Consider the following 115,343-nt stretch of genomic DNA (forward strand, 5'->3'; position numbering starts at 1 on the left):
CTACGGGTAAATCAGATGTAAAAAAATTGACAAATTCTGAAATGCAGTCTAGAGGACAGACTGCATTAGATCAATCACCTGGTGGGAGATCTGAGCATAAGTCTGTTTTCCTAGAAGTGCTTGATCCAAGTACGAATTTGGGGGTGTTGCAATTTATTGATTCTGATGGGAATAAATTAGAGGAGTCCTCTCAGCATGGAATTAGGCGGTATGGGGTTTATGAGAGAGCAGATGATTTAGTGGTGATAAAGCTCTGTTCAGGTATTGCAAAGCTTCAACTGATTAATAAGGCAGAAGATTTAAAAGTTGAATCTGAATCACAATTCGAGTTAAGTAGAGATTCTTCTCTTTTTGTGGATGCAAAAATGATTCTGGTGGTCGTTAAAGACAATAATGTTTGGAAATTAGCAAAGTTTTCCTCAAAGGATCTGAATGATTTCATACTCTCAGAAGATGAAGTCCTGCCATTTACAAGCTTTACTGTTAGTAACGAATTTGTTTACCTGCAAGACGCTGTCGGGAAAGTCACAGCATTAGATCTAGGGACTCTTAAAAGAGTTCCTTAATGAACCAAAATACAAAAGGGGTATTCACTGGTTAAATGAAAATCGGGACGGTGGGATTCGAACTCACGATCCCCTGCTCCCAAAGCAGGTGCCTTAGCCACTAGGCCACGTCCCGGCAGTACGCGCCAATTAGGACTCGAACCTAAAACCTACAGATTAGAAGTCTGTTGCTCTATCCAATTGAGCTATTAGCGCTTTTAGAACTGAAATTGAGTATATCACGTTGGGAATCCCTTGTCAATAAAGTATTTATTGCTTAATATTCTGTATGTTTTATAATTCTTATATGATTAATATTGATTTAATTGTAAATGAGACTTTATCTAGATATCCGGATGTTAAACCTTTTTTAAATTTTAACAATAATTATGAACTTTTAGTAATGGTGATTTTAAGCGCAAGAACAACCGATAATATGGTCAATAAAATTGCGCCCAGTCTTTTTAAAAGATATGGGGATTTTGAGAGTTTGGCTGATGCCAATTTAATGGAAGTGAAGAAATTAATTTATAGTTTGGGATTTTATACAAACAAATCTAGGAACATCATAAATTGTGCACGAATTCTTTTAAAGAATTTCAAAGGTGTAATTCCGGATAATATTTTAGATCTTATATCTCTTCCAGGAGTAGGCAGGAAGACAGCTAATGTTATTCTTGGAGTTGTTTATAACCAACCTGTAATAATCGTAGATACTCATTTTAGCAGGGTTATAACAAGGCATGGCATTACCCTTGAGAAGACGCCCCTAAAAATTGAGTTAGATTTAAAGAATAAAATATCGTCTGATAAGCAATACAGATTCTCCATGGCCATCAATAAACACGGAAGGGATATTTGTACATCTCGAGCCAAAGACTGCAGGAATTGCTTCCTAGAAAAGTTTTCACCAAGACTTTTCTAATTTCACGATGAAATGAAATATTTCATGTGCTTCTTGAGTTTTAAGCTTATTGAAGCTAGGATTATATTAATTGTTAATAATACGAATAAAGGGTTTCCCCATATCCAAAAGTATTCTCTTCCCATTTCCATATAGCTTAAAAGTTCTCCAAGGCTTGGATAAAATCTTCTATTTTCTCTTTGCAAATAGTTTACTACCTCGAATGTGGTTAAGCTTTTGGATATTTGTAGAGGAATGATTGATGATATTGACGAGAAAATTTCTGGAAATATGTGATTTATCGTTAGCCTAAGGTTACTTGCGCCCATAGTCCGACTTGCTTTAACATAATCAAGGTTTTTTATTACCATGGTGCTATTTCTTGTCAAGAATGAGAATGGAATCCATCCGTGTATTAAAGCCAAGACAACGGCTACCTCCAATACGTTATAATTTTTTTGTTTTGAAAAATAGTAGAAAATTAATATCAATATATATGAAAACGGCACTGTTTGTAGTGCTTCTATTAATTTCGATATTAGCATACAAGTTTTAAGCCTAAAGCTTCCGATTATTATTCCTATAAAAATGCCAATTAAAGCAGAGATCGTTGCGTAACTAAACGCAAGCAAAATAGAGTTCCTAGTTGCAAGTATTAGCCTTGCCATTATGTCTCTTCCCATTTTATCTGTCCCTAGGGGATTGTAAACAGTTGGGGGTTGGGGGAGCAGCTTATTGGGTGTTTCAACGTATATCTTATTTGGATCTTTTCTATATATTGCAAGCCTTGAAGTTTCGTTAATTAAGGATGGGAGTGTTGTTAAAATTAAAACGAAGACCCCTACTAAGACAAGATATAATTTCTTAAATTTTTTCACTATTCCAGGTCCCCTCTGTAAGGATTAATTTTATATGCTAATATGTCACTTACTAAATTTGCTATAAGCATAATAAAAACCCCAACGAATATTAAATCTTTGTAAATAACATAATCATTACTCTTAATAGAATTAATTGTTAGAGAGCCTACTCCATCGATTCCAAACATCGTTTCAATTATGGATGTACCAAAAAAAGTTGTTGCAAGGGTAGTCCTTAGATTGGTAACTATTGGAATCAATGACGGAGTCAGAGCATGACATAGTATTATCTTTATTCTTCTGAGTCCTTTTGATTTTGCAGTTGTTATGTAGCATTCAGATAGGCTTTTGTGTAGGGCTTGTTTGAAAATGACTGCATTAAACAGGAAAAATGAAAAAAACCATCCAAAACCACCCATTATTGAATTTTTTGGATTCATGTTAAGATAGTAGAGTGAAGAAACTATTAGCATTATGATCAGACTTCGTGGCAGCGAGTTTAGAAATAACATTGTGTAATCCAAAGCATTGTTCAGACTGTCATTTTTTACAATCAAAGTCCAAGTAATAACAAAGGAAACAGCAATTATGTAGGCGAACACGATTCCTGGAATTGACATCTTTAATGTATTTTTTATTTTATTGAAAATTACGTTCATTGTTGGCTTGCCTTTCGTTAGGGGCGAGTAATGAGGCATTCCCCACATTAATCCCTTGTACTTTGTTTTGTAAACCATGTACGAACTGCCTGCAATGTGTTTAGCAAAGTAACCTTTGTCTAAAGGTGTGTTGGGATCAAAATCATACACTACCCTATAACTGACGATGCTTTTAAGTAATCCAATGTATTCTAGATATTCTTTAAATACATTTTTTTGAATAAACGGAACACTGGATCCGTTATTTGAGAATGTGCTTAGCAACGAAATACAAAAAAACGTTGATATAATGATGTTGATTGTCGTAAGGAATATACTCTTTAAAATAAATGTAGCTATAGTATCTACCTTCCTTTGTTAAGAATATTGAGCGTCTCTAGGTAACTTAATACAAAATAAAAAATGAGCGATATCATTGTTGAGATTAGGTAAAAATTTTTGCCTACATTAGTATCCATGGATTTGTTTTGTAAATATAGAATGTTTCCTTGGTTGTAATTTCCGCTATCATCTGAATTTTTTATTATTATGGAATTCCTAGGATAGTACCCAATTTTACTTGCTTCTTTTAAGATTGCAGGCCTAGACACTTGCAGATTGATGTACTTTGTCTTTAACGTTTTCTGTATTTCTTTCAGTGACTCGATATGTTCTCTCATCAAGGTTGAATCATCGTGCAATTCTTTATAATTAACAATTCCCCTTTCCCCGAATATCGGAGTGATTATGAAGTAGCTCATCAACCCCACATACACCGACAACACAATTTTTTTCACCAAAAACATATTATCTTGTAATTGTATTGCTAATATACTATATTTACAAGTGTATAGGCTTTGCCATGGGCTGTGGATGCTTAAATTTTATTAGGTGGAATTTGGAGAATAAATTTGAATACGGCGGGTTACAAGGGTACTTTTTTTGTTAAAGAAGGACCTAGAGAAGTTGATTTTGATATGGAGCGTGTCTTTTCACATTCTCCGGTTGTTGGCAGTAATGCTCCGCATCCTGATGGGATTAAAGAGCTTTTGGATGAAAAGTTATTAAAATTGGATGATTCCTTAAAAGAGAGACATGTTGAGCTGGTTAATTATTTAAGAGAGGTTGATGTTCGTATTTCGAGAGTTGAGAATGAAATACGCTACGGTTTAGAGTCTTCTCAAGGGTCTGGCAGGCCTATATTAAGGACTTCTGAAAGCATGGCTTCCTTCGATCAGTCCAATACAAAGTTGGAAAGTGAGCTTGGTGAATTTACTTCAAGAAAGGAGAGTAGTTTGCCTAATATTGCAATTGACCAAGAGGAGTTGGATGCTTTACTTGAGGGTTTAAATGATATTTCAAAAGATAGTAAGGGAATTTTAAGTGGGGATGGTGGTTTAGGGAAGGATATTTCTGTTGAAGAGCTTTCTGATGTGGAATTTAATGAATCGGGTGTGGAGGCTGGATGCAAGGGGGGGGGGTCTTCAGGGGAAGGAATTGACTTCGGGAGTACTAGAAACGGCGAGGAGGATACGGAACCTTTGGATATTGGTTTTGACTCAAAAAGTGAGGAGAGCTCACTAGTGGGAGCTTCTTCTTTTGTTTTGCCTAGTGATTCGGAGAGTAATGATGACGGTTTTAGTGAGAAGGCAGATGATAATGTTGATGCTCTTGGTAGTGTAGGGATTTTTGAGAAGCAAGAGAGTGACATGGAAGATCTTGATTCTTATCTAAATGAGAGCTTAAATGAAGATGAAGTGGCATTTCCTGAGGAAGATTTGGGGCTTTTGGGCAACGAGGAACATGAGGGAGGAGAAGAAGATTCTCATTCTGCTGAGGCTTCTGTTGATAAAATAGATGATGGTATAAATGATTATGAATCGACTTTAAATGGGGAATGTGATAACTTTTGTGGTCAAAAGCAGGAAGGTGGAGTTTTTTCTGATTTTAAGGAACTTGACGATTTTGAAGATGTTTTGAAAACAGATTTAGATTGTTCAGATTTACAGAGTTGTATTGGAGATTTTGAGGAAGAGAACCTTTACAATAGTCAGTTAGAGAATTTGGGGGAGGGGTTGGAACAGAGTGAAAAATTGCCTAACATGCAAGCTGAGAATGGATTAGGAGATGAGTCATCCAGTTTTAGTTTCACTGAAGTCGAGAAGGTGATAAATAAGTTTGATGATGATGCTTATTTAAGCAAGCTTGAATTAAGCTCCGAAGAGAGGTCAGTTTTAATTAAGTTTATTGATAAACTGGAGGGGGAGCTTGCAGTTGACGCTAGGAAGGGTAGTAGTTTTAAGAGTAGGCGAGAGTACGAGATTTTGCAAAAGATTAAACGTTTGTTGGTAAGAGAGTAGAGATATTTGTTTAGTAAGGTACTACTTTTTATTTTTCATTACTGCAGTCTTGTTTTTGTTTTTGACTTTTTTTTATTTCATCAGCAAGTTCATAAGCCAGATCGATTTTGATCTTGCTTATTTAATAGATGACGTTAGAACTTATAATGTGGAGTTTTTCAGAGGCTTGGATTTGGAGCAGTATTTTGATAAGACTTTGGGAGAACATGATTTGGTTAGTTCTTATTATTTGCGCTCTTCAGCTAATGGGATTTTAGCTTATAAAACAAAAGATGATTTGATTTATAAATCCTCAGATGAAGTAGAGCCAGTGCTTTTAAAGAACAGTGTTTTTATAAAAAAATTTAAGGCTACCTTTGAATTGAGTAATGAATTGATTAGTTTAGTTGTATATTACAATATCCTACCAAAAAGCAGGATATTGTATGTTTTAAATTCTTATCTTGTCTTAATGTCTCTTCTTTATCTGTATTTCTCTCTTTGCGTCTTGTACTGCATACATCAAAATATTAATGGTGATGGTCATGGTCTTCGTGTGCATGATCTTCACTAAAGTGAGTATCGTTTATCTTTATATTTTTTTCTAAATTAAATACATCGAAGAAAGCCCATTTATTGGTGATGTAGTAATACTCATCGTTATCTTTCTTAAGTAAAATGTCTTTGTCTTTTTCGTCTTTATTAAAGTAAATATCGATATTATTTACACTTTTGTTACTCCATGTGATTTCAATGTTGTATTTTAGCTTATGTTCCTTGATTTTATTTTTATTTATTTCAAATCCATCTGTTGTAAATTCTTTGATCATCTGCAGTGGTTTTTCTTTTTTTAAAGGCTTATCGTTGAAAAAATAAAGTTCATCTTTTCTAGATACATTATAGCTACTTTGTATTGCATCTTCTTCATCTTTGTTTGGTCTATTAATCACTACCAGAGATAATTTTTCCAGGTTTGCGTTTTCCCCTCTGAAAAGTTTAGTATTTGCAAATGTATTGTAAGAATTACCTTTGTATGATAAGAAAATATTATTGGTTAAGTATACATTATCATCACTTCTCTTTATATAGGATAATCTTGAATCTCCTTCTCCTGAGTTTCCAATAAATATCTCTGTTATCAAGTTATTTTTGTCATCAAAAAATTTGAAATCTGGCTTATCTTTAATACCTAATTCTTTATGCTTTTTAAGATCTCTGCTTACAAGTTTATTTTTTTGTAAATTCTTTAAAGCTTGAATCATGGAGGTTACTTTTCTCTCATCAATTGGAAGGTTAACGTCATTATATTCAAGTTCCCATCCTCTTTCTGTTTTTATAAGAGTACCCTCAAGATCTGTCTCAATTTTTGCAATTTGACTCAAGTCAATTTCAACTAATTTTTCTTGTAAAAGTCTTGTAACCTTATTTTCATTTGAAAATATTATTCCTAATAAGGATGAAGATAGTAGTATACCAATCATCGCTATCTTTATGTACTCTTTTTTCCCTAATAATATGCCTTTTTTTTCCATAAAATGCTCCTTCACTAGTTGATTCTTCTTTTTTGTGTGAATCTGATAATTCCAAATATTATTACTGCTGCTGGCAATATTAATAAATTTACGATTATTAGTAAAAATTTTGCATTTAGCATTTCTTGTGAAGAACTTACAAATTTTAGTTTAGAGCGTACTTCTCTTGATTTAATGCTAAAAAATGCCTCCTTTTGCATTAAATAATCTGAAATTCGTCCAGCAAATTCAAAGTTTGAAGGTGAACCATTATACATATAATCACTAAACACCATACTTGAACCTAGAAAAATTATCTTTGAATTTTCGGATTTTTTGTCATTAAAAAAACTCTTAATTTGTCCTTCAACATAATATCCAAGAACCTTTTGTGTATCTTCTTTATCAAAAGTTTTTGGAACATCAAATGAATGCATCGCTATGCTTGAAATATTTTCATCTCTAACTTGCCAAGATTCTTTGGAGCTTGCAAATAGAGGTAAGTACTTTATGTTGCTCTCTTTGTCCTCCACAAGTTCTAGTGAATTACTCCAAGGAATTAAAGCATCATAGAAATTTTTAAACAAAGGATTTTTGGGATCGATAATATTACCTTTATCAATTAATATCCAAGGATGATATATTTGAAAATAACCCCCCAAGAAAAGATTTGGAGCTCTTTTGTCAAGTATAATATTTTCATTGTATTTAACCCCATAACTTTCAATTAGATTGAAAAGTGGAGATTTAAGAGGAGCTGTTGCGTATGGATTTTGAGGATTATAATCAATTTTACTTGTAGCAAATAATACCTTTCCGTTATTTACAATAAATTCGTCAATTTTTTTCATTGATTCATTGTTTATTTCCTTAGCACCAATTACAAACAAGCCGTTAATGTCCTTTAGTTGTTCCTTAGTAAGGTCTATTTCTTGAATATCGGTCTTGAAAGCTTTCTTCATTATCTCAGTCAAGCTTTTATGTGTCTCTTTTAATGTCGTATCCCCAAAAACAAGTCCTAGAACCTTTTTTGTGTTGTTAATTAATTTATCTAGACTACTTGCAAGTTCATACTCCAGATTTCCAATCTCAGTGACAATGGGGAGTACCTCTCGTTTTCCTTCATAAATTATTTCGATTCCTGAATATATTTTAAGTATAGAGAGTTGATTAATATCTCTGAGGTCAATTTGTTGGGATGGAATTCCAATTTGTTCTAAAGGGGAAGACACCTTATCAGCATCTATTTCCCTGTAAATTACTTGTCCATTTGAGGCATCAGAAAAACTTGTCAGGAAATTTTTTATCTGATCTGGAAATGCAAAATAATTACCAAGACTAGCTGAGTTATAGTAAGTAACATATATCTTTTCATTTGCATTTAAAAACAAATCTTTTGTAACCGAAGAAATTGTGAAAGCTTTATTTTTAGTAAAATCTATTTTGAAAACGAAAATAGTTATGTTGCAAAGAATTAAAAATATTATTCCAAGGTTTAAAATTAGATTTAAAATCTCATTATTTTTGTTTTTCATAAGTAATTATCTCCATTTTTTCAATCTTATGCTATACGAAGTTAATATTAGGAATGTAACTGAGAATGTAATAAAATAAATAAGATCTGATAGGTTTAGTATTCCCATATTAAAGTAACTAAAGTGATTAGCAATTGAGATAAAGTTGAGCATTTCTCCAAATATGTTTTCTTTACCAAATATCATTACTAGCTTCCCTGAAAATATTATCAACACTAAAATGAACACAGTTAGTACATAGGATACTATTTGGCTTTTAGTAATGGAAGATATAAATACTCCCATACTAAGAACGGAATAAGAATAAAGGATTATTCCTAAATATTGCAGAAATACTATGCCAAGGTCAAATTCGCCCATAAAAATTGTCATCACTGTAAGGGGTAGTGTGAGAGCGAAAAGTATTAACGTAAATATTTTAAGTGTAATGAATTTTCCAATTACTATTTCTTGTGGACTTATTGGGAGTGCATAAAGTAGTTCAATGCTTCCTGTTTTGTGTTCCTCTGAAAAAACTCCCATGCTAAGTGCTGGCAAGACTAACATTAAAATAATGGGCATTGATGAGAAGTAAGATACTAGTGATGCATTATCCTTGATGAAAAATCCTGAGAAAAAGATAAAAGAGAAGTTTATAAATATTAAGAAGAATAGAATTACAACATATGCGGTTGGTGTGCCGAACAAAACCTTTAATTCTTTTTTTGACAAAGCCAAGGATTGCCTTAAGTTTATTTTCATTATGCGATCTCCTTTGTTAGTTTGCTAAATATTTTTTCCAAGCTTTCGTGTTTTGGAATCATTGCCTTTAATAAGATGCCTTTACTTACGATGTAATTAAAAAATTCTCTTTCCGTTTTATCAGGTGCAAGCTTCAGTGAAATATTAATTTCATTTTCATGCTCCTCTGCTTTTATTAATGTGAATATATCATTATTGGTAAAATATTCTCTAGTTAGTTCAGAGTCTTTGTAGACAACTAGATCTAGCTCGGTTTCTTTGAGTCTGTTTTTAGCTATGTTTTCCTTAGTGTCATCAGCAATAATTTCTCCGTTATTAATAATAATTATTCTCTTACAGATAGACTCCACTTCACTTAAAATATGGGAGGAGAAGAGTATTGTGCTAGTTCTTTCCAGTTCTTTCAAAAAATCTTTAAATTCTATAATTTGATTTGGATCAAGTCCATTTGTAGGTTCGTCAAGGATTACAAGCTTTGGATTATTTAATAAAGCTCCAGCTATGCCTACTCTTTGCTTAAAACCTTTTGATAGATTAGATATTAATTTATTTTTAACGCTGTTGAGTTTAAAAACACTCATGGCTTTCTCTATTTCTTTTTTGGGAGATTGAATACATTTGATTTCTGAGATGAAGTTTAAATATTCGTTAACAGATAGTTCGGGATAAAGAGCTAGTTTTTCAGGCACGTATCCTATATTTTGGAGTATTTCTTTTGGATTTTCTGTAATATCTCTTTCAAAGATTTCTACATATCCCTTGCTGGGGTAGTGAAACGAGGTTAAAATTTTGATTAATGTCGACTTACCTGCGCCATTCGGACCAAGTATGCCAAGTACTTCCCCCTCGTTAACCCTAAAGCTAACATTAAAGAGGGCTGTAAATGAACCATATGCTTTAGTGACATTTTTTACATTTATCATGTACTTCTCCTTAAGATACTAATATTTTATAATAAACTTATTTTTATCTGCTTCAAGCCGCATCCCATCTTTTGTTAAAAATATTTCTCCATTCGGGTATTCTTGCCTCGCTTCGTTGAGTAATTCACATAAATCTTTGTTTAATGTGTATCTTTCACTAAAATGAATGAGACCTGTTTGACTAACCCCTGCTCTTCTTGCAATTGCCGCTGCTGCTCGTGCAGTTAAGTGCAATTTCTTATCGGCTTCCCTTTTTAATTCATCTTTAAATGTACTCTCAATTATGACTAGATTAAAGTCTTTAATATGCGCAATTAAATCTTCAAAATAGCCTGTATCTGTAATGTATGCGAATTTTAAACCTTTCTGAGCTTCTCCTAGAACATCAGATGGCAATATTTTCTTCCCATCAAGTATAACCTCATGTCCATCCTGTAATTTTTTTCTAATATGTTCCTTAGGTATATTAAGAGCCTCTGCCCTTTGGTCGTCAAATTTTCCAGGCTTATCTTTTTCTACAAACAGATATCCGACACAATCTACAGAATGTCTTAATTTCCTATATTCGATCCTCTTCCTTTTGTCCTCGTATAGAATCTCTTCTGTTTTATTGATTATAATTTCTTGATACAAAATCTCATAATTTTTATGTACTTTCAAAAGTTCAATATTTGTTTCCAAATACCTTTTAATTCCAACGGGTCCAATGACAGTTAGAGGGTCTTTTCTTGTTTCTCCACTTTGTGCCATAAGCATTACCATTCCAAGTAATCCTGTGATGTGGTCAGCATGCAGGTGTGTAATGCAGATAAATTTAATTTTTTGCCATGATATTTTTTGTTTTCTAAGGGACATTTGTGTAGCTTCTCCACAATCGAAGAGAAAGTTGTCTCCATAATGCTCTATCAGGACAGAAGTTAAATACCTGTTATGTAACGGCCTTGTACCCCCTGTACCAAGAATGTTAATATTAAAACTCAAAAATATTCTCCCAGTTCTTTATTGCTGTCTTTTAAGGTACAGGAACTAGCTTGGAATTTTACCTTAAAAATGAAAGGGCGATTTGCATAAATTACCTGTCTTCTTTTCTTATTTTTGATTCTAATAGCGGATGCCCCTCTTTATTTCAGCGGAAATACCTACCTCATAAAACATAAACAGACATCACCCCGGCTTTGAAAATTCGATTTATTTTGCACCTAGACATTATATTATTTTTTTCTAAATTTAGATATATTGTAAAAAAAATTATTTGTTTCTTTATAAAAACTTGCATATCTGTAAATATCATAATGAGAAGGAAGGCTATATTTTTTTTCAATGTAATCTAGAATAATTTGAGATAGATAAGGCGCCATTGATATACCTCTTGTTCCTAGTCCATTTAGTATGAATATGTTTTTGTATTTTGGATGCTCTCCAAGGAAAGGTTCTCTGTCAAGGGTAGAGGGTCTTACATGTGCTTTATGTTGTATGACTTTGGAGCTTAAGTTTGTAATTTTTTTAAGTTTATCTATAAGTTCCTCTCTTGCCCATTCGTTTGTGTTTGTGTCTAAATTTTTCCATTCATAAGTACCACCAAGGTAGAATTTATGATCTTGTAAAGGTATTAATGATACATGCCTGTTATAAATTTCTCTAAGATTTAATCCTTTAATTTCCAATATTAGCATCTCTCCTTTTGCTGGTTTGAATGGGAGATATGAGAAAAGATTTGTAATTATTTCTTTATATCCTCTTGTAAAGATTAATTTTTTGAACTTAAATGTGTTGATTTTAAATAGTTGTTCACTTATTTGAATTTTATCCTCATTGATTTCTGCTTTGATGTATGCATTGTTTTTTAGCAAATACTTTTTAATGATTTCTATGTATGAAGTTGTATTAACTATGGCTCCCTTAGTTAGCATTCCTCCATCATTATCGGAAGAAAAATCGTAAATTTTTCCGCTTTTTATTGATAAGATGAAGTTTTTTATATTTTTATCTTTTTTCATCTTAAGAAGAATTTCTTCCTTCTGTGTTTTTGTAGTAAATGGTCTGAAAATGGGTTTTTCTTCTAAAAAATTACAGTTAATATTTTTTTCAATATCCTTGTAATATTGAATTGCGAATTTGAAAATTTCAGGCTCTCTCCAAGCAGTATTCATTTTTCTTCCCATAATGGGATTAATCAGTCCTCCCGCTACAGTTGTTGCCTTTTCGTTTTCATTATCAAATAAAATTACGCTTTTTTTTCTTTTAATTAGCTCGTAAGTTAAAGTACTCCCAGCAATGCCTCCGCCAATGACTGCAAATTCAAATTCCATTAATAATACTCCTTTTAAGCGTTGCCTTCCGTTGATTTTTTCTCAATAAATTTTGACTTGATTGAGAAATTGATTGTTCTTGCTAATACTTTTATAGCTCCAAAGAGCGCCTTTTGAGATAAATGATATAGGAAATAGATTCCTTTGTAATATAAAACGTTTGAGTTTAGGACAATTGTGATGCTTGGGGTTTTAAGGTTTTGTTTTAGGAATTTTGTTTCAGGCGGCTTCAGTGGTACTAGGCTGTTTATTTTTAAGTTTTTGTGAATTTTTCCATCGTTGAAATTTTTTAGGGTATTTTGTTTCAAGATTGATGCTTTACTTATCATGGTATCTATCTCATTGTTTATGCTTAACTCTATATGGTTTCCCAGGATAATTTTTGATGTTTTAAACATTTTAAAACCTTTTGTTTTAAATTATAATATGTATCATTAAATTTATTGAAAAGGTAAAAATATGAACTGCAAAGATCTTAGAATGCAAACGGAAGTACATCAAGCATTGGAGTTTTCATTAAAGAGTAGAGCAATAGTCATTACAGGAGAGATCAATAAGGATACCTCAAAGTTATTTCAGGAGAAGATATTATTTCTAGAAGCTTCAGATTCCGCAAAGCCTATATTTGTCTATATCGATTCAGAGGGTGGTGATATTGACGCTGGGTTTGCTATTTTTAATATGATACGATTTGTGAAACCTAAAGTTTTTACAATTGGAGTTGGACTTGTGGCGAGTGCGGGTGCTTTGATATTCCTAGCATCAGACGCAAAGAGTAGATTTTCTTTGCCGCGTGCGAGGTATCTGTTGCATCAGCCTTTAAGTGGTTTTAAGGGCGTTGCTACGGATATTGAGATTTATACAAATGAGCTTAATAAAATTAAGAGAGAGCTTAATGATATTATTGCAAAGGAAACAGGACAGAAGCTTTCTAGAGTAGAAAAGGATACTGATAGAGATTTTTGGTTAACTAGTGAAGATGCAATGAAATATGGTCTTGTCTTTAAGATTGTTGAAACTAGACTTGAACTTGAGAAATTTATTACTTAGTTTTCTGATTTTATCTTGTAATTCATCGAAAACAGAATTTAGCATTTTGGAGTTTAGTGTTGCTAATTTTGATCGAAATCTTTCTTCTCTTAATTCGTTATTAGACGCTGCTTATAGTGTTTTTTTGTCGAATTTTGATTTAGTCATTGTTAAGAACTTGGATAGTCATGAGGAGTTGGATTTGATTAATAATAGGGTTTCATTTGGAAATTTTAAAATGTCGTATTTTGTTAGACAGAGTGATGGGTATTCTATTAGTGTTCTTGCTAAAGAATCGGTTAAGGTTAAAATTTTAAGTTTTGTTGAAGGGATTTATTTGCAAAAACTAGGCGTTGTTGTTGATTTTGTATTTAAAGGGAATAGATATGGAATCGTTGTTTTTAATCTTAATGACGAGATAATGAGCGATTTAGATGTTTTTAGTGGGCAGATAACATACTTAAATTCTCAGTATGAAAATTTAATTTTTATCCTAGATAAAGCCGAACTTATTATGTTGGATATAATCGTTAAAAAGGATTTTTTAGTTTAATTCAAGATTCGATTGATCCTATACCTATAATTAACAACGTTAATTATAGGCTTTATTCTAATTTTATAGCAAATGTATCTTTTCATTCTTTGTTTTATTTTCTTTTAAGCTACTTAAATGACGAATCGTATTTAGATAGCTTTCCGAAAAGCATTGTTATTAAGTAAATTTTCAAATATTTAGTGATTGACATGATAATTTGATTATTATATGATTACTAGCGTTGCCGAAGTGGTGGAAGTGGTAGACACACAGGACTTAAAATCCTGAGGAGGAAGCTCCGTACCGGTTCAAGTCCGGTCTTCGGTATAGAGCACTTTAGGTAAAGTGCTCTCGCTTTTTGTGTTTTCAAGCATTTTGTTTATGTAAAATCCTGTGATAAGTAGAATGGCGGAGACTATAAAGAATGACGGGAAGAGGTTTAAGTTAAGCTTCGTAATGCTGAGTGACATTTGTAAGATTGAGCCTGATATTAAGCCTATGGACAGGTAGAGAAATTTAATTAGATGCTTGTCTATGGCCTTTTTAAGGAGCAGAGTTGTAATCCCTGCTCCTGTTGCTGCGAATACACCAAATATTGTGCATAGTGTTATATTAAGGTCAGAGACAATATTTACGATTTCTTTATAGAACCCAAGATTTAACAGTAATAGTGAGCCTGAAATTCCCGGTAGAATTACAGCAGATCCGCTTATTACACCTGAGCTAGCAATCAGTAGGCAGTACTCTATTGATTTTTTGTCTTGATACTTGGATGTATCAAATGATAAATTGTAGTTTGCCATGATCAGAAGAGACAATACAGAAAAAAAGCCCAATGAGAACAGGCAGTATTTCATAGCATTGCCTTGATTATTGTACTCCTTCACTCTAATTTCTTTTTTTATGCTAAATATGCTCCCTGTAATTAATCCGATAAAAAACACTGTTAAGAAAGCCTCCCGCGTCTCCCCATCCAAGAGATAGATCTTAATCAACTTTGAAAATACCACTATTGAGGTCAGCATACCAAGAGAGAGTACCATAAGAAACGTTGCATTCTTCCCCTCCTTTGTCCCCATGAGGGCTGAGCAAGAATATATTATTCTATAATATATTCCCAGGGTGATCGCCAATGTTCCACCCGAGACCCCAGGTATTACGTTAGCAATACCTATTAACAAACCTTTTGTGTAAATGCTTAGCAAAGCCCGTATATCTGATTTATTTGGCATTGAGTTATCTTCCTATCGCTCATCACCCTCACCGTTAATAGTATCATCTTCATGTCTTTTTTTTAATTTCTCCAAATTAGTAATGGCAATATCCTCAAGGGTTACTCCAAGAATATTTCCCAGGCTTGAAATATACCACAGAACATCACCAAGTTCTTTCTTAATAGATAATAAATATTCATCATCAAGTACATAGTTTCTGTCTCGAACCAGTTTTTTTATTTTTTCTATAACCTCGCCTGTTTCCTCGGCAAGTTCAAGCATCGTCAAGATTAATTCTTCCCTTTTGCTTGCGTATCTACCAATCTCACTTGCCCAGGCTTGGTATTCGTTCAATTCCGTAACTTCAACTTTATGCCCTTTTTTTAATGTCTCTAAATTAGTAATAGCAACATCTTCAAGAGCTATCCCAAGATTACCACTTAAGCTTGAAATATACCACAATACATCACCAAGTTCTTTCTTAATAGACAGTAAATACCTATCATCAAGTACATAGTCTTTATCCCGAATCAACTTTTTCAGTTTTCCCACAACTTCGCCTGTCTCCCCCGCAAGGCCAAGTGTCGTTAAGATCAACTCTTCTTTTTTGTTTCTATATCTAGCAGTCTTTTTTGCCTGTACTTGATATTCGTTAAATTTCACAATTAGGACCAGTTTAATACAGTTTTTTATTATTTACAAGTTTGCTCCGTTGTATCTTTTTTTGAGAAACTTTACTATATTTAGCTAAATGTATCATTGGAGTTTTGTATTTGAGTAGATTCATTCTTGGATTAGGAGTTGTTTTCTTCTTTCTACATTTTAATTGTCTTTATTCTTATCCTGAGATAAAAAATTTTTCAAATAAGGATCCTGTTTTTTCTGACCTTAGGACAAAAGTTTCTAAATATAATAAAAGGGAAAGTTTACCCTTATTTGTCTATTCATATAGGGTGAAAAAGGAAGATACTTTTTTCAAGGTTGCAAATAAGGTAAATGGATGGCAGGCTAGTATTGCTACGGTTAATTTACTGGATTCTCCTTCTTTAAGTGAAGGGCAAGAAATTTTAATTCCTAGTAAAAGAGGCCTTTATATTCTTGATAATAAGGAGCACAGATTTAATAATTTACTTTTAGCTACAAGAGACTTAACGAAAGCAGAAAAGATAAAGGTTAGAAGAGGCGATAAAATTTATGAGTTTTATTTTTTCGATTCTGTCAAGCAACCAGATTTGAGTTTTTTTTCAAACACAGAGATGCTTTTTTTTCTAAATTATGATTTTATTTTTCCTTTAAAGAAATTTATTGTTACTTCTGATTTTGGATCTAGGGCAGATCCCTTTACTGGTGTTGATAGTTTTCATACAGGCATAGATCTTGCGGCACCAATGGATTCTCTAGTCTTTTGTTCATCTTACGGTGTTGTAGTTGTAGTTGGCTATAATGACATTTATGGAAATTTTGTTGTTGTTGAGCATAAAAACAATATTAAGTCTCTTTATGGGCATCTTAATTCTTATGTTGTGCGTAGGGGAGATGTTTTAAAAACAGGAGATGTTATTGGTAGAGTAGGTCAAACGGGACGATCAACAGGACCCCATCTACATTTTGAAATATTAAAGAAGGATACTCCAATTAATCCTGTTAAAATTTTAAAGTAGAGGAGATAAGTTAAATTGTACTTAAGATCAATATAATATTGTTTTAAGTACAATTTAATAACGAAATCAGGTAAGAAAGCAGTAAAAAAAAGCTTTGTTACACATTTATTAAAAGTTTTACTTAATATTGTTTCAATTTGATATAATTATTTCTGTTTTGTGCGATTTTAGGGTCAAAAAATATAGAGATAAAACAGCCATACATTTTTAGACTTATTATTAATTAATAATAAGTCCTTGTAGTATTAAAGGTTTATTTAGCTAATATTACAGGCGTCGTACTCTGTTATTTTATTGTGAAGGGTTTTCCTTCCTATTTTAAGTATTTCGGCGCATTTACTTTTATTGTGTTTAGAATATAGAAGTGTTTGCTTGATGATTTCTCTTTCTGCTTCCTTTAAGCTTATGCCTATTGGTAATGTTATTTTTACTATCTGATTTGTATTATTTTTAATCTTTGGTGGTAAGTCATCTTTCACAATTTGTTTGCCTTTAGAGAGTATTAGTGCGCTTTCAAGTACATTTTTTAGTTCTCTAATATTGCCTGGCCAATCGTAAGCGTAAAGAGCTTTTATTGCGTCACTGGAGAGGCTTTTTTCTTCTCTATTGTTTTCATTAGCAACGCTTTTAATTAATATATTCGTTAGATTTTGTATATCATCTTTTCTTTCTCTTAAGGGTGGGATATTAATATTTATTATGTTTAGTCTATAAAATAAATCTTCCCTAAATCTTCCCTTTTTGATTTCTTCCTCAATATCTTTGTTTGTTGCTGTTAACAGTCTAATATCAACATGCATAGTGGATTCTCCACCTACTCTTTCAAATGTTTTATTCTGAAGCACTCTTAACAGTTTTACTTGAACCTCAGGTGATGTTTCTACTATTTCATCCAAAAATATTGTTCCCTTATCGGCAAGTTCAAATCTACCTTTTTTTTGACAAATGGCTCCTGTGAACGCTCCTTTTTCATGACCAAAAAGTTCGCTTTCAAGTATACTCTCAGAAAGAGCCGCACAATTTACTTTAATGAAAGGTTTGTCATTTCTATTTGATAGGTCAAAAATGGCATCTGCTATTACTTCTTTCCCAACTCCGCTTTCCCCTGTAATTAGCACGGATGCTTTTGATTTAGCAATTTTTTTGACTAATTCTAATGTCTTTTGCATGACAAGAGATTTACCAAGTATGCGCTCGTAGTAGTTTAAATCCTTTCTGATAATAATATTTTCTGAGGATATACTTTCATGAATTTTATCGTTTCTGCTATTTAAGGCTCTCTTTATTATGAGTAATAGCCTTTCAAGGTCAACCGGCTTTGTTAGAAAATCATAAGCGCCTTCCCTCATAGCATCAACTGCTGAATCAACTGTTCCGTGTGCTGTAAGAATAATGAAAGGTATATCTGGGTTCTTATCTTTTGCGATTTTTAATAATTGCTCTCCTGATAAGTGAGGCATTCTAAGGTCAGATATTACAGCGTCAATTTTTTCATTTTCAATTGTTTCAAGTGCCTCTTCCCCGTCACTAGCAGTAAATACAAAAAATCCTTCCTCTTCCAGATAGGTTGCTATTCCTTCTCGTATGTTTTTCTCATCGTCTGCTACAAGTACCTTACTCATTTTCTAAATATCCCTCAATTAAAATTTTGTCTGTGTTGAATTTTGGAAGAGTGATTGTAAAAGTTGTTCCCTTCATGTTTTTACTCTCTACGAAAATTTCACCCCCGTGTTCTTTTACTATTTTATAAGAAATAGTGAGCCCTATTCCACTTCCTTTCTCTTTTGTGCTAAATTGTGGCTTAAATATTTCATCTTTTGTTTCATCCTTAATTCCTACTCCATTGTCTTTTATGATTACATATATTCTATCTTTACTCTCTTGGATAGAAATATCTATTTTTTTTATTCTTTTATTTGATTCAAGGAGAGCTTCTTCTGCGTTTTTTATTATGTTGATTATTACTTGTCTTAGAAGTTTTTCGTCAACCAAAACAGGACTTACTTTTTTAAGACGAAGCAGCAGCTTAATTTCTTTGTTCTCTAACTCTGGATTTAGCAAATTATATACACTCTCTACGATTTCAGTGATATTTCTCTTTTCAGCCATTATCTTAATAGGTCTTACTGTTAATAGAAAATCGGTTATAGTTTTATCCATTCTGTTTATTTCTTCTTTTATTATTTTAAAGTAATTATTTGCTTTAGTACTTTTAAGTTCTTGTCTGTCTATTTCTTTCCTAAGTAGCTGTAAATTTATGTCAATTGCTCCCAGCGGGTTTTTAATCTCGTGTGCAATATTTCTTGCATGTCTTGTAAAGGCGGCCAAAGCTTCTGCTCTTCTGAAAAGTTCTTCTTTGTGTTTTTTATCTTTAATGTCCTCGATTAAAATGATATTTCCCTCAAGTCTTTGGTCTTTAACATACGGCATAAATGATATTTTAATAAACATATTCGTTGAAATTTGAAATTCATATCCTATTATTTTGTCTTCATTTAGGGCTAGTTCTTCTATTAAGTTTGTTAGGGTTGGAATTTGAATATCGCTAAGGGTTTCCAGTTTAGTCTCAAGATTGAGAGTCAATATTTGGAATAACATTTTATTTAAATAAATTATGTTGTTAAGTTTATCAAGCACAAGAATTCCTTCATTAATGGATGCAAAAATTCCATCATATATTTCTATTTTTCTATACAGATCTTGAATAAACTTAAGTTTTTGCTCACTTGATAGTTTATTTAACTTGGATAAGGTTTTTTTAAAAAATTTACTCATTAATCCTCATAAATTAACATCAGGTTTTCTATTATTCGTTTTCTGTTTTGATTATAGGGCATGTGTTTTAAAATATGTTTTAGATGTTCTAGCCCTCTGAGGTAAGTACTAATATCTAAATTTTGATTTAAAAAGTCGTGTCTGAGTTGAGTAGAAAGTTCTTTCAGAAATGCTTTAAACGTAAGTTCATCCTTTAAAAAATTAAATGTGTCAAGGTTAAATAATCCTTGTTGCTCTTTTATGATATTCAAAATTCTCTTTGCTTCTCCCTTTAGCATCTCGCCTTCTTCGCTGTAGAATGAATTCAGGTACTCTTCGGTTGTAAGCTCATCTCTTTTATTAAAGATTGCTTTAAAGATTCTGACCTCAAAATCCCTATTTTCTTTTTGGAAACTGTAGCATCTAAGTCTTGATATTATTGTCTTAGGAATTTTATTTTTATTTCTTGAGGATAAAATCAAATAAATATTTGAAGGCGGTTCTTCTAATATCTTAAGAAGTGCATTGTAAACATTAAAGGATAAATTTTCGATTTCATTGATGTAGATTACTTTTGTTTTATTCTTTTCCGAAAATGCCCAAGCTCTAATCTTTCTAATCTCATTGATAGTAAGGTTGAAATTTATGTCTTTAATTATCTCTTCAATTTTTTTAATAAGTTCTTTTTTTATAGTTTCCCCATAGTCGTTTTTATAATAAATATAGTTAATAAAATTAACATTCTTTTCTATTTTTTTTAAGTTTTTATCACTGCTGAAATTGTATTTAGTGAAGAGGACATTCTTAATATATTTTAAGTATTGGTTTATAACTTCATTTGAATCTGCATTAAGATATGCCCTTGCTTCTATTGCATTAATGCTTGAAAATATTATTAGATTAGGATTTGTCAAAGTCTTTGATTTTAATATTTTTTTCGCAAGCACAAAAGCACTTATTTTTTTGTGGGAAAATCTATCTCCCAAAAGAAGAATTGCATTAGGAAGAGTGCCCTTTTCATATTCGTTAAGTATTTCTTTAGTTATTTTAGGTAGTATTTCCATATTTTACTTCTCTTTATGGTATTTTTGATAATTTGAAAAAATAGTTTATCCCAGGGTTAAGATATTCAAGTAATGTGCTTCCCTCTAAAAAGTATGATGGCTTAAAGATTTGTTGTGAGTGAATTAGATAGACTACAATTGCAATTATTCCAAATGCTTCAAATAGACCAAGCATTAGCCCAAGTATTCTATTAAAGAATAGTAGTTGAAGATGGCTTACTATTGATTCAACTAGAGATTGCAATATTAAAAAACCTATGTGTATTAATAAGAAAAACACTAACAATGCTTGAATATAGGACAGTTCAAGCATTGTAGATATAAATACTTGAAAGTCATGTGTTTTATTGTAGAGTAAGAATATTAAAGCAAATACTTCAACAAACCCACCGATTTCTTTAATAAATCCCCTTAAAAAGCCCCTAAAACCCAGTGAAATGAAAATTATTATTATTAATATGTCAGCTATTCCGGTTATTTTAACAGGATCATGCTCTAGCATTTCATTGCCTCAAATTCTTTTAATAGTATATTAGCTATTAGGCCTGACGAATCTTGTTTATGAAATTTTTTTATATTACGCCTTAGTATGTCAGCCTTTTCTTGGTTCTCCAATATTTCCTGTATGGCATTTGTGATGATGATTTCATTTAGATTTTCTTCTCTTACTTTTAAGCATGCATTTTGCTCTTCTAGTAGTCTTGCATTTCTAACTTGATCGCCCCTTGATCCTTTTTCAAATGGAATCAGTATTACGCATGCGCCGGCATTCGCAAATTCTTTAATGGCTCCAGCCCCAGCTCTACTGATTATAATGTTTGAAAATTTGATTATGCTTGACATTTCTTCTGCATTAAAGAATTGTCGTCTCAGATAATTATTTTCTATAGTTTCGGATAAATTTTTTCCACACTGGTGGATGAAATAGGCATCAATTTTATCTTTGATATTAAAGGCCAGTCTATTTAAAACATCTGCTCCAAGAGAGCCTCCTAGTATGCTGATAATAGGCTTTTCTGTGTTGCATGACAGTCTTTTTATGATGCTTGAGTTTGGATTTCTAAATTCTGATCTTATTGGTGAGCCCGTATATATGACGTCTTTGTTTTTAAAATATTTTATGCTCTCCTTAAAACTGATGTGTACTGTGTTTGCAAATTTTGAGTTGATTTTTGTCGCAAGCCCAGGGTCAAGATCCATCTCATGAGTTATCTTCTTTACCTTAAGAAGACTTGCTGCTATGATCGGAGGACTTGATACAAACCCTCCAGTTGCATATATGACTTGGGGTTTATACTTCTTTATAACGAAGAAGCTCTTGCTTATTCCAAGTAAAACCTTTAAAAAATCACTAAAATTTCTTAATGAAAAATATCTTCTAAGTTTCCCAGATGGAATTTTAATAAACTTGATGTAGGGGTACTCTCCTATGATTTTATCTTCCATTGATCCTTTTTGACCCAGCCAGAAGAATTCGACATTTTTGTCTATCTTTCTTAGGCTTTCAATTATTGCTATCCCTGGAAAAATATGTCCTCCTGTGCCCCCCCCTGTAAAAAATATTACCCTTCTGTCTTTCATATACCCCTTCAGTTTTACTATTAAACCTCTAGCGACATAAGCTGAATTATACTAATATTTTATTTAATATCACACCCTAATGCAAATATTAAAGATTTCTTTAGTCGATCAAGGAACGGATTAGAAATTCAATTCTTGGGAGATAAATATCTATTTGTATTAAATTCATGATTTTTGCTTTAATATCCCATTTAAAGTGGATTTAAGAATTAACTTGAACAGTATGAAAATTATTTTTTAAGAATTGTTCAATTTGAATACCCTCTTTTTTGGAAATATTATTTGCAATGGAATATTTTATTATTGAGTGAATAACTTGGGTCGCTTTTTCTAAAGCCTGTACTATCTCTAATTTTTCCAGATATCCTATCAACAAGCTAGCAAATAAATCTCCAGTCCCGCTAAAGTTTCTCTCCAATTTTTCTGAGAAAAATTCTGAATATTCCCTTGTTTTTGGGTCATAGGCAACAGTACCAACAAGATCGCCTTTTTCTACGCTGGTAACCACTGTTACTCCATTTATTTTAAGGCTTAATATGGCCCTAATTATTTCATCTTTATTATTTATCTTTTCCGTGTTAGTTAGCATTTTAAGTTCTGTTATGTTAGGTGTTATGATGTCTGCGTGTTTTATGAGACTACGAAACCCACTTACAATCCTTTGATCAAAAATAGGGTAGAGTAGTCCATCGTCCGCAAACACAGGGTCGATTATTATTTTTTCAAACTTTAATAGTTTGAACATATTCTTTATGATTTTTTGTTGATTATTGCTTCCAAGAAAGCCACTATAGAATATGTTAAAGCTTACGTTTTGCTTTTTCCAAGACAAAATAAACTTTTCTAGTTTATTTGTTAAATCTACTATTTCAAATTCTTCATAAGCTGTTGTTGCGGAGAGAACAGCGGTTACAAATGGACAAACTTGCATATTAAATGATGATATAACCGGTATGCACATTGTAAGCGATGTGCGCCCCATTGTCGAAATGTCATGCATAGCCAATACTCTCTTCATAACTTCATTTCCCTGTTATATTTATACGTTTTTATTCTTGAACTTGCATCCGTTTCAATTGGACTTGCTCCGTATTTTAAGTACATATGATATCCAATTCCTGCAATCATTGCTCCATTATCTGTACAAAGGTCAATTGGGGGATAGTAAGCTTCTATTGCAAGATTTTTGATTTTTTCTCTTAAGTAAAGATTGCTAGCAACGCCCCCAGATATTATTAATTTTTTTATATTTGTGGTCTTTATTGCTCTTTTTATTGGATTTAGTAGAATTCCAAAAGCTGCTCTTTGGAAGCTTGCAGCGATGTTATTTTTTGTAATTTTCTCATTTTTGTCTTTAAATTTTTCAATTTGATGTATGCATGCCGTTTTAAGCCCCGAATACGAAAAGTCATACCAATTTTCTTTTTTTTCAAAAATTGTAATTGGGAAATTAAACGCATATTCATTGCCACTTTTAGCTAGTTTTTCTATATTAGGGCCTCCTGGAAAACCCATGTTATAGTATTTTGCTATCTTGTCAAATGCTTCTCCGCAAGCATCATCAAGGGTGCGTCCAAGTATTTGAACATGATCAAAATTATTTTGTTTTGCAAGTATTGTGTGTCCCCCACTGAGTATTAAAGATAGAAAAGGGTATTCTATCTTTTCAGTCATTAAGGGAGAATAGAGATGGCCTAGAATATGATCAATGCAAATTAAGGGTTTTCTGAGTGCAATTGATAATCCTTTTGCAAAATTTATTCCGACAATTAAAGAACCAATAAGTCCTGGTTTAGATGTAACTGCTATTAAATCAATATCTGATGCGTTAATTTGGGCATCCTTTAAAGCTTTTTTGCAGACGTACATAATAAACTCTGTATGTAGCCTTGAGGCAATTTCTGGAACCACACCATAATATTTTTTATGTTCGTCTTGACTGAGCTTAACATTGCTTAAAATTTTAGTTCCATCTTCTACAATGGCTGCACAACAGTCATCACATGAGCTCTCTATTCCAAGCACTTTCATTATTTTCCTCTTTCTCATAAAGATTTAATAGGTCTTTAAATTCGAATTCCTTATTTAAGTTTTCCGATTCTTGGTTGAGTATTTTGAGGGTGTTTTTTGACCAAATATGTCCTATCACTTTTACAATTCCCTTAATTCTAGCTATTTGTTTTGCCTTTTCAAGTGATGCCATGACATCTTTTTCATTATCCTTATTATCCAAGAAGATATCCCTTCTTTCTACCCTTATGCCAATTTTTTCTCCAACTTTTACTGATGTGCTTTCTTTAGTAGTAAAGCTGTCGAAAAAATATCTGTCCTCTTCTTTAAGTTTGGTTAAAATAGTTCTCATTATTTCTTCATTTGATGTAATCAGGCTACCCATGTGATTGTTCATTATCTTTGCATTGGGATATTCTTTAAATGTTGTTTCGATTTTTGTCCGCACCATGTTCTCATTATCGTCAATGTTGATGTGAAATTTTTCTATTGAATTTTTATGCTGTGATTGCATCGGGAAATGAATCATTATAATTTTGTTTTCACTTATTAGCCTATTGTAGGCATACTTCGATTTAGATAAAAAAGGGATAATTGCAAAGTTGATTTTCAGGTTAATTTTTATAAATTTTTCCAACATAAATTCATCGTATCCGACATCATCAATGACGAGATAAAACTCGGGCTTTAAAGTTTGAGCCTTGAGCCTTTTTTTATCTCTCATAAAATTCTCTTTTTTAACTTTTTCTAGTTTCTTTCTGAAATCTAGGTTAATTGCTACCGCATTATTCTTAATGTAAGCAAGGCCAGAGAATAACAAAACCACCGCACCAACGATAGTGAATAAAACGAACAATATTGCAATTTTCGTCTTATTCTCCTTTATTAAAACATAAACACCTCTAATATTCATGCTTGATGATTAGTAAAACAAAACCCAACATTAATGTCAATGTTTATTGATAAAGTTCTTCTCTAAGTTTTTTAAGTACTCTTTTCTCAATTTGCCTTACAGTTTCTGAAGAGATTCCAAGTTCACTAGAAATGTCCTTCAAAGTGCTTTTTTTATCATTATTATCAAGGTTGTACCTTTTTCTTATTATATATCTCTCTTTATGGTTTAACTTGGTGTTTAGTATATGATTTAGGTGATTTAAAGTAGAGTTTTGTTCAAGAGTACTTTCGGGATTAAAAGAGTTATCCTCATAAAGATTTAAAAGTGTGGAATTTTCTGATCCCTCAATTTCTTTGTCAAGAGAATATTCTTTTTCAAGATATGGAATGATCTTTATGTACTGAGCGGGAGTCAAATTAAATTTTTCCATTATATCTTCTTTTTTGGGATATTTTTCTTCTTCCATGAGATATTTGTTTATCTGTAGTATTAAGTTTTCTTTCCTATAAGGCACCTTTACAAGTCTGGTCTTAGTATTTAACGCTCTTTGGAGAGATTGCTTAATCCAAAAGGAAGCGTAGGTTGAAAATTTGGTATTTTTGCTCGGGTCATATTTCTCAGCAGCCCTTATTAGCCCTAAATTACCTTCCTGAATCAAGTCTTCAATTTTCAAGCCTTTCCCAGCGTATCTCTTAATTATTTTCAAGACTAGACGTAAATTAGCATTAATCATTTTATTTTTGGCCTTCATATCTCCACGCCTAATCTTAGCAGCAAGTTCAACCTCTTCTTCGTGGGTTATTAACCTGTGCTCCCTTACCGACTTCAAATATATGTTTAAATCCTCGTTACTAAATATATTCACAACACTTCTCCCTATCTTTTAAATTTATGTTATGTATCTTACAAGCACCTCCCCATTTAAAGTGTAGAGCAAAAAGCATGCCAACAATAAGTAAAAGTGTTAATTATCGGCTAGAATTATCTGTTTCCGCTATTTGATTGTAGATTAAATCAGCAAGACCGAAATTTTTAAATTTTGCTATTTGTTTTGCTCTTTCTAAATAAAGCATATCTTCAAAAATTTCTTCTGTTTGCCCTCCGTTTATTAGGTTATTTTCTTTCTTCAGAGAGCTTCTCATGCTCTTAAGCATCTGGTTGATAAATACTGCCTCAAATTCTAAAGAGGCGTCATAGAGCTCTCTGTTGTGTTTGTCCACCACCTGCTTCGCTTTTTTTTCTAAATTTTTTATTTGATTTATTTGACTTTTTGTTTCCAGATATTGCAGGTCAATCCCACTATTCATTTTTCTCCTCCAAGATTAATTCTCCGTTTAACTTATTGATTTTTTTAGATTTTTTAATTATCGTTATGAGCTCATCGTTAGTGAGTTCGTCCGCATTTTTTGATATAAATTCACTTAGGCTCATTTTTTGTATTTCTACCTTTACTTTTTCGTTGCTTTTATTACCAAATGAGCTATTTTCATTTCTTTCAATTAAGAGCACTAAAGGCCCTATTTCTGCATTTTTACTTGCCATTATGATTTTATCTGTTTCATTTATTAAAACAATGGGAGAAGTTTCTATTTCTATTTGTTCAATCTCGCTTAGCAATCCAACTTTTTCTGTCTCTATCTCTATTATGACCCCAGATTTTATATTATTTTTGACACCTTTTTGATTAAGCTTTTTACTTATTTCATCTGCTAGGGTATAATCTTCCTTATTTAGCATGATATTGTACCGGGAATAATCTCTGCTCTCATGTATTGTAGCTCCCTTTACTACATGTCCTGTTCCTCTTGATTTTTCGTTAGTGGTTATTGGGCCTGAAGCGATTGCTATTAACTTTCCATCTCTGTCTTTCAGTTCTGTTCTTAACAGTATGCCGTTTGTTAAATCTTTCGAATCCAATACAGACGCCACATAAACATCCTGATTTGATCCCTTAATCATATTTCCATTTAACCTGAACGTTACGTGTACCAAGGCGATATTCTTGCTTCCCATGTTGTTTACATCTATTTCATCTCCCTTCATTCCAATTTGAGTCAGCATCTTGCTTAGAGCCTCTTTATCCTTCTTGAGGGTGTCCCCTTTTCCAGTGAGTCCCGCTACTATACCGATTCCTGATAACACAGATGAATTTGTGGGCTGTATTTTTGCAAGTTCTTTTAGCCTTATCTTCTCCCCTGATTGGCCAGAAACGCTATCCCTACTAACCCCTTGAAGAGGCTGATCCTCTTGGGAAAATGAAATGAGAATCGTCCTTAAGCTTAATATAAAGAACACCACCAACCTCATCATGCTCTAGTACCTCTCATACAGGAGATATAGTCTACCCTTATTTTAATATTATTGCAATTCCCTATAGCTTTTACTTTTCCTCCAGGCTAGCCAACGGGATTAGTTTGTTGAAATTTATTTTCTAAGTTATTTTTGTTTCTGTATTTTGTCCAGTTTTATTTCATTATGTTTGTCAATTTCATATAAGACAATATATTTGGCGTTATTTAGCTCGTTTAAGCTTAAGAATTCAGTGAGTCTAGCTGTATTTATTTTGTATTTAAAATAAATACTGTCTTCATTTAGGTGTTGTCCAGCCTTTAAATGTGCTTTTGTAAATACAATTGGCTCTATTATGTCGATATACAAATTTACTTTATCATGCTTTTTATAATCTTCGAATTTTTTTGCATAATAAACTACAGTCTTTTGAATGGGTATATTTTTATATGATTTATTTTTTATTACCCGAAATTTGATTTTGTCAGAGTACTTATTCTCTATATTAATTTCTGATTCGTCAAAGCTAAATTGAAGTATGTAAATATTCTTATTTGTTAGATTTTTTGTAATATGGCCAATCATTTCAAATATTATTTGCTTTTGCTTAAAATGAGGACCTATGTAAACTTGTGATGCATAGCCGTCACTACATATTTTTGAATATTTTCCTGACAAGAAATACACCTTGCTGGGGGATATTTCAAAACACTTATCATAAGAGACAGCTTGTGCCAAATTTGTTGCTAGAAAATAGACAAGCGTAATACCATTTATGTATTTTTTCACTACCTTTTCAAGTTATTGGCAATACCCAACATGTTATCTGAGGTTTGAATTGCTTTTGAGTTTATCTCATAAGCCCTTTGTGCAACAATCATTGTTACCATTTCTTCTGCAACAGATACATTTGACATTTCAAGAATTCCTTGTCTTAGTCGACCCATACCATCACTCCCAGGAGTTCCCGATATTTCCTCCCCAGATCCAACTGTTTCCTTAAAAACATTGCTTCCAACTGCAACAAGACCTGCTGGATTTATAAACCTTGAAATCTCTATTTGCCCAAGTTCGACTGGATCAGAATCACCATCAATTTTTACAGATATCATTCCTTCTTGGGATATTGTAAGAGAGTCCTGTATATACTCTTCAGGAAAAGACACCTCGGGCAACAACCTATATCCTTGGCTTGTTACAAGATCCCCATTTGCATCTATTTTAAACGAACCGTCTCTGGTATAACCATAAGTCCCGTCTGGTAAAATCATCTTGTAAAAACCGTCGCCCTCAATTGCAACATCAGTGTTCAAATTGGTAGCCCTAAACTTTCCCTGCTCAAAAATTCTATGTGTTGCCGATACTTTTGTTCCATGTCCAACCTGATTTCCAAGAGGCCTTACTGTGTCCTCAGTAGCAGGAGTTCCAGCCCTGTTCTGTGTCTGATAAACTAAATCCTCAAACTCTGCTCTCGTCTTTTTAAAGCCCGTAGTGTTAACATTTGAAAGGTTATTAGCGATTGTATCTACGTTATATTGCTGCGCCTTCATACCACTGGCAGCCGTCCATAGTGATCTCATCATAAAATAGCTCCCTTAAAACTTTCCAATTTCGTTAATCAACTTACCAAGGAGCAAGTCCTCAGTCTGTATCGTCTTCTGATTTGCTTCGTAAGCTCTATTAACCTCAATCATCAATACCATCTCGTTAATAGCATTCACATTAGACCCTTCCAAAGTGCCGGTTTCAATTTTAGGTCTTAAACCCACCGCAACTTCTCTAGGGGCTCCCGATATTTCTGTGCTATCCCAGAGAGAGTTCCCCTGTTTCTTTAAAAACCTCGTTTTTTCAAACCTTACGATCTTTAGATTATCAAGTAGCTCGTAATTTTCCCAGGAGTTTTCATGTTCGCTCACAAGTCTTCTAGGATCAGTTTCAAATTCACCATTATGAAATATTTGACCCTGATCTGTTATTTTAAAGTTGTTATCCTTTAAATGAATATATCCTTTCTCTCCAATAACGGGGTATCCATCCTTTGTAACAAGCATGCCTTCCTTTCCAAGTGTAAAAGATCCATTTCTTGTATACCTTTCTCCCTTTGGGGTGCGAATCACAAAAAAACCTTCACCAGTTAACGCCACATCAAGAGGGTTCCCCGTTGTTTTAAGTGGCCCCTGCTCGAAGGAAGTGTATGTCTCATTCTCCTCAACACCTGTACCAATCTTTCCAACAACTGGCGCTGTCTCAAGATAGCCTCTTGGAAATCTGTAAAGACCATCGTCGTTAAGTCTTCTAATCAGCAGTTCAGGGAATGCCTTTTGGACAGACAAGTCTCCCTTGTACCCTGCAAGATCAACGTTTGCCAAGTTGTTAGCAATAACATCCAACCTGTGCCTTTGTGCTACCATTCCACTAGCAGCAGTGTAGATACCTCTTACCACATTAAATCCCCATTGTTTTCACTCTTAACATTAATCCTATCACCAAAACACTTATATATCAATTTTTAAATTTTTGATTCAGTGTTTGATTATCCTGCCACTTATTTTTTAAAGTTGGATTAGTTGATTTTTGTGTGTAATTCTTTAGAGTAACTTTGGAAAAGTACAAAATAAATGTATAATTTTTCGTGAATGTTTGTTTGATTTGAGGTTGGCATATGATTAGAAGGACTTTGGTGGTTGTGTTCTTATCTTTTCTTCCATCTTTTGTGTTCTCTGAGACCGTTGATGCTGGGAATGCGCAAGATGGAAGCGAGGTTTTGGGGTATTGGGTTGGGTATGATGATGCTACTAATGTTAAAAACTCTGTGGTATATGTTTATAAATACAGGGACAGGGTGTATGGTAGAATATTAAACGTGATAAGGGAAGGGAAGGTTTATGATGTTGATAATCCTTCGGGTTCTAGGGTTGTGGGTTTTGATCAATTGGGGATTGAGGGCCTTGATTTTATGTGGGGACTTAAATATTTTCCCGATTACGGTAAGTGGGATCAGGGGAAAATCATTGATCCTAAGAATGGTAAGATTTATACCTCTGAGATGAAGGTAGATTCAGAAACGGGGAACCTTGTGACCAAGGGTAAGGTTTGGGTTTTTGGTCGAACTAAAGTTTGGACAAGAGCCAGGAAAGATGAGATCCCGAGGCTTGACGTGAATGGCTTGGTGCCAAATCCTCCTGTGGGGGAAGAATAGATGGATATTGGGTTGTTAATTTAGCCTTTAGGAAGATTGAGATGGTAAATAAGACAGGGTATTACGATAAGTTTATTTTAAGGGTGCCTGACTTTCCAAAGCAGGGGATACTTTTTTATGATATTACTGGTGTTTTATTGAAAATGGAAGCTTATGAGTCTTTGATTGAGGATGCATATGCGTTTTATTCGTCAAAAAAGATCGATTATATTGCTGCTGTTGAATCAAGGGGGTATCTTGTTGGATCTCCTTTGGCTTTGAAAATGAAATTACCTCTTTTGTTGATTAGAAAAGGGGGTAAGCTTCCCAGGGAGGTTTTAAGAGAGGAATATGAGCTTGAATATGGATGTAGCAGTATTGAGATACACAAAGATGATGTTAAGAAACATTCAAATATTTTGTTGGTAGATGATATTTTGGCTACTGGGGGCACATTAAAAGCAGCGGCTATGCTACTTGAGAAAGCTGGGGGAGTAGTATCTGATATCTTTTGTTTTATTGAACTTGCAGGACTTAATGGTAGAGATGTTTTAGGGGATTATAACTTTAATTCCCTCGTCAGGTACCCCTGATTTTATTTATCGAAAAATCATGCATGGTGATTGGTTGTTTGAGATAATTGACTTTAGCTTCTAATAGCTTTATAATGCTTACCTGGAGATCAAGAGGTGATTGTGATGTATGCATTGTTAGATATAAAGGGAAAGCAGTATAAAGCTGTTGTGGGGGAGATTTTAAAGATAGATAAAATTGATTCCAGTGAGGGCGAGAAGGTGGAGTTTGGAAGTGTCACCCTTGTAAAGAAGGAAGGGGATGTGAGTATAGGGAGGCCTTATGTTGTAGGGTCTTGTGTGAGGTGTACTTACTTGGAGGAGCGGAAGGATAAGAAGGTTATTGCTTATAGGTACAGACGGAGAAAGTCAAGTGAGCGAAAGGTGGGACATCGGCAAGTTTATTCTTATGTGTTGGTTAATGATATTGTTTGTCAGTGATTGATGTTTTAATTAAAACTCAAAATAGCGTGATTATTTACATATTGGCTGATGGGCATGCTAGGGGTGGTGGCTGCGTTAATGTAGTTTGTTCTTCTTTTTCTTTTCTTTTAAGAACATTTTTAAGTGTTCTTGATTTTGAGGAAGAGGATTTCGTAGTTGAAAATGATTTAAGGGGATATTTGGAGTTTAGGTCTTCGTTTAGAGATTTAGATAAGAAGAGTCTTCTCTATTATAGTGGTTTTTTGATAAGGGGAATAAGGGATTTATGTTTTGAGTACCCTTGTGATATTAAGTTGATTTTGGAGGAAATTGATGGCAACGAGTAAGAGTGGTGGTAGCTCTAAGAACGGAAGGGATTCTGTATCCAAGAGGCTTGGTGTTAAGAGGAGTGGGGGGCAATTTGTCAGGGCTGGAGAGATTATTGTAAGGCAGCGCGGTACTAGGTTTCATAGGGGAAAGAATTCTGGGCTAGGTAGAGATTATACCATCTTTGCATTAAAGGATGGCTTGGTGGAGTTTAAAACCTCTAGAGGCCGGAAATATGTAAACATTGTCTGACACTTAGGTAAGTTGAGGTTAGTTTGCATACGTTTAAGGACTCTCTGGGTTTGACTGTGTCTTCAGGCGATGGCGGTGCTGGTTGCGTCTCTTTTTTGCGTGAGAGATTTAAGGCGAAGGGAGGCCCTGATGGAGGGGATGGAGGAAGGGGAGGGGATGTAATTTTTAGGGTTAAGGATAATCTGAGGACTTTGTCTCTTTATAGTAATGGACAGAGACTTGCTGCTAGGAATGGCAGGCCTGGCATGGGACGTCAGAGGAAGGGAGCCAACGGAGAAGATTTGGTTATTTTTGTTCCTCCAAATACTTGTGTCTATGATTCTGACACGGATTCTGTTTTATTTGAACTTAGGAATTTTGATGATGAATTTGTTGTTTTAAGGGGGGGTAGAGGTGGACTTGGAAATTTAAATTTTAAAAGTTCTAAAAGACGGGCCCCAAGATATGCACAACCTGGAGAGAGGGGCACTACTTTAAATGTTCGATTAGAATTGTCCTTAATAGCTGATATTGGAATCATAGGGCTTCCTAATGCAGGCAAGTCTTCGCTTATCACAAGAGTCACCTCTTCAAAGTCGAAGGTGTCGGATTATCCTTTTACTACTAAAGTGCCGCATCTTGGTGTTCTCAGAGATTCTCACTATGATCTAGTGATTGCCGATATCCCTGGAATAATTGAGGGTGCTAGTAGGGGAGTAGGTCTTGGATTTGAATTTTTAAGGCATATTTCAAAAACGGTTGGATTAGTTTTTTTAATTGATGCTTCTAGTGATGACTTTTTGAGAGCTTATGATATCCTTGTTAGAGAACTCGGTGCGTACGGAGCAGGTCTTTTGAAAAAGCGTCGCATAATTGTTGCTAATAAGCTTGATTTAGAGGGCTCAAGCGAAAATTTTGAACGGGCGAAAAAGGCCTTAGATAGCGAAAGATTTTTAGGGATTTCTATTTATGAAAATAAAGGCATAGAGGAACTTATTAGGGAGTTTTTCATTTTAGCAGGAAGTAGGGGAGATTAATTCTTATTTGTTTTAAAAATTAATTATTGGTATTTTTCGAGGTTAACTAATGTATCATTTGGTTGGGGATTTATGAAAATAGCGGTGTTGGGTGGTACTTATAACCCTGTGCATATTGGACATATGTTTTTAGCAAAAGAGATAGAGTATTATTTGAATGTTGATAAGGTGGTCTTTATTCCCACTCATAAGCCTGTCCATAAAATTGTTGCAGGGAATGTTAGCGTTAAAGACAGGATTGCGATGCTAAAGTTGGCAATACGGAATGAGAATAATGTGTGTATAGATGAGTGTGACATAGTCAATGGTGGGATAACTTACACCATTGATACTGTTGCTTGTATTAAGAAGAAATATGCACATGATGAAGTTTATTTGGTTATTGGCGACGATCTTTTCGAAAATTTTGCCTTGTGGAAAAATGCAGAAGAAATAGCCGAGACCGTTAATCTTGTAGTAGTGCACAGGATATACAAAGAAAAGATCGTGAGTTGTTTTAAGCATACCTACGTCAATAATAAAATTTTTCCTATTTCTTCATCAGAGATCAGAAGTAGAATTGAGAAATGTTTACCAGTTGATTATTTGCTTCCCTCTGCTGTTTTAAGATACATTAAGGATAACAATTTATATATTCAAGGTAATTAATTGAAAAAAGAATTATTTTTTCTAGTTTTGATCGTTTTAGTAGTTCTTGGTGTTGTGATTTTCTTTATTGATAGCTCTAAAAAAGAACAGGTGTATTTTGAGTTAAATACTAAGAGTAATATTAGTTTTTTCATTCTGGTAGAAGATGATATTGGTAATCTTTTGAGTATGCAAGAGATTTTTATTAATATAAAAACCGGGAATATTGGATTTTTAGATATTCCTATTTATACGGGTTATGAAGATTTAAAGGGGAATGTATCTTGGTTTGAGAATTTATATGAGAGAAACAGGTTTGATGAGTTTTTGTTTAAAGTGTATAGGCAGTTAAATCATGAACCCGATTATTATATTCGGTTTAAAAAGAATTCTTTTGTAAAATTTATTGACTACCTTGGTGGGGTCCGTCTTCTTGTTCAAAGACCCGTTAAGGTATACAACATGAAAAATTCTATTCTAATACCTTCTGGTAATTCTGTTTTTGATGGGGACAAAGCTTACGATTACTTAGGTTATTTTAAGAACGTTAATTACTTCGATGAAAGATTTGAGTTTTTTAAGGAGTTTTTCAAAAAGATTCTAGCACAATTTGAAGAAGTGGAGGAGACTCACGAAGATTTTTCTAGAATGTATTCTATGTTAGATACCAATCTTTCTGAGACTGTGTTTAAATATATTTTTACCAATTACAAAATAAATAGTGAAAAATTTATTTTTGTTAACATTAAAGGACAGGAGGAAATATTTAAGGGTAACGATAATAGTGCAATAAGAGTTGTTTTCCCTTATTATGGAGGAGCGGTCCTTAAAGAATCAATAGAGAAATTAAATAAGGATTTAATAAGTGAAAATAGGGATGAAGAGGCGGTAAAAGTTATTATTTTAAATGGCACTAGAGTTTCTGGTCTTGCAAGAAAGGCTGCTAATATTTTTCAGTCTTTAGGATTTAATATTATAAAATTCGCAAATGCAGATAGGGACAATTATTTTAACACTTTGGTAATAAATAATTCAGATAATTTGGAACTGGCTATGAGGGTGGGGGATGTGGTTAGGGCAAGAAATATTAGGCCTATTTCTGAATTTCATACAGATATATTGGGACTTGATGGGGCGGCTGTAAGTCCTGATGTAATAATTATTTTGGGAGATGATTTTGATGGAAGGTATGTTAAACATAGATGACGTTAAGGGGTTATGTAAGATAATATCTGATTTTGATGGAATTGATGTTTTAGGTATTGATGTTGGCTCTGTTTGTAGTTGGGCGGATTTTTTTATCATAGTATCATGTTCATCGTTTAAGCATATGGAGGCTTTGTACTCTGAGAGATTGGTGAATTTTTTTAATGAAAGAGATTTTAATTATTGCGTTCAGGGTAAGGGTTTTATTCATGATTGGACAATTGTTTCGTGCGAAAATTTAATCATACATTTGATGAGCGATAAGGCTAGAGCGTACTATGAGCTTGAAAAGCTGTGGAGTTGTGGTGAGCTTGTATACTCTTGATGGTATTTAATTAAAAAAAATAAAAATATCATAAAAATTATTTACAAAAAATTAAAAATATTCTAGATTTAAAACATGTATTTTAGGGAGGCTTAGAGGTGAATATCACAGATATAAGAATTAGGAGAGTTGATAATAAAAATCCCAGTTCTAAGTTATTAGCGTATGTTACGGTTACTTTTGATGATTGCTTGGTTCTTCACAACATTAGAGTTATTAAGGGACAGAAAGGTGTTTTTATTGTCATGCCTAATAGAAGAACTAAGGTGGGAGAATACAAGGATATTGTACACCCTATTAATCAAAATTTTAGAGAAATTTTACAAACTTCTATTTTTAAAGAATATGTTAAGGAAAACCCCTCAAATCTTGAGCTTGAATTAAGTTGATATTGTTTTATTGACAAAGGGTATTGTATTTTGTATGCTTTTGACTTGTAGATAATTTGGGTGTTTGGGACGTCGACAAGTGGTAAGTCAACTGGTTTTGGTCCAGTCATTCGAGGGTTCGAATCCTTCCGTCCCAGTATTTTTGATTAGGAGTTTTTGTTGTGGATAGTAGGGTTTTAAGTTGCGAGCGCAGATTAGATTTTGGTTCTTCTTGCGCGCGCAGGATGAGGTTGAAGCATGAGATACCGGCTATTGTTTATGGGGAGGAGAGCGATGTTCTTCACATAAGGGTTGGGAGTATTGAATTTAATAAAAAATTTAGTAAGTTTACAGATAATACTGTTTTGGTTTTAAGAGATGGTAATGTTGATAGATGTGTCTTTATTAAGGATGTTGATGAAAATCTTACCAGGAATCTTATCTATCATATTGACTTTTATGAAGTAGATCGAGATCGGGATATTGAGAGAGACGTTGAGATTAGATTTATTGGGGCCTCTATTGGTGTTAAGGAAGGCGGGGTTTTGAGTGTGATTAGGAGACGGATTAGGGTTAGATCTTTACCTTTGGAATTGCCTGAGTTTATTGAGGTAGATTTGTCTCCTGTTAAGAGAGGAGACCAGATAACTTTTGAAGATATTGTGCTTCCTGATAATGTTAAGCTTGCCGAAGAGGATGGTGGTTTGGTTGTTTTATTTGTTAAATAGAGAGCTAAATAGAGAATATGAGTTTGTTAATAGTTGGACTGGGGAATCCTGGGTCTGATTTTTTTCATACTAGACACAATGTTGGCTTTGCCCTCCTAGATAAATTAGTTTTAAAGTACGAGCTTTCTTTGAGTAGTGCCGGGAGTTATGATTATGCTGGTTTTAATTTCAGGGGTAGGAGGGTTGTTTTGGTCAAGCCTTTAACTTATATGAATCTTAGTGGTGGCATCTTTCCTTCTGTTTTTTCTAAGTTTTGTGTCAGAATGTCCGATTTATTGGTTGTAGTCGATAATGTTGATTTGTGTTTGGGAAGGTGTAGGCTTAGAAAGGCGGGGGGGGGGGGGTCCACACACAATGGACTGAGGTCTATTTCTGAGAGCCTCGGAAGTAATAAATATAGCAGGTTGTATATCGGTGTTGGTGGTAATAACGGGGGTAAACTTAGGGATTTCGTTCTTTCAAGGTTTAGTGTTAGTGAGATGGAATGTATTGAGAATGTGTTTACTTTTTTAAGCGAAGAGATATTGGATATTGATGAATTTAATTTCAAAGATAAAGTTGGAAAGATTAATTCTAGTAGTTTTTGATGTTTTGGAACAGTATAAAAGGAAGGATAGAGAGTTTTTATGAAAAAAATACACTGACTAAGGGAAAGGTGATTGTCGCTTTCTCGGGGGGTGCGGATTCCACCGCTTTGCTGCTAAATTTGAGAGAGTATTTGGATAATAACATTATGGCTCTTTATTTTGCACATTGCATAAGGCCTGAGTACGAACAAAATAGGGAAATAGAACACATAGAAAAATTTTGCAGTCTTTATGATATTCCTTTTCAGATAAAGCGTTGCAGTGTTGACATAGTGGGGGAAGCTAGTCGACTTCGTAGGTCGATTGAGGAATTAGCCAGAGAGTACCGTTATAATGCTTTGTTGGAATCTTTCAAAGAAAATAGGGCCAGATACATTGCGCTTGCGCATAATAGAGGGGATCAATTTGAAACTTTAGTTATGAGATTTTTTCAAGGTTCTTTCTTAGATGGGCTTTCTGGTATTCCAATCATTAATGGGAATATTATCAGGCCCTTGCTTGAGGTGTCCAGAAAAGAAATTGAGGAATTTCTTTTCTTAAATAAGATTATTTATTCTGTTGATAGTACCAATGGTGAAGACTTCTATTTAAGAAACAAGATCAGAAATAAGCTAATGCCCGTTATTGGTGAGATTTTTGCAGGATACGAGAAGAGCTTAAAGAGGGTGTCTGAATTTTCGAGTGAATTTGTGCATTTTTTTGACAAAAAGAGGTTTTTACCCTTCAATAGGGGTAATTATTATTATTCTTTTGATGCTGTTATTTTTTTTGAATTACCTAAGTATTTGGTTTTTAGGACTATTTTTAATATTTTAAATTTAGAGGGGCTTTTGTTAAATGTATCATACAGATCTCTTGAAGAGATTTTTAGAGTAGATCATGTTAAGAAGAAGAGCGTAACTTTAATAAGAAATAATTATTTTTTTTTAGAAAAGCGTAGAGATAGAATTAATCTCATGTTAAGACAAGTTGAGGAGTTATATGAACCTTTCGATTTTATCTTAAAACTTAATGAGTATTATAGTTTATCTTTAGGTAAGATTTTGTTAGAATGTTTGGAGTGCGAAGATGGTTCTGTATTAGAATTAAGATTCTGTTCTTATGAATTTAAATATAGATTTTTTAAAAATAAGCTAAAAGCGAAGAGGTTCTTTTCTAAATTTGTAAGATATAATCCTCTCTATTTAATGTTGTTGGTGTTAGAAGGTAAGGTGGTTGGAATTATTAATTTAAATACTTTGGACTTAGTGTGGAGCGATAAGAGCATTCTTAGAAAAATTAGTATATCTTTGATCGGAGGATTTTTAAAGGAATGAATATTAACAATAACAATTTGAACAATGGGAAATCTAATAACAAAAAGAAAAATAAAAATTGGATTTTATGTCTTGTTATAGTCTTCTTAATCCTAGCTATATTCATGTCTTATTTTATGAGAGGGGGGGAAACATACAGGAATGTTCCTTATAGTACGTTTCAGACTTATCTAGATAGTGGACTGATTGAGTCGGTTGTAATAATTGATAAGAGTCAAATTCAATTTGTTGTCAAGAATTCAAACTTGGGAAAATCTTATTTCTCGACTAGTATTCCCTATTTGGATATAAATTTACTTGCCGAGCTGAGGAGTAAGAAAGTTGAGGTAAGCTCTGGTAAGAGTCAAGCATCCTTAATTAGTGTGCTTCTTCAGACCTTACCGTGGATATTGTTTTTTGTCTTTTTTTTCTTTATTTTTCGTCAAACCCAAGGAGGAGGAGGTAAGGTTTTTTCATTCGGGAAGAGTAATGCTCAAAAATATGAAGCAGGGAAGAATAGGGTTACTTTTAAGGATGTGGCTGGACAAGAGGAAGCTAAACAGGAACTTAATGAGGTTGTGGAATTTCTTAAGAATCCTAAAAAGTTTGAAAAGATAGGCGCAAGAATACCAAAGGGCGTTCTTTTAGTTGGGTCTCCTGGGACTGGAAAAACTTTGCTCGCTAAGGCTGTTGCTGGGGAGGCTGGTGTAAATTTTTTTCACATGTCGGGGTCCGATTTTGTTGAGATGTTTGTGGGTGTTGGAGCAAGTCGTGTTAGAGATTTGTTTGATAATGCTAGAAAAAACTCTCCTTGCATCGTATTTATAGATGAACTTGATGCTGTTGGTAGAAGCCGGGGGGCTGGACTCGGGGGGGGGCACGATGAGAGGGAGCAGACTCTTAATCAGTTATTGGTAGAGATGGATGGATTTGGAACGTATACTAATGTAATTGTGATGGCGGCAACAAATAGGCCTGATGTGCTAGATTCTGCTTTGCTAAGACCTGGAAGGTTTGATAGGCAGGTGACGGTTACTCTCCCAGATATTAAAGAAAGAGAAGCGATACTAAATATTCACGCGCAGAAGACTAAGCTGGCTAAAGATATTAATTTACAGGTAATAGCAAGAGCAACTCCTGGGGCCAGTGGTGCTGATCTTGCGAATTTAATCAACGAAGGGGCTTTAATTGCTGCAAGAAATGATCAATCTGAGATTTTGATGAAGGATTTAGAGGAAGCTAGGGATAAAATATTGATGGGTGTTGCCAAAAAATCTATGACTATTACTGATAGGCAAAAACTCGAAACAGCTTATCATGAGGCAGGGCATGCATTGCTTCATTATTATCTTGAACATGCAGATCCGCTGCATAAGGTTACTATTATCCCTAGAGGTAGAGCGCTTGGAGTGGCCTTTTCTCTTCCTAAGGAGGATAGGCTTTCAATAAATAAGCATCAGATTCTTGACAAGATTAAGATATGTTATGGTGGTTATGCTAGCGAGCAGATTAATTTAGGTTTTACCACTGCTGGGGTACAGAACGACTTGATGCAGGCTACTAATTTGGCAAAAAAGATGGTCACAGAATGGGGGATGGGAGAGGATGTAGGTCCGATATTTTTAGTCGATGATGATGCTCCTATTTTCCTTCCAAAAGAATTTTCTAAATCGAAAGCGTACTCTGAGAATACTGCGGATAGGGTAGATAGAGAAGTCAAGAGGATTTTGGAGGAGTGTTTAAGAGCAGCTTCAGATATTTTGGTTAAACATAAAGACCAGTTAATTAAACTTGCAGAAGCTTTGGTTTTAAGAGAAACTTTAACAGATATTGAGGTAAGGGAGCTCTTGGGGTTCGGTATAGTTGAAGATGAGTATGATCAGAATCTAGCAAAGGCCGATCTTGAGATTGTGAATGGATAAATAAGATTTTGAGGGGCGGGAGTCAGTATGAATTTCTTGAAGATTTTCTTTCTTTTGTCTCTAGTAAACTTAAATGCTGTTTTAAGTGAAGGAGATAGGGATATATCAAAAATTCTTCTTAATGAGGCTAAAAGTTTTAAAGGCACTCAGAGAGGGATTGATATGGTATATGGGTCACTTGATTTTGATTTAAGTAATTCGGATGCTCTTTATGAGCTTTCATTGAGGGATGATATTTCGTTACTGGATAGAATTTATTTATTAAAATCTGCATTAGATATTAATAAGTTTAAGTCTGTAAAGTCTGGGGATTTGTATCGTCAGTATTTTTCGTTAATTCTGAGGCAAAACGAGGATGTTTCTAGGAATAGGGAAATTATTGCTTTATACGATAGGTTAGACATTGATTTAAAGAGCGATAAAGAATTGATTTATATGAGGCTTGAAGCTTCAAGTAGGCTTGGTGATTTTGATGAGGATTTTAATAGGATTTTAGCAGCTTCTTTTGCTGTATATGGTGATGATTTTAGGTTTTTTAAGTGGTTTTTAAAGGAAGATAAATTTTTTCCGGGTCTTTTTAGTAAACTTAGAGAAAGAGAAGATTCTTTTTTTGATAGTGATAATGTTGATTACATTTGCAAGAATGCAGCGTTGAATGAATCTAATTCTGTTGCTTTGTTTTCCCTTTTAAAGGCTAGGAGCAAGAAATTAAATGGTGTTCAGAGTATTTATTTATTAAAATATAAACTCTTGACTCCAGATGAAGCTTATGTGTTCTTCAAGGAGAGTCCCCCAAAGACTATAGACGAATATAAGATGTTTTATGATCTTTTGGCAGATCCCGAGATAAGAAAAGGATTTTTGGGTCATTATCAAAATTTATCAGGTATGTATTTCGTGGGCGATAAGAATGGTGCTGTCGTGTTTGATAATGGTGCTTTAGTGGGTTTTTTTTCAAAAATAGTAGATTATTCTTCGGAATTGAATAAGGAAGAGTGCTATTTTAATAGAGTCTATTTTAAAGATAAATCCCCCGTTTATTATGAAAATAGTTTGTTTGGTTATAAAGTTATGTATTCCATCTATCCTTATGTAAGCATGATTGAGTTTGATTGTCCCGATAAAAAAGAGATATATACTTTTGCTTTAAATTCCTTTAAGTATGAAATTTTTAATAATTTTATCTACAATGTAGATTATGTAGGAATCAATGAATTTTTGATGACAGATACTTTAGAAATTTTTCTTCCTAGTATTTTGAATTTAAGTCCTAGGAGAGTTTCAGTTTCAAAATTTAGAGAAAATTTAATAGAAAAGCAGATACTGAACAAAGATGAGATTGTTGAAGTTAGGCATTATGGAGTTGGGGATTTGATTTCAATACATAGAAAAATCAACGGGTCTAGGAAGTTTAACTATGTTGAAATTTATGATGAAGGGGTAATAAAAGCTAAAAAAGTTATCCTGGATGATAGTTATGATGCGTTTTGTTATATTAATTAGCTTTTAGGAATTATTAATGTGTAAAGAGGTTTTTCTTATCATCGTATTGGTTTTTTCGTGCAAAACGGTAAGGGAAATAGACGACAAGCAGATTTATTATATTCCATCTGAGAGTATAGACGGGCACATTAAGGATAATAACTTCGAAATTGCTCTTTCTAGTTTCTACAACTTAAAAAACAGTGAATTTGAAATTGATCAAGATCTTTTAGACCTAAAAGATAAAGCTTTGTCTGGGATTGAGAGTGAATATCTAAGTTTTTATCAGAAAAAAGAGTATGATAAGGCTCTCCATAAGCTTGAAACTTTAAATTTGTTTGGTGTTATGCTTCGCGAGGGTAAGGAGCAATTGATATTAAGACATCTTGAAAATTTAAAGATTGAAGATCCAAATCTTGCAAGTTTTTTTGCAAAATATTATTTATTTGATAATGCTTTTAGTTCTTTAAAAGATTTTATTCTTAATGAAGAGTCTCCTTCAAGGAATGTATTACTTGATACATCTGTTTTAACGGTTTGGGTAAATATGGGTACTAAGTTGTTAAATGGAAATATGGTGCCAAATATTGCTTTGGGAACAGCTTTTGTTATTGATAAGGTGAAGGGGTATGCCTTGACTAATTATCATGTAATTAGCTCTCAGATTGATAAGGAATATAACGGAATTTCAAGCCTTTATGTCAGGCTTCCAAGGGGTAAGGGAGAGAAACTGCCTGCGAAGGTAATTGCCTATTCTCGGGAAATGGATCTTGCTTTAATTAAGGTTGCTTTTAAAGTAGAGAATCAGTTTGATTTAAATTATCCTTCAGATATTAATATTGGGGATAAAATTTATGCAATGGGTTCTCCTATGGGACTTGAAAAGACTATCACTTCAGGGATAATATCTGGTAAAAATAGGGATTTGTTGCCTGTTGGCGATTCGTATCAAATTGATGCTGCCATTAATCGGGGAAATTCTGGTGGACCCGTAGTAAATGAAGCTGGTGAATTTATTGGGATTACATTTGCTGGAATTTTACATACGCAAGGTCTTAATTTCGTTATTCCTTCAAAATGGGTTTTAAAGGTTTTGCCCTTTATGTATGGAGGGGGGAATTTAAAAAATCAGTGGTTGGGGTTGATATTCTCTGAAAGTTTAGGAAAATTGGAAGTATCATATGTTGTGCCTAATTCTCCTGCAGATATTGGTGGAATTAGGAGTGGAGATTCTTTTCTTAGTGTTGATTCTTTAAACTTTGAAGGTTTAAGAGAGCTTCAGTACTATATCTTGCAAAAAAAATCTATGGTAAAAGTTACTTATAGAAGAGATAATAAGGATTATGAGGTTTATCTTTATCCACAAGAGAGGCCAGAGGATATAATTGAGAGTGTTTTAAAGATAGATTCTTTAAAAAATTTAATGGGAGCTTTTTTGGGGTTAAGTTTAAATTTGGTCTCTGCAAGAGAATATAGGGTTACTAAAGTGTTTTCCAATAGAATAGGGAGTGAACTTAATTTTAGGATAAATGATGATATTTTTATTTATGATTTTAAATATCTTAAAAATAAAAAGGTATTTGTTTTATTGCTTTATGCAAAAAAGTTATTCTCGGGCTATTTAGGAGCTCCTTTACAGCTTGTTATTCCGTTTGATTCCCTTGCATTTGTATAAAATGTTTAGGGTAGCTGGGATGTGTTTATGAATTTTTATTTGAATTTTGCCAGTGGAGAAAGGGATTCTAGGCTGGATAATATGATCTCTGTTAGCCATTTTGATTTTAGAAGTAGTTTAAATCTGATGCTTGTAGTTGGGCCTATGGGAAGTGGAAAGACTGAATATGCGGCTAGAATTTATAAGGACTCTCTTGTTATTAAGAATAAATCCCTAAAAATATTAAATTCTATAACTAAGGGAAGCAGGAATAGAGCTAATGTATTTTTTATTAGAAATTTTCTTGATAGGAAAAGGTTTAAGGATTGTCCAGAAAATGGTATTCCTTATAGAGGAGGTGTGGTTGATGGGGTTAGTGGCGTTGGATTCTCGGGTAATTCTTTTGATGTTGAAAAAATAGTAGAAGATAACTCTCAGTATGGTACTTTTGTTATCGATGAGGCTTGTTTTTATGAAGAACGCTTGGTTTTTGTTTTAAGCAGGCTTGCGTTGGACTTGGATATTTTATTTGTGTTGCCCACCTTGATTTACAATTTCAGAAAAGAGATTTTTAATAATACTGCTAAACTCTTGATAGAATATTCGGATAAAGTTTGTCGTATTGGTGCTTATTGTGAACATGATAGCTGCATGGATGAGTCTTTTTTAACATATAGATATTATTTTTACGAGGGACAAGAAATAGCAGCTCCTTACTTTGATCCCTTGTTGATCGTTGGGGGGGATGGGATTGTTGAGTCTGCTATTTATCCGAATTATGCTGCAAGATGTTCTAAGCACCATTATCTTGTGGGTAGAGAATATTTTTTCACTGTTCTTAAACCTTTTGCCTTGCTATATGTTCAAGGTGATAAGGAATTATTTGAGAGAGAAATATTGTGTTTAAATAGTGGTAAATGCAGCTCAACTTTTGAAAGTTCTCTTTCAACCGAGTCCAGGGGGAAATGTGAGATTGAAGTTTTAAATAATTTATTTAAACTGCCTTTTTTGGCCGAAAGAGCTTTAATTACACTCGCATTGGAATATAATATTCTCAGCAGGGACGACTTTAAAGAACTTGTTAGCAAATTTTCTCTTAACAGGGACTACATTCAAAAGATATTCGTTTCAAAAGATCAAAAAGAAAGTTTTGGGATACCCTAGTAGTGATTCGGTCTTTTATTGAAAAAATTCTTTGTTTTCTCAATACGTGTCAGTTCTTTCTCAATTATATCGAAGTAGTCCAATTCTTTGATTTCAATTCTGTAATGTTCGTCTTCCCAGTTTTCTATTCCATCACTTTGTATTATGGTAGATTTGTATCCTTTCAATTTCTTATGGAATGTTAAAGCTTCTTTATAATACGAGACAGCTATTTTGTAAAAGTTTGCAGCTTTATTTAAGTTTTCAAGAATCCCATTCTTTCTTGGAGTTTTGTAAAAATGTACATGTCTTGTGTCAAATAAATCGCCCAGGTACAGATGTTGCTTAACAAGAAGTAGGTTTACATGCATTTTAAATAGGAGTTTATATTTGTCCCATTCTTCTTTTGTTTCAACTTTTGCTAAAGAATACTGAGGATTTCCAAACGGGAAATCTAATGCATTTTTTAGCAAAAATATGTTCCTTTTAAAATTTTGAGGTCTTCTTTTCATTTGTGTATTGAGTGTGACATACCACTGTTCAGCATAGAAAAATTTTGAGGATGCATTCATATCCACTGTCAAGAACAACGAAGATATAAATAAACATAGGGTAAAAAAATTTTTGCGATACATGATCTCTTCCTTCTGTTTTAATTATATTAAAATTTGATTAAATTAAATATTTGTCTTGCCCCTATTTCCAAGTCTTTCTCATCTGAGTTTTTGATGTAGACTACATCGAGCGAGTGCTTGAGATCTTTAAGTAGCGCTTCATATCTTTCACTGATATCGTGAAGCTTTTTTGCTTCAAACTCAAAGAGGTCAGGTTGTATTCTGGTTTTTCTAATACGTTCATGTGCAATCCTAGGATCTGTTTTTATAAAGAAAAGTATTTCGGGTAATGGGAAGTCTTTGTTTAGTTTTTGCCCCAAATCTCCTTGATATGCAATGGATGAGAATAAATATCTGTCAGTTATTACTTTTGTTTTGGGTTTGGTTAATATTTTTATTATACCGTCTCTTGGATTGTAGAGATGTTCATATCTATCTGCTGTATACAGGTGTGCTAGTGATATTTCTTGCAGTGGGTTTTTAAAATTGGATAATTGTTTCCTGATAAATTCTCCAATTACTCCTTCTGAAGGTTCTTTTGTGAAATGGTATTTTAATTTGCTATTACAAAGTTCTTGTAACCTCTGGATCATAGTTGTCTTCCCGCTACCATCGATACCTTCTACGCAATAAAAGTTTTTCAAAACCCTACTCACAAATGCTTGTCTCCCTAGATGTTTTTAAACAATTAGATATCAGTGAATTATTATATAATATACACTATAAACATATGAATTTATTTTTTGTAAGAAGTAGGGTTCCTTTAACGTTTTTTTGCTCAGTTTTGGCTTTTATATCCATTCTTGTAGTTTTTGTTTTATTTATTCAGGTGCAAGTTTATTCTGCAAGATATTTAGTCATAGGCTATCTTGAATCGAAAACGGGATTTAAAATAAAATACGAGCGAATTGCACCATATTTTTTCTCTTCAATAAAGATAGATAACCTGGAATTGAGTTTAAATGACCAAGAAAAAGTATTGATGAGTACGGTTAAGATAAATTTGGACTTGTTTAAACTCCTATTAGGAGATAAAAACATTATTTTAAATATTTTTGTGCAAGGTAGTACTCTAAATTTTGATTTAAATGATTTAAATCTTTTACAATCCCTAAGTTCAAGTTCTGACAAGTTTGAACTAGGTGATGATAAATTCAATAACCACGCAATCATCGGTAAAATGTCTGATTATCTGGACAAGCTTCATATTAATTTGGAAGATATCAGTATCAATCTTAAATTGGGCCCAGGTAATTTGTTAGAATTTAAGGTCAAGAATTTTGGATTGAAAACCATCGATGATGATTTTTTATTTAGCTCTATTGTTGATTTTAGTTCTTCTGCAGATTTTAAGAAAGATGTTAGCAATAAAAACTCTTTGGATTCAACATTTTATTTTGAAGGTAAATTTAAAAAGGGGCTTGAAGATGGGTATGTCAATGTCAGTTTTTTGGAATTCAATGCAGGTTATTTTTCTCTACTTGAGCAGGGTTTTCAAATAAATTATTCGAAGGGAAATCTTGAAGTTTTTAATCTCAGAAGAGAAAATTTGGATTTTAATTTAAGCTATGATGTTAATAAAAATTTTTTAAGATTGGATGCTCTATTCTTTGATATCAATCTTTTAAACTGGATAAGACTTAATGAAGATTTTAATGTTTATAAAGATTATTTCGACATAGCTCTAAATGGACAATTGGCATTTTCTTACGATTTTCAAGATGAAGATTTAAGATATTCGTTTTTGCTAAATTCATCCTCAAAAGACAGCACAATAAACAAAGAGATCCAAGGAATAAGGGTACAACTTAAAGGTAATAATAAAATTGCTAAAATACAGAATGTTTTCTTAAAGCTTAAGAGAGGGTTTATTAATTATAAGGGCTACTATTCGCTAGAGGATTTATTGCCGATAGGAAGGCTTGATTTTAGGTCTGCAAGAGTACTAAATTTTAGAGATATTAATGGATATTTGGATTTTAGTAAAGAGAATAGAAATTTTTTGGTAAAGTCTGATAATTTTAAAATTGGTAGACTTGAAGTTCAAAACTTAAGCTTTAAAACGAGTTTCTCTGAAGATAAAACTTATGTTAATTATTTACTGAATTTTAAAAATAACAAATCTATGGTTCTGCTAAAAGGAGATTTTGATAAAGAAAATTTTAGATTTAATTTGGGTATTAAAGAATTTCCTTTGCTTTTCCTAAATGACGTCCTTCCAGAATCTGTGGTTACTAAATTTATTCCCGAGCACTTATTATCGGGTAAGTATTTTAACTTAACTTCAGATTTTTATTTAAACACCCTGAGTTATGATAAGTCTAGACTGAATGGTCTTAATTTTTCTATAGCTTCAAAATTGGATGATTTTAATTTGATGTTTGATGCTAGTGGGGAGAAGGGTGTTTATAAGATAAGGAACTTTACCTACAAGAGTGGCGATTATAGTATAAATTCTGTTTTTTTAATACATTTGCTTGACGACAGATTAAGGCTCACTACGGATTTTAGTTATTTGAACAAGAGTTATCCTTTGTATCTCGAATTTAATTTTAAAGATAAGAATGTTAATCTTGAATTTTCGTCTAAGGCGAAGGCCAATTTAAATTATGCTAATTCAATGATAACTTATTCTTTAAATATTGATGATTTTCGTTTCCATAATAAAAACTTTGATGTTTTATTAAATATTAATTCTTATGGTAATTATGAGAAAATCAACGATGATTTAAGTTTTGTAATCAATAAGTTTAGATTGGATAAGATTTCTAATAATCCGGCTTATAATCTTAATTTTAGCTTTAAGGGTTTATATAAGAATAAAGAGATTAATCTTTCAAATATTAGATTTGTAAATAAATACTCAAATTTACAAGGACAGGGGTATTTTAATTTAAGTAATAAGCTCGGCGGTGAGATAAACTTATTCTCAAACGTAAGCACGGAGCGTTATTTTTTAGGAATTAATTCTAATGAAGATGGTAATTATGTTTTGGGAAGATTTCAGGGGTTGGATTTTGATAATTTTAAGTTTCTATCTTTCTTGAATGGCAAAGCTAATGGTAATTTTATTCTTAATTTTAAAGAAAATGATTTGTTTAATTATTCCCTTAACGCATATCTTGAAACAGATGGAATGTCTTTAATAGGTATTCCTACGTATTTTTCTTTTAAGCTGGGATTAGTCGATAACAATCTTAATATCTATAACATAAAGGCAATGCAGGACAAAAGAGAGATTCTTGCGGGTAGTTTTAGATATGATATTAAAAATTCTATCGGAGTTTCTAATTTAAATATTGATAGTGATCTTTTCTCTTCAAGAATTGACGCAAGTTTTCAAAAGTTTGAAAATAAGGAAAAGGAAGATCTTGGTATTTTAAAGCGAGAAACTGAAGGAGAAGTTTCCTTCAGAGATTTAAGATATAAGGACAATAATCTTTCCAATCTTACGATTGAATTTAGAGATAATCCTGAAAAATTTAGTGCTTTATCAATTGAATATGATCTTATTAATGTTTTGTATGAATATGCTGATGGTAATTTTAATATTAAGATTGGTGATTATCTGCCTCTCAGTTTTGATGCATCGGGTAAAATTTTGAAGAATGAAATTAACGGGATTATTCAGGATATTAAATTTAATTCAGAGTTAATTACAAAAGATTTTCTAAATTCAGAAGCTCTTTTTAATATTGAGGAACATTTTGTTTTGCATGATATCAAGTTAGGGGGTGAGTTGAGTATTGATGGTGATTTGTATAACCCAAATCTTAATGGAGAGATTAATATATTGAGTGGGTCAATTAGTACTGAATATCTGAAATCCTCTAGACAGCATGGGAAGAGTAGAATTTTGGAATTAGTTAATGTACCTGTCCTGATTCAAGATAATAAGCTTATTTTAGATAATAGCTTTAATTTAGGCTATTATTCAGATCTTAACGTTTCTGCTAGTCTTAATCTTAATTTTTTAAGTGATACTATTGTCGATTATTACAAGGTAGATATTGATGTTCCTAGTGATTCTGGAGTCCCTATTAAATTTGACAAAGTAACTATAAATTTTATTGGCTATGCCTCGGGCAATTTTTTTATTGAAGGTAATGCCGAAGAGATTGTGTTTAGCGGAGATTTAAATATTGCAAACTCTTGGGTTTACTTGCTTGAGAATTCGATTTTTGATTTTTTAATGAATCCTTTTAAGAGAAAGAAAGGCTCTAAAACGGAGGACATTAATTCTGAAGATTTTGCTATTGTTACAGATCTTAAGATCAATTTTGACAGCAATGTTGCTTTTCATTGGCCAGATAACAAGATTTCGTTTTTAAATGTCACTGTCGCTAAAGGAAATGAATTAATCATTAAGTCTGACACTAGAACAGATGATTTCATACTTAAGGGAGATTTAAATATAGCAAGCGGGTCTGTTAATTATAATAACAAGAAATTTGTGTTTAAAGGAGGTTCATATATCTCTTTTAATGAAAATAAGGCCAAATTTGATCCATGGGTAAGAATTGAAGCGACAAACACAATTAAGGATGGCAGTGAAAAATTGCTTGTGACTATGGGTATGGATGGTCCTTTAAGTTTGTGGGATTTTAGATTTGTATCCTATCCCGTTCGAACCGAACAAGAGATAAAATATCTTTTGTCAAGTTCAATAATTGGAAGTGAACATGGATTGCGGTCTGCGGGCACCAATACGGCCGAGATTGCAATCGGATTGGCTAATGATATTCTTGTGGATTTGGTAGTACAGCCTATTGAAGATTATGCTCGTTCTGTATTAAAATTAGACCTGTTGAGTATAAAGACGGATATATTGAGGAATGTTATTGGTATATCGGGGAATCCAACTTTTGCGAGCTTTCTTGATAATACAAGCGTTGAGGTGGGTAAATATTTCTCTAATGGTGTTTTTGGTAAGGCGGGTTTTGGGTTTTTAAAAGAGCAAACCACGCCTTTCTCTCAGAATTTGAACTTTAATGTCAATTTTGGTATTGAGCTTGATTCGCCGTTTTTCTTTGTTGATTATGTTTTTGATTATGATCTCACTAAAAATGGCCTACACGGTATAGGAAATAACATATCTATTTCTTGGAAATTTAAGTATTGAGTGCTGAGGGGTTTTGGATGAGGTCTTTTAAGTTTTTAGTTTTTGTGTTTTTTTTTGTGTTTTCAATTAATCTGGGTTATTCTCAGGTTAATTACGAGGGGAAGACGATAAAAAGTATTGATTTTGACGGACTTAAAAATATAAATAAAAGGAACCTTGCCTTTATTTTAAATTCTTACCTAGGACAAGTTTATTCTAATGAAGTTTTTGACAGATTACAAGTTGATCTATATGCTCTTGATTATTTTGATGGGCTTATTAGGCCCGAGTTTAAAGTAGAGGACGATAAGCTTCTTATTACATTTTTTGTAAAAGAAAAATCTCTAGTAAAGACTATTTCTTTTGTTGATAATAGTAAAGTTTTTTGGAATAGTGAGCTGCGTGATAAGGCAAATATTAAGATAAATGAGTCTTTAAATCTTTCAAATGTTAAAAGAGGTGTTGTTCAGCTTGAAGAGATGTATAGAGAAGCTGGATATCTTGATGTTTCCGTTAAATATGAGACTAAGGAAGAGAACAATCTAGTAGATATTGTGTTTGAAATAAACGCAGGACCTAAATATGTTGTTAAAGAGGTTGCTTTTGAGGGAAATTTAAACTTCAAGGGCAGCACGCTCAGGAAATATTTAGCATCAAGAACAGCGTCTTTATTTTCTGATGGAAAGTATTTAAGGTCAAATGTTGATAAGGACAAGATTCAGCTTGAGTCTTTTTATAAGAATAGTGGATATATTAATGTTAAGGTTGTAAACAGCACTGTGGATATACGAGAGCCTAGTGATCCTGATAGACCGGAAAAGGAAGTTTTTTTGAAATACTTTATTTCAGAGGGTGACGTTTTTAAATTTGGCAAACTTGAGATTTCTGGCAATTTGGTTTTCAGCTTAGAAGAGCTGCAGGCTTTAGTCACCCTTAAGGAAGGGGACATTTTCAATGATTCAAAATTTGAGCAGGATTTTTCAAAAATTCGAGAAAAATATTACGCGGATGGATATATATTTACAGAAATTGTGCCTTCTAGGGCAATGAGAGGGGAATTTGTAGATTATTTAATTAAGATAGTAGAAAAAGACAAGGCCCATATTGAGTCTATTACTGTTTCGGGTAATAAGAAAACAGCTTCTCATGTAATACTTAGAGAAATACCTTTAATGGAGGGTGATGTTTTTAGTTTGGAAAAATTTAGAATGGGCATGTTTAACTTGCAAAGACTTGGTTATTTTGGAAATGTTGTTCCTGATATTGCACAGAGTAATATTGATGGTTTGATGAAGATAAATTTTTCCGTTGAGGAGAGAGAAACGGCAAGCTTTAGGTTTGGTATGAATTTTGGTGGATTTAGTAATTCTTGGTTTCCGTTTTCGTTGTTTGGGCAATGGGAACAATCTAATTTTTTAGGGGAAGGATATTCTTTATCTACAAAACTTAATCTTGCTTTCTCAGAACAGAGTTTGAGGCTGTCATTTGAAGATTATTGGTTTATGCAGACTAGATGGACTGTGGGAGGATTTCTTGATTTTTCTCATTCTATAAATACGGCCTATCAGGATATTAATGGTCCTATTTTTACAGGCAAAAAGGAAGTACCAGATCCTTTTGAAAGTTGGGAAGAGTATCATAATGCGAAGAATTTTTCAGACTTTAATACTATGAATTATTCTTTGATTAAATTGAGTTTAGCTTTTGTTACTGGATATACTTTTTCTAATTACCTTGGGAAGCAAACATTTACTGGGACTGTGCAATCTGCTCTTAAATATGTGCATTATGACAATAGTGTTAATAGACCTTCAAGCTATTATTTAAGAGATAACTATCATACTATTAGGTTTGAGAATTCTCTTGGTTTAGGTGTAGCGTGGGATACAAGAAACTCTCAATCTTTATCTAATAATGGGTTTTTGCTTAAGCAGCATTTTGATTTTTTTGGTGGGTTTTTATTTGGCCAGAGCCATTTTACCAAAGCTACTACTACCTTTGAAAGGTATATTTCTCTTTTAGGATATCAAGATGTTTTTACTCCCTTTTTTGACTTAATCTTGACTCTAAGAAGTGTTTATACGAATATTTTACCGCCTCTTGGAAACAGTTTTGAAGTGGAGATACAGCCACATCATTTCATAACTATTAGTGAAAACTTTATGATAGCTAGAGGATGGGGAACTTTAAAAAATATTTATAGTTCATTTGTTAATACTATTCAATTATCAATGCCCTTGATTAAAAATATTTTAGTTTGGGATGCTTTGTTCCTAGATATAGCGGCTTATTCTTTGGAAGAGAAAGAAAATGCTTTATTTGTTCCATTTGGTAGTTTTATGTTTAGTTGGGGATTTGGAGTTAGAAGTTTATTGCCACAGTTGCCCTTATCTTTAGTTGTAGCCTACCCGTTTTATTTTGATAATACGGGAGTTAATAAGCATTACAATTACTATGCAGGGTTTAAATTTTTCTTAGCAATTGATATGAGATATTGATACAATTGTTTTTGTCTTTATAAGGGGAAGATATGTCTTTGATGGTTCTTTTGATGGTGTATTTATTTCAATTGAATATTTTTGCGATAGATGTTACAAAGGTGGGGGTTGTGGATTTTGAGAGGATCATAATTGAATTTTTAAACCCACAGTTAAAATCTAATCTTGAGCAATTGAGGAAACATTATCAAGAAAAAATAGATGTTTTAAATGCTGAGATTAAAGATTTAAGGAGAATGTATGATGGAGCTGTTAGTGCTCATGATTTAGATAGTGCAAGGACTTATGGGAATCAATATAATTTAAAGATAGATGAACTTAAAAAGCTTACAACTTTAGCAAAAAGTAATCTTGACCAGCAAAAACAGATTAATATAAACAGCATAAATAGCGATGGGGTACTGTGGAGTAAGATACTCAACGGTGTTCAGTATGTTGCGGAGACTAATGGTGTTTCTTTGGTTATGAAAAAGGACAGTCCTTACATACTTTATTATAACAGCACCGTCGATATGACAGAAGATGTGATCAAACATTTAAACAAACAATAAAAAGTGTCCCTTATTAAGGTTTAACGGTTATGACTTTCCTTTTTTAGTCTTTTAAGCAAACCGCAAAATTCTTTTTTGTTGGCTTTATTGATATTTGACAGTAGGACATGTGATTTTAATATTGATTTTAATATTTGATTTTTCTCTTCGCTATAACAAAAAAATTCTTTCATCTTGCTTTTTTTCAAGTTCTCTTCTCTATTTTCTATCTTTAATACCTTTTCAAGGCCAAGAGATTCTAAATTCTTAAGAACTTCTTTGCTAGGATTTATAACCTTAAAATTTTTTCCCAATTTATTGCTCTTGTTCTTAACATGAACCAAAGTTCCCATAAAAGTCGAGTCTAAATACTGTGTCTCCGACAAATCCAGATACAGTGTCCAGATCCCGCTATTGTTCAGCAACACATCTTCAACTAACGACTTAAAGCCGACCCCATGCAACGCAGTAAATCTATTAATCAACTTTATAAAAACAGAGGAATCCTCGAGCAAATAAAAAACACCACTCTCGAGAGTATTTTCTTTCATATTTCATTCTTCTTCACCGACAAGTATATTGTAAAGTTTCAATAATATCAATTATAATTCAACATTGTTTTATGGAAAAAAATGTCACACCAATGATGAGGCAGTATTTAAGAATTAAGAATAACTATAAAGATGCTATTGTGTTCTTTAGAGTAGGAAGTTTCTATGAGATGTTCTTCAATGATGCTCTTGAGGGAAGTAAGCTTTTGGGCTTGACTTTGACCAAGCGAGAGGGTGTTCCTATGTGTGGAGTACCTTGCCAGTCTAGTAAGGAGTATGTAAAAAAATTAATTTTACTAGATAAAAAGGTTGCAATCTGTGAGCAAGGGTTACAATCGGATGCTAAGGGGCCTTTGGAGAGAGAAGTTGTTGAGGTTATAAGCCCTGGGGTTGTTATTGATGAGGATTTTTTAGAAGATGATGTTAATAATTATTTGATTGCCATTAGTGATTATAAAGGATATTGTTCGTTTTCATATATAGAATTATCAACGTCTAGGCTTGGGATAATTCTTTATGAGGGTAGTTTTTTGGAAAAACTAAGGCGGGATATTGAGAAATATTTTCCAAAAGAAATAATAGTGTCAGAAAGTTTTTACTATAAATATTTAGACAAACTTGTTCTTGATCGGTTTTTGGTAAATAAGGTTCCCGATTGGCATTTGGATAAAGAAATTGCAATAAAATCATTAAAGGAACATTTTGGTATGGTTAGCCTGGGCTCGCTTGGATTTAAAGAGGAAGAGCCTTATTATATTTCATCTTTTTTAATAATAGATTATGTAAAAAACAATTTAAAGAATTTATTGAGTAATATCGGCACGATTCATATTAATAACGACTCTGCTTATATGTTTCTTGATGATGTTACTCAAATAAATCTTGAACTTGTTAAAAATAACAATGATCTGACTTCTAATTATTCCCTTTATTCAGTTTTAAATGATTGTAAAACGCCGATGGGCAAGAGGCTTTTAAGAGAATACATATTAAATCCACTTCTAGATATTTCTGAGATTAATGGCAGATTAGATCATGTAGAGTTTTTAAACAGTAATGTTAATCTGACCATGAAATTAAGAGATATTCTCAGTAACGTTTGGGATGTTGAGAGAGTAATCTCAAGAATTCAAATGAGAAGATATGCAAAAAAAGATTTTTTGTTTATCAGAGAGGCTTTAATAGCATTTTTTTTAATAAAGAGACTATTTAACGAACACTCTTTTGGATATTGGATATTTGACGCTAATGATGAAGACAATATAAGAGGGATTTATTCTTTGATCAATGGCTCAATTTCAAGAGAACAAGATGAAATTATAAAACAGGGATATAATCCTAAGATTGATCGCTTAAGAGAGATCAAAAATAATGCAAGTAAATATGTTGATGATTACCTTAATTTTGAGAGAAATTTTAGTAGGATCAACAGCCTTAAAATAAGAAAAACTAATGCTCGAGGTTTATTTTTTGAAGTTACGAAGAGTTACTATGGACAAGTGCCTTCTCATTTTATCGAAAGTCAAGCTCTAAATACTGCGAAAAGATACAAGACAAGCAAGCTTATTGAGCTTGAAAGGGATATTAATGATGCTGAAGATAATTTATCGGCCCTTGAACAAGAAATATTTGATGGGATAGCTTTAAGGATAGCTAAACACAATGCAGTGATTAAGAAAGTTTCTGAATTTTGTGCATATAGTGATGTAGTTTCTAATTTCGCCTATTTGGCTAGAAAGAATGAATATGTGAGGCCCACACTGACTGATCATAAAGAAATTATGCTTGAGGGCGCAAGGCATCCTGTTGTTGAACATTATATGAGAGGCGTAGAAGCTTTTACTAAGAATTCCGTAAAGATTGATAATGAGAAATATTTTTGCCTAATTACTGGACCTAATATGGCGGGCAAGTCAACTTATTTGAGACAAACTGCTTTAGTCGTTTTAATGGGACATATTGGATCTTTTGTGCCTGCCTCCAAAGCTACGATAGGAATCACAGATAAGATTTTTTGTAGAATAGGTGCAAGTGATAATATCTCGAAGGGAGAGTCCACTTTTTTGGTTGAAATGAACGAAACAGCTAATATTTTAAGAAATGCAACCCCTAACAGTTTAATAATTATGGATGAGGTAGGAAGAGGTACTAGTACCAATGATGGACTTGCTATTGCATGTTCCATTGTTGAATACATTTTAGGATCTATTAAGTCTAGAAGTTTGTTTGCAACTCATTTTCATGAGCTTTCAGCTATTAAACATGAAGCCTTTGTTAATCTGTCAATGAAGATAGAGAAGCAAGGGAATGAACTTATTTTTTTAAGGGAGGTTGAGGAAAAACCATCGCTTAATTCTTATGGAATTTATGTTGCTCGAATAGCTGGTATACCTTTAAAAGTTATTGAGAGAGCGAACGTTATTCTTAAAAGTTTGACAAGTAGGGAAAGGGTTTGCATATCGGAGCTTCTATCTTTAGCCACTTCCGTTGATGAAGCAGAGATGGAGAAAGATTTAAGTTATGAGTCTGAGATCAATGCTTATTTGGAAATTAAGGAATTAATTTCCAAGGTAGATATCAATAGTACTACGCCCTATCAAGCAATGGATTTACTTAATCAGATAATTTTAAAGATTGGGAATTAGATGTCATTGTGTGGAATTAGTGTTTTAAGGAGTATATTTCTTCCTTTTTGTGTTTGTTGTCACAGTGATTATGTTTGCTCTCATGCACTCTGTAAGCGTTGCCTTGGGTTTTTGGATTTTAAGATTAAATTCAGGGATGGCATTTTGTATTTTTTCGAATACAGGGATGAATATAAGAAAATTGTCCTTTCTTACAAGAAAGATGGGCAGAAGGCACTTGGGCAATTTTTTACAGATGGAATTTTTAAATTTTTAGTTGGCATTGATTTTGACATGGTGGTTAGTGTTCCTTGCAGTATTAAAAGAAAAATTTTTTACGGATTTGATCACATGGAATATATTGGAAATTTACTAATGAAAAATGGAATAAATTATGCTAACATCTTGAAGCGAGGGTGGGGCGAGAGTCAAAAGGTTTTGCGTGGGAGATTAAGGCTTGATAATTTAGAAAATAAAATAAAATTAAGGTATGACACTGTTAGGGATAAGAAAATTGTGCTCATTGATGATATTGTTACGACGGGCGCATCTATGTCTTTTTGTGAAGATATATTGGTAAAGAATGGAGCTTTGAATGTAGTCAAGATGTCAATCTCTAAAGTTTAGTTTTAAAAATTTAGAGATTGACATTTATTTTCATTGATGATACCCTTGTCCTGTATGAGTTGTTTTATTTAATAAGGTTCTTTTGGAGGAGCCTTTTATTTTTTAGGGATGTAGTTGAGTAGAAGTTTTGAAGAAAATGAAGTTTACGATTTAATAAAGGGTATAACGGATCGGTTAGGGATTGAAATTTTAGAAATTAATACTTTTAAGAAAAGAGGTCAGGGCAGGGTTCAGGTTGTTCTTTATGGGCGGGGCGATTTTGGAGTTGATAAGCTTTGTGACTTACATAAGATGGTTTTGTTAAGTTTGGAGACGGTTCTTAAATATGATTTTAGCTTAGAGTTGTCTACGCCCGGGGTGAATAGAAAAATTAAGAACAGGAGGGAGTTTAAAATTTTTGAGGGTAAAAGGATTAAGTTGATGTTGGGTAATGAGTTTGAGGAAGGGTTTATTTTGAAGGCCGAGGAAGATAGTTTTGTTTTTAAAACAGGTAGTGGAGAGGTAAAAATTCTTTATAGCGACGTAAGGAAGGCTAGATTATTATAAAGGAGTCTTGGAGATGATAAAGGGCACTGGCCAAATGATATGTAATATTGCGAATGAGAGGGGGATGAGTGTGGACGCTATCCAGAAGACTGTTAAAGAGTCTATAGTGATAGCTTACAAGAAATACTTTGGAACGAGTGAAAACGCTTTAATTAAGTTTGACGAGGACACAGGGGATTTGGTGGTATATTCAAAGAAGAAGATTGTAGAAGAAGTTAAGGACGCTACGCTTGAGATACTGGAAGATGATGCTAGGGAATTTAAGTTAATAGAGGATGGGTATGCTTATATTGAGATTGATCCTAAGATTTTCGACAGACTTTCAATTCAAGTTGCTAAGCAGAGGACCAAAAGTGATTTGCAGGGAATTGAAGATAATGAACTTTATTTAGAGTTTAAAAACAAATTAAATAAAATTATTATTGGTTATGTGCAGCAGAATAGAAATGGAGACCTTTATGTTAATCTTGGTAGTACAGATGGTGTTATGCCTAAAAAGTATCAATCTCCAAGGGAGGTTTATGGACTTAATGAGAAAATTCGAGTTCTTGTTCATAGTGTAAAGAGGGGCAGGAACGGGATAGAAGTGGTTTTATCAAGAACTCATCCTAAATTTATTGAGGAGCTTCTTACTCTTGAAATTCCTGAGATTGAGGAAGGTGTTATTAAGATTCATAAGATAGTCAGGGACCCAGGCTATAGAACCAAGATTGCTGTTTATACAGAGAAAGAGGAGATCGATCCTGTGGGGCCTTGTATTGGCCAGAAGGGTGTAAGGATTCAGTCGATAATTAAAGAGCTGGAGGGCGAAAAGATAGATGTTATACCTTATTCCAGGGATGTTAAAGAATTTATCAGAGATGCTTTAACCCCTGCAAAAGTGGATAATGTATATCTTCTTGATGAAGATTTGCATAAGGCTTTGGTAGTTGTTAGTGATGATCAGTTGTCTCTTGCGATAGGTAAGATGGGTCAGAATGTTAGACTTGCAAATAGGTTGCTTGATTGGGCAATCGATGTTAAGACTGGTAGTCAGTTTGCAGAAATGAAGGAAAGTGGAGAGTTTAAGAAAGAGACTTTTGAGATGTTTGACAAGATTATTCAAGAGACTACTCAGGAAGATGAATTTGAGGAGATAAATAGAATAAGTGAGCTTAAGATTCTTGATGTTGATGCTGTTTCTAGGGTAATTGAGGCAGGACTTGATGGAATTGATGACTTTTTGGGGGCTAGTGAGGAAAAGCTTTTAAGTCTTGGGATAAGTTATGAGAAGCAAGATGAAATAAACAAGATATTAAATGAGGGAATGGTAATAATTTCTAACGATGGTGAGTCTATTGAGCGAATAAAAGGGGAAGAGGAATTACTTTGTCCTGAATGCGGTACTGTTATTAATGAAAATATGACTTTTTGTCCAGGTTGTAAGATAGGGCTCAGTTTTGAGTTTGAAGAGGAGTAATAGTTTGTCAGAAAATATTGATGATCAAGAAGATGAGAAAAAGATTAAAGTTGTTAAGTTGCGTAAGAAGGTAGTGAAGGTTGTAACTCGCATGGACAGGGGTAGAGCTCTAGATTCAAATGAATCTAGAGCTGGATTTGCAAGTTCTTTAAGTTCATATAGAAAGCAGGAGCCTGGAAGGAATTATACGCATAATAGGGATTCTAGCGGTGGGGGTCAGACTTACGGTAGCAACAATATGAGAGGGGATAGAACTTCTAATGTGAGGGGGACATTTAACAGGGATAATTTGGGGGGGCAGCAGCAAGGAGGTAGGGGGAGATACCCTGGAAGGAATTATACGCATAATAGGGATACTAGTGGTGGGGGTCAGTCTCAGACTTTCAGACGAGTAATAAGAACCAAGGCTGCACCTAGTGCGCCGGCCCCTGTCGATTCTGATAATAAGGGAATTAATAGAAAGCTTGGGGAGAAAAAGAAGCAACAACAGGAAAGTCAAAAGAGCTATAAGAGAAAGAAGGAAGAAACTGAGATTAAGACAATAGAACAAAAAGTCTTTGAACAGCTTCAGAAGAAAAAGAAAGAAAATTTGGCAAATCCAATTCCTAAATCAATTGATATTATGGGGACTATTACCGTGGCAGAGCTTGCAAAGAAGATGAATTTGAAATCTTCAGATTTAATTACTAAATTGATGTCTTTAGGTGTAATGGCAACTATTAATGAGAAGCTCGATTCTGATACGGCTACCATTTTGGTTCAAGAATATGGGGCCAGGGTTAATGTGGTGTCAATTTATGATGAGACAGTTATAGAGGTAGAGAAAGAAGACGAGAGCCAGAGAGTCGAAAAACCACCCGTTATTACCATAATGGGGCATGTTGATCATGGAAAGACTAGGCTTTTATCTGTTTTGCAAAATATTGACATAAATCGAACGGAAGCTGGGGGGATTACCCAGCATATTGGTGCTTACACTATTAGTTATAATAAACATGAAATAACATTTTTGGATACACCAGGACATGAGGCCTTTACTATGATGAGGAGTAGGGGGGCTCGGGTTACAGACATTGTGGTTCTTGTTGTCTCATCGGTGGATGGTGTGATGCCTCAGACGGTTGAGGCTATTAACCATGCGAAGGAAGCAAAGGTACCTATTATAGTTGCTATTAATAAAATAGATTTACCAGAAGCTAATTTGGATAGGGTTAAGCACCAACTTTCTGAATATGAACTTGTTCCTGAGGAATGGGGAGGAAATACGATTTTTGTTTCAATTTCAGCTCTTAAGAATATTGGTATTTCAGAACTCCTTGATATGATCATTTTGCAGGCTGAAGTAATGGCTTTGAAGGCGAATCCGAATAAGAGGGCTATTGGTAGGATACTTGATGCTAGGGTTGATTTGGGACGTGGGATAATTTGTTCTGTGATTATCGAAGATGGAACGCTTTCTGTGGGTGATTCTTTTGTGGGTGGAATATATCACGGTAAGGTTAGAGCACTGATAAATGAGAGGGGCGTGTCTGTGAGGAGCATTGGACCTGCTAAAGCAATTAGTGTTTTGGGCTTCTCTTCTATTCCGCAGGCTGGAGATCCTTTTCAGGCAACAAAGACAGAGAAGGAAGCTAAGTTGATTAGCTCTAGAAGGCAGGATCTTAAGAAGTATGAAAATGCGCAAAATGTTAAGAAGATCACCATATCAAATCTTTATGATTCAATCAAAGAAGGAGAGTTGAAGGAGCTTAAGATAATTTTGAAGGCTGATGTTCAGGGTTCTGTTGAGGCTTTAAAGTATTCTCTTGAAAAGTTGACTAATGATGAACTTAGAGTAAGAGTTATTCATTCATCAGCAGGAGCAATAACGGAGACGGATATTAGTTTTGCAGCTGCAAGTGAGGCTATTATTATTGGTTTTCACGTAAGACCTACGGCAAAGGCTCAGATGTTAGCTGATCAAGAGAAGGTTGAAATTAGAAAATATAATATAATTTATGATGCGATAAATGATATTAAATCAGTTCTTGAAGGAATGCTTGAACCGGATATTGAGCAAAAGTTTATTGGATTTGCCGAGGTTAGGGCTGTTATTAGCGTTCCTAAAGTTGGTGTAGTTGCTGGTTGCTATGTGTCACAAGGATTGATAAGAAGAGATGCTGTTACTAATGTTATGAGAGAAGGATTTCAGATACATTCTGGTAAAATATCTTCACTTAAGAGATTTAAGGACGATGTTAAAGAAGTTAGTGCACAGTACGAGTGTGGGATCATGATTGATAATTACTCTAATATTAAGGAAGGAGATATTATTGAAGCATTTGAGATCAAGAAGGTAAAAAGACGCTTTGGGTCTTAGGTATTTGCTTTATTTTGAATATGGAAAAAGGAATAAGAAAGACAAGGCTTGAGAGTTTGTTAGGTCAGGAAATTGGTAATTTAATAGTAACTAAGGGTATAAAGGATCCTAGGGTGCATGAATTTCTGACTGTTGTGAGAGTTGAGGTTTCAGGTGATTTGATCAATGCCAAGGTATTTATTGGTTCTGTTAAGGAAGGTGCATCTCTTGATAATGCCATCAAGGCGTTGAATAACGCTAAGGGCTTTATCCAGGGAGAGATTATAAAGAGGATTAGGGTTAGAAATACTCCAAAATTAAATTTTTTCAGGGATGATACTATTGCTAGAGCTTTTTATGTTAATAAGGTAATTGATAATTTAAATATTGGTAAAGAATAATAGATTTAATGAATGGAATTGTTTTATTGAATAAGAGAAGTGGGTTGACTTCTTTTGAGGCACTGTCTCCCTTGAAGAAGTATTATGTTGGAAGTCGTATTGGGCATACAGGGACTCTTGATAAGTTTGCTAGTGGACTTTTGGTTGTTCTTGTTGGGAAATATACTAGTCTTTCAAGTTATATTACATCTTTGAATAAAGAATATGTGGCAGAATTTGAGTTTGGAATTGAAACGGATACCCTTGACCCTAACGGTAGTATAACAAACAGAATGGATTACATTCCAAGTTTGGAAGAATTAGATCTTGTACTTGAGTCTTTTGTGGGTGAGCTTTATCAAGTTCCTCCTAAATATTCTTCAGTGCATGTTAATGGAAGTAGAGCTTATAAGTTGGCTCTCAGAGGGGAGAATTTTGAACTTCAACCTAGAAAAGTTAATATCTATGACATACAAATCTTGGACTACAATATTGATTCTCGTGTTCTAAAGCTAAAAATAAAATGTTCTAAGGGAACGTATGTTAGAAGTATTGCAAGAGATTTGGCTTTGTCTTTGAACTCGTGTGCTTATGTTAAGAGCCTTGAAAGAGTATGCGTTGGAGATTTCAGATTGGATAATGCTTGCTTTTGTGAAAATCTAAATAATAATTCTTTAATGAGTTTAGAATCTTTAGGTCTTTTTGAAGTAGTTTATGTTGACTCTTACTTGGTTAAATCCGTTAAGAATGGTATTTATGTTAGTATTGTTATTAATTTGGATGAGTTTAAAATATTTAAGAGTAGGGATGAAGAAATTTTGGCGGTTATTCGCGGTGTTGGATTAAGTAAATACAAATATGTCATTATATTTTAAGTTTAATAAATTTTTATTTTTGTTATTTTGATGAAAAAATATTATAATTCAGTGTGAAGATTTTAATTATAGCAAGTGGTATTTTCGTACTTTGCTATGATGGTATTAGGAGTAGGTTGTGATTGATAAGGAACAGAGACAAAAGATAGTTTCAGAGTTTGGCAGAAGTGCGGATGATACGGGTTCTGTTGAGGTTCAGGTAGCTTTAATTACAAATAGAATAAAATATTTAACAGAGCATTTAAAAGTGAATAAGAAAGATTATAGCTCTAAGAGAGGCTTGTTGAAGTTGGTTGGACAGAGAAGGAGCTTGTTAAGGTACTATCAGGGTAAAAATTTGGAAGCTTACAGAACTTTAATAGCTAGACTTGGACTTAGGAAGTAATAAGGGGTTGGTTTTGAAAAAAGTTTTGAAGTTGAAAATAGGAAGAGAAGAATTGGTTTTGGAAACAGGTTTGTTAGCTAGGCAGGCAAATGGTGCGGTGCTTGCCACTTACGGTGGGGCTACTGTGCTTGCTACGGTTTGTTGCTCAGATTCAGTGCGTGAAGATTTAGATTTTGTGCCTCTTTCGGTTGAATATAACGAAAAGTATTATGCTGCTGGGAAAATTCCTGGTGGGTTTATTAAAAGAGAGGGTAAACCTAAGGATAAGGAAGTGCTTGTTTCTAGGTTAATAGATAGACCTATGAGGCCTCTTTTTGATAAAAGATTTGGTAGGGATATTCAGGTTGTGCCAACAACCCTATCTACGGATCAGGTGAATCCTCCTGATATTGTTGGTATGAATGCTGCTTTTGCGGCGGTTTTTTTGTCAGATATTCCATTTGGTGGTCCAATTGCGGCTGTTAGGATAGCATATTTGAATGATGAATTTATAGTCAATCCTTCTTTTGAAGAGATTCAAGATTCTTCACTCGATATTGTTGTTGCAGGGAGTCTGGATGGGATTACTATGGTTGAGGGTGGTGCTAGTGAGGTTAGTGAGGAGATATTGCTTGTTGCAATAGATAAAGCCCATGAATATATTAAACAAATATGTGGGATGCAAAAAGAGTTTGCATCTATTGTTGGGCATAAGGAGAAGTTGCCACTTGCTTATGAGGAGAAAGTTTTTGAGTTTAAGGATGAGCTTAGAGATTTAATTTACGCTGAGCTTAAGGAAGCTTGTTTTGTTTTAGGGAAGCTTAATAGGGAAAGGGCTATAAAGTTGGTAAAGAAAAGGGCGCATGAGCATTTCTCTTCTGTTGATAAGGTAAATGACGATAATGAGAGTCTTTTCGCCAGAGCTTTTGATGACTTTGAACAGGAAATTGTTAGAAAATCAATTCTTGAAGATAATGTCAGGACGGATGGTCGTACTCCTGGGGAGATAAGGAATATTTTTGCAGAAGTTGATCTTTTAAATAGAACGCATGGATCTGCTCTTTTCACAAGGGGTGAGACTCAGGCTTTGGCTGTAACTACTTTGGGAACAAGTATTGATGAGCAGATAATGGATGATATTGATGGAGATAAGCGACTTAATTTTATGCTTCATTATAATTTTCCTCCCTTTTCTGTTGGAGAAACAGGTAGGCTCATGACTGGAAGGCGTGAGATTGGACATGGACATTTGGCTCAAAGGTCTTTGGAGGCTATGTTACCTAAGAAGGATGATTTTCCGTATACTATTAGGGTGGTATCTGAAGTTTTGGAATCAAATGGTTCATCATCGATGGCTACGGTATGTTCTGGGAGTATGTCTTTGATGGCTGCTGGGGTCCCTGCTAAGGAGCAGGTTGCAGGAATTGCCATGGGGCTTGTTAGTGAGGGTGATAGGTATGTTGTTTTAAGTGATATTTTAGGCGAAGAGGATCATTTAGGTGATATGGATTTTAAGGTGGCAGGAACTAAAAACGGAATTACTGGTTTTCAAATGGATATTAAGATTTCAAATGTTACAGGGCAGTTGATGAAGGATGCGCTTGAGCAGGCTCGGGTGGGCAGAATGCATATTCTATCTATCATGGATTCTGTGATTTCAAAGTCAAGAGAGGATATATCTGATAATGCTCCTAAGATTCTTCAGTTACAGATTGATATTGATAAAATTTCTCTTGTTATTGGGTCTACTGGCAAGACGGTTAAGGCAATTACGGACGAGTTTGAAGTTAGAGTGCAAATTGAGCAAGATGGAAGGATTATCATTTTTGGAGCTGATAGTTTAAAGATGCAGAAAGCAAAGGAGAGGATAGAGAGTATTGTTAGGGAACCCAAGGTTGGTGAAATTTATGAAGGGGTTGTGAAGAAGATTAACAGTTTTGGAGCCTTTGTTGAGCTTACTCCTGCAAAGGAAGGATTTTTAAGTACTCGGGCAAGAACTAGAGACGATAGATATGGGACTAGAGATGATAAATATGGAGGGGGAAGAGTTTCTAGATATGGCGAAGGCAGGAATGTTAAATATGGAAATGATAACAGAAGAGTAGGGGGGAGTATGGGTGTTCGTCCTCCAAGATTAGAGGAGGGGCAAAAAATTAAGGTAAGGGTATCTGACATAGATAAATTTGGTAAGATTGAGCTTGAATTTGTTAGGGATTGATAGGCACGTATGAAGCTTGTGTCGAGTGTTATTTGTAGAGGTAAACTTATCTTGCTAGGTTTGTTTCTACTGCTCTCGTGCCATACTACTGAGAAGGATTCTGGTTTGTATCTTAATCTTGTAAAGGATGGGCAGGGAATTGATAAGAGAGGTTATTTGGCGGGGCTGAAGGATAATGAGTCTTTTTTTTTAAGTGATGCTTTTCTGAAGGAGGATAATCCTCATTTTGTTAGTGCGAGGCAGAGTTATGCAAGAGAAGATTTTGGGATGGCTAGTTTTTATTTGAATAAGATATTAACTGATGAGGAAGGTTATAGTGATGAATTATTTTTTAAGGCCAATTTGTTTTTTGGTTATGTAAATTATAGTAGGGGTGCTTATAGTCTTTCTGAACACAATTTTGATTGTTTTTTGAAATTTTATAGGTATTCCCATGCTAGTCTCAGGGTTTCTGAGTTGAAGTATTTTGCTAAAGATAGAGTGGGGGCGGTTTCTGCGTTAAGAGATGTTGATGAATCTTCTATTTTGTTAGATTATGATAGAGGAATTTATTATTTCTTAAATGACAAGTTTGGGGTAAATTATTTAAATTTGGAGACTTTGGGGTTCGTAGACAATAGTATATTCGATATGTTTATTTTTGAAAATAATGTTTTTGTTTCAAATATATTTGGTGGTCTTTTAAGATATGATATTAAGAATAATGACTATAGGGTTTATATTAAGGATAAGAAAAGTATTGTTTTAAGTGGTCTTAAAGGATTTGCAGAACGTAAAGGTGCTATATACATTGGAGGAGGTAATGTTCTTTATTATATTGAAGACTATGGAGGGACTGTCAAGCAGGTTAAAATACCTTTGGGGGTTAAGCTAAATAATATACAGGTTTTAATGAGCGTTCGGGATGGTATGTTTGTTGGCACTCTGGATTCTGGACTGTGGTTTTATTCTGATTTAGGTGAGTGGACTTATGTCAAGCTTGGTTCTAGGAGGATCTCATCGATGTGTTTAGATGAGGGGAAAGGTATATTGTTTGTAGGAACGACGGATAATGGCATTTATACTGTTAATCTTACTAATTTGAAAGATGTTAGGCATTTAGACTTCTTTAGTAGTAAAAATAGTGAGAGAAATATTAATTTTATAAAGAAATATGACGGTCGTTATTATGTGGGGACATATGGAGAGGGTCTTTTTGTTCTAAATTTAGAGGATAAGGCATATGTGAAATGCGGGGTTGACAGTAATTTTGGTGTTGAGTATTTTCTCGATATGGAGGTTAGGGGTAATAAATTGTTGTTTGCTACTTTTGGGCATGGTTTAGTGATCTACGATACTCTCAATAATAGTTGGGATTATTTGGGGCCTCGTGATGGGCTTCTCAATTTAAATTTGGTTAAAGTTTTAAGTTTTAATAGCTATGTAATACTTGGTACTCTCAATAATGGTTTGGTTTTTGTGGATGAAAGTATCAAAAAACAATTATGAATCTTACATAATTGCCGAGTTTTTTAAGTATTTTTTAATTACTTTTTTATTTTTTTTCTTTGTATTTTTCATAAATCAAATACTTTTTTTTATGAGAATACTCCTTCAGAATTATGTTCCATTTTTGAAGGCTTTTATTTTTGTCGTATATTCTCTTCCAATGGTTATTGCGCTTTCTCCGCCCTTTGCGGCTTTAATCTCAGTTGTACTTACTGTTCATAGGTTTAAGCTTAATAATGAAATATTAGCATTCAGATCAATTGGGATATCTATTTTAGATTTATTAGTTCCTTTTTTAAAATTGGGAGTAGTTATTGCATTTATTTCGTTTGTTTCAAATGATTTTTTACTTCCTCTTGGTTCTATTGGTAGGTTAAAAATTTTTAATGAAATAAAAGAAGAAGTGCCTCATTTAGTGTTAAAGCCTTATTCAAGTAAGCAGTATGGAGATTTAATATTTGTGTCTGGGGAAAAATCGGATACGGGGTATAAGAATGTTACTTTTTTTGATAATACTAGACTTAAAGGGTATGATAGGGTGTTTATGGCTAAGAATCTTAACATCCAAAAGGAAAATTATCAGGTATATTTTATTTTAAACGAAGTATTGTCAATTGCCTTAACAGATGATGCTATTGGATTTTATGATTATTTTTATGCGGATCTAATGAAATATTCAATTGATCAAGTTACATTTAGCGATGGGTTTTTGCTAAACTACATAACGCCTTCTCAGATGAGCATAAGAGATGTTATTAAACTTGTTGATAAGCAAACTAAATTAATTGAAGATTTAGATGTACAGAATGATTTAGAAGAAGATTTTTTGAATTTAAATTTTTCAAATAGCTATTTAAATTATTTGTATGATAAGAGTAAGATATTAGATGATAGGTCTGTTCTTGAGAATGTGGACTACATGTATAGCTTAAATTTAAATTATAGTCCTTACGAGGATATGGCAGTTAAAAAGAATTATGCTCTTTTTTCTTTAGAGCTTTATCAAAAAATTAGCCTACCAGTATCTGTTTTATTTTTTATTTTTTTAGCTTTTGGTATGGGTATGTATTCTAATAAAAAATATTCTATTATTCTTGAACTTGTAATTTCAATTCTTATTTGTGTTGCCTATTGGGTAATGTTTATTGGTGGGAAAGTATATACGGTGCAGAATGCACCAAACCCTCTTCTTGTTGCTGTTTTTCCAAATGTTTTATTAATCTTTTCAGGAATGATTCTTTTTTTGAGACTTTTAAGGAAATGAGAGTAGATAAACTTTTTGTAAAGAATATAACATTGACCTTTTTGTTTATGAATTTTCTTTTCATGATTCTGATTGTGCTTGGGGATCTATTTGTCAATCTTTTAAGTTATCTTGATAACAAGCTTAGTATTAGTGATATCATTTACGTTTATTATCTATATCTTCCGAAATCTTTCTCAGATGGTGTTGCTTTATCTTTTCTTTTCTCTGTTTCTAATCTTATTGGCAATCTTTCCATGAGAAATGAAATAATAGGACTATTTAGTTGCGGGATTTCTCTTGCTAGGATATTAAGACCAATAATTTTAATTAGTGTCGGGATATCTGTAATTCTCTTTTTTTTTGATAATTATTTGGTCATAGATACTACTACCCGAAGAGACGCTTTTCTTAAAAATAGCATGGGGAAGGGCTCCAGCGATAGAACTGTAATAATAAGGGATTTTGCAAGAGAAATTTACAATATTAGATATTATGATATTGATAGTGATACTATTTCTAATTTAATAATTATTTTAAAAGATATTAATGACGTTTTTAGTAAAAGGTATGATGTGGGTAAGGCTACTTGGGTTGATAATAAGTGGAATCTTTATGATGTGAGAGAATTTACTAAGGTTGGAAGGGAAATTGTAGAAAATTTTTATGAGATTCTTGATGGCAAGGGCATTGTTAATCTGGAACCTGAGTATATTAAGATAGTGATGTTGTCTTCAAAAACATTGAATTTTTCAAAGCTTACTAGTTGGATTAGATCTCTTAAGGTGGAAAATTTGGATTATTCTGAGGCTTTGTTTGATTTTTTAAACAGGATATTTTTTTCATTTAGATTAATACTTCTGAGCTTCACTGTTGGTTTCATAAGTCTTGCTTTAAGGAAAAATATTTTTATACTCAGCTTGTTAAACAGTATTGCATTTGCGGTTATATATGTTATTTCAATTGTAATTTTTAATTTTTTAGCTGATCTTGGTTATTTACCTATAACGGTTGCAAGTTCGTTTACTACTGTTTTATTTCTTGTTATTAATTTTATTATTTATAAGCTTGTGCGTAAATAAACAGGTTTTAGGAGTTTATGTTTAGTATTGTTAAAAATGATAATAGTTCTAGAGCACGGCTTGGGGTGCTTGATCTTCCTCATGGCAGGGTCAATACCCCATGTTTCATGCCTGTTGGAACTTTGGGCGCAATGAAGGCTTTAAAGCATGATGTACTTGAGCAACTAGGGTGTAATTTAATACTTGCAAATACGTATCATCTTTATTTAAGACCTGGGGTGGACATAATAAAGAAATACGGAAGTTTGCATAAATTTACTTCTTGGGATAAAAATTTTTTAACAGATTCTGGTGGATTTCAGGTTTTTTCCTTGTCTAAGCTTAGAAAAATTGAAACCGAGGGAGTACATTTTCAATCGCATATTGATGGTTCTAGACATTATTTTACACCTGAGAGTGTATTTAAAATGCAGGAAACTTTTGAAAGTGATATTATCATGGCGCTTGATATTTGCAGCCCCCATGGCATTGATTATAATGAGGCAAATTTATATACGAATATTACAACTTCTTGGGCTCGTCGTATATTTAGTGCTTATGAGAATAGAAGGGAAGGCTATGATGGTCTTTTATTTTTAATAACCCAGGGTAATTTTTTTAAAGATTTAAGGAAAAGAAGTACTGAAGAGATTCTAGAATTAAATAGCCCAGGTGTTGCGATAGGAGGGATTTCTGTTGGAGAACCAAGGGATAAATATTTAGAAATTCTTGAATACAATTCTTTCTTAATACCAGAAGAGAAACCAAAGTATGTAATGGGAATTGGTACACCTCAATATATATTGGATGCCATATATTATGGTATTGATATTTTTGATTGCGTTAATCCTGCAAGAATTGCTAGACATGGATCACTTTTAACCGATAATGGAATATTACGTATTAAGAGATCTGAATTTAGCAACGATGCTTCTCCTGTCGAGAAAAATTGTGTATGTACTTTGTGCACAAGGTATTCAAGAGGCTATTTAAGGCATTTAATGAAATCAGAAGAAACTCTTGGAATAATGCTGGCTAGTGAGCATAACATACATTACATGTTTAGGCTTATTGAAAAGGCTAGGGATGCAATTATGAATGATGATTTTGCAAGGTTTAAAAAACTTTATTTAAAAAGGTATGATGAAGGTAATTTTTATGAATAAAGATATTATCTCAACGATTGTTGTTATGCTTTCTGTCTTTTTGTCAAGAATAATGGGCTTTGTGAAAATAAAAGTATTTTCTTACTATTTCGGTGCAAACCTTGAGGCAGATATTTTTAATTATGTTTTCAATATTCCAAATAATTTAAGAAAGATCATTTCAGAGGGTGCAATGACTTCGGCTTTTATGCCTGAGTTTACTCATGAGAGAAATAAATCTAGCAGACATGCTATTTCTTTTTTCAGGAGTGTTACTACTTTTAATATCATAAGTATCAGTTTTATCAGTTTTATTATGATTATTTTTTCCAGTCAGATTATACATTACGTTTCCTTTTATAGGGAAGGAGATTTGGAGCTAGCTAGTCATATGTTTAATTACTTGATACTCTATATCTTGCTTATAAGTCTAGCTTCAATATTTGCATCGGTGCTCAATTCATATAAGGTTTTCTTTATACCATCCATAGCGCCTATTATGCTCTCTATTAGTATCATATTAAGCATATTTTTGTTTTATGATCAGTATGGAATATATAGTGCCGTTATTGGAGTGCTTGTTGGAGGCGTTTTCCAATTTTTAATTCAATTAATAAATTGTATTTTTATCGGAGTCACATACGTACCAGTTTTTAGTTTTAATGCGCCTGCATTTTTAAGATTTTTAAAGAGATGGTCATATATGATTTTATCGGCTTTGCTTTCTATAATTACTCAGCAAATTTCATTCGCATTAGCATCAACTCTGGAAATTGGGAGTGTTTCTGTTTTAAGTAACGCAATTGTTTATTATCAGCTTCCTGTTGGTATTTTTTATGTTTCCATTTCCACGGTTATTTTCCCCAAAATGGCAGAATATGCTTCTTTGGGTAATAGAAAGAAGTTGAATGATATTTTAAATCAGGGAATAGATATTTTAATTCTGCTTTTAGTTCCAATATCATTTTTGATGTACATCTGGGCTGGTCCTATTTTAAACTTATTGCTTACAGGGGGTAAATTTTCAATACATGATACAAAGAGGACGATTAGTGTATTGCAATATTTTTTAGTTGGATTAACATTTTCTTCTATTTTTGGATTTTTTCAGAAATATTATTTTTCTATTCGTGATTCAAGAACTCCTCTTTATTCTAATATTCTTTTTTCTGTTATTGATATTCTTATATCAGTTTTTGGCATTAACCTCTTTAAGGTAGATATTTTGCCTCTTGCACAATCAATTTCTTTTGCCATTTGTGTGGTTATTTTTTATTTTGTTGGATTAAGAAGTGGCATGAGACTTGAAATTGCCAGATCTGTTGTGGCCTTTATGAAGGCATGTTCATCTCTTATTCCTCTGTATTTAGTTTATATGGTTTTTAAGGATTTTAGGTGGGATATTGGGTTTAGTTTTAATAATTTTTGTCTTTTAAGCTTTGCAGGTGCTATCAGTATTGTCATTTTAGTGGTGTGTTATTATTTCCTTGGAATTATTAACTTTTTTAAGTACGCCAATAGGGAGATTGTATGAGGTATTTGTTATTTATTCTTTTGTACTTTGTTGTGTTTGATACTTTTGCCGTTGATGATCCTTTGTTGCCAATAGAGCCTGTAGAACCTAACCCGCCTGAGTTTAATGCGGATAAAGATATAAAAAATAGCTCTCATAGTAGTTCTATCAAAAATTCTGGTGTGCAAGAGGGCAATCAAGTAAGGGATAGTATTGCATATGGGCTTGATGTGCAGGTAATTGAGATTGTTAAGAGACTTAAGAAGTCGGGCGATGGTGAGTACAATTCTTTACTTGAGAAGAGACTACAAAAGACTTTTAATGTTGAACTTAAGGGAGTAATTCTTGATTTATTTCTATCTCTTAAACACAAAGGTGGTGTTAGTGTTGCTAATTATATTCTTGATAATTATGAAACTAGGAGGTATCCTAATAATTTAATTAATGGAGCGCTTTTATATCTTAAGGAACTTGGTAGCAAGGACGATTTAAAGAAAATTCTTATTGACATACTTGAAAATAAAGAAGGGAATATTGTATCTATGGCTGCGTATTATCTTGGTGAGATTTCTGCTGTTGAATATTCGAAGAATATGATGGATGTTTATGATAAATATTCTGGGGATGACGGGGTCAGGGCTGCAATACTTATTGCTCTTGGTAAGTCTAATGCTTTTGAGTATGAGAACAGGATATATGAGATTTCTATGGATAGGTATGAGAGTCCAGCAATAAAGGCCTCTGCCATCAGATCGCTATCTTACCTTGTACCTGAGAAAATAACCGAGAATGCTGAGTTATATCTTCAAGACAACAATAATAATTCTAATATTAAGATTGCCATTATTGAAGCACTTTCAAGGGATGTATCTGCGAAATCGAAAGAGATTTTACAGGATTTTTTAAGAGATTCAGATGAAGCACTTAGGGTTAGAGCTGTTAATGCTATTAAGGGACATGGTGATATTTCTGCTAGGGAAGCATTGGTTTATAAGGTTAAAAGTGATCCTTCCTTTAGGGTTAGGGAAGCGTCCGGTAAGGCTCTAATTGATATGGATTTTGGCTATGAAGAGATAAAAAACATTATATTAGAACCTACCATTGAAAATAATTTCAAACTTACTATGTTTGCTTATCTTTTGGATAATAATGTTAGTTTCGCATTTTTAGTTGCATTAGATCTTTTGAAAAAGGAAAATATCAATAAACCTTCAAGGACTTTAACAGAAGTAGCCGCGCTGCTTGCGGCTAGAAAAGGTAATTTCGATGATTTTTATTCTAGAATTATTAATAGTAAAGATGTTGATTTAAGAAATCTTGCAATTAAGGGGGCTGTTTATAACAAGTCTTCTGCACTTGCAAGTAGGCTTAAGCAGATAAAAGAGACAGCAACTTCAGAGTACTTAAAAAGACTCTTAAAAAATTATTAGCATAGAATTTTTAGAATCTCTATTGCTATTTCTTTTTTTGACATTTCAGGAATTTTTTGAATGTTATTTTTACTGTCTATTATATAAATTTTGTTTAAGTTTGATCCGAAATGTTTTAAGTCATTTGCAATAATATAATCTAGATTTTTCGCTTTGAGTTTTTCTTTAGCTTTATCTATTAAATTTTCAGGTTCTTGGGCACAAAATCCAATAACAATTTGGTTTTTGGTTTTATTTTGACCGATATGTTTCATTGTGTCTGGGTTTTTTATGAGCTTAATATGAAGATTTTCTAATTCATTTTTCTTAATTTTCTTTGCATAAATTTTTTCAGGTCTAAAATCTGCAACAGCGGCGGCCCCAATAATGACATCAAATTTTTGATATATTTTTGTTGTTTGTTCATACATCTCTGTTGCTGTTTTTACTCTAATAACGTTTATTCCATCAGATATTCTTTCATTACTGGGGCCTGAAACTATTGTTACATCAGCACCGAGATTTTTTGCCTCAATTCCTAGATTAAATCCCATTTGTCCAGTTGATTTATTTGAAAAGTAGCGAATCGGATCTAGCGCTTCTTCAGTTCTAGAGGCTGTTATTAATATTTTTTTGTTCTGTAATGGCGAATATGCCTTTGGTACATCTAGTATTATTTTTAAAATATCATTTTCATCCTTAAGTCGGCCAACAGCATTTGAAGAGCAGGCCAGAAATCCTTCATCGGGTTCAATGAATTTATAATTATATTTTTTTAATTTTTGGATATTTTCTTCCAAAATAGGGTTTGTATACATTATGTTATTCATTGCTACTGCAAAATAAGTGGGGGCAGTGCTAGCAGATATTATTGTGCTTAAAGCATCATCGGCAATGCCTGCTGCAATTTTGGAAATAACATTGTAAGTGGCAGGGAGTATTAGTATCAAGTCCGCCCATCTTGCTAGATTAATGTGTTCTACTTCCTTATGGGTTGTGTCCCATAGATTACAAACTACACTATTTTTTGAAACAGTTTCCAGTGTTAGTGGGGTAATAAACTTGGTGGCATTCTTTGTCATTACAACCTTAACAGAATAGCCCATCTTGACCAAACTTGATACAATGTAGGCCGATTTATAGGCTGCAATGCCGCCACACACCCCTACCAGTATGTTTTTGGTCAGATTGAGTTTCATATGTAATATTATATAAAATTTATCATAATTTATAATAATTATTATAAATTATGATAAATTTTATATAATATTATTTATATATAACATATGTAGTTGTAATAATATAGAACATAATAATATGACTATTATTATGAAGTATTATGACTATTATTATGATTATAATAATGTACATATGAATGTGAAAAATAAGGTACTTTTTTCAAGTTTAATATATTTATTTTTGTTCCTTTGGTGGTTTTTGTCCTATCGTTTTTTTGTCTTTTCTGTTGTGGTGTTCAATATTCCTCTTTGGTTTTTCTCATCATGCATCTTGTTTCCCGGGTTAAGCTTATTATTGATTTGTATTTTTGTGTATTTTTTAAAGGATGACTAGAGGGCTTTTTTTACTTTTTATCTTTTTGATTCTTTACTGTATTTTTGGTATTCTTGCCAAGAAGAAAAGAGAAGGAATTTCATTTTTACATAACTATTTTCTTGCTAATCGTGGTATAAATTTTTTTTTAATGGCACTGGTTATCGCTTCTAGTTATATTAGTGCTAGTAGTTTTATTTCAGGGCCTTCAGCTGTTTATAATTATGGAATGTCTTTTATTCTCTTAGCAGTCATTCAAATCCCTGCAGGTATAATTTCGTTTACTATTGTTGGAGAGAGATTGAATACAGAGGCTAGGAAGATTAATGCAATAAATATTGTTGACTATATTAGATATAGGTATGCCAGCAATTCTTTAGCTCTTGTTAGTAGTTTTATAATAATTTTTTTTTCTTTATTTTTAATCTCAGCTCAACTTATTGGGGGAGCTAAGCTTTTAGAGTTTTTTTTAAAACTTGATTATCGTGATTCTCTTATTTTTTTCTCTTTGTTTGTTTTCTTATATGTCTGCCTAGGAGGATTTAAGATGGTGGCGTATACAGATTTGATTCAAGGAATTTTTATGATTGTAGCGTCTATGATTTTATTTTTAAGATTGGTCAATTTGGGGGGTGGGATTGACAATATCTTTAAGGAGTCAATCTTGAAACTTGGGAGCAATTTACTCGCGCCTTCAAATTTGGACTTGCAAATTGAATATATAATTTCTTTTTGGATATTAACGGGAGTTGGTACATTAGGGTTGCCGCAACTTGTTAACAATTTTATAGCATTCAAAAACGATAGGGATATTAGGCGGGCTCTTCCTGTTGCTACTTTTTTGATAGGATTTTTAGTTGTTATTATGCATTTAATAGGGTTTTTCTCTCTTGTTATCTTTCCCAATTTCAAGCCAAATGATAAGGTTATAATAAGAGTGGCCTCGGAGGTATTAGGGCCTAGGTTATTTTTCTTGTTTTTTATCGGGCTTCTGTCGGCAATAATGTCTACAATAGATACGGGCTTTCTTTTTATTTCATCAATTTGGGTGAAAATAGTGATGTCGTTGCACAAAAAAATTGTAGACAAAGACAGAATCAATGTAGTTACTGTTATTTCTAATGCTTGCTTTGTTGTAGTAATAGTGCTTTTCTCTTTAAGGCCGCCTGATTTCTTGCTTTTTGTAAATATTTTTGCAATTGGTGCGCTAGAAGTTGCATTTTTTTCTACTATTGTTTTTGGGCTTTACTTTAAGTTTGTAAGTAAAGCCTCAGCTTTTGTTTCTCAGTTTTTAGGGCTTTTAAGTTATTTAATCACAATTTTTTGTGAAATGGATAGTTATTCTTTTCATCCTGTTGTTCCTTCCCTTTTTATCTCTGTGCTTTCATTTTTGATAGTTAATCTTGTTTGTAGTCGATATAATAATATTTAGTAATTATGAGATCTTTAAATGTTGGGAAATATAATATCATTAATGTTCTTAAGAATGACGATGGGAAGAGGTTAGATTCAGTATTAATAAAGTTTTTAAAATTTCCTAAGTCTAGGGTAATGAAGCACATCAGAAATGGAGATATTCTTTTAAATAAATTAAAAGTTACTTTTTCTCACAGAGTTTTTCAGGGTGATGAGATCTATCTATACAAGCCTTTAATACAAGAATTAAGTACTAACTTGAGGGTAAGCAATATTGAAGAAGATATGGTAACAAGAGAAGTTAGGGAAAGAATTGTTTATGAGGATGAAGAGTTACTTGTAATTAATAAGAATAGAGGGACTTTGGTTCATGGTGATAATTCTCTTGATACTTTAGTTAATTTTTATCTTTTAAATGAAAATCTTAAATCCCTTAGTTTTAAACCTTCGGCTGTGCATAGAATTGACAGAAATACTTCAGGAATTGTTATTTTTGCAAAAAATGTAGATTCTGCAAGGATTTTAAGCAGAGCATTTAGTAGCGGTGTTGTTATTAAAAAGTATATAGCCTTGCTGGAAGGCGAACTTAAGACGGATGTGGTTTATAGGAATTTTTTGTACAGAGATAAAATTGCAAGAAAAACTTTAGTACTTGAAAAGACGGATAAGGTTAATGCCGTAACTCACGTTAAACCAATTTTAATTTCTAAATTTTTTACTCTTGCTGAAATTTCAATAGAAACGGGCTTTACTCATCAAATAAGAGCACAGTGTGCCTTTAATAATCATGCTTTAGTTGATGATAATAAATATCATTTTAAACATAAAAAAGCCAATTACTTTTTACATTCTTTTTTGGTAGAATTTAGTGAGCCATTATTTTTAAAGAATGAGTTTTTTGTTGAACCTAGTTCGGATTTTTTACAACGGGTAGGTAATATTTTTGGTGTATATGAGTTTAAAGGGTTTATTTGGTAAATTTATGTTTGGCAATGTCCTAGACACTATTAAAGCTGTCTCAGCTGCTGTTAGGTATAAATTTGTCAGGACCAAGGTTTATGCTTTAGTAGGTGCGGCTGGTACTGGGAAAAGTTTTAGATCCCACTTAATAGCAGATAAGTATGCTATTTCTTTAATAATTGATGATGGCGTTTTGATAAAGAATATGAAGATTATTGCGGGGATTTCTGCTAAATTTGAGGATAATGTTTTTAATGCAATAAGGCGCTCTGTTTTTGAGGATGATCTTCATAGGAATGAAATTGTTGAGGCGCTTCGTAGGGAAGATTTCCATAAGATATTGATATTGGGAACAAGTATTCGAATGATAGATAAAATAGTGGCTAGGCTTTTTTTGCCTAGTCCTTTTAAGATTATTTATATAACAGATATTTCTACTAGACAGGAAATGGAGAAGGCTAGGATTTCAAGACAGATGGGAGAACATGTAGTGCCAGCAGCAGCCTTTGAGATAACGTCTGTTAAACCAAGTCTATTATCGGATTCGATTCGAGTTTTTTTTAAAAGCAGATGGTTTTTTTCTAGGAAAAAAAATTATATTCGTTCTATTGTGAAGCCTCATTTTCATGAGGAGGGGGTTTTGTCTGTTTCTAAGAGCGCGGTAAGGCAAATTATTGAGCATTGTGTATCTGAATATAATAGAGATTACGTCGTTTATGATCTAAAGATTAAGAAAAACAAGGGGAGTTATTCTTTTAAGCTTTTTCTAGATATTCCTCTTGGGAATAATTTACTTGACAATGCAGAAATGCTTAGGAACTATATTATGGCAAATGTATTAAAGTATACCGTGATTAATATGTCTGCTATTGATGTTATCATACACAAATTTTACAACAGTAAGGATGATTTGGAAAAAAGGGATGAATCTTGATTTGGATAATTTAAGTAAATTCTTTTTGGTAGGAATTAAAGGTTCTGGTCTTTGTTCTCTTGCTTGGTTTTTGCATGCTAAAGGGTATTTAGTAGAAGGGGTTGATGTTCCTTCCAAGTTTTATACGGATGATCTACTTGATGATAATTGTATAACTTATTATGAAAATATTTATGAGTTTTCATTAAAGGGGCATGAAGGGTCCTATGATGCTGTAATATATTCACCAGCTTATACTAAGGATCAGCTGTGCGTTTTGAGGGAGGCTTGTGAGCTTGAGGTTCCCGTTCTATCTTATCCTGAATTTCTTGGCGAGATATCAAAAAAATATTATAGTATTGGAGTTGCAGGTTCTCATGGCAAGACTACTACAGCAGCTTTTTTAGGTATATTACTTAATGGGCTGGGTCTTGAGCCTAATGTGATACTTGGTGCGAGTGTTAAAGATTTTGGAGATAAGCCTAGTCTTGTTGGTAGGAGTAACATATTTGTTGCAGAGACTTGTGAGTACAGAAATCATTTTCTACATTTTTACCCAGATGTCGTTGTCTTGACCAATATTGATTATGAACATGTCGATTTTTTTCCAAATTATGAAGCAGTTGAAGCTGTTTTCTTAAAGTATATTGATAATTTAAAGCAGAATGGGATACTAATTATAAACTCTGATGAATTTAATTTGATTAAGCTTAAAGATAAGATTATAAGGAAAGATATTAGGCTTTTTAGTTTTGGTGCTAATTCTTCAGCTGATTTTAAGATTGGAAATTTTGAGGTGATGGATGGGGTTTTAAAATTTGATTTTTTAGGAATTTCTGATATTAGACTAAAAACTCCTTTGACTCATAATGTTTTAAATTTTGCATCTGCACTTCTGGCTTCTAAATTAATTTTAGAAGAAAAGGGGAAGTTAGTTTCTAACTTTGGCGAGAAAGTTAAGGTTATGGCTAGAGAATATATGGGAATAAAAAGAAGGGTGGAATTTATTGGAGAAAAGAATGGGGTTATATATCTTGATGATTATGCACATCATCCAAAGGAGATTGAAAATACGATTTTAGGGCTTAGGAGTTCTTATGGGGATAGGAGAATTGTTTTAGATTTTATGCCACATACATTTACAAGAACAAAAATTCTTTTTAATGATTTTATTAGCGCTTTAAGTAGTATTGATATATTAATTTTGCATAATATATATCTTTCGACTAGAGAAGATATTGATCCTGATGAACTTTCTATTGAATTGTATTTGACTCTTAAGGATGTAAATCCAAATGTTTATTTTTTCAAAGATGTAGTTGATTCCGTTAAATTCATAAAGAGTTTGTTAAGAGAGAATGATTTATTTATTACTATGGGAGCTGGTAATAATTTTATTTTGCATAAATTTTTATAAAGGTATTTTAAATGAAGAGTATGACTGGGTTTTTTCATTTAGAAAAAACCGTAGGGAATTATATGTTTAGTGTTAATTTGAAATCTTATAATGGTAAATTTTTAGATTTTAAGTTTAGATTACCTGAGATTTTATACGCTTATGAGTTTGAGATAAGGAAGCTAATTTCAAGCTATGTTAGTAGGGGTAACGTTTTCCTAACTGTGGGCTACAAGGAACTTATTCCAACTATTGATTTTACTTTAAATCCTAACTATATTGAGGCTATGGTCCGCCTTAAAGATAGTTTACTGCGTTGTAATTATAATTTAAAGATTAATGATGAAGTAAGTCTTGGTGATTTTTTGTCTTTCAAGGGAGCTTTAATTGTTGATGATGAGGGGAAGGGCGTTGAAAAGCAGGGAATGATTTATAATTCTCTTAAAAGTGTGTTGGGGGAAGTTTTACTTAATTATGATAAGAGCAGGGTATTTGAAGGTGAGAACACAAAACAAGATATAATTTCAAACCTTGTTTTGTTACAGGGTGATTTGGATTCTTTGAAAAAATCTCAAAGTAGTATAAACGATAAGCTTTTCTTAAGCCTGAAGGAAAATTTATTAAAGTTAATGGATGATGTTAGTGATGTCAATATCGCAGAAGAAGCGGCTAAAATGTCTATCCGGCTAGATATTAATGAGGAAATAGTTAGGCTGTATTCACACATAGATAATTTTTATAAAAATCTTGAAAGTGATATGTGTGGTAAAGTTTTGGAGTTTATTACGCAGGAAATGCATAGAGAGATTACAACTATGAGTGGTAAGGCAATTGATCTTGATATTAGGAATTTGGTTTTAAATATGAAATTAAATTTGGAGAAGATAAAAGAACAGGTAAGGAATATTGAATGAGAATAGCTATTTCTGGCAAGAGTGGTTGTGGAAATACAACTGTTAGTGGAATGCTTGCAAGGCATTATGGTTTAAAGCTTATTAATTATACTTTTCATGACATAGCTAAAGAGAAGGGTGTACCCTTCGATTTGTTTTATGAGAAAGAAATTGTTGGTAGAAATGACTATTATTGGGATGAATATCTTGATAATAAGTTATTGGAATTTGCTAAAGAGGATAATACAGTTCTTGCCACTCGTCTTGCAATTTGGCTATCAGGCAACGCTGATTTGAAAATATATCTTTATGCTAAGATAGAGGTTAGAGCAGAGAGAATAATTAATAGAGAGGGTGGAATATATTCTGATATTTTAAGTGCTACTTTTAATAGGGATTTTAATGATTCGAAAAGGTATCTCTCTCTATATGACATAGACATTGACAGCTATTTGTGTGTAGCTGATTTAATAGTTGACACAACCGATAGGACTGCAAATAGGGTTTTTGAATTGATAAGGGGTGAGGTAGATAAAAGGGGTTTGACCTAGATCAAATAAATGAAATAAGGAGGTTTTTAAGGAATGAAAGTACCTTTGAAAAAAATACAGGATTTTAGTGGTAATTATTATGAGCTTGTTACTGCGGTCATAATGCGCACAGAGCAGATTATTGATGAAATTTCTATAGCGGAGCATTCTGTTTCTGGTGAAAAGGTAGTGGGGCAGGCTTTTAATGACATTTTAGGGGGTAGATTTACATATTCAATTGAAGAGAGATAAGATAGTTTTTATATTTGGGCCCACGGCTGTAGGTAAAAGTGATATTTTATTCAATTTTCCTCAAGGTATAGCTGAGGTGATTAACGTTGATTCCATTCAAGTATACAAGGAGTTTGATATTGCTTCTTGTAAGCCCAGTGTGCAGTTGAGAACTCACATAAAGCACCATTTAGTGGATTTTTTGGAGCCGTCTGAAGAATATACTCTTGGAATTTTTTACAAAGAAGCATTGAAGATAATGGAAAAATTAAAAGATCAATACAAGCTACCTGTATTTGTAGGTGGATCTGTGTTTTATTTTAAACATTTGCAATGTGGTCTACCTAGTACTCCAGCTATTTCTTCTGAGGTAAGACGTTATGTTGAAGATCTTTTAAAGGCGAGGGGTAGGAATTACCTACTAGAGAAGCTTAAAAAGGTGGACTTTAAAAGATATAAGACAATAGGTGAAAATGATATTTATAGGATTAAAAGATCTCTTGAGGTTTATTATCAAACAGGTATTCCAATTAGTCAGTTTTTACAAAGAGGACAGAAGCTTGAGAATGTTTTGCTTATCGGTTTAAAGAGGCCTATAGAGGAAATTAGGGCTAGAATAGTAAATAGGATTAATAATATGTTTGATTGTGGTTTACTTGAAGAAATTAAAAGATTGTTGGGTAAGGGGTATGATGAGACAACTCCGGCTTTTAAAGGAATAGGGTATCGTGAGTTTTTATTGTGGAAAAGTAGACCCTATTACATGTTAGATGATATAATAGGTCTGATAGGTAGGAATTCGTTTTTATATGTAAAGAGGCAAATGACTTTTTTTAGTAGGATTCCTGGTGTTTTGTGGTATCATCCAGAGGATGATTTGGGGAATATTTTAAATTTAATTTTTGGTTAATAAGGAGATGTGCGGCGTGCCTTGTGGAAGAAAAAGAAAACTAAAGAAGATATCTACGCATAAGAGAAAGAAGAAGAGGAGAAAAAATAGACACAAAAAGAGGAATAGGTGACGTTGGGTGTGCTGGCTTATGAGTTCATTTAGCTAGCATTCGGTGGGTTGCTTTATTCAATTATTATATTGTCTATTATGTTTATGTCTCTGCTGAAGATGTATCCTGTTTTTCCTTTGTGGGTGACCAGTACCCAGTTGCCCTTAAGTCCGTATCTTTCTGTTGGTTGCATTACTTTTTCAATTCTTACTATTTCGTCTTTTTTGATTATGGTTAAGTAGTCGTAGTTTGTTTTGTTTTTTTTGATTTCATTATTTAAAAGGGCGTAGTCCTTTATAACTATTCCTACTTTTTTTGAAAAGCCCAAGATGCTACTTTTGGGTAGACTGAAATATTCTGTTAGGGGAGTTTCCAATCTTTTGCTACAGGACATGAGTATTGCGCATATTATATGAAATAATTGTCTTTTCATAACTCTCTTAATTTCTTGTATAACTTACTTGATATACAGTTATATATAATATAATATTTCTATGAAGTTTAAGGAATATTAATGAAAAAGTATGTATGCTTGGTGTTGTTCTTCTGTCTTAATGAGTTGCTGGCGTATCCATTATCTTTTGGGGGAGGATTTTCTTATCAATTTACAAATTATACTAGTAAAAGTTCAGTTAATAAATTTGCACAAAATAATAGTAGAGCAGATAACGGAATAAATTTAAATTTATTTTTTGATGCTAATTATGCTATTTTTGATATGTCTTATAAAGACGCTTTTGTATCTGAACATAATGGCAGATATTTTGGTATTGGTCTTTACGGGATTTATCCAATTGTTTTTAAAGAGTATGTTAGGGTATTGTTTCCTCTTCTTGGGATCAAATATGCTGTTGATTTAAGTTCTACGAAGCAAAGCTTGTTTTTTCTGTCTTTGGGACTTGCAACGGACCTTTTTATTCCTGAGGTTAAGGGACTCTACGTTAGGCCCTTATTAATGCTTGCAATCTCCCCTACTTCTGCCTCTGTTGGCTTCTCTTCCTTGACAACGGAGATTACACTCGGGGTTAATATTGGCTGGAAGTTTTTCAATTAGGCAGTTTGATTCCCAGGTGAAATGGGATTATTCTCTCTTGTCCAAAGAAATTAGGTGTGGAATTGAGTTTGTGGGAGTAGTTGTTTGATTTTATGACAAGTGTACTTGAGCCGCCTCCGTCTAGGTTAATGGAGTTAGTAATGCCATATTTCAAGGATAGGTCTATTGCGTCGTTTAAAGAGATTCCTTTGCTTTTGTTGATGCCCCTTCCCTCGATTGTTATGAGATATAAATTTTTATTCTCTCGGTCAGTTCCTATTATCGTTCTTGGGTGTTTATCTTTTTTAAAGGTTTTAGTATATTTCCCGTTTTTGATCAAGGTAAAGAAACCACCGAATCCGTAATCAGAAGTTTTTATTTCATCTATTTTAGGATTTAATATTATTCGGTTGTTCTTAATTACAACTGCCCCATATGTTTCTTTTATTGCATTGGATATTATTTTTTTGTTGTATATGTACAGTCCACTTGGGTAGAACATGTTTTTTTTTATTTCATACGGGCTAGTGTTAATTGCAATGTCTACATCATTTGAAATTAAAAATTGACTTGTTGTTTGTCCTTCGAAGTAGTAATTGTTTAATTTTTGGTCAAAAATAGGCTTTGAAATTATGAACTTTAAATTTTTGTTTTTAATCTTGACAATGACATAATTACTTTCCATGAAAGAACCTTGAATTATGTCGTATTTGGACATATCTTTTCTTGAGCTAATAAATTTTGATGCAGATAGAGCACCGAACATAAGAACTAATAGTGTTAAGGATAAAAAATTTTTATTCATTTCCTTTTATTTTATAGGAATAAATGCTTTTAGGGTAATTTTTTAAAATTATATTTTTAATCTTTAAAGACATTACTTTGTTTTTTGTTCTTGTAATAAGATACAATTGATACAGTATCCTTATATCTGTTTTTTGATATTTTTCTAGAGTATCTTTAATTTCTGCTTCGCCTATCTTGTCTTCATTTATTCTGAGTTTTAGTAGTAAAATTTCGTTCTCTATATTTTTATTTTTTGTTTTGTTTAGTTTTTTTAAAAAACGATTAGCCTCTTCGTATTTTTTTATTTTAAGCAGGTACTTTGCCATAAGTAAGTAGTGCAGCTCTAAATCAAGATTCTTGATTTCATTTATTGTTTCAAATTCTTTTGGTAAATTGTTATTTAAGTCGTACAGCATGTATAGTTTATTTAGTTTTTCAAGACTTTCTTTATTTGTACTATAACTTGCTGTAAGGGAAGACATTAAAAAAAAAGTTAGGGAAAGTCTAAACGAGATTTTATTCATGATGATTATTGTAAATAATGTACACTTTTTTCGTAAGAATAAGAAGGCGTGTAAGTAAAAGATTGCCTTCTTACTCTTGTTGTTAAACTTAAATTTTGGATTTTATATAAGTTGCAATTTTTTCAGATTTAGCTCCGAATATTACTTGAGCTTGGTTTCCTGATGCAATTATTGTTCCGCTTGCTCCAAGATTTTTCATTAAGTCTTTATTTACCAATTTGGGATTTTCTACATCGACTCGAAGTCTTGTGAAGCACGAATCAACATTCTTTATATTGCCAAGACCCCCGAAGGCATTAATAATTGAATCAAAAGTCACATCGTCCAAAACATCGGAGTGATTGTGAGATATTAGTTCTCCTTCATTATCGTCTTCGCGACCGGGTGTTTTTATTTTAAATATTTTTATTAGTGTTATGAAAATAATAAAGTAAATAGTTCCAATGCCAAGTCCTATTGGAAATATTAATAGGGCCTTTGTTGATTTTGGAAACATTAAAAGATAGTCTATTATACCCGCTGATAGTGCGAACGCTATGTGTACCCCGAAGATATTAGTAATGATTAATGATAAACCAGTTAGGGCAGCATGTATTAGATAAAGCAAAGGTGCTATTAACATGAACGTATATTCTATTGGTTCTGTAATGCCTGTAAGGAATGCAGTAAGAGATCCTGAGAGCAGGAGGCCCCCAACCTCTCCCCTTCGTTCTTTTTTAGATGTCAAGTACATGGCAAGAGAAGCTCCGGGTAGCCCAAATAACATCATAGGGTACATTCCTGCTGTAAATGCTCCAGCATTTGGGTCTCCATTTAAATATCTTGTAATTTCTCCTTGAACTATGCTTCCATCGTTTGCAGTGTATTCTCCGAATACAAAATATACTAAAGTATTAAGGAGCTGGTGAAGACCTGTTATTATTAGTAATCTATTTAGGAAGCCGAATACAAACAATCCTAAATGACCGGCTTCTACCATCCAATTCCCGACTTGATTAATTGCTATTTGTAAGGGTGCCCATAGAAAGCCAAAAACTACTGCAAGTAATGCAGAGAGTAATCCATTTGTTATTGGTACTAATCTCTGACCTGAGAAAAATCCTAAAAATTGTGGTATTTTCCAGTTTACCACTTTATCGCTGAGCGCAGCTGAAGTTGTACCTGCAATGATTCCCCCCAAGACAGACATGTTCACAGGCTCTAATTTTCCGTTAATTGTTATTGTAAATGTAGCCAGTCCTGCGTTTAGAATTAAATAACCAACCGCACCCCCAAGCGCTGCGGCAGCTTTGTTATTTCTAGATAAACCCATTCCAGTTCCAATCGCAAATAGTATTGGTAAATTTCCAAGAATAGCCCCCCCTGACTGTTCCATCAATTTCCCAATTTGGCTAAAGATTCCAGAGGGATCTGTAGCTTCTATTATTAAATATCCAAAGCCAAGTAAAATCCCAGCAATTGGCAAGACAGCTGCAGGGGTTTGGACTGCTTTCCCAAGGTTTTGTAAATTTTTCATTACATTAATCATGATATTCTCCTTAATGTTGCATTCTCTGCTAGATAAAGTTTAACTTAACCTTAAACGTGATGCCAGGTTGTTGACATTTTATTTATATTAGTTGCATAAACCTACAGGGAGGTATGTCTTTTGCATTTTAGAAAAAAACACTTAATTTTTTATAAACTTTATTTATTGTTTTTTTTATTTTAGAAAGTTTATTAATATGGGATTGGTTGTCAACGAGGCTTTTTATGCTATCCATTGATTCTTCAATTGCTATTACGAAACTCTTTTGAGGTTTTAGCCAAAAATTGTCAGAATGATCACTTCTAAGTGATAAAAATAGAACGGATTTCTTATTCGGATGCTGGACAAAATTCATGGTGCACTCCAAGATGTTCTTAACAAGAAGAACTTCGTTAATATTGACATTAGTGCTTTCATATTTTTCCACAAGCGTCCAATCGGGCCCCATATTAGCTACTATATTGATTATTTCCATTAATCTTTTACTTTTAAATATTATTAACTCTTTATGTATTAACCTTATATTAATTTTTTTAGTTGCCTGTTCTTCTGTATTTGTTAAGCCTTTGAAAACCAATTCCCTAGCTTCCTTTAAAGTAAGGGTCATACGCTGAATGTCATTTTCATTCCAAACTTTGAATTTCTTCTCTCCAATAGTTATCTCGTTTTCTAACAAAAGAGTTATCTCTTTTGTTAGTTTCGATGTGGACTTGTGAGCATTTTTTAAACCTTTATTTTCTTTAGAATGCCTTTTTCGTTTATTTTCTTCAAATTCAATGTCATTTATCCATTCTTTCTTAAGTACTCCAATTGATCTGGCATATCTTTTGGTAGTCTCTATTATTTCACCTGCAACAAAGTATTTTACAGAGTCTACATTAATAAGTGATCCAGGATGTATTACTACATTCTGTGCTTTTATTGTTTTGTATTTATTTCTTGAGGTTTTAAAGCAAATATAGTCTTTCATGCCTCTCATTATAGATTTTAAATAACCCTCACTGGTGTCATCCTCAGGTTTGCGTATTATCGGGATGTTAAAGCCACTTACAATATTTTCAAGTTGTTTTTGAACATTAATAATTTCTTCAAGGCCTTGCAAATCCAAATAGTTCTCTCTAGCAAAATCTTCTTTATTTAATGCCTTCTTATAGTCTTCAAATATTTTAAGAAAGCCTATTAAGTCTCCCAATGGATTTTTATATTTTAAATGAGCTTGTCTAGCTTCTATTTCTTCGTTTTGAGGTAATAAAAAAATTCCACTTGTAGATAAGAATGATAAACCAATCGTAGTTGGATATATTGCTTGTTGGTAGTTAATCATTGCCTCAACTAAAGCCCTTGAATGTATTGGTATTAATGGGAATACGATCATGTACTTCCCAATCTCTGTAAGCTCGTTTTTGTCATTTATCGCGTCTAAAGATTTCAGTATATCACTTGCAGTTTGAATAGATTTAATTGAAGGTTTTGAGATAAAGTCGAACTTTGTGAAATTCTTAATTCCAATATCTGCCATTCTCAGTATTACTTCAGAAAGATCTGTTCTGTATATTTCTTCCTTTTGATATTCATCCCTTAACTGATACTCATCTCTCCTATATAATCTGTAGCATGTTCCCTTTGAAAGACGGCCTGCTCTTCCTGCTCGCTGTGTTGCAGATGATTTTGAGATTGGTACTTCTTGAAGTGAATAAGTATGTGTTTTCATCTGGAATTTGTTTGTCTTTACTTTCCCGCTATCAATTACTATCTTAATGTTTTCAATTGTAATTGAAGTTTCTGCAATGTTTGTTGATACTATGATTTTCCTTTTGTTTTTGGGGGTTGGCATAAAGATTTGTTCCTGTGCTTCTTTTGCCATCCTTCCGTATAAGGGTAAGATGATTAGATCTTTCTTTAGGTTCAGAGCATGAATTTCTTTTATTGTCTCCTTTATTTCCTTTTCTCCAGACAAAAAAATAAGTATATCGCCCTCTTGTTTTCCTTTAACTATACTGCTAATTATTTCCTTTATTTTAAGTATCATTCCCTTTGATGTGTTAATTAAAGGGGGATTGTAAATTATCTGTACAGGATAAGTAATTGTCGCGATGTTAAGTATTGGTGCGTTGTTAAAGTAATTTGAAAATACTTGTGTATTTATCGTAGCAGACGAAATGATAACTTTAAAATCGCTCCTTTTTTTCAAAATATCCTTAATAAGACCTAATATGAAATCTATGTTTAAACTTCTCTCATGCGCTTCGTCTATTACAATTACATCATATTCATAAAGCAATGTGTCTTTTTTAAGCTCCTGTAATAACACACCATCAGTCATTAACTTAATCTTAGTCCTAGAGCTTACAACGTCTTGAAATCTTATCTTGTAGCCCACTTCCTCCCCAAGATTAACACCAATGTTCCTAGCAATATACTCCGCTATTGATACAGTAGCTATTCTTCTTGGCTGAGTCACACCAATCTTGCCAAGCTTCGCAAAGCCTGCCTCGTATATTATCCTTGGTATCTGTGTGGTCTTACCGCTTCCCGTGGGGCTCTCTACTATTAAAACGTTATTTGATCTTAACAATAAAATCAACTCATCTCTATACCTGTAAATAGGAAGTTTAAAATCATTCATTCTCTACATTAGTCCAAAAATATAAGCCGCATCCAATCGCTCAAGATCAACATCAGAGGGCAAATCAACCTTCTTTCCCTTAATTTTAGCATAGAATTTATCGTTTTGTTTGTAAATGTAGATTTTATTGCCAACTTTATTTTTTGATAAGGGTATTAATTTTACGATAATTCCGTTCTTTTCTAATTTTGCATCCAAAAGCTTTATGGATTCTTCCAGTGTTATCTCGTAGGCCTTTATGTCTTTTTTTAGTGGACATATTATGCTGTTGTTTTCAGTTTTAATGTAATCTCCAAAAATTCCAGTTGTGGCAATTATTTTTTCATTGGTTTTTGGGTACTCTCCGATTATTTTTGGAAGTGAAAGTAATTTGAGTGCTAGGTCTAAATTTATGTTTTCGTATTCTATGTTTTTGGTTGATACCTTCTTAGCTTTAATTATTTTAGTTTTTTTGGGTTTTCCAGTCTTTGTGAATTCTTGTGGAGCATGGGTATCCTCTCCAAGTTGGATAATCCCTCCATATTTTGAATTTTTGTATAACACATTAAGGCCTGTCTCAGGGTCAGTGCCCAGTATGTTGGGCTGTGTTTCTTTTTCTTCTATTATTTTTTTGATTTCTTCTTCTTTATAAAGATTTTCCAGAGGAGTTGTGATATTGATAGAATAGTTATTTCCGTTAGAAATTAAGTAGGGACCAAATTTCCCAATGTTTATTGCATAATCAAATTCTTTATCATTTTTGTATTCATAAACTGTTCTAAATTCTCCAGAACCAATAATGGGCTCTATTTTGTTTATTGTATTCCTAAGCCCATCTTCTCCATTATAGAATTGACTTAAATATTTTACTTTGTCTAGTTCTCCCACTGCAATTTTGTCTAGGTTTTCTTCCATATGAGAGGTAAACTTCAATTCAATCAGTAATGGAAAATACTTTTCTAAAAGATTGACAACAGCAGCTCCTTTTACTGTCGGTATTAATGTGTTGTTTTGTTTAAATACATATTCTCTTTCAAGGAGAGTCGAGATAATCGTGGAATATGTTGAAGGTCGACCTATCCCTTCTTTTTCAAGCTTTTGTACAAGCGATGCTTCTGTATACCTGAAGGGAGGTTTTGTTTCATGTTCTTCTGGTTTTATGCCTAGAACCACAAATTTATCACCTTCATTGATTAGAGAAAAATCTATAATACTATTTTCGTAAGGCTCTCTACTATTTTTAAGAAAACCGTCAAAAATGATTTTTATAAAGCTTGATTTAAAAGCTAGATTTTTATATTTAAATGTTATTTTAATAACTTCTTTAATGGCATCTGCCATCATTGATTCAATAGTCCTGTCCCATATTATTTTATATATTTCCCTAGTGGTTTCGCTTTCTGTTTTTATGTTTTCAGGGGGAGTAAACAGTTCAGAAGGTCTTATGGCCTCATGTGCATCTTGAGACATTTTTGCCTTAGAGTATATTCGGTCAGTCATTTCCACATATTTCTCTCCATATTTTGCCTTTATAATATTTTTTATTTTCTCTCTTGCACTTTTTGCAATGTTATAAGAGTCGGTTCTCATATAGGTTATGTATCCGCTTTCATATAGCTTTTGTGCGTAACTCATAATTTGTTTAGTACTTATTTTAAGTCTTCTATTCACTTCTTGTTGGAGCGAAGACGTAATAAACGGTCTTGGAGGAGTTTGCCTTAATTCCTTTGTTTCAATTGAAATTACTTCTATTTCCCTTGCCTGCTTTAATTCCCCTACAAGCTTGCTCATTAAGGTTTTGTCTATTAAAGTTGTCTTATCGGGATCTTGCAAGGCGCCTGTATCGTTGACAAAATCCTTGCTTCCAGCTACGTTCTTATTCTCAATTTTGTCTATTATGGTTTCAATTTGTATATCATTTTTGCTATGTCTACACTCAAGCGAAATTGAATAGTAATTGGCTTTCTTAAAATTGATCCTTGTTGTTTCCTTTTCTATGATTAGTTTAAGTCCAACAGATTGTACTCTGCCTGCCGAGAGTCCATAAGCAATTTTTTTCCAAAGCAAGGGAGATATTGTGTACCCATAAAGCCTGTCCAATATTCTTCTTGTTTCCCCAGCATTGACAAGATCCATATCAATTTCCCTTGTATTTTGAAGGGAGTCAATTATTGCGCTTTTTGTAATTTCATGAAATACCATTCTTTTATACTTTTTAATTTTTAAAACTTCCTTCAGGTGAAATGCAATTGCTTCTCCCTCTCTGTCCTGGTCAGTAGCAATATAAATTTCATTTTTCCCTTTAATGAGATTTTTAAGCTTCTCAATGACAACTTTCTTATTGTTTGGAATGATATAAAGAGGCTTAAAATCATTTTTATAATCTATAGATAGCGTAGCCCATTCGAATTTTTTATACTCTTCAGGTATTTCTTTAGCACTGTTTGGCAAATCCCTTATATGCCCTACACACGCTTCCACCAGAAATGAATTATTCAGATACTTCCTTATTGTAGCAGCTTTTGTAGGTGACTCTACTATTATCAATTTTTCTTGTTGCATAAATCCCTTATGTTTTTATATTATAATATAATGTATGAATTATTGTCATTGCAAGTAGAAATGATGTAATATGATCTAATATTTATGAATTTATACAAGGCATTACATACTGCTGATTGGCATATTGGGAAGAGGATCGGGCATTTTTCTAGAATTGACGAGCAACGCAGGTTTTTAAATTTTTTGTTAGAATTTATTAAAAGTGAGAAGATTGATCTTTTGCTTGTTGCTGGTGATATTTATGATTCAAGAAGACCTAGCCTTGAAGAGCAGAGATTAATAAGTGATTTTTTTTACGAACTGTCTTTTACCTCTTGTAAATGGTGTATGGTTATTGCTGGAAACCATGATAAAAAAGACTATTTAGACATTAATAAAAAGATATTCTCAAGATTCAATTTCTTTTTGGTTACGGATGAGGAGCCTGTTGATCAGGTAATTTTTTTAAAAGACTGTGACGATGTTAAATTTGTTGTCATTTGCATTCCTCATGTCAATGAAAGGTTTATTTTAAATCAAAAATATGGAGATGTAGGGCTTAATGATGATATGTTTCTTGAAAAACTTGAAGATGCTTATCGAGATAAGATAGCAAATATTGTTAGTTCTGTTGATGCTAGGTACCAAGATGTTCCCAAGATTTTGATTGCGCATTCTTTCTTTTGTAGTAGCAGAAGCGTTTCTAACATTGGAAATAGTTCTATTCTCCCTGTTAGTGTTTTTGGTAATGACTTTTCTTATGTTGCACTTGGTCATATACATGATTTTAGAAAGTTGAAGACTAATGTTGTTTATTCAGGGTCTCCAATTCAGTATTCATTCGATGAGAATATTAAAAAGTATATTAATATTTTACTCTTCAATGACGGTAAATTAGTGTCGCAAGATAAGGTTCCCCTTCCTGTGTTTAGTAAATTACGGGTTTTAAAGGGTTCTTTTGATGAAATTGTGAATGAAATATCTGATATTAAAAAAAAGCTATCATGCCTTTTTTACTTAAAAATTGAACTTAATGAGAGAATAGATGTTGGGTTGGAAGAACAGATCTATGATTTATCAAAATCGAGTTTGATTAAAATATTTGATATTGATTATCAGTTAACAGACCTGTATCAAAGTTCTTCTGAGCAAGATAAAAGGTTAATTAGTAAAGATGAAGTTTTGAGTAAGGATGAGAAGTATTTTTTCCAAGAAAAATTAAAAAGAGATATCATTAATGGTTTTAGGCGGGGGTGCAGATTTAAAGAAGAAGAACTCATTGCTCTTTTTGAAGAAATATTACTTAAGGGAAGAGCAGGGGAATATGAGGATAAATAAGCTTGTATTTAGAAATATTGCCTCTTACAAAGGAGAATATGAGATAGACTTTGACATTCCTGTTTTAAAAAATTCTGGAATTTTTTTAATTTCTGGAAATACAGGATCTGGGAAGAGTACAATTCTTGACTGCATAACTCTTGCGCTTTATGCACGAGTGTATAGACTTGATAGGAATGTGTCAGATGCAATTTCTAAGGGGTTTGAAAGCGCTTATGTTAGACTTACTTTCACCGTTTCTGGAAAAGTTTATGAATCATTCATAGAGCTTAGCGTAAGGCAAAAGGAGACTCCTAAAAATATGCTATTAACAAATCTTAGTGATAGCAGTTATATGGAGAATAGAGACGATATTTTAGATTATATAAAAAGTCTTTGTAGATTGGATTTTGATCAGTTTTGTCAAACAGTTATATTACCTCAAGGTAATTTTCAAGAGTTTTTAACTTCGAAACCAAAAAACAAGACAGCAATAATTGATAACATTTTCAATTTAAAAAAATATGATGGTATAGTAATTTTTTTAAAAAAGGAACTTGAATTTACAGATTCGAACATAGAAAAATTGAGATTTTTAGAAGCAGAAGAAAAAAATAGAATAGATATTAATTGCAGTAAGGTAAACGAATTAACTAATTTTTTAAATTTGGTTGATGTTGAAAGGTTAAGAAGAAATCTTGATGAGATGTATAAATTAATACCCATGTGTGATCAAATGATAAAGGTCAATCAAAAGTGTTTAGATATAAAAGATAGTATATATAAGTTAAGGGCAGATATATCTTCCAAAATTCAGAATAAAGAGAAGCTAGACCATGAGTATTCTTTGCATGAAAACGGTAGAGTTGAGTTAGAAAAAAGTCTGAAGTTATACAATTCCTATGAATTTTCATGTTTGGATAATCTTATTAAAAGGAAAAGTGAGCTTCTTTGTGATAAAAATAGGTTTTTATCACAGCTTGTAAGTGTTCAAACAGATTTAGAGGAATTAAAAAGTTTAAGCTTGGAGGGGTTTAATTTTGATTATATAAAAGAATTGTATTGTAAAAACTTTCTTTTTTCTGAGTTAAATTTTGACGGGAGTACTTATGAGAAATTGAATTTAGAAAGAAAGCGAGTGGAAGAGGAGATAGAAAAGTTATTAACGGAGCAGACCAGAAAAAACTCAGAGCTTAAAAGTATCGCTTTAGAAGAAGCATCATTTGACTTTAATAAGTATATCCATTATGAGGCATTAAAGTTATTTGGATGCTTTAATGAGAATTTGATATTAAAATATAGAAATGAATTGGAGTTATTCTTAAAATCCGATGATGGTGTGCAGCAGGATATTGATGTTAAAAAAAGTTTGTACGAAAAATTCTTAAAAGATTTAGGCAATAATAAGAAATCTATTGATAGTGAAATAGAGAGCCTTAAGTTTTTAGAGAATGCATATAAGACGTATCAGGGAAAAGAACACTTAAAGGCTGCTAATTTAGGTTCTCTCTTAGAACTAAATACAAGGCTTCAGGCTTCACAGGCTGAATTGGGCACTATTAATTCAGACATATTAGACGAGAGAGAGAATAAGAACAGATGGGAAAGCCAAACTATAGAGTTTAATAAAAGGAATGAGGAAATTGTAAAAAGAGTTGGCAGTGATTTATTTGATAGTTATATAGATTATTCTGATAAAAATAAGATTTCGATTTTTGAAGATAAGATTAGGGAGGCTGAAAATTGGAAAACAACTTTAAATGATTTAAATTCGAAAATCTCTTTAAAAGAAGTAGAGCTTAAGGAAAATTTAGATAAGATAAGGGAAGTATTGTCTTGTACCAATTTAAATTTAAGCTTAAAGAGTCCTGTTTCATTGGAGCAAGAGTTTGAAAAAATTTTAAGGGATAAAAATAAACGAGAAAATGAGTATTCAGAAATAGGTTCAATGTTGAGTAATATTAACAACTCAAGACTTAGACTTGAAAGTCAAATTGAAGTTATGGATCAAAACATAGCAAATTTAAGGGAAGAACTTAGGGAGGGATCAACGAGATTTACCGCCTATTTTCTAGATTTCAAAGAGTCAGTTGGGGATACTTTAGATGTTCAAGAGAGGTTCTTTTCTTTTGGTCCTTCAAAACCCAGCAGAGATAGTCTAGATTATCTTTCAAAATTGAAATCTGATTTTACAGCTCAAATTGAGCTTTTGTCAAAAGAGATTAGCAAGTATGATTCATCTTTTTCAAGTATGCAGATTTTAAATGAGGAACTATATAAACAAAAGATTAATTTAGAGAATATTCAGAGGGAATTAAGAAGTGTAAGTGAACGGAAAGAGAAGATTGAATTTATAAAGAAAGTTGTTATTGCTTCTCCTAGCTTAAAGTATTATGTTCAAAGTTTTTTAATTGAGGATATTTTAGATATAGCAAATAGAAGATATTTAAGTGTTATTCTTCCCGATTTTAAGCTTCAAATTAATTCAGATAGTAGAGAATTTGATTTTTTAGTTAAAAGCAAAAGGGATGGAAACATGACTCGTAATGTAAAGACTCTTTCGGGTGGGGAGAAGTTTCTTGTGTCCTTATCGCTCTCTTTGGCTTTCTCAGACATGATACGTGACAGTGACCTTAAAATAGAAGCATTTTTCCTTGATGAGGGTTTTGGAAGCCTTGATGAAGATACTTTGAAAATGGTTATTCCAAAGATTTCTGAATTTCAACGTATTGATGGACGTCAAATAGGTGTAATTTCTCATGTCACTTATTTGAAGGAAGAGATTAAAGCAAGAATAGTTGTAAGTAAAATTTCAAAAGTTTCAAAAATTACTATAGAAAGTTTTTAATTCTTTATTATATAATTGATTTAAATTTATTAAAAATATGGGGTTTATATGGAACACTATGTTGCAATTGATGTTGGAGGTACTAGTACTAAGTATTCTTTAGCAGACAGTGGCGGTAATTTTCTTGATAAGCATGAAATTAATTCAGGTATTACTCCTGATGAACAAGTTGATATTTTAGTCAATATAATTAATTTTTATAAAAAAGAGGTTAATATTAAGGGTGTTGCGATTTGCATGCCTGGATTTGTTGATCCTAAAGGAGTTGTAATCAGAGTAAATGCCATTAAGGGATTTATTAATTATCCTTTAAAAGAAAAGCTTGAAGCTTTAGCAGGAGTTAACGTTGAGATTGAAAATGATGCTAATTGTGTGGCTTTGGCTGAAAAATTCAAAGGTAATGCTGTTTATTCTAATGATTTTGTTGCTTTGACTCTTGGAACAGGAATTGGCGCTGGGTTATTTGTTAATGGAAAACTTGTAAGGGGATATTCTTTTATGTCTGGGGAGGTCGGGTTTATGATCACGAGGGGGCTTGGCAATAATATTCCTTTTAACTGCAGGTGGGAGTCTATAGCTTCTGTTGCAGCTTTAAGGAAAAGGGTAGCGGAGCGTTTAGAAATGGACTTGGGTGAAGTTTCTGGAGAATATATTTTTGAACTTGCGAGTAATGGCAATATTCATGCTAATAATGAGGTTGAAAAATTTTTTGAAACTTTATCATTTGGAATTTTTAATTTAACTTTTATTTTAAATCCTGAGAAAATTTTAATCGGAGGAGGAATAAGCACAAGGCCTGATCTATTAAGTAACATATATAAAAAATTGGAAAATTTGTGGTCTTTGGAATTGGCTAATATCTATGGTAATGATATTAAAAACCTTGTAACACTTGAAACAACCAGATTTAATAATGATTCTGGCAAAATCGGGGCATTGTATCATTATTTTGTCGAAAATAATTTATTATGCGGTTTGGGCGTTTAGCATGATAAGAGAGGCATGCGTTTTTAACATAGCGGAGGCTATAAACGCTTTTAAACTTGGTGCTAATAGGATTGAGCTTTGTGAAAATACAACTTGTGGTGGAACTACACCTTCTTACGGTAACATAAGGATTTTAAGGGAAGAGCTGAGTATTCCTATTGCTGTAATGATTAGACCAAGGTGTGGGGACTTTATGTATTCTAATCTGGAATTTCAAGCTATGAAAGAAGATATTAAGATTTGCAAGGCCCTTGGAGTAGAGGGTGTTGTTTTTGGAATTTTAGATGGTTATGAAATTGATATTGCTAGAACTAGGGAGTTATTAGATTTGGCTAAGCCTTTAAAAGTAACTTTTCATAAGGCAATTGATAATACTTGCGATATTAGGGCTTCTGTATTAAAGCTTATGGACATTGGCGTTCATAGGGTATTGACTTCAGGTGGTGCATTGAGGGCAGAGGATTCTCTTGCCTTATTGAAAGACTTAATATTGCTTGTAGGAGATAAGTTAGAAATTGTTGTTTGTGGAAAGGTGAACGAGCAAAATATTGATGGCCTTGATTCTATTTTAGGGGCTCAAGCTTATCATGGGAGACTTATTGTTGGTGATTTAAATTTTTGAATTTTAAGGTGGAGGTTGAGTATGCATATTAGTAAGGAAGATTTTAAGGCAAGGTTTAATAAGAATTTGAAATGTTGTTATCAGGTCGAAAGTATTAAAGATTTATCTGGCATTGAGCTTTATAATTGTTTTTCACGAACGGTAATTGATTACTTTTTAGAAGATTGGGCTAATACTAAATTGGAATTTGATAAGAAACGAAAAAAAAAAGTGTGCTACCTTTCTGCTGAGTTTTTAGTAGGTAGATTTTTAAGTAATACTTTAATTAACATGGGCTCTTTTGATGTTGTAGAGTCATTATCGGATGAGCTTGGTATTGATTTTAATGAGCTTGAGAATATAGAAATTGACGCAGGCTTGGGAAATGGTGGCCTTGGAAGGCTTGCAGCATGCTTTTTAGAATCTCTGTCAACACTTGATTATCCCGCTTTGGGTTATGGAATAAAGTACAGGTATGGAATTTTTAAACAGACTTTTGTTGATGGATATCAGGTTGAGGAACCCGATAAGTGGAGTGAGTATGAATATCCTTGGGTTATTAAAAATATAGGTAGAGTTTATGACATTAGTTTTGGAGGCCATATTGAAATTGAACGTGATTTTGCTGGAAATGAAATTTTTACACATAAAAATCCGTATATTGTCAATGCAATAGCTTATGATGCACCTATAGTTGGGTACAATTCAAAGACGATAAATACTTTAAGATTGTGGGAGGCATATGCAAAGGATGGATTTGATTTAGGGCTGTTTAACAATATGCAGTATTTTGATTCATCCAAGAAAGAAATGGAAGTATCAAATATTACCAAAATACTTTATCCCAATGATGAAGATCTTGCAGGTAAATTTTTAAGACTCAGGCAGCAATACTTTTTTTGTAGTGCGTCAATTCAAGATGTGATACATGATTTTAAGCAGAATTATAGTAGTGATCTTAAAAGATTGCCGGAATATGTGGTTTTTCAACTAAATGATACGCATCCTGTTGTTGCAATTCCGGAGTTAATGAGAATTTTAATTGACAGAGAAAAGTTTGATTGGAAGTTGGCATGGAAGATTACAAGGCAATGCTTTGCCTATACTAATCATACAATTTTGGCAGAAGCACTTGAGAAGTGGCCTTTGCGTATGTTTTCAGAACTTTTACCTCGAATTTATCAGATAATTCAGGAAATAAATAAAAGATTTTTTGAAGAGATAGAAGCTAAAAACAAGATGGGCTCTAATTTTGTTTACGATGACTATTTAATAATCAATAATGGTGTAATTAATATGGCATGGCTTGCAATTCATTCATGCTTTTCTGTTAATGGAGTTGCGAAATTACATACAGAAATATTGACAAAAAATGAGCTTAAACACTGGTATGATCTTTATCCTGATAAATTTAATAACAAGACTAATGGGGTAACACAGAGAAGATGGCTATTACTTTCAAATCCTAGACTGTCAAGGTTGGTAAGTTCTAGAATAGGTGATTCTTGGGTTAAAAAGTTTGACGATATTGAGAAATTTTTGTTCTTTAAGGATGACAAAGATGTAATTTCTTCTCTGAAAAAGATAAGACATGAGAATAAGTTAGATTTTTCTAATCTTATTTGTCGCGAATTGGGAATCAAGATAGACCCTAATTCAATTTTTGATGTTCAAATAAAAAGACTACATGAATATAAGAGACAAGTTTTAAATGCTTTGCACATATTGTATCTTTACAATCAGTTAAAAAGAGATAAGAATTTCTATGTTTATCCCCGAACTTTTATTTTTGGAGCAAAGGCAGCACCAGGGTATAGAATGGCTAAAAATATTATCAAATTTATTAATGATATATCAAATAAAGTCAACAATGATTCTGATGTTAATGACAAAATTAAGGTTATTTTTATTCCAAATTACAATGTTTCTTGGGCAGAAAAAATTATTGCAGCATCCGATGTTTCTGAGCAGATTTCTTTGGCTGGGAAAGAAGCTTCAGGGACAAGTAATATGAAATTTATGATGAATGGGGCCTTAACTATAGGAACTATGGATGGGGCTAATGTTGAGATTTATGATCAGGTAGGAGATGAGCATATGTTTATCTTTGGTTTAAGAAAAGATGAAGTTATGACATATGATAAAAATCATTCTTATGTTCCCAATTCTGTTTTAGAGAGTGATCCTGAGCTTGCTGAAGTTATTAGTAGTATGGTTGATGGAAAGCTTTTTAGGGGGCATTATGAAGTTTATAAAGAAATACATGATAGTCTGCTTTACGAGTCCTATGGAGGATCTCCAGATAGATATTTTGTATTAAAAGATTTCAGAAGTTATGTATGTGCTCAAAAGTTAGTTGAATCTAAATATAGAGATCCAGATCTTTGGTTCTCCTCGTCTTTAGTAAACATAGCTAAGAGCTCTGTATTCTCATCAGATAGGACCATCGAGAATTATGTGCAAGATATATGGAAATTGAAAAGACTTCACTAGCAGTTGTTCCTTTTATTCTTCTTGTTTTTTTGACAAAAGAGTTGACACAAATTCTTTAACACTTGTTTTATTAACTCTAAATTCAAGCTCTACGGTGTCCTTGTCTTGTATCCTAGATTGTATAGGGCTTGAAATTATTATTTTCGTTGTACTTTCTAGGAGAGTTGGTACTAATTTTTTCGATAGAATTGATAAAATTGTTGGATTGTTAGTCTTCAAATAAGCTTTTAAATGATAATCAACGGAATTTATGCTATTTGCAACAAGAGTTGCACCATTGAAGGGAATTAGATTTTTTTTGCTTATATTACTTGGCAATAGCAAAGCGATATCCTTTATCCAAAGGAACATTTCATTCTTCTCAAGTACATCGATTTTTGCTGTTAAGATATTTTCGTTCTTGTGTGCTACTTCTCTTTGATTTATTAAAATTCCGACTTTGTCTTTAGTGGGAGTAATATATATGTCTGAGTTTTTCATTTTCCATTTTGGATTTGTCAGTATGTTGCCCCTAGGAGCAAAGTTTGAATTATTTTGCATTCCCCAGAAAATATTTTTAGGAAAATTTCCTGTTATTACTGAGGAAAAGCTTTCTGGATTTTTTGTGTAACTTGCATACAGATTGCCAACGGAATTGACCCCGATTTTATACTTAAAACTTAAGTCGTCATATATAAACCTGTTTCTAGATAGATCTATGTAGGCGTAAACATCAGATGAGGGGTCTAGCAACATTATCGAAGATATTTTGCTTTTAGGTGAATAGTAAGTTAGCGTTGCGCATCCTAGGAAAAGAATGACTATGAAAACCTTAGTAATCAACTTGCGCATCTTTTAATGCCTATCATTATTTCTATGTCATCATCAAGATCTACCCTAGTTGTTGCCTCTTTTTCGTTTGTCTCTATCTTTAGAGTCAACGTTTCAGCTTTAATATAGTCTTCAAATTCACTCACTATTTTGGTCAATGTCTCATTGCCATCTGTATATAATATTATTCGGTCGCTAACATTAAATTTATTTTCTTTTCTTAAATTTTGAACCTTTCTTATAAGTTCTCTTGCCATACCTTCTAGAAGCAACTCCTCTGTTATTAGTGCATCCAATCCAATTGTAATAGAATCCTCATTGATTACTTTTAAGTTTTCTTTTTCTTTCCTCTCCAATATTATATCTTTTATTGTGATATCATACGTATTTTCTTCTATTTTAATTGTATGCGTACTGCCATTTATTATTTGCAATATAGCATCGTTGTTTAATTTCATTATTTCTGATGAGACAGCTTTCATATCTTTCGCAAGCTTACGTCCGAGCTCTTTAAAATTGGCTTTTGCCTTATAAGTAACAAGTTCTTCTTCATTTGATTTTATTTTTATTGCTTTCGCATTTATTTCTTCAAGTATTATTTCTTGCATTTCACCTAGTATTTCTTTTTCCCTTTGGTTCCTAGTTACAACGTAGATCGTACTAATAGGTTTTCGTATTTTGATGTCATGTGAGGCTCTAAGTGCTCTTGCAATTGATACCACTTTTCTTGTAAAGTTCATTTTGTTTTCAAGATCTTGTTTGATAAATTTCTCAATTTCCTTTGGGTATTCATTTAGGTGAATGGATTCTTTTTCATTCTCCGTCTTCAAATTCTGATAAATGTTTTCTGTTAAAAAAGGAATAAAAGGCGCAAGCATTAACATCAAGTTTTTCAGTGCATAATACAAAGTTTCGTAAGCATCTCGTTTATCAGTATCACTCTCAGACTTCCAAAACCTTCTCCTTGATCTCCTGATGTACCAATTATTTAATTTGTCAATGAATTCAAGAGATTCTTCTATTGATTTTGTTAAATTATATTTATCTATTTCTTCATTTAGTGTTTTTTTTAAACTTTCGATTTCGCTAATTATCCACTGATCAAGGATATTAGTTTTAGATAAATCGATGTTACTAGTAGCTTCAAACTTATCGATTATCGCATAAGTTATGAAAAAAGAGTAAGCATTCCAAATAGGTATGATAATGTTCTTAAGTACATCCTTAACCCCGTCATCATTGTATTTTAAATCATCGGCCCTTACTACAGGACTCATTACTAGGTAAAGTCGTAAAGCGTCAGCGCCGAATGTATTTATTACTTCCATTGGATCTGTGTAGTTTCTAAGGGATTTTGACATTTTTTTCCCATCGCTAGACAATACAAGCCCATTGACTATTACATTTTTAAAAGCCGTGTTTTTAAAAAGAGCAGTCCCTAATATTGTTAATGTATAAAACCAGCCCCTTGTTTGATCCAGTCCCTCTGCAACAAAGTCTGCAGGGAAAATTCTACCTAGACTATCTTCATTAGTATTCGCAAATGGATAATGATTACTTGCGTAAGGCATTGAACCAGATTCAAACCAGCAGTCTAAAACCTCACTCGTTCGAATATATATCCCGCCATACTCACTGGGCCAAGTTATTTTATCAACTTTGTCCTTGTGTAAGTCGTCTATCTTTTGTCCCGAGTACCTTTCAAGTTCTTCTCGAGAGCCTACGCATATTTTGTTTCCTGTCTTTGAACAGACCCAAACCGGTATCGGATTTCCCCAAAATCTATTCCTGCTTATTGCCCAGTCTTTTGCATTTGCTAGCCACTTGCCAAATCTTCCCTTTTTTAAGTGAGCAGGTATCCAGTTAATTTTTTCATTTGATGCCATGAGTTTTTCTTTTATTGCTTCAATGTTTACAAACCATGAACTTATAGGTCTATAAATTAAAGGTGAGTTTGTTCTATAACAAAATGGATATCTGTGCAAAAAATTTTCTCTTTTAAAGATCAGGTTCATTGATTTTAGTTTATCTATTATTTTTTTGTCTGCGTCTTTAACAAATAAACCTTCAAAATCTTTTACTTCATTTGTGAATTTGCATTCGGCGTCTATGGGAGTTACTATTTCAACCTTTGTGTTGCGTTTAAGTATTTGATAATCTTCTTCTCCAAAGGGGGCAATATGTACGATTCCTGTACCGTCATCCGTTGTAACATATTCTGCTGTGTGAACCCTGAAAGCACCCTTGTTTCTTTGTTTTAAAAAATAGGAAAAGACGGGCTCGTATTCCATGCCGACAATATTCTTACCTGTGAATTGTTCCAGTGTTGTATATGATTCTTCACATTTATAGTAGTGACCCAGCCTCTTTGTACCAAGTATAAAAGTTTCATTTCTTTCTTTATCAAATATTTTAGAATATTCTATGTCACTACCAACAGCAATTCCGAGGTTCGTAGGTAGTGTCCAAGGGGTCGTGGTCCAAGCAAGTAAGTACTCATTCTTGTCTTTTATTTTAAACTTGATAGTAAGTGATGGGTCATTAATCTCTTTGTACTCGCCAAGGTTTACCTCGAAATTCGATAGAGGGGTTGCAAGCTTTGGAGAGTAAGGCAGTACGTAATAACTCTCGTAAATTAATCCTTTATCGTAGAGAGTCTTAAATACCCACCATACAGATTCCATGAAATTTGTGTCCATTGTTTTATAATTTTTTTCAAAGTCCACCCAACGACCCAATCTTACAATGGTCTTTTCCCATTCTTTTGTGTATCTGAGAACTGTACTTCTGCATGCTTCATTAAATTTTTCGATTCCATATTGTTCTATTTCATGTCTTCCAGAAATTCCTAGAGACTTTTCCACCTCATATTCTACGGGTAAACCATGAGTATCCCATCCAAAATTTCTCTTAACATATTTCCCCTTCATTGTCTTATATCTTGGAATTATGTCTTTAATTGTATTTGGAACAAAATGACCGAAGTGGGGAAGCCCTGTTGCAAAAGGAGGGCCATCATAAAATACAAACTCTTCACATCCTTTTCGCTGTTGAACAGATTTTTGAAAAATCTTATTATCACGCCAAAACTCTAATATCTTCTCTTCTAACCTAGGAAAGTCCACTTTGTTATCTACATTCTTAAACATAAAATTTCCTTTTATTTTATTTTTATATTGCCCTTCTCTAGATATATCCTTATTAGGCTAATGGTGGGGGTTTTAAAGATCTTATTAACAATTTTTTCTTCTATTTCTTCTTTTATTGCATTTAAAATACTTCTTGCTCCAGAGTTTTTATCATAAAATTTTCTAATTATATGATCTTCAAGTGTATCATCAATCTCTATTTTAATGTTTTTGGAGCTAAACTTCTCAACGAGTTTTTTGCAATAATTATTGTATATTATTTTGACGTCTTCCTCCTGTAAGGCGTTAAATACTATTTTTTTCTGTATTTTATCTAACAGTGTTGACTTAAATCTTTTTTTAAGTTCATTATTGATTTCGCTCTTAATATTCAAATAACTATCTGTTTTATTAAATCCAATGCTTCCTTGTCCAAGAAGTATTTTAGATCCAACAGATGTAATGAGAACTATGATGGCGTTTTTAAAAGATATTTTGTTTTCTTGGCTGTCAATAAACTCACCATTTTCAATTATTTGTTCAATTACATTGAGCACTGAATTGTGAGCATTTTCGATGTTTTCGAGTATGATGAAGGCTCTAGGGGTATGTTTTAGTCTATTTGTCAACAGTCCACCATCAGCGTATCCTACATAGCCTGGATTTGTTCCTATTAATTTTGAAATAGAATTTTCTTCTCTATATTCCGACATGTCCGACTTTAATATTGAGTTTTTATCTTCCATAATAATGTTTGATACTTCGTTTGCTAACATTGTCTTACCACAGCCACTCGCACCTATGAGTAACATTGATGTTAAAGGTTTGCCACTGTCATTGATTTCAAGTTTTGTCTTAACTACTTCTTTAAGCATTTCATTTATAGCATGTTCTTGTCCAATTACTTTCCCCCTTATTCGTATTTCCGCTTCTTTAAGTGCATCAATTTCTTCTTTAATGCTAGATTTTGTTTTAACACTTAATATTTCATCTGTTGCTCTCTTGATGTCTTCAGCGTCAATTATCCGAGGCACTGCCTCTTGTTTTTTATTAGCTCCAGCAATATCAATCAGATCGATTGCTTTGTCAGGAAATCTTTTATTAATCAGGTATTTTGACGATAGGGTAACGACGTTTTTGATGGCTTCCTTTTTGTAAGTTACACCATGATAAGCTTCGAAATTTTTTATTATATTATCAAGAATGTTCATGGTTTCCTGTTCATTGGGTTCTTTTATTGATATTGTTTGAAATCTTCGGACAAATGCCTTGTCTTTAGAGATGTGTTTTCTGTATTCATCATGAGTTGTTGCTCCTATAATTTGTATTTCAGAGCGAGATAGGGCAGGTTTTAAAATATTTGACGCATCAAGAGCACCTTCGGAATTTCCTGCACCTACCAGTGTATGTATTTCATCAATGAATATTATCGTATCTTTATTTTTAGTGGATTTAATTAAGTTATTTAGCCTCTCTTCGAATTCTCCCCTATATTTTGTTCCCGATACCAGGTCAGAAGTATCAACTTTTAATATTACTTTATTTTTTAATCCACTTTTTATTTCTTTATTAGCAATTTTGATTGCAAGTCCTTCAACTATTGCTGTCTTTCCGATTCCAGGTTCCCCTATCAATATTGTGCTATTCTTATTTCGTCTTTCAAGTATGTTAATTAGTGTCTGAATTTCTTTCTCTCTGCCAACCAGAGGCTCAAGCTTACCTTCCTTTGCAAGTGTTGTTAAGTTTTTAACGTATTTTCCAATTTCAAAGTGATCATTCTCAAGTCTTATTTCATCCTCAAATTCTTTGTATGTTTCAATTAATCTTATCTTGTCTGTGTTTGTTATTATATTCTCTTCACTAAATCCAAAACTTAATCTATTGAGCTTATACTTCTTTAGTAGTTTTTTTGTTTTCAGTATCAGGTAAAAAATTTCTTTTATGCCTATTGAAGTTTTAGGTTTAAATTCTTTTTTTGCCTTTTCAATGAGAATGAAGACTTCCCTGCTTATTTTCGGAATCATGATCTCATTAGGACTTGACATAATTTTTTCTAACTTTTCTATTTCATACAAAGTATCCTGTTTTATGTTTTTTAAAGTTTTAGTGTCTATGTTCTCCAGTTCAGATCTTTTAGGGCGGACAAGTATAGACATTAACAGATGCCAGATTGAAACTTCCCTGTTATTACTCTTTCTAGCAACCTCTTTAGCGGATACTTCAACCAAATTGACTAGATTTCCTGCTATGTTAATATTTCTCTATCTCCATATTTACGTTTTTAATTATACCAAAAATATCGTTTTTTTGTTTGTCTCTCGAATGTATAGATACATAAAATTTAATTTTAGGTTCTGTTCCAGAGGGTCTAACAGTTAGCACTATTTGATTTTCTAATAAAAACTTTATTGCATTAGTAGGGTATTTATAATCTGATATTTCACTAATATTCCCGTTAGTATCTTTTTTTGTTAACGTTGCGTAATCTAATTTTTTGATTACCCTAACACCTGCAAATACTTTTTGTTCTTCATTTCTAAACTTTGCCATTAATTTTTCCCTTAAAGCTGTCCCCTCGGCTCCTTTAAGAGTTTTAGTGATGGTAATCTCTTCATAGTACCCAAATTCTTTGTACATTTCTTGAAGATATTCTTCTATTGTGCTTTTATTTTCTTTAAGAGTAAGCATTAAATCGCAAAAACCTTTAATGGCAGAAAATGCGTCCTTGTCCCTAGCTCCATCCCCAATTAAGTATCCATGACTTTCTTCACAACCAAAGATAAATTTTTTATTTGGCTCTTTGATTTTCATCTCGTTGATTAAACTTCCTATCCATTTAAATCCTGTATACGTTCTAAATAATGTTGAATTATACTTTTTAGCTATTTTATCCAACATTGGAGTTGTAACAAAAGAGGCTATTGTGAATGTGTTCTGAGGACTGCTTTCTTTGGATAATAAGTGATTCATTAAAATGCACGCAATTTGATTTCCGTTTAAAATTTTCCATACTTCACCTTCTTTAAAGGCAATGCCCATCCTATCTGCATCTGGGTCTGTTGCGAATGCAACATCGCATTTTTTTGCCTTTGCAAATTCTATTACCCTATACATAGCTATATGTTCTTCAGGGTTAGGGTATTCCACTGTAGGAAATTCTGGATCAGGATCTATTTGAGATGGTTCAGGCAACAAGTCTATTTCACTTCCTTTAAATAATTCTCTTATTGTTACTCCTCCTACTCCGTGTAAGGGAGTATATGCTACTCTTAATTTTGTTTTCCTACTTCTTTCATTAAAGTTGGGGAATTCTTCATTTATTTTTTCTATGTACGAAATATCAATCTCATCGTTAAGTTCTGTTATTAATTGGTTATTAATTCCTTCTTCCTTTGTAACTAGACTTGCAATATTGGAGATTTTTTGAATCTCAGATATTATAAGCGAGTCATGGGGCGGTATTATCTGAGCACCACCTTTCCAATAAACTTTGTATCCATTGTATTCTTTTGGATTGTGACTTGCCGTTATCATTATTCCAAAATCGCATCCTAATTTTACAACTGTATAAGACAACTGAGGTGTCGATCTCATCTTTTTATATATATAGACTTTAATACCATTTGATGCAAAGACCTCAGCAGCATTGTATGCAAATTCTTTTGAAAAACGCCTTGAATCATAGCTTATTGCAACTTTAGGAGTTGCGGTTATTTTAAGAATGTAATTGGCGATACCTTGACTTGCTTTTGTGATGTTGTAGGTATTCATATAACAAGTGCCGGCTCCAATAACTCCTCTCATGCCCGCTGTGCCAAACTCTAGGTCTTTATAAAATCTATTGAGTAACTCGCTTTCATTGTTTTCCTTGAGTAATTTAAATGCTTCATCCTTAAAGTATTTGTTTTTCTCAAGAAGGGTATATTCTTTTAATCTTTTTAAGAGTCTGTTGTCTTTCATACCATTTCCTTTATTTTTATATTAAAGAATTTCATACAAGATTATATATATTATTTTATAGTTTAAATGTAAAATGGTTAATTAAATTCTCATTTTCTGTTTTATTTGAGGTCTTAATGAAGTTTTGTTTAAAGTCTGATTATTCTCCTGCTGGTGATCAACCAAGAGCAATTAAAGAGGTTAGAGAGTCTATTTTGGCTCACAATAAGTATCAGACTTTGAAGGGCGTGACGGGAAGTGGTAAAACTTTTACAGTAGCCAATATTATTAAGGATTTAAATAGACCTTCTTTGATAGTTAGTCATAATAAAACTTTAGCCGCACAGCTTTATAGAGAATTTAGGGATTTTTTTCCAGAGAATGCAGTTGAGTATTTTGTTTCCTATTACGATTATTATCAACCCGAATCTTATATTGCTTCAAGAGATTTGTATATAGAAAAGGAAGCCACCATTAACGAAGAGATTGAGATAAAGAGAATAAGAACGGTAACATCTCTTTCCAGAAGGAGGGATGTTGTAGTAGTGGCTACAGTATCTTCAATATATGCATTAGGCTCTCCAGAATTTTTTAAAAGCTCGGCTCATGCTTTTTTCATAGGACAAAAAATTTCCATTAAGGAAATGGCAGATATTTTTGTGAGATTGCAGTACACAAGAACTCTTATGAACCTTGAGCATGATAAATTTTCTATTAAGGGAGATATCGTTGAAGTATGGCCTAGTAATGAACATGATAATTTTGCTTACAGAATTTATTTAGATTTTGATGAGGTTGTTAAAATTAACAGAATTAGTCCTCTTACAAAAAAAATTTTAGGCAGTATTGATGAGTTTACCCTTTTTGCCAAGTCGTATTTTGTCATTCCTTATGAGAGTATACTAGGCGCTCTTCCTAAAATATATGCTGACTTAAAGGTTCAATATCATTATTTTAAAGAAAATGGCAAGATTGTTGAGGCTGAAAGGCTTAGGCAAAGGGTGGAATATGATATTGAAATGTTAAGAGAAACTGGAACGTGTCAAGGTATAGAAAATTATTCTAAATATTTTAGTGGAAGTGAAATGGAGAGACCTTATTGTCTTTTTGATTTTTTTCCTAAGGATTATTTGCTTTTCATTGATGAGTCACATGTCACTTTGCCGCAGATTAGGGGGATGTACAATGGGGATTATGCAAGAAAGCTTAATCTTGTAAATTTTGGATTTAGACTCCCGTCGGCACTTGAAAATAGACCGCTTAGGTATCCTGAATTTGAATCTCTTATTAGTCAAGCTGTTTTCATTTCAGCCACCCCTGGGCCTGAAGAGCGAGAGAAGAGTAGCGCTATTATTGAGCAAATAATTCGTCCGACGGGGCTTGTAGATCCGGAAATTATTCTTAAGAATTCTGAAGGGCAAATGGAAGATCTTTACTCTGAAATACAGAAAAGAGTTGCTTTAAATGAGAAAGTTTTAATTACGACTTTAACTAAAAAAATGTCAGAGGATTTAACCGATTATTTACTGGGCCTTGATGTTAAAGCCAGGTATTTACATGCGGAACTTAACGCTATTGAAAGAGTAGACGTTATTACATCGCTTAGAAAATCAGAGATTGATGTTATTGTGGGTATTAATTTGTTAAGGGAGGGCTTAGATATTCCGGAAGTATCTCTTGTTGCGATATTGGATGCAGATAAAGTAGGCTTTTTAAGATCTTCCACATCTTTAATCCAAATAATTGGGAGGGCCGCTAGAAACTCAAATGGATGTGTTATTATGTACTATGATCAGGTAAGCTTTTCAATGCAAGAGGCTATTGATGAAACTAATAGAAGACGGAATATCCAAATGGGCTACAATAGGCGAAACAATATTACCCCAAGGACTATTGTTAAGAAAGTGCAACGAATTTTGGAAAAAGAATTAAAAAGAGAAACTGTCGGTGAAGATATTAAAAGAATTGTTTCAGATGAAAAATTATCCAAGAAAAACCTTATCAGTAAACTTAAGTTTAAGCTTGAAGAAGCAGTTAATGATGAGCGATTTGAAGATGCTATCTTTTTAAGAGATAAAATAAAAGAACTAACGAAGAGTTGAAATTTGTTTAGGCAAGGGGTGTGCGTTTTTGAATGAAAAAATTACTGTCAGAGGTGCAAAGGAACATAATTTAAAGAACATTAACGTTGATATTCCAAGGAATAGTTTAGTGGTGATATCCGGTAAGAGTGGCTCTGGGAAGTCCTCTTTGGCTTTCGATACAATTTTTGCAGAAGGGCAGAGAAGGTACATGGAGTCCGTATCGGCTTATGCAAGGCAATTTTTAGGAGTAATGAAGAAGCCTAACGTTGACTATATAGGTGGGCTCTCTCCTGCTATTTCTATTGAGCAAAGGACAATAAGTAACAACCCAAGATCAACGGTTGGAACAATTACTGAGATTTATGACTATTATAGGTTATTGTTTTCAAAAATCGGGAAGCCATATTGTCCAAATGATGGGAGTTTAATAGAGGAACAATCTCTAGATAAAATAATCAATACTGTTTTAAGTTATGCTGAGGAAGGGTCTAGGGTTGTTTTATTCGCACCCATTGTTATGGGCGCGAAGGGCTCACATAAAAAGGAACTTGAGAGAATATTAAATCAAGGATTTAATAGGGTAAGAGTGGATTTTAAAGATTATTTGGTAGAGGACGCTATTGGATTAAGCTTAGACAAAAATAAGAAGCACAATATCGAAATTGTAGTGGATAGGATAAAATTAATTGGAGATTTAAGAATTAGACTTTCAGAGTCCATAGAAACTGCTTTGTCTGTTTCTGGTGGGTATTTACGGGTAGAAATTGAAAATAGTTTAGAAAAGGTAGATAAAATCTTTACAGAACATAATAGTTGTCCTTTATGTGGGTTTTCGCTGCCCACAATAGAACCAAGACTTTTTTCTTTCAACAGTCCATTTGGGGCTTGTAGTGAGTGTTCTGGTCTTGGAGTTACACTTGAATTTGACTTTGAAAAGATTTGTCCTAACTTGGATCTTTCTTTTAATGATGATGCATTTGTTACATTTAAAACTACTTCTTCTTGGGCTGTAGCAATTTTTAGAGGACTTTCTAATCATTATGGGTTTAGCCTAGATACTCCTGTGAGAGACATACCAGAAGATGTTCTGAGAAAGATTTTGTATGGGGCAAATGAAAAAATTGATTTTATTTATCAGTCTAGGGAAGTAGAGGGTAAAGAAATAGATGGGGGCTTTCATTATTCTAAGGAGTTTGAGGGGCTTCTTCCTATTTTAAAAAGACGTTATCTTACAACGGAATCTGAGAGCGCCAGGCTGTTTTATGAGGGTTTAATGTCTCGAAAGATGTGTAATTCTTGCAAAGGAAAGAGGTTAAGCGTAGCATCATTATCTGTTAAGTTGTGTGGAAAGGACATTCAAGAGCTTAGTAATCTTTCTGTCACAGATTCTTATTCATTTTTCGAGATGATTAGTCTTGATGAGGTTGATACAAAAATTTCTAAGGAAATTTTAAAGGAAATTAAAAATAGGCTTAAGTTTTTAGTGGACGTGGGGCTTTCTTACTTATATCTGGATAGAATATCTGGAACCCTTTCAGGAGGTGAAGCTCAGCGCATTAGACTTGCTACTCAGATAGGATCAGCACTTGCTGGGGTTCTTTATGTCCTTGATGAGCCTAGTATTGGATTGCATCAAAGAGATAATGAGAAGTTAATAAATACACTTATTAATTTAAAAAATCTTGGAAATACAGTAATCGTTGTAGAACACGATGAACAAACTCTACGCACTGCTGATTATATTGTTGACATTGGTCCTGGAGCTGGAATTCATGGAGGAGAAATAGTTGCTGAGGGGATTTTGTCCGATGTTTTAAACAATGAAAATAGTCTTACTGGAAAGTATTTGTGTGGGTCACTTAAGATAGATATTCCAAAGGTAAGGCGTGAAGCTGGAAAAGGAGAGATTGTTCTCCTAGGAGCCAATAAAAACAATTTAAAAAATATTGATGTTATGATTCCTTTAGGTCTTTTTACTGTAATAACAGGAGTTTCTGGCAGTGGGAAGAGCACTCTTTTAAATCAGGTATTATACCCGGCACTTGATAGTAGGCTAAAAGGGAATATGAGTTATTTCGATGGATTTAAAGATATTACTGGGTATGAGCAGGTTGATAAGATCATTCAGATAAATCAGAAACCAATAGGTAAGACTCCAAGGTCAAATCCATCTACTTATGTTGGATTTTTTACAGAAATAAGAGAACTTTTTGCAAGATTACCTGAATCCAAGGCTAGGGGATTTAAGGCTGGAAGATTTTCTTTTAATGTTAAAGGGGGTAGGTGTGAAAAATGTCAAGGAGCAGGTTCTTTAAATATTCAAATGCACTTTTTGCCAGATGTTTTTATCCCTTGCGATTTGTGTAAAGGTAGAAAATTTAATGAAGAGACCCTAGAGATAAGATACAAGGGTAAAAATATTTATGATGTTTTAGAAATGAGCGTAATTGAAGCTAAAGATTTTTTTGAAAATATTCCAAAAGTAAATCATTATTTAAAAATTTTAAAGGAAGTTGGTCTTGAGTATATTAAATTGGGTCAATCATCAACAACCCTTTCTGGAGGGGAGGCCCAACGTGTCAAATTGGCTTTTGAACTTGTCAAGAGGAGCACAGGGAAAACCTTTTATATTATTGATGAACCTACAACGGGTTTGCATTTTGATGATATAAGAAAATTGCTGGAAGTATTGCAGCTTCTTGTTGAGAGTGGAAATACGGTGGTTCTTATAGAACACAATTTAGATGTGATAAAACAGTCGGATTACATAATAGATTTAGGACCTGAGGGTGGATTGTCTGGGGGTGATATTGTTATATCCGGAACCCCTGAAGAGGTTTCAAAATGCGAGAGTTCCTATACAGGAATGTTTTTAAAAAATCTTTTGTAATACTATTAAGTGTTGCTAACTCTTTTATCCTGTTTGCTCAAAGTGAGAAGGGAAAACCGGCAGAGAATCAAAAGTTAACTTTAATGCAAAAAGCCAATCTGAAGGAACTTGAACTTTCTAGTGATGAAGATTTAAAGAAATGGGCCTTGAAAGAAGGTATTGAAGAAGAAGATGTTTCTAGGATAAGGGAGTTACTCCTGAAAAAATTTGGATTGGCTCCTAATTTTTTTTCAAAAGATGGAGGCAGATATAAGATAATCATTAAAAGTACAGATAATCTTGAAAATTTTACCTACCAACTTACTAAGGATGAAAATATTATATTTAAGGGGAAAGTTAGCCTTATTATTGAGGATATTAGAGATAATAAAAAGCATAATATCAAGGGCGATCAAATTATTTTTAATAGAAATACTAAAAAGCTCTTTGCTAGCGGAAATGTTAACTATACGCTTGATTTAACCTCCGATGAGAAGTTGTATTTTTACGGCAGCGAATTGTTTGTTGATTTTGACTCTCAGAATTTTCTTCTAAAAAATGGAATTATTCAAAAGAAAATGCATAAAAATTTAATTAATCACATTGTTTCATTTGGAGGAGAGGTTTTAAAGAGGTTGGATAATGATACAAATATACTAGAAGGGGCTTTTATCACAACTAGTAAAATTCCAGATCCTTATTATTCTATTAGGGCTTCCAAAATATGGGTCTTGCCTTCTGGAGATTTTGGAGTTGTAAATGCCTTATTTTATATGGGTAAGGTTCCCATATTATATATTCCATTCTTTTTTAAACCGGGCGATAGTTTGTTTTTCAATCCGTCTTTGGGATATTCTTCAAGGAAGGGGTTTACTCTTTTTAATACTGTCTATTTGTTTGGAAAAAGGGCTGTTAGTAACGAAGATGCTTCTTTTCTAGATTTTGACTTTAATTCGGTATACAACTCGAATAAAGATCCCTATATTAGGAACGGCTATTTGACTTATTTCTTTTCTAAGGATGCTGCCTCTAAAGTAGGCAAGGACCATGTTAAATTAATTTTCGATATTTATTCTAATTTAGGATTTTATTCGGGTCTTGATTTTGATGTCGGTGCTACTTTAGGCAGTTTTAAGACTTTTGAAGGTAGTTTTGGGTTAGGGTTTGCAAGGACTTTATATAAACATAGTGGTACTGGGGCTTATAGGCCTTTTGAAGAGAAAAGTGTCAATTATTCCATTTTTAATTTTGATAATTTAAACAAGGGTGACATATTTGGATTTGAGGTTCCTTTTAGGTATTTATTGAAAACCAAGGCAGAATTCTTAATAAGCGATGCACTTCTTTCGGTGGTTTTTGAGCACTATTCAGATCCTTATGTGATAATTGACTTTAAAAATAGATTGGAAAACTCAACACTTCTCTCCCTTCTTGGATCTCAGAAAGAATATTCAGAGACAGAAAACATGATAAAGACATTCGATTGGAATTTGTCTTCTTTTTATAATCGAACTTTCGGTGATAACACAATTTTTGATTATAAGCTAAATAACTTCGGGTTTAGTTTTAAATTGTCAGATTCTGATAATATCTATAGTAAAGACCCTTTAATAAAACCAAAGGACGTGATGGATCCTACCAGAAAGTGGTTTTATTTAGAGAGGGTTTACATTCCCTATGTTGACATCAATTTTCAAAAAGATCTTTATAACAGTAGCTGGGCTCCTTTTTCTGGTAATAAGGATAAAGAAATGATTATGGCTCCCAAAGTCAAAAATATTGGAGAGGATAGTGATGATGTAGATGATATACAGGATAAAAAAAAGAAAGACAACTCCAAGAAAATTAAAGAAAAGGATGATTTAAAAAAGGATTTGTATGTGTATCCTGAAGTAATTGCGTCAAACGATATTAATAATTCAGATTCTTTCTATATTAGACTTGGAATTAATCCTTATTTTAAAAATAATGTATTCTTTGATAATTCTAAAGCCAAATCTCCCCAAGAATTTAAATATGATGTAAAAAGCTATTTGTTTGATATTAAAAATAAAATAGATCTAAAGCTTCATGCTGACTTGTACAACCGGCTTATTACTTTTGAGGAAGTTGTGTATCTAAATACCGAAGAGTATAATCCTCTAGACAAGGATTATAATTTAGTGGATAAGGAAAAGAAAGGAGAGCATTCAGTTATTAATAAAATAAATTTAGAATTGCTTCCTTTCATTATGTACCCTGCTTTCTCTAGGAGCAATATTAAGGTAGAAAACAAAATTACGCTTTATTTATTTGATAAAAAGTATGATAGAGAAGCTAAAATTTTGGACGGGAAGAGCAGCAGTGTCTTTTGGAAGAGCCCCGAAACCCTTCATCAGGAGATAAACGTTAATTTGATTTATGACTACAGGTATTTTACTACTAGTCTTTCAAGTTTACTAAAGAATACCTTTGAGAATATATATGCGTCTTCTGAACTTAAATTTTCTTTAGAGTTTCCCTATTTACTGCAGGAAGTAGGCGTCGGAGTAAGATACGATCAAAAATTTAAGGAAGATGATAAATCTAAGCTTGCGAGGATATCCGTTAGTCCAGAGGAACCTTTAAGGCCAACTTCTCCTTATAAAGGCTTGGAAATGAGTCCTGCTCTATATTATAAAATAGAACCTAGGTATTTAGATTATTTTAAGGTTGCCTTTTTGGCTGCCTATGATCCTTTGATTAATAGAGTTTCTGAACTTTCCTTTAAGCTAAATGCTTACGATTTTGAACTTACGTTTGCAATGAAGGATGAGTTTGAGTATAGATATGATAAGATGTTGGGTGATTTTTTAAAGGTGGGGACTACTACTAAGCTTGTTCCATATCTTCTAGATTCTCGATATAAAAGGGATTTATATACTTTCAGATTTTTTGATGAAAAATTTTCGGTTGGATTAGGAATAGATACTGGGTGGAAAATGAATTTGCAAAAATTTGTTGATGATAACGAACTTTGGGCTGAATTTAGTCTTAGATTTAAATATACTGAGTTTTTTGAGTTGTACTTTTCTACACGCTCCATTAACACAAAGACTTTTAAATATTTTGGAGGATATATGAATCAAGTTGATCTTGAAGCGGTTAATATTTTTTCAGATTTACTTAAGTCATTCAATTTCTTTAATTTGCAGGATAGGAAAGATTCATTATTTAAGATTAAGAAGATTAGTACAGGCTTTAAGTTCAATTTTTATGATTGGAAGTTTGTAGGAGAATATGATTTAAATCCAGATATTTTAAAAGATTCTAGCAGTGGGAAGTATTCTTCTATATGGAGGAATAATTTTTCAA

At 32.9% G+C, this 115,343-nt stretch carries 99 protein-coding genes, 4 tRNA genes and 1 pseudogene (2 of these 104 only partly in view); 61 read left to right on the plus strand and 43 right to left on the minus strand.

Features of this window, described 5'->3' with window-relative positions:
- Positions 1–566, plus strand: the 3' portion of a protein-coding gene (locus LSO06_RS03865; RefSeq protein WP_231760729.1) for a P83/100 family protein. Its footprint begins 1,408 nt before the window's first position; only the last 566 of its 1,974 coding nucleotides appear in the window; its start codon lies beyond the left edge, outside the window; the stop codon is at positions 564–566.
- 42 nt (positions 567–608) lie between these two features.
- Here the strand turns inward: LSO06_RS03865 and LSO06_RS03870 are convergent.
- Together LSO06_RS03870 and LSO06_RS03875 are read right to left on the minus strand one after the other, a co-directional pair.
- Positions 609–681: transfer RNA gene (locus LSO06_RS03870), tRNA-Pro, on the minus strand.
- Between the two features lie 6 nt (positions 682–687).
- A tRNA-Arg gene (locus tag LSO06_RS03875) sits at positions 688–761 on the minus strand.
- Positions 762–834: 73 nt separating this feature from the next.
- Between LSO06_RS03875 and LSO06_RS03880 the strand changes: the two genes are divergently transcribed.
- Entirely contained in the window at positions 835–1,470 is a 636-nt protein-coding gene (locus LSO06_RS03880; RefSeq protein ID WP_231760730.1) for an endonuclease III domain-containing protein, read from the plus strand.
- A gap of 2 nt (positions 1,471–1,472) precedes the next feature.
- On the opposite strand, the gene LSO06_RS03885 is transcribed toward LSO06_RS03880, so the two are convergent.
- From LSO06_RS03885 to LSO06_RS03895, 3 genes are read right to left on the minus strand one after another with little or no spacing between them, the layout of a single operon-like run.
- A complete protein-coding gene (locus LSO06_RS03885) occupies positions 1,473–2,327 on the minus strand; it encodes an ABC transporter permease subunit (protein ID WP_231760731.1) in 855 nt (284 codons plus the stop codon).
- Complete coding sequence (locus LSO06_RS03890; RefSeq protein WP_231760898.1) at positions 2,327–3,307, minus strand: ABC transporter permease subunit; 981 nt, start codon at positions 3,305–3,307, stop codon at positions 2,327–2,329. The genes LSO06_RS03885 and LSO06_RS03890 overlap by 1 nt, the downstream gene beginning before the upstream one ends.
- Before the next feature lie 5 nt (positions 3,308–3,312).
- Positions 3,313–3,753 (minus strand): septum formation initiator family protein, encoded by a 441-nt coding sequence (locus LSO06_RS03895; RefSeq protein ID WP_231760732.1) that lies wholly within the window; start codon positions 3,751–3,753, stop codon positions 3,313–3,315.
- 105 nt (positions 3,754–3,858) lie between these two features.
- Between LSO06_RS03895 and LSO06_RS03900 the strand changes: the two genes are divergently transcribed.
- Together LSO06_RS03900 and LSO06_RS03905 are read left to right on the plus strand one after the other, a co-directional pair.
- A complete protein-coding gene (locus LSO06_RS03900; protein WP_231760733.1) occupies positions 3,859–5,307 on the plus strand; it encodes a hypothetical protein in 1,449 nt (482 codons plus the stop codon).
- Between the two features lie 49 nt (positions 5,308–5,356).
- Positions 5,357–5,860, plus strand: coding sequence for a hypothetical protein (locus tag LSO06_RS03905; protein ID WP_231760734.1), 504 nt, complete (start codon positions 5,357–5,359; stop codon positions 5,858–5,860).
- Here the strand turns inward: LSO06_RS03905 and LSO06_RS03910 are convergent.
- From LSO06_RS03910 to LSO06_RS03940, 7 genes are all read right to left on the minus strand, one after another.
- Complete coding sequence (locus tag LSO06_RS03910; protein WP_231760735.1) at positions 5,817–6,818, minus strand: DUF4340 domain-containing protein; 1,002 nt, start codon at positions 6,816–6,818, stop codon at positions 5,817–5,819. The two genes, LSO06_RS03905 and LSO06_RS03910, sit on opposite strands and share 44 nt — an antisense overlap.
- Before the next feature lie 14 nt (positions 6,819–6,832).
- Positions 6,833–8,332, minus strand: coding sequence for a GldG family protein (locus tag LSO06_RS03915; protein ID WP_231760736.1), 1,500 nt, complete (start codon positions 8,330–8,332; stop codon positions 6,833–6,835).
- Positions 8,333–8,338: 6 nt separating this feature from the next.
- Positions 8,339–9,073 carry an ABC transporter permease gene (locus tag LSO06_RS03920; protein ID WP_231760737.1) on the minus strand — a complete coding sequence of 245 codons (735 nt, stop codon included), beginning with the start codon at positions 9,071–9,073 and terminating at the stop codon, positions 8,339–8,341.
- Positions 9,073–9,996, minus strand: coding sequence for an ABC transporter ATP-binding protein (locus LSO06_RS03925; protein WP_231760738.1), 924 nt, complete (start codon positions 9,994–9,996; stop codon positions 9,073–9,075). The genes LSO06_RS03920 and LSO06_RS03925 overlap by 1 nt, the downstream gene beginning before the upstream one ends.
- An 18-nt stretch (positions 9,997–10,014) precedes the next feature.
- Positions 10,015–10,977, minus strand: coding sequence for a ribonuclease Z (locus LSO06_RS03930; RefSeq protein WP_231760739.1), 963 nt, complete (start codon positions 10,975–10,977; stop codon positions 10,015–10,017).
- A gap of 230 nt (positions 10,978–11,207) precedes the next feature.
- Positions 11,208–12,305, minus strand: a complete 1,098-nt coding sequence (locus tag LSO06_RS03935; protein ID WP_231760740.1) for an NAD(P)/FAD-dependent oxidoreductase — start codon at positions 12,303–12,305, stop codon at positions 11,208–11,210.
- A gap of 14 nt (positions 12,306–12,319) precedes the next feature.
- Complete coding sequence (locus LSO06_RS03940) at positions 12,320–12,703, minus strand: hypothetical protein (RefSeq protein ID WP_231760741.1); 384 nt, start codon at positions 12,701–12,703, stop codon at positions 12,320–12,322.
- 61 nt (positions 12,704–12,764) lie between these two features.
- Between LSO06_RS03940 and LSO06_RS03945 the strand changes: the two genes are divergently transcribed.
- The 3 genes from LSO06_RS03945 to LSO06_RS03955 all read left to right on the plus strand — a co-directional run bounded on the left by LSO06_RS03945 (position 12,765) and on the right by LSO06_RS03955 (position 14,196).
- Positions 12,765–13,355, plus strand: a complete 591-nt coding sequence (locus LSO06_RS03945; RefSeq protein ID WP_231760742.1) for an ATP-dependent Clp protease proteolytic subunit — start codon at positions 12,765–12,767, stop codon at positions 13,353–13,355.
- A gap of 46 nt (positions 13,356–13,401) precedes the next feature.
- Positions 13,402–13,887 (plus strand): hypothetical protein, encoded by a 486-nt coding sequence (locus tag LSO06_RS03950; RefSeq protein WP_231760743.1) that lies wholly within the window; start codon positions 13,402–13,404, stop codon positions 13,885–13,887.
- Positions 13,888–14,112: 225 nt separating this feature from the next.
- A tRNA-Leu gene (locus LSO06_RS03955) sits at positions 14,113–14,196 on the plus strand.
- Here the strand turns inward: LSO06_RS03955 and LSO06_RS03960 are convergent.
- From LSO06_RS03960 to LSO06_RS03970, 3 genes and pseudogenes are all read right to left on the minus strand, one after another.
- A complete protein-coding gene (locus LSO06_RS03960) occupies positions 14,178–15,101 on the minus strand; it encodes a DUF368 domain-containing protein (protein WP_231760744.1) in 924 nt (307 codons plus the stop codon). The two genes, LSO06_RS03955 and LSO06_RS03960, sit on opposite strands and share 19 nt — an antisense overlap.
- Positions 15,102–15,113: 12 nt before the next feature.
- Positions 15,114–15,437, minus strand: coding sequence for a nucleoside triphosphate pyrophosphohydrolase family protein (locus LSO06_RS03965; RefSeq protein WP_370639802.1), 324 nt, complete (start codon positions 15,435–15,437; stop codon positions 15,114–15,116).
- A gap of 15 nt (positions 15,438–15,452) precedes the next feature.
- A pseudogene (locus LSO06_RS03970) lies at positions 15,453–15,746 on the minus strand (nucleoside triphosphate pyrophosphohydrolase family protein); the annotation flags it as partial.
- Positions 15,747–15,856: 110 nt separating this feature from the next.
- Between LSO06_RS03970 and LSO06_RS03975 the strand changes: the two are divergent.
- The gene (locus LSO06_RS03975; protein WP_231760745.1) at positions 15,857–16,744 is read left to right on the plus strand and encodes a LysM peptidoglycan-binding domain-containing M23 family metallopeptidase; all 888 of its coding nucleotides are present in this window, start codon (positions 15,857–15,859) and stop codon (positions 16,742–16,744) included.
- A gap of 257 nt (positions 16,745–17,001) precedes the next feature.
- Here LSO06_RS03975 and LSO06_RS03980 read toward each other — a convergent pair whose 3' ends face one another.
- From LSO06_RS03980 to flgF, 14 genes are all read right to left on the minus strand, one after another.
- Entirely contained in the window at positions 17,002–18,366 is a 1,365-nt protein-coding gene (locus LSO06_RS03980) for a sigma-54-dependent transcriptional regulator (RefSeq protein ID WP_231760746.1), read from the minus strand.
- The gene (locus tag LSO06_RS03985) at positions 18,359–19,519 is read right to left on the minus strand and encodes a two-component system sensor histidine kinase NtrB (RefSeq protein WP_231760747.1); all 1,161 of its coding nucleotides are present in this window, start codon (positions 19,517–19,519) and stop codon (positions 18,359–18,361) included. Before LSO06_RS03985 ends, LSO06_RS03980 begins: the two co-directional genes overlap by 8 nt.
- A complete protein-coding gene (locus tag LSO06_RS03990) occupies positions 19,519–20,562 on the minus strand; it encodes a hypothetical protein (protein WP_231760748.1) in 1,044 nt (347 codons plus the stop codon). The genes LSO06_RS03985 and LSO06_RS03990 overlap by 1 nt, the downstream gene beginning before the upstream one ends.
- Before the next feature lie 13 nt (positions 20,563–20,575).
- Positions 20,576–21,064, minus strand: a complete 489-nt coding sequence (locus tag LSO06_RS03995) for a CvpA family protein (RefSeq protein WP_231760749.1) — start codon at positions 21,062–21,064, stop codon at positions 20,576–20,578.
- A complete protein-coding gene (gene murG, locus LSO06_RS04000) occupies positions 21,058–22,143 on the minus strand; it encodes an undecaprenyldiphospho-muramoylpentapeptide beta-N-acetylglucosaminyltransferase (protein ID WP_231760750.1) in 1,086 nt (361 codons plus the stop codon). The genes LSO06_RS03995 and murG overlap by 7 nt, the downstream gene beginning before the upstream one ends.
- 202 nt (positions 22,144–22,345) lie before the next feature.
- Complete coding sequence (locus tag LSO06_RS04005) at positions 22,346–23,161, minus strand: pyridoxamine kinase (protein WP_231760751.1); 816 nt, start codon at positions 23,159–23,161, stop codon at positions 22,346–22,348.
- The gene (tsaD, locus tag LSO06_RS04010) at positions 23,158–24,174 is read right to left on the minus strand and encodes a tRNA (adenosine(37)-N6)-threonylcarbamoyltransferase complex transferase subunit TsaD (RefSeq protein WP_231760752.1); all 1,017 of its coding nucleotides are present in this window, start codon (positions 24,172–24,174) and stop codon (positions 23,158–23,160) included. The genes LSO06_RS04005 and tsaD overlap by 4 nt, the downstream gene beginning before the upstream one ends.
- Complete coding sequence (locus LSO06_RS04015) at positions 24,143–25,066, minus strand: divergent polysaccharide deacetylase family protein (protein ID WP_231760753.1); 924 nt, start codon at positions 25,064–25,066, stop codon at positions 24,143–24,145. The genes tsaD and LSO06_RS04015 overlap by 32 nt, the downstream gene beginning before the upstream one ends.
- A 43-nt stretch (positions 25,067–25,109) precedes the next feature.
- Positions 25,110–25,913, minus strand: coding sequence for a sigma-70 family RNA polymerase sigma factor (locus tag LSO06_RS04020; RefSeq protein ID WP_231760754.1), 804 nt, complete (start codon positions 25,911–25,913; stop codon positions 25,110–25,112).
- Positions 25,914–26,016: 103 nt separating this feature from the next.
- The gene (locus tag LSO06_RS04025) at positions 26,017–26,355 is read right to left on the minus strand and encodes a rod-binding protein (RefSeq protein ID WP_231760755.1); all 339 of its coding nucleotides are present in this window, start codon (positions 26,353–26,355) and stop codon (positions 26,017–26,019) included.
- Complete coding sequence (locus LSO06_RS04030) at positions 26,348–27,358, minus strand: flagellar basal body P-ring protein FlgI (protein ID WP_231760756.1); 1,011 nt, start codon at positions 27,356–27,358, stop codon at positions 26,348–26,350. Before LSO06_RS04030 ends, LSO06_RS04025 begins: the two co-directional genes overlap by 8 nt.
- 126 nt (positions 27,359–27,484) lie before the next feature.
- Positions 27,485–28,105: a hypothetical protein gene (locus LSO06_RS04035; RefSeq protein ID WP_370639803.1), complete on the minus strand. Its 621-nt coding sequence runs from the start codon at positions 28,103–28,105 to the stop codon at positions 27,485–27,487.
- Between the two features lie 20 nt (positions 28,106–28,125).
- On the minus strand, positions 28,126–28,920 hold the full coding sequence (gene flgG / locus LSO06_RS04040) for a flagellar basal-body rod protein FlgG (RefSeq protein ID WP_231760758.1): 795 nt from the start codon (positions 28,918–28,920) through the stop codon (positions 28,126–28,128).
- Positions 28,921–28,932: 12 nt separating this feature from the next.
- Positions 28,933–29,781, minus strand: a complete 849-nt coding sequence (flgF, locus tag LSO06_RS04045; RefSeq protein ID WP_231760759.1) for a flagellar basal-body rod protein FlgF — start codon at positions 29,779–29,781, stop codon at positions 28,933–28,935.
- Positions 29,782–29,999: 218 nt separating this feature from the next.
- On the opposite strand from flgF, the gene LSO06_RS04050 reads away from it, so the two are divergent.
- The 18 genes from LSO06_RS04050 to LSO06_RS04135 all read left to right on the plus strand — a co-directional run bounded on the left by LSO06_RS04050 (position 30,000) and on the right by LSO06_RS04135 (position 44,463).
- Positions 30,000–30,536: a DUF2147 domain-containing protein gene (locus LSO06_RS04050; RefSeq protein WP_231760760.1), complete on the plus strand. Its 537-nt coding sequence runs from the start codon at positions 30,000–30,002 to the stop codon at positions 30,534–30,536.
- A 41-nt stretch (positions 30,537–30,577) separates the two neighbouring features.
- Positions 30,578–31,108, plus strand: coding sequence for an adenine phosphoribosyltransferase (locus LSO06_RS04055; RefSeq protein WP_231760761.1), 531 nt, complete (start codon positions 30,578–30,580; stop codon positions 31,106–31,108).
- A 105-nt stretch (positions 31,109–31,213) separates the two neighbouring features.
- Positions 31,214–31,528, plus strand: a complete 315-nt coding sequence (gene rplU / locus LSO06_RS04060; RefSeq protein WP_231760900.1) for a 50S ribosomal protein L21 — start codon at positions 31,214–31,216, stop codon at positions 31,526–31,528.
- Positions 31,525–31,857, plus strand: coding sequence for a ribosomal-processing cysteine protease Prp (locus LSO06_RS04065; protein WP_231760901.1), 333 nt, complete (start codon positions 31,525–31,527; stop codon positions 31,855–31,857). The genes rplU and LSO06_RS04065 overlap by 4 nt, the downstream gene beginning before the upstream one ends.
- Positions 31,844–32,089, plus strand: a complete 246-nt coding sequence (gene rpmA, locus LSO06_RS04070) for a 50S ribosomal protein L27 (RefSeq protein ID WP_231760762.1) — start codon at positions 31,844–31,846, stop codon at positions 32,087–32,089. The genes LSO06_RS04065 and rpmA overlap by 14 nt, the downstream gene beginning before the upstream one ends.
- 23 nt (positions 32,090–32,112) lie before the next feature.
- Positions 32,113–33,105, plus strand: coding sequence for a GTPase ObgE (gene obgE, locus LSO06_RS04075; protein WP_231760763.1), 993 nt, complete (start codon positions 32,113–32,115; stop codon positions 33,103–33,105).
- Between the two features lie 72 nt (positions 33,106–33,177).
- Positions 33,178–33,753 (plus strand): nicotinate (nicotinamide) nucleotide adenylyltransferase, encoded by a 576-nt coding sequence (gene nadD / locus LSO06_RS04080; RefSeq protein ID WP_231760764.1) that lies wholly within the window; start codon positions 33,178–33,180, stop codon positions 33,751–33,753.
- Positions 33,754–34,938 (plus strand): LCP family protein, encoded by a 1,185-nt coding sequence (locus LSO06_RS04085; RefSeq protein ID WP_231760765.1) that lies wholly within the window; start codon positions 33,754–33,756, stop codon positions 34,936–34,938.
- A complete protein-coding gene (gene rsfS, locus LSO06_RS04090) occupies positions 34,913–35,263 on the plus strand; it encodes a ribosome silencing factor (protein ID WP_231760902.1) in 351 nt (116 codons plus the stop codon). The genes LSO06_RS04085 and rsfS overlap by 26 nt, the downstream gene beginning before the upstream one ends.
- A gap of 98 nt (positions 35,264–35,361) precedes the next feature.
- A complete protein-coding gene (gene spoVG / locus LSO06_RS04095) occupies positions 35,362–35,652 on the plus strand; it encodes a septation regulator SpoVG (protein ID WP_231760766.1) in 291 nt (96 codons plus the stop codon).
- A 65-nt stretch (positions 35,653–35,717) separates the two neighbouring features.
- Positions 35,718–35,789, plus strand: a tRNA-Gln gene (locus LSO06_RS04100).
- 24 nt (positions 35,790–35,813) lie between these two features.
- Positions 35,814–36,359 (plus strand): 50S ribosomal protein L25/general stress protein Ctc, encoded by a 546-nt coding sequence (locus tag LSO06_RS04105; RefSeq protein WP_231760767.1) that lies wholly within the window; start codon positions 35,814–35,816, stop codon positions 36,357–36,359.
- Positions 36,360–36,376: 17 nt separating this feature from the next.
- Complete coding sequence (gene pth, locus LSO06_RS04110) at positions 36,377–36,946, plus strand: aminoacyl-tRNA hydrolase (protein WP_231760768.1); 570 nt, start codon at positions 36,377–36,379, stop codon at positions 36,944–36,946.
- The gene (gene tilS, locus LSO06_RS04115) at positions 36,946–38,262 is read left to right on the plus strand and encodes a tRNA lysidine(34) synthetase TilS (RefSeq protein WP_231760769.1); all 1,317 of its coding nucleotides are present in this window, start codon (positions 36,946–36,948) and stop codon (positions 38,260–38,262) included. Before pth ends, tilS begins: the two co-directional genes overlap by 1 nt.
- The gene (ftsH, locus tag LSO06_RS04120; RefSeq protein ID WP_231760770.1) at positions 38,259–40,163 is read left to right on the plus strand and encodes an ATP-dependent zinc metalloprotease FtsH; all 1,905 of its coding nucleotides are present in this window, start codon (positions 38,259–38,261) and stop codon (positions 40,161–40,163) included. The genes tilS and ftsH overlap by 4 nt, the downstream gene beginning before the upstream one ends.
- A gap of 27 nt (positions 40,164–40,190) precedes the next feature.
- Complete coding sequence (locus LSO06_RS04125; protein WP_231760771.1) at positions 40,191–41,666, plus strand: hypothetical protein; 1,476 nt, start codon at positions 40,191–40,193, stop codon at positions 41,664–41,666.
- A gap of 16 nt (positions 41,667–41,682) precedes the next feature.
- Positions 41,683–43,320 (plus strand): S1C family serine protease, encoded by a 1,638-nt coding sequence (locus LSO06_RS04130; RefSeq protein WP_231760772.1) that lies wholly within the window; start codon positions 41,683–41,685, stop codon positions 43,318–43,320.
- Between the two features lie 27 nt (positions 43,321–43,347).
- Positions 43,348–44,463 carry a thymidine kinase gene (locus LSO06_RS04135; RefSeq protein WP_231760773.1) on the plus strand — a complete coding sequence of 372 codons (1,116 nt, stop codon included), beginning with the start codon at positions 43,348–43,350 and terminating at the stop codon, positions 44,461–44,463.
- Here LSO06_RS04135 and LSO06_RS04140 read toward each other — a convergent pair.
- Together LSO06_RS04140 and tmk are read right to left on the minus strand one after the other, a co-directional pair.
- Complete coding sequence (locus LSO06_RS04140; RefSeq protein ID WP_231760774.1) at positions 44,460–45,077, minus strand: hypothetical protein; 618 nt, start codon at positions 45,075–45,077, stop codon at positions 44,460–44,462. The two genes, LSO06_RS04135 and LSO06_RS04140, sit on opposite strands and share 4 nt — an antisense overlap.
- A gap of 26 nt (positions 45,078–45,103) precedes the next feature.
- Positions 45,104–45,712 carry a dTMP kinase gene (gene tmk / locus LSO06_RS04145; RefSeq protein WP_231760775.1) on the minus strand — a complete coding sequence of 203 codons (609 nt, stop codon included), beginning with the start codon at positions 45,710–45,712 and terminating at the stop codon, positions 45,104–45,106.
- 74 nt (positions 45,713–45,786) lie between these two features.
- Between tmk and LSO06_RS04150 the strand changes: the two genes are divergently transcribed.
- Genes LSO06_RS04150 through LSO06_RS04160 form a run of 3 tightly spaced genes read left to right on the plus strand, consistent with a single transcriptional unit; the run spans position 45,787 to position 53,206 of the window.
- Entirely contained in the window at positions 45,787–50,178 is a 4,392-nt protein-coding gene (locus tag LSO06_RS04150) for a translocation/assembly module TamB domain-containing protein (protein ID WP_231760776.1), read from the plus strand.
- A 17-nt stretch (positions 50,179–50,195) separates the two neighbouring features.
- Positions 50,196–52,655: an outer membrane protein assembly factor BamA gene (bamA, locus tag LSO06_RS04155; RefSeq protein ID WP_231760777.1), complete on the plus strand. Its 2,460-nt coding sequence runs from the start codon at positions 50,196–50,198 to the stop codon at positions 52,653–52,655.
- A 32-nt stretch (positions 52,656–52,687) separates the two neighbouring features.
- On the plus strand, positions 52,688–53,206 hold the full coding sequence (locus LSO06_RS04160) for an OmpH/Skp family outer membrane protein (protein WP_231760778.1): 519 nt from the start codon (positions 52,688–52,690) through the stop codon (positions 53,204–53,206).
- Between the two features lie 20 nt (positions 53,207–53,226).
- Here LSO06_RS04160 and LSO06_RS04165 read toward each other — a convergent pair whose 3' ends face one another.
- On the minus strand, positions 53,227–53,736 hold the full coding sequence (locus LSO06_RS04165) for an STAS domain-containing protein (RefSeq protein ID WP_231760779.1): 510 nt from the start codon (positions 53,734–53,736) through the stop codon (positions 53,227–53,229).
- 71 nt (positions 53,737–53,807) lie between these two features.
- On the opposite strand from LSO06_RS04165, the gene mutS reads away from it, so the two are divergent.
- From mutS to LSO06_RS04240, 15 genes are all read left to right on the plus strand, one after another.
- Positions 53,808–56,381: a DNA mismatch repair protein MutS gene (gene mutS / locus LSO06_RS04170; RefSeq protein ID WP_231760780.1), complete on the plus strand. Its 2,574-nt coding sequence runs from the start codon at positions 53,808–53,810 to the stop codon at positions 56,379–56,381.
- A gap of 6 nt (positions 56,382–56,387) precedes the next feature.
- Entirely contained in the window at positions 56,388–56,987 is a 600-nt protein-coding gene (locus LSO06_RS04175; RefSeq protein WP_231760903.1) for a type I phosphoribosyltransferase, read from the plus strand.
- Positions 56,988–57,101: 114 nt separating this feature from the next.
- Positions 57,102–57,533, plus strand: a complete 432-nt coding sequence (rimP, locus tag LSO06_RS04180) for a ribosome maturation factor RimP (RefSeq protein ID WP_231760781.1) — start codon at positions 57,102–57,104, stop codon at positions 57,531–57,533.
- 13 nt (positions 57,534–57,546) lie between these two features.
- Positions 57,547–58,992 (plus strand): transcription termination factor NusA, encoded by a 1,446-nt coding sequence (gene nusA, locus LSO06_RS04185; RefSeq protein ID WP_231760782.1) that lies wholly within the window; start codon positions 57,547–57,549, stop codon positions 58,990–58,992.
- Between the two features lie 4 nt (positions 58,993–58,996).
- On the plus strand, positions 58,997–61,351 hold the full coding sequence (infB, locus tag LSO06_RS04190; protein ID WP_231760783.1) for a translation initiation factor IF-2: 2,355 nt from the start codon (positions 58,997–58,999) through the stop codon (positions 61,349–61,351).
- Between the two features lie 20 nt (positions 61,352–61,371).
- A complete protein-coding gene (rbfA, locus tag LSO06_RS04195; RefSeq protein WP_231760784.1) occupies positions 61,372–61,731 on the plus strand; it encodes a 30S ribosome-binding factor RbfA in 360 nt (119 codons plus the stop codon).
- A gap of 8 nt (positions 61,732–61,739) precedes the next feature.
- On the plus strand, positions 61,740–62,585 hold the full coding sequence (gene truB, locus LSO06_RS04200; protein ID WP_231760785.1) for a tRNA pseudouridine(55) synthase TruB: 846 nt from the start codon (positions 61,740–61,742) through the stop codon (positions 62,583–62,585).
- A 118-nt stretch (positions 62,586–62,703) separates the two neighbouring features.
- The gene (gene rpsO, locus LSO06_RS04205) at positions 62,704–62,970 is read left to right on the plus strand and encodes a 30S ribosomal protein S15 (protein WP_231760786.1); all 267 of its coding nucleotides are present in this window, start codon (positions 62,704–62,706) and stop codon (positions 62,968–62,970) included.
- 13 nt (positions 62,971–62,983) lie between these two features.
- Positions 62,984–65,167, plus strand: coding sequence for a polyribonucleotide nucleotidyltransferase (gene pnp / locus LSO06_RS04210; protein ID WP_231760787.1), 2,184 nt, complete (start codon positions 62,984–62,986; stop codon positions 65,165–65,167).
- A 9-nt stretch (positions 65,168–65,176) separates the two neighbouring features.
- The gene (locus LSO06_RS04215) at positions 65,177–66,655 is read left to right on the plus strand and encodes a ligand-binding sensor domain-containing protein (RefSeq protein WP_231760788.1); all 1,479 of its coding nucleotides are present in this window, start codon (positions 65,177–65,179) and stop codon (positions 66,653–66,655) included.
- The gene (locus LSO06_RS04220) at positions 66,630–67,919 is read left to right on the plus strand and encodes an LptF/LptG family permease (protein WP_231760789.1); all 1,290 of its coding nucleotides are present in this window, start codon (positions 66,630–66,632) and stop codon (positions 67,917–67,919) included. The genes LSO06_RS04215 and LSO06_RS04220 overlap by 26 nt, the downstream gene beginning before the upstream one ends.
- Positions 67,916–68,980: an LptF/LptG family permease gene (locus LSO06_RS04225; RefSeq protein ID WP_231760790.1), complete on the plus strand. Its 1,065-nt coding sequence runs from the start codon at positions 67,916–67,918 to the stop codon at positions 68,978–68,980. Before LSO06_RS04220 ends, LSO06_RS04225 begins: the two co-directional genes overlap by 4 nt.
- Positions 68,981–68,997: 17 nt before the next feature.
- Positions 68,998–70,125 (plus strand): tRNA guanosine(34) transglycosylase Tgt, encoded by a 1,128-nt coding sequence (gene tgt, locus LSO06_RS04230; RefSeq protein ID WP_231760791.1) that lies wholly within the window; start codon positions 68,998–69,000, stop codon positions 70,123–70,125.
- Positions 70,118–71,638 carry a murein biosynthesis integral membrane protein MurJ gene (murJ, locus tag LSO06_RS04235; RefSeq protein WP_231760904.1) on the plus strand — a complete coding sequence of 507 codons (1,521 nt, stop codon included), beginning with the start codon at positions 70,118–70,120 and terminating at the stop codon, positions 71,636–71,638. The genes tgt and murJ overlap by 8 nt, the downstream gene beginning before the upstream one ends.
- The gene (locus LSO06_RS04240; RefSeq protein WP_231760792.1) at positions 71,635–73,047 is read left to right on the plus strand and encodes a HEAT repeat domain-containing protein; all 1,413 of its coding nucleotides are present in this window, start codon (positions 71,635–71,637) and stop codon (positions 73,045–73,047) included. Before murJ ends, LSO06_RS04240 begins: the two co-directional genes overlap by 4 nt.
- Here the strand turns inward: LSO06_RS04240 and coaBC are convergent.
- On the minus strand, positions 73,044–74,225 hold the full coding sequence (gene coaBC, locus LSO06_RS04245; RefSeq protein WP_231760793.1) for a bifunctional phosphopantothenoylcysteine decarboxylase/phosphopantothenate--cysteine ligase CoaBC: 1,182 nt from the start codon (positions 74,223–74,225) through the stop codon (positions 73,044–73,046). The two genes, LSO06_RS04240 and coaBC, sit on opposite strands and share 4 nt — an antisense overlap.
- Positions 74,226–74,590: 365 nt before the next feature.
- Between coaBC and panF the strand changes: the two genes are divergently transcribed.
- Genes panF through miaA form a run of 8 tightly spaced genes read left to right on the plus strand, consistent with a single transcriptional unit; the run spans position 74,591 to position 81,826 of the window.
- The gene (gene panF / locus LSO06_RS04250) at positions 74,591–76,009 is read left to right on the plus strand and encodes a sodium/pantothenate symporter (protein WP_231760794.1); all 1,419 of its coding nucleotides are present in this window, start codon (positions 74,591–74,593) and stop codon (positions 76,007–76,009) included.
- A 5-nt stretch (positions 76,010–76,014) separates the two neighbouring features.
- A complete protein-coding gene (locus LSO06_RS04255; RefSeq protein ID WP_231760795.1) occupies positions 76,015–76,971 on the plus strand; it encodes a pseudouridine synthase family protein in 957 nt (318 codons plus the stop codon).
- Between the two features lie 4 nt (positions 76,972–76,975).
- The gene (locus LSO06_RS04260) at positions 76,976–77,887 is read left to right on the plus strand and encodes a hypothetical protein (RefSeq protein ID WP_231760796.1); all 912 of its coding nucleotides are present in this window, start codon (positions 76,976–76,978) and stop codon (positions 77,885–77,887) included.
- Complete coding sequence (murC, locus tag LSO06_RS04265) at positions 77,877–79,283, plus strand: UDP-N-acetylmuramate--L-alanine ligase (protein ID WP_231760905.1); 1,407 nt, start codon at positions 77,877–77,879, stop codon at positions 79,281–79,283. The genes LSO06_RS04260 and murC overlap by 11 nt, the downstream gene beginning before the upstream one ends.
- 11 nt (positions 79,284–79,294) lie before the next feature.
- On the plus strand, positions 79,295–80,176 hold the full coding sequence (locus LSO06_RS04270) for a YicC/YloC family endoribonuclease (protein WP_231760797.1): 882 nt from the start codon (positions 79,295–79,297) through the stop codon (positions 80,174–80,176).
- Entirely contained in the window at positions 80,173–80,706 is a 534-nt protein-coding gene (gene cmk, locus LSO06_RS04275; protein WP_231760798.1) for a (d)CMP kinase, read from the plus strand. The genes LSO06_RS04270 and cmk overlap by 4 nt, the downstream gene beginning before the upstream one ends.
- A gap of 33 nt (positions 80,707–80,739) precedes the next feature.
- A complete protein-coding gene (locus LSO06_RS04280; RefSeq protein ID WP_231760799.1) occupies positions 80,740–80,937 on the plus strand; it encodes a DNA-directed RNA polymerase subunit omega in 198 nt (65 codons plus the stop codon).
- Positions 80,924–81,826, plus strand: a complete 903-nt coding sequence (miaA, locus tag LSO06_RS04285) for a tRNA (adenosine(37)-N6)-dimethylallyltransferase MiaA (RefSeq protein WP_231760800.1) — start codon at positions 80,924–80,926, stop codon at positions 81,824–81,826. The genes LSO06_RS04280 and miaA overlap by 14 nt, the downstream gene beginning before the upstream one ends.
- A gap of 164 nt (positions 81,827–81,990) precedes the next feature.
- Here the strand turns inward: miaA and LSO06_RS04290 are convergent, their stop codons facing one another.
- The gene (locus tag LSO06_RS04290) at positions 81,991–82,350 is read right to left on the minus strand and encodes a hypothetical protein (RefSeq protein WP_231760801.1); all 360 of its coding nucleotides are present in this window, start codon (positions 82,348–82,350) and stop codon (positions 81,991–81,993) included.
- A gap of 81 nt (positions 82,351–82,431) precedes the next feature.
- On the opposite strand from LSO06_RS04290, the gene LSO06_RS04295 reads away from it, so the two are divergent.
- A complete protein-coding gene (locus LSO06_RS04295) occupies positions 82,432–82,971 on the plus strand; it encodes a hypothetical protein (protein ID WP_231760802.1) in 540 nt (179 codons plus the stop codon).
- Here LSO06_RS04295 and LSO06_RS04300 read toward each other — a convergent pair.
- From LSO06_RS04300 to topA, 5 genes are all read right to left on the minus strand, one after another.
- The gene (locus tag LSO06_RS04300) at positions 82,964–83,755 is read right to left on the minus strand and encodes a phosphodiester glycosidase family protein (protein ID WP_231760803.1); all 792 of its coding nucleotides are present in this window, start codon (positions 83,753–83,755) and stop codon (positions 82,964–82,966) included. The genes LSO06_RS04295 and LSO06_RS04300 overlap by 8 nt on opposite strands.
- Entirely contained in the window at positions 83,748–84,260 is a 513-nt protein-coding gene (locus LSO06_RS04305; protein ID WP_231760804.1) for a hypothetical protein, read from the minus strand. The genes LSO06_RS04300 and LSO06_RS04305 overlap by 8 nt, the downstream gene beginning before the upstream one ends.
- 88 nt (positions 84,261–84,348) lie before the next feature.
- Complete coding sequence (locus LSO06_RS04310; RefSeq protein WP_231760805.1) at positions 84,349–85,788, minus strand: PTS transporter subunit EIIC; 1,440 nt, start codon at positions 85,786–85,788, stop codon at positions 84,349–84,351.
- A 127-nt stretch (positions 85,789–85,915) separates the two neighbouring features.
- Entirely contained in the window at positions 85,916–88,414 is a 2,499-nt protein-coding gene (locus LSO06_RS04315; protein ID WP_231760806.1) for an ATP-dependent RNA helicase, read from the minus strand.
- A 3-nt stretch (positions 88,415–88,417) separates the two neighbouring features.
- The gene (gene topA, locus LSO06_RS04320; protein WP_231760807.1) at positions 88,418–90,955 is read right to left on the minus strand and encodes a type I DNA topoisomerase; all 2,538 of its coding nucleotides are present in this window, start codon (positions 90,953–90,955) and stop codon (positions 88,418–88,420) included.
- Positions 90,956–91,039: 84 nt separating this feature from the next.
- On the opposite strand from topA, the gene sbcD reads away from it, so the two are divergent.
- From sbcD to LSO06_RS04345, 5 genes are read left to right on the plus strand one after another with little or no spacing between them, the layout of a single operon-like run.
- Entirely contained in the window at positions 91,040–92,272 is a 1,233-nt protein-coding gene (gene sbcD / locus LSO06_RS04325) for an exonuclease subunit SbcD (RefSeq protein WP_231760808.1), read from the plus strand.
- On the plus strand, positions 92,172–95,099 hold the full coding sequence (locus LSO06_RS04330) for an AAA family ATPase (protein ID WP_231760809.1): 2,928 nt from the start codon (positions 92,172–92,174) through the stop codon (positions 95,097–95,099). The genes sbcD and LSO06_RS04330 overlap by 101 nt, the downstream gene beginning before the upstream one ends.
- A gap of 48 nt (positions 95,100–95,147) precedes the next feature.
- A complete protein-coding gene (locus LSO06_RS04335) occupies positions 95,148–96,086 on the plus strand; it encodes an ROK family protein (protein ID WP_231760810.1) in 939 nt (312 codons plus the stop codon).
- Position 96,087: 1 nt separating this feature from the next.
- Positions 96,088–96,708 carry a copper homeostasis protein CutC gene (locus tag LSO06_RS04340; protein ID WP_231760811.1) on the plus strand — a complete coding sequence of 207 codons (621 nt, stop codon included), beginning with the start codon at positions 96,088–96,090 and terminating at the stop codon, positions 96,706–96,708.
- 21 nt (positions 96,709–96,729) lie between these two features.
- The gene (locus tag LSO06_RS04345; protein ID WP_231760812.1) at positions 96,730–99,180 is read left to right on the plus strand and encodes a glycogen/starch/alpha-glucan phosphorylase; all 2,451 of its coding nucleotides are present in this window, start codon (positions 96,730–96,732) and stop codon (positions 99,178–99,180) included.
- A gap of 12 nt (positions 99,181–99,192) precedes the next feature.
- Here LSO06_RS04345 and LSO06_RS04350 read toward each other — a convergent pair whose 3' ends face one another.
- Genes LSO06_RS04350 through LSO06_RS04365 form a run of 4 tightly spaced genes read right to left on the minus strand, consistent with a single transcriptional unit; the run spans position 99,193 to position 107,078 of the window.
- On the minus strand, positions 99,193–100,011 hold the full coding sequence (locus tag LSO06_RS04350) for a hypothetical protein (RefSeq protein ID WP_231760813.1): 819 nt from the start codon (positions 100,009–100,011) through the stop codon (positions 99,193–99,195).
- Complete coding sequence (ileS, locus tag LSO06_RS04355; protein ID WP_231760814.1) at positions 99,999–103,139, minus strand: isoleucine--tRNA ligase; 3,141 nt, start codon at positions 103,137–103,139, stop codon at positions 99,999–100,001. The genes LSO06_RS04350 and ileS overlap by 13 nt, the downstream gene beginning before the upstream one ends.
- An 11-nt stretch (positions 103,140–103,150) precedes the next feature.
- Complete coding sequence (locus LSO06_RS04360; RefSeq protein WP_231760815.1) at positions 103,151–105,346, minus strand: AAA family ATPase; 2,196 nt, start codon at positions 105,344–105,346, stop codon at positions 103,151–103,153.
- A gap of 22 nt (positions 105,347–105,368) precedes the next feature.
- Positions 105,369–107,078 carry a phospho-sugar mutase gene (locus LSO06_RS04365; protein WP_231760816.1) on the minus strand — a complete coding sequence of 570 codons (1,710 nt, stop codon included), beginning with the start codon at positions 107,076–107,078 and terminating at the stop codon, positions 105,369–105,371.
- A gap of 116 nt (positions 107,079–107,194) precedes the next feature.
- On the opposite strand from LSO06_RS04365, the gene uvrB reads away from it, so the two are divergent.
- The 3 genes in view from uvrB to LSO06_RS04380 are tightly spaced (at most 28 nt apart) and all read left to right on the plus strand, a layout consistent with a single transcriptional unit that may run on beyond the window.
- Positions 107,195–109,159: an excinuclease ABC subunit UvrB gene (uvrB, locus tag LSO06_RS04370; protein ID WP_231760817.1), complete on the plus strand. Its 1,965-nt coding sequence runs from the start codon at positions 107,195–107,197 to the stop codon at positions 109,157–109,159.
- 28 nt (positions 109,160–109,187) lie between these two features.
- Positions 109,188–112,031, plus strand: a complete 2,844-nt coding sequence (gene uvrA, locus LSO06_RS04375) for an excinuclease ABC subunit UvrA (protein ID WP_231760818.1) — start codon at positions 109,188–109,190, stop codon at positions 112,029–112,031.
- Positions 111,986–115,343, plus strand: the 5' portion of a protein-coding gene (locus LSO06_RS04380) for an LPS-assembly protein LptD (protein ID WP_231760819.1). 101 nt of this gene lie beyond the right edge of the window; only the first 3,358 of its 3,459 coding nucleotides appear in the window; the start codon lies at positions 111,986–111,988; the stop codon falls past the right edge of the window. Before uvrA ends, LSO06_RS04380 begins: the two co-directional genes overlap by 46 nt.

The organism is Borrelia sp. RT5S, from assembly GCF_021165755.1.
In the GTDB taxonomy this organism is placed as follows: domain Bacteria; phylum Spirochaetota; class Spirochaetia; order Borreliales; family Borreliaceae; genus Borrelia.

Bases quoted from the DNA above. Each gene is read 5' to 3' on its own strand.
- LSO06_RS03945 (WP_231760742.1), top strand. From the start codon at position 12,765: ATGAACTGCAAAGATCTTAGAATGCAAACGGAAGTACATCAAGCATTG.
- LSO06_RS03895 (WP_231760732.1), bottom strand. From the start codon at position 3,753: ATGTTTTTGGTGAAAAAAATTGTGTTGTCGGTGTATGTGGGGTTGATG.
- LSO06_RS04150 (WP_231760776.1), top strand. From the start codon at position 45,787: ATGAATTTATTTTTTGTAAGAAGTAGGGTTCCTTTAACGTTTTTTTGC.
- LSO06_RS03910 (WP_231760735.1), bottom strand. From the start codon at position 6,818: ATGGAAAAAAAAGGCATATTATTAGGGAAAAAAGAGTACATAAAGATA.
- LSO06_RS04350 (WP_231760813.1), bottom strand. From the start codon at position 100,011: ATGCGCAAGTTGATTACTAAGGTTTTCATAGTCATTCTTTTCCTAGGA.
- LSO06_RS04315 (WP_231760806.1), bottom strand. From the start codon at position 88,414: ATGAATGATTTTAAACTTCCTATTTACAGGTATAGAGATGAGTTGATT.
- LSO06_RS04165 (WP_231760779.1), bottom strand. From the start codon at position 53,736: ATGAAAGAAAATACTCTCGAGAGTGGTGTTTTTTATTTGCTCGAGGAT.
- LSO06_RS04240 (WP_231760792.1), top strand. From the start codon at position 71,635: ATGAGGTATTTGTTATTTATTCTTTTGTACTTTGTTGTGTTTGATACT.
- sbcD (WP_231760808.1), top strand. From the start codon at position 91,040: ATGAATTTATACAAGGCATTACATACTGCTGATTGGCATATTGGGAAG.
- mutS (WP_231760780.1), top strand. From the start codon at position 53,808: ATGGAAAAAAATGTCACACCAATGATGAGGCAGTATTTAAGAATTAAG.
- LSO06_RS04340 (WP_231760811.1), top strand. From the start codon at position 96,088: ATGATAAGAGAGGCATGCGTTTTTAACATAGCGGAGGCTATAAACGCT.
- LSO06_RS04005 (WP_231760751.1), bottom strand. From the start codon at position 23,161: ATGAAGAGAGTATTGGCTATGCATGACATTTCGACAATGGGGCGCACA.
- nadD (WP_231760764.1), top strand. From the start codon at position 33,178: ATGAAAATAGCGGTGTTGGGTGGTACTTATAACCCTGTGCATATTGGA.
- LSO06_RS04365 (WP_231760816.1), bottom strand. From the start codon at position 107,078: ATGAAAGACAACAGACTCTTAAAAAGATTAAAAGAATATACCCTTCTT.
- murG (WP_231760750.1), bottom strand. From the start codon at position 22,143: ATGAAAGACAGAAGGGTAATATTTTTTACAGGGGGGGGCACAGGAGGA.
- LSO06_RS04305 (WP_231760804.1), bottom strand. From the start codon at position 84,260: ATGAATAAAATCTCGTTTAGACTTTCCCTAACTTTTTTTTTAATGTCT.
- murJ (WP_231760904.1), top strand. From the start codon at position 70,118: ATGAATAAAGATATTATCTCAACGATTGTTGTTATGCTTTCTGTCTTT.
- rsfS (WP_231760902.1), top strand. From the start codon at position 34,913: ATGGAAGGTATGTTAAACATAGATGACGTTAAGGGGTTATGTAAGATA.
- LSO06_RS04140 (WP_231760774.1), bottom strand. From the start codon at position 45,077: ATGTATCGCAAAAATTTTTTTACCCTATGTTTATTTATATCTTCGTTG.
- LSO06_RS03880 (WP_231760730.1), top strand. From the start codon at position 835: ATGTTTTATAATTCTTATATGATTAATATTGATTTAATTGTAAATGAG.
- LSO06_RS04345 (WP_231760812.1), top strand. From the start codon at position 96,730: ATGCATATTAGTAAGGAAGATTTTAAGGCAAGGTTTAATAAGAATTTG.
- LSO06_RS03960 (WP_231760744.1), bottom strand. From the start codon at position 15,101: ATGCCAAATAAATCAGATATACGGGCTTTGCTAAGCATTTACACAAAA.
- LSO06_RS04225 (WP_231760790.1), top strand. From the start codon at position 67,916: ATGAGAGTAGATAAACTTTTTGTAAAGAATATAACATTGACCTTTTTG.
- topA (WP_231760807.1), bottom strand. From the start codon at position 90,955: ATGCAACAAGAAAAATTGATAATAGTAGAGTCACCTACAAAAGCTGCT.
- LSO06_RS04335 (WP_231760810.1), top strand. From the start codon at position 95,148: ATGGAACACTATGTTGCAATTGATGTTGGAGGTACTAGTACTAAGTAT.
- LSO06_RS04130 (WP_231760772.1), top strand. From the start codon at position 41,683: ATGTGTAAAGAGGTTTTTCTTATCATCGTATTGGTTTTTTCGTGCAAA.
- LSO06_RS03925 (WP_231760738.1), bottom strand. From the start codon at position 9,996: ATGATAAATGTAAAAAATGTCACTAAAGCATATGGTTCATTTACAGCC.
- LSO06_RS04260 (WP_231760796.1), top strand. From the start codon at position 76,976: ATGTTTGGCAATGTCCTAGACACTATTAAAGCTGTCTCAGCTGCTGTT.
- LSO06_RS04270 (WP_231760797.1), top strand. From the start codon at position 79,295: ATGAAGAGTATGACTGGGTTTTTTCATTTAGAAAAAACCGTAGGGAAT.
- panF (WP_231760794.1), top strand. From the start codon at position 74,591: ATGACTAGAGGGCTTTTTTTACTTTTTATCTTTTTGATTCTTTACTGT.
- LSO06_RS04310 (WP_231760805.1), bottom strand. From the start codon at position 85,788: ATGATTAATGTAATGAAAAATTTACAAAACCTTGGGAAAGCAGTCCAA.
- nusA (WP_231760782.1), top strand. From the start codon at position 57,547: ATGATAAAGGGCACTGGCCAAATGATATGTAATATTGCGAATGAGAGG.
- LSO06_RS04215 (WP_231760788.1), top strand. From the start codon at position 65,177: ATGAAGCTTGTGTCGAGTGTTATTTGTAGAGGTAAACTTATCTTGCTA.
- LSO06_RS03920 (WP_231760737.1), bottom strand. From the start codon at position 9,073: ATGAAAATAAACTTAAGGCAATCCTTGGCTTTGTCAAAAAAAGAATTA.
- LSO06_RS04050 (WP_231760760.1), top strand. From the start codon at position 30,000: ATGATTAGAAGGACTTTGGTGGTTGTGTTCTTATCTTTTCTTCCATCT.
- rplU (WP_231760900.1), top strand. From the start codon at position 31,214: ATGTATGCATTGTTAGATATAAAGGGAAAGCAGTATAAAGCTGTTGTG.
- LSO06_RS03985 (WP_231760747.1), bottom strand. From the start codon at position 19,519: ATGAGTAAATTTTTTAAAAAAACCTTATCCAAGTTAAATAAACTATCA.
- LSO06_RS03940 (WP_231760741.1), bottom strand. From the start codon at position 12,703: ATGTTTAAAACATCAAAAATTATCCTGGGAAACCATATAGAGTTAAGC.
- LSO06_RS04330 (WP_231760809.1), top strand. From the start codon at position 92,172: ATGGTTTTAGGCGGGGGTGCAGATTTAAAGAAGAAGAACTCATTGCTC.
- coaBC (WP_231760793.1), bottom strand. From the start codon at position 74,225: ATGAAACTCAATCTGACCAAAAACATACTGGTAGGGGTGTGTGGCGGC.
- bamA (WP_231760777.1), top strand. From the start codon at position 50,196: ATGAGGTCTTTTAAGTTTTTAGTTTTTGTGTTTTTTTTTGTGTTTTCA.
- murC (WP_231760905.1), top strand. From the start codon at position 77,877: ATGAATCTTGATTTGGATAATTTAAGTAAATTCTTTTTGGTAGGAATT.
- LSO06_RS04030 (WP_231760756.1), bottom strand. From the start codon at position 27,358: ATGATGAGGTTGGTGGTGTTCTTTATATTAAGCTTAAGGACGATTCTC.
- tgt (WP_231760791.1), top strand. From the start codon at position 68,998: ATGTTTAGTATTGTTAAAAATGATAATAGTTCTAGAGCACGGCTTGGG.
- LSO06_RS03980 (WP_231760746.1), bottom strand. From the start codon at position 18,366: ATGAGTAAGGTACTTGTAGCAGACGATGAGAAAAACATACGAGAAGGA.
- truB (WP_231760785.1), top strand. From the start codon at position 61,740: ATGAATGGAATTGTTTTATTGAATAAGAGAAGTGGGTTGACTTCTTTT.
- tilS (WP_231760769.1), top strand. From the start codon at position 36,946: ATGTTTTGGAACAGTATAAAAGGAAGGATAGAGAGTTTTTATGAAAAA.
- LSO06_RS04295 (WP_231760802.1), top strand. From the start codon at position 82,432: ATGAAAAAGTATGTATGCTTGGTGTTGTTCTTCTGTCTTAATGAGTTG.
- LSO06_RS04055 (WP_231760761.1), top strand. From the start codon at position 30,578: ATGGTAAATAAGACAGGGTATTACGATAAGTTTATTTTAAGGGTGCCT.
- tsaD (WP_231760752.1), bottom strand. From the start codon at position 24,174: ATGAAAGTGCTTGGAATAGAGAGCTCATGTGATGACTGTTGTGCAGCC.
- LSO06_RS03915 (WP_231760736.1), bottom strand. From the start codon at position 8,332: ATGAAAAACAAAAATAATGAGATTTTAAATCTAATTTTAAACCTTGGA.
- uvrB (WP_231760817.1), top strand. From the start codon at position 107,195: ATGAAGTTTTGTTTAAAGTCTGATTATTCTCCTGCTGGTGATCAACCA.
- LSO06_RS03935 (WP_231760740.1), bottom strand. From the start codon at position 12,305: ATGGAATTTGAATTTGCAGTCATTGGCGGAGGCATTGCTGGGAGTACT.
- cmk (WP_231760798.1), top strand. From the start codon at position 80,173: ATGAGAATAGCTATTTCTGGCAAGAGTGGTTGTGGAAATACAACTGTT.
- flgG (WP_231760758.1), bottom strand. From the start codon at position 28,920: ATGATGAGATCACTATGGACGGCTGCCAGTGGTATGAAGGCGCAGCAA.
- LSO06_RS04125 (WP_231760771.1), top strand. From the start codon at position 40,191: ATGAATTTCTTGAAGATTTTCTTTCTTTTGTCTCTAGTAAACTTAAAT.
- rpmA (WP_231760762.1), top strand. From the start codon at position 31,844: ATGGCAACGAGTAAGAGTGGTGGTAGCTCTAAGAACGGAAGGGATTCT.
- rbfA (WP_231760784.1), top strand. From the start codon at position 61,372: ATGGAAAAAGGAATAAGAAAGACAAGGCTTGAGAGTTTGTTAGGTCAG.
- pth (WP_231760768.1), top strand. From the start codon at position 36,377: ATGAGTTTGTTAATAGTTGGACTGGGGAATCCTGGGTCTGATTTTTTT.
- LSO06_RS03995 (WP_231760749.1), bottom strand. From the start codon at position 21,064: ATGCTAGAGCATGATCCTGTTAAAATAACCGGAATAGCTGACATATTA.
- LSO06_RS03990 (WP_231760748.1), bottom strand. From the start codon at position 20,562: ATGGAAATACTACCTAAAATAACTAAAGAAATACTTAACGAATATGAA.
- LSO06_RS04220 (WP_231760789.1), top strand. From the start codon at position 66,630: ATGAAAGTATCAAAAAACAATTATGAATCTTACATAATTGCCGAGTTT.
- LSO06_RS04015 (WP_231760753.1), bottom strand. From the start codon at position 25,066: ATGAATATTAGAGGTGTTTATGTTTTAATAAAGGAGAATAAGACGAAA.
- LSO06_RS04290 (WP_231760801.1), bottom strand. From the start codon at position 82,350: ATGAAAAGACAATTATTTCATATAATATGCGCAATACTCATGTCCTGT.
- LSO06_RS04255 (WP_231760795.1), top strand. From the start codon at position 76,015: ATGAGATCTTTAAATGTTGGGAAATATAATATCATTAATGTTCTTAAG.
- LSO06_RS04280 (WP_231760799.1), top strand. From the start codon at position 80,740: ATGAAAGTACCTTTGAAAAAAATACAGGATTTTAGTGGTAATTATTAT.
- ileS (WP_231760814.1), bottom strand. From the start codon at position 103,139: ATGTTTAAGAATGTAGATAACAAAGTGGACTTTCCTAGGTTAGAAGAG.
- LSO06_RS04160 (WP_231760778.1), top strand. From the start codon at position 52,688: ATGTCTTTGATGGTTCTTTTGATGGTGTATTTATTTCAATTGAATATT.
- LSO06_RS04135 (WP_231760773.1), top strand. From the start codon at position 43,348: ATGAATTTTTATTTGAATTTTGCCAGTGGAGAAAGGGATTCTAGGCTG.
- ftsH (WP_231760770.1), top strand. From the start codon at position 38,259: ATGAATATTAACAATAACAATTTGAACAATGGGAAATCTAATAACAAA.
- LSO06_RS04025 (WP_231760755.1), bottom strand. From the start codon at position 26,355: ATGAATAGTGGGATTGACCTGCAATATCTGGAAACAAAAAGTCAAATA.
- LSO06_RS04300 (WP_231760803.1), bottom strand. From the start codon at position 83,755: ATGAATAAAAATTTTTTATCCTTAACACTATTAGTTCTTATGTTCGGT.